Source organism: Planktothrix sp. PCC 11201 (assembly GCF_900009135.1).
Lineage (GTDB): Bacteria > Cyanobacteriota > Cyanobacteriia > Cyanobacteriales > Microcoleaceae > Planktothrix.
The window spans coordinates 57,672-173,014 of record NZ_LT797693.1; the positions used below are offsets into that span (position 1 = coordinate 57,672).

Sequence of the window (115,343 nt, forward strand, 5' to 3'; positions counted from 1 at the left end):
TATTGCCCGCTCTGATATAATTATTATTCCTAAAATGACGATTAAAATATTCATAATTTCTCCTGATTAATTAATTATTTAATATTCTAAAACCATTCCCCCAAGGGAGAATCCGGCGGAAGTTCCTAATAGCAGAATGCGATCGCCTCGGTGAATTTTACCTTGTTGGATAGCTTCGTGGAGGGTCATCGGAATTGAGGCGGCGATCGTGTTTCCGTGATTTGTGGCAATCACCATCCATTTTTCTTCAGGAATATTCAATCCTTTGCGAATTAAACCCATCGCCATTAAACTCGCTTGATGGGGAATCACTAAATCAATATCTGCTAAGGTTAATCCCGCAGGTTGTAATAATCTTTCTATAAATCCAGGTAAAATTTTAGCCGCCAAACGATAAATGGCGCGACCTTGCATTTTAAATAAAAACCGATCTATATTATCGGAGTATTCCCGGGGATGATAGCGATTTCCCGCACCCAAACATTGGGATAAATTCGCACCTTGACTATAGGTTTCTAGGCGAGAACAGATAATTTTTGATCCCTCCTGAATATCGGTTTTACCAATAATGGCGGCGGCGGCACCATCTCCGAATAAGGTGCTACTTTCTTGATCTTTCCAATCAATTCCTTGGGTAATTTCCGAAGCGACTAATAACACCCGGGAGTAACGTCCAGCATCGACTAAATAGGAGAGGGTATCTAACCCGACGACGAAACTTAAACAAGTTGAATTAATATCAAAACTAGGAATTCCCGAAGACTCACCGCCCAATTGTTTTTGAACTAAAGCCGCCGTACAAGGAATTGATTGCTCAGGAACACTACTGGTACAAACAATACAATCAATATCACTTAAGGATAGTCCCGCAGCCTCTAACGCCTTTTTAGACGCGATCGCACCCATTTGAGAAGCCGTTTCATCTTCAACAAAATGACGCACCATTACCCCGGATTTTTTTTGAATCCAAGCAGCTTCAATTCCTAATTTTTGCCCTAATTGTTCGGCGGTAACTTGATTTTTAGGCAGGTATTTTCCCGTCGCTAATAGTTTTACTCGCCTTGATTGTACTAAGTTTTGAGGTAAGGGGTCAGGGTCAGGGGTTTCTGTGCTTAAATGGTGGAGATCTTGAGGGTGGGTACGGCTAATTACCATATTTTTATTGATTTTGAAAATATTTAAAAATATTAGCATTATTTTTTTGACATTGAGAACAATTTAAAGATTCAATTTAGATTCTCCGTGGCTATTCGTTTTGAGGTTTGATCCTAGGTGAATAAATTTTGATTTGGGTCGATTGTCTAATCCGATCTTTTGCTAAAATGTGGCTCAACTCTGCTGTTCAAAATTTTCCCTACCCTATAATTTAGAACGGTCAATCTCCTTCACTTTTAACCTAGCAGCACCTATCTGATTACAAACGATTATCCCCAAAATCATCTCAAGTTCTTGTTTTCACCCTAGGACTGTTCTCCCCGCTAGACCTAAAATTGGTCTGGGTAGGGTCTTCCCAGATCAAAAGCAGATTCGATATCAACCCTGGCTTCAGTAGTGGGGGTACCGAAAACCCAAAATTTTAAAAATTAGCTCATAAAACCGAGAACCTATGATAGAATCAAAAATTAGAGTTTTTTAGTTTTTTGGACTAATTACTCACGCGAGAACTGAGCGGTTTTTGAAGGTGTGGAGCATACTCAGATGTATAACTCAAAATTGTTATGGCTGTGTTTTCTCTGCGCCAGAGATCAGATGGGATTGATCCTTGGTTCTGAATATGAATCGATAGAAATTAAAACCTATTGACAGAATTAGCACTAGGCATCAATCTTAAAATTCACTCTTAATTTATTAGGTTAAATTTGATATGGTACCCAGAGAATTTTTAAAGACTGTGGCCGCGAGAGTTGGAATTTCCGACAATGAACTCGAAGTGATGGCACGGGCAATCCAAGGAGAACCAATGACCGCGATTTCCAAGCAATTAGGGGTTCGCAAGGACGCTCTACAAAAGCGCTTGGGGGAGGTGTATAGGAAATTAAACATTAGTGGTGCTGGCCCGGGAAAATTAGCCAAACTTCAGCAAAAGTTACTGTCAGAATATCAAGCTGATGGCAACAATCAAGGAGGACAAATTAACGGTCAATCTGGGCGCAAAAAGCGGTCTATGAGTGGCCTTGATCCCCAGGGTTTCAGTAGTAATATTTCAATTGATTGGGGTAACGCCCCTAAATTGGGAGCCTTTTATGGCCGTTCTGATGCCCTGGTCACCTTAAAACAAGGATTAGTTACCGAACGCGCTCACCTGATGATCTTGGAGGGGATGGGAGGTATTGGGAAAACCGCCTTGGGGGTTAAATTGGTACAGGAAATTGCCCCGGACTTTGACCAAGTGATTTGGCGATCTCTCCGAGATAAACCTTCCCCGAGTGAATTCATCGCCTCAGCTTTTCCCGAACATTCTCAAGCACCTTTAGATTGGGATGATTCGGAACAGATTGCTCAATTGTTAAAAAGCTTGTCCGATTCTCGATATTTGTTGGTGATTGATGAGGTAGAATATATCTCACAACTCGGTAGTAAAGATGCGGCTTTCAAAAGTTATGAATCTTTATTTCAACAAATTAGTGAATCGTCCCATCGCAGTAGTGTTTTATTAATCGGCTGGGAATTTCCACAATCCTGGCAAAACTTCGCGTCTCAACCCCCTTTACAACTCACTGGTTTATCGGAACAAGACGCTCAACAAATGGTTTTATCCGGTCAAGAAACCTTCTATTTGGATGGAAAATTCCTCTCGGAATTGATTCATTTATGTGGCGGGAATCCCTTGATTTTAAAATTATGGGCGGCTAAGATTCCTGATTTTACCGTGAGAAATCTGACGAAACTCATCAAGCAAAATACCTTAGTGATTGAAGAACTGGTGCGTCAATCCCTGCGAACAGAGCAGGAATTGTCGGAGCTTGAAATTCGTCTGGTCTGTTGGTTGGCCGTAAATCAAAAATCTGCAACTTTGAGTGAGTTGGCAACGGATTTGATTCTCTCGGAAACGGAAACCGAAGTCCAGACTTCCTTGGACTTTTTAGTTGAGCGATCGCTATTAGAAACAACAACTTCCGGCGCTCCTATTGCTTATACTGTTAATAGTCACTTCCGCAAAGAAGTCTGGTATCAGTTGATGGGTAAATCCTTTAATGAATTGGGTTATAAACACTATTTAGAAGGTGAATTTCAATCGGCTAAAACCAATTTGTTACAAGCCATTCGCTATCATGGGGCTTTAAGTGCGGGTCACTATAATTTAGGTTCGACCTATGAGAAACTTGACCAGTTTGAGGAAGCCAGAAAACAGTATCAAATTCTAGTCGATGTGGATAATAACCGAGCAGCCCAGGCGGCGGTTAATAATTTAGCACGATTGGAAATTTTAGATGGCAAAACCGAGGAAGCCATTGATAAATTAGAAAAAACCTTGGTACAGGTTAAGGATAAAGGAGTCCGAGCCGCCTTGTATAAGAATTTAGGCTGGGCTTATTTCCTGGAAAATAATCCAAAACAGGCTGAAGTTGAGTTACGCCAATCCTTAGAATTAAAAGAATCTAATGTGGTGGCTTACTATATTTTAGCTCAAGTTTTGGAAGCCCAAAATCGCCATAAACAAGCCTTAGCTTTTTGGAAAACTGCTTTGGAGCAGGACGAATTAGATCAGAAATCTAATGGAGTTACCTGGCGTTTACCTGAATTGCTGGCTTGGCGCATGACCGCCCGTCAACGCTTACCCAAATAATTCCTTATGGTCGCCTTCCCCTAGTTTCCTGGCTGGGGGAAGGAATTTATCAAAAGGGTATTATTGCCCAATTTCTGTTAAGTCAATAGAATTATGGGAAGGAATAATTTTAACATCAGGATTATTTCGATATAACTGATTAATTTTTTTCAAGGTTTCTCGATAGGCGGTTTTATCAGCAAACAAGATATCCGCAATTCGTTGAGGATAAATTAATTCCTGATAGGCACGATTTAACCAGCAAGCATCGGCAATTAAAAAATACTGTTTTCCCCTATTATCCGTTAAATATAAACCCATTTGTCCCACCGCATGACCTGGTAATTCAATGGCAATTAAACTCCCATCTCCAAACAAATCAAACCCCCATTCAAAGGGTTGAAAATTTTCCGGTAATTTTAGGGTATGATGATTCTCAACAAAAACCACCCGCTTCTCAAAATTATCTGGCATCAAACCCGATAAAAAACCCGCTTTTAATGCCTGAAAACCCCGTTTGTTTTTAATCGCATTATATCCCGATTCAAAACAAATAAATTTCGCTTGAGGAAAATCTTTTAATCCCCCAATATGATCGGCATGGAAATGGGAAATAATTATATATTTTATATCCTCGGGTGCAATTCCTAACTGTTCCAGTTGAGCAACAGCACTGTCTTGAGGTTGCAAATAAACCGGGGTTAATACCGCATACAGTTTATTCGGCAGAGATTGGGTTTCTTGATAAAATCGTTCTGAATATCCCGTATCAAATAAAATCCACCCCACCGGATGACAAATTAAGGCAAGTAATGCCGGAAAAACCATGGGTTTCCAACTTCCCCCCGGAAGCACCATGACTTCTGGATGGGTACAATATCCCGCCTTCAAAAACGTAATTTCTACCATATTCCGTTGTTGCGCTTAAGCGCATCTTATCAAAATCTCCCACATCTCACAAACTCATCTAACCCCTGTTCCATCGAAATTCGAGGTTCATACCCTAATTTAATTCTAGCCGATGTAATATCCAAGGTTTGACTAAAGGCTAATAAACCCAGAGTATAACGAGTTAAAGGAGGTTCTTGATCGGTTAATAAGTATTTATAGATCCATTCCATTGCTGTTGATAGAGTATAGGCGATCGGGTATGATAACGGTTTAAAATTTAAGGAAATATTCAGTTTTTTCGATAATCTTTGTAATAAATCAAACAATTCCGTCGGTTCACCATTGCTAATATTAAAATATTCTCCTAATACCTGATCTGGTGCAGTTTGACATAATAACAACCCATCCACAACATTATCAATATAAGTCATATCAATAATAGCTTTTCCCCCATTAATTAAGGGAATCCCCGTTGTTTCACTCACCTTTAAAAGTCGAGGAAAAATCACCCTATCCCCAGGGCCAAAAATTCCCCTGGGACGAATAGAAATCACGGGTAGACCCTGTTGAAACCCGCGATTAATTTCCTGTTCTGCCAATTGCTTGGTTTTAATATAAGGATGAATCGGATATGCAGCTAAATTATCGGTTTCTTTGATATTAAACCGATGGGATAAATCAAAATAAACCGCCGAAGTGGAAACATAGATTAAACGTCTGATTTGATGGGTTAAACAGCTTTGAATAATATTCCGAGTTCCGATCACATTTGTTAAGTAAAAATCCTTCTCCCGTCCCCAAGGAGAGGATAACGCCGCACAATGAAACACATCCTCTTGTTCTGAAATAGCTGATAATATTTTATCGAAATTTGTAATATCAACAGGTAAAAATTTGAGTCCTAATTGTTGTAAGCGATCGCCTATAATTAAGTTACGACCTAAAACGGTAACATCCTGACCCAAAGAATGTAATTTTAACGCCAATTTTTGCCCTAAAAATCCAGTTCCCCCCGTAACTAAAACCTTTTTCATATTCAGACTTGACTCAAGATCTTATAATGGTTCAATTTCAATGGAAACCCCAGTTTTTTTGGCATCGGGATCGAATTCAACCGTTAATTGGGGTAAACAACTTAAACGGTCATCAATTAATACTCCCGCACCATTTAAGGTTAAGGCATCTAAACAAGCACCTGCTAAATTATCAATGTCGGAATTTGTGCGATGATTTCCTAATAATTTAATGACAATTGCTGCTTTGCGTAAAGGAAATTTATGGGTAATATTTTGTTCTGAAATTTGCCGATAGATTTCTACTTCTGCACGATTTCGCCACGCTCGATAACGAGGCGGTAAATAGGTTCCATTTCTGGTTACCCGAGGACGAGCTTTTGGCACAACAACCCCAGGAATCATTAATTTAATAATTTCTACGGTTTTTTTCGGAGGTTTTGGCGGGTCAATGGCTGGAGGTTTAGGCGGGTTGATAGCAGTAAATTCAACATCAATACTGGATTCTTTGGGGTTAATTTGAATCCGAGTTACAGGAGATTCTAATATTTCTAATGGTTTCTGAATTGTAGTGGTTGATTCAGTTGAAATCCCATGTAGAGACGTTGCATGCAACGTCTCTACATGGGACTCTGGATTTAATAACGGCAAGTCGGGTTTTGGAGGTAGAATTTGAGAGGATTTATCAGAAATATTTTTAACTTCATCCGTTGAATTAAGAGCTTGAGAATATGGTATAATTGGAATAACTAGAGTTTTTGTTGGCTGAGAAATAGAATCAATTGTTGAGGAAAAAATACCTGGATTTACCCCAGGCATTTTTTTGGCAATTTGCATATACATGGTGGCCGTTTGTTGGGAAAAAGTGAAATGTTCCTGAAACCAAACTTGCCAATTTTCCGGGGATAATTGAGTTTGAACGTGCAGCAACCATTCTCCCGCATTCCGCCCATGAATTAAAGCGGTTTGTGGGGAATCTAAACACTGTTTGTGTTCTTGATTAATCCGTTGGGCAAAATCATCTAAAGTCGCTAGAGGGGGCTGAGAATCACTGAGGATTTGTAGATAGGTAGATAACATTAAATAAAAGTTTTGAAGTGCAACGGGGCTGCGGTAGAAACTTTCCCCCATCCAGGAGAAAAAGGGGGAGGTTACAGGGTTGGAAGGGGGGTAAAAGGGTTGATTCACTAACGGTAATCAAGATAATGATTAATTCAGACCTTTTAGTTAAGTTGTAACATCTTTTATCCAAAACGATCCGTTTTGTTATTTGATGTTTGACTTAACTAAAACTCCGGTTTCTTTTTGCATGGGTAGCACATCTAAAATATCCTCCTGGGCGCAATACTGCAAGTCTTCATAACACCCTAAACGCAATAATCGTTGACCATGACTGGCATGATTTAACAGTTCAAACAGGTTATTTTGCCATTGGGAATAAAGAGAAATAGCAGCAAAAACTTCATCATTTCCCGCAAAATCATCTAAAGGATAACCCATTTCATGGACTAAATTTTGGGCCACGGCTCCGGCACAGGCGGTGTCTTCGAGGGAAAAACTGCCTTCCCAACCAGAACCTAATACCCAAACGGTTTCTGGACTTTTGGCGATCAAATATTCCACAATCGCCCGTCGATTAATAAAAGCGGCAGTTAAGACGACCGGGGTGGCTTGTATCCTTTCTAAACTGCGGGTTCCGTTGGTGGTGGTCATAAACAATCGTTTGTTTTTGACAAATTCCGGGGTACAACTCAGGGGAGAATTGCCTAAATCAAACCCCTCCACCTTGGCCCCGCCCCGTTCACCGACCCGGATGCGTTGATCGGCGGGCCATTTTTCGCTGGTTTGCATCAACGAGTCAATGTCACTGAAAACCTGTACCGCTTCGGCTCCAGCATTTAAAGCGGTGGCGATGGTGGTGGTGGCGCGGAGCACGTCCACGACGATGGCACAGTCGGGAAGAACATTCGCAGGGGCTAGTTCAGGAGTATGATAGACAAAAAATTTCACGGTTGGGGTTATGTTTGATAGAATTGTCAGTTTTTATTTTACATAAAAATTGATCATTAGATGAATTAAATCTTAAATTGACGAATATTTTTATATAATTGTAGCATAGTTTTATGAATAATCAACGAATTTTATTTTTAAGTAATGGTCACGGTGAGGATACCTGTAATGGGGAGATTATTAAGGCGTTATTATCCTTAGATGCAAATGTTGAAATGGCGGCAGTGCCTATTGTGGGAGAGGGGAATATTTATCAAGGGTTGGGAGTTCCAATTCTGACTCCGACTCGAACTTTACCATCGGGGGGATTTTTATATATGAATCCTTGGGTTTTTTTCAAGGATATCGCATCAGGTTTAATAGGTTTATTAGGTAAACAATTACAAATTATTGGGAAACAGGCTGCATATTATGATATTTTAATGGTAACGGGAGATATTGTTGTAGCTGCGATCGCCTATTTAACCCGAAAACCTTATATTATTTTTCTTTCTGCCTATTCGAGTTATTATGAAGGGAAACTTAATTTAGGGTTGATTTTACCTTTTCTGCTCAAGTCTCCTCGCTGTTTGGTTGTATTTACAAGAGATCAGTTTACCGCAGAGGATTTACAAAATCAAGGGATAAAAAATGCTCAATTCGTGGGAACACCCATGATGGATAATCTTACCCCAAGGGGAGTTAATTTAAACCTTGATTCTGAATCCCTAATGATTGCTATTCTTCCGGGTTCTCGTATTCCTGAAGCTAGAAATAATTTAATCTTGCTGTTAAAATTAGTAGAAGCAATTGATCAAATTAGTTCCCAAAAAATTCAATTTCGAGTGGCTGCGGTAGCTAGTTTAATGGCGGAGTTAGATGGAATTGCCAGAGGTTTAAATTGGCAACATCAAAACGGCAGATTAACCAATAAAAAGGGTTTAGAGGTGATTTGTTATTCTGATAGTTTTGCCGATATTTTAAACGCGGCTAATTTAGTCATAGGAATGGCGGGAACAGCGAACGAACAAGCCGTAGGTTTAGGAAAACCTGTGATTACAATTCCGGGGAATGGCCCGGCATTTACCTATCGGTTTGCAGAGGCACAATTAAGATTATTAGGATTATCAATTCAACTCATCGGAACTAAACCTGCGGATGATTTTATCTTAAATCAAGCTGCCCAAAAAGTCAATCAAACCTTAGAAAATACCGAGTATTTAAAATTATGTTTAAATAATGGAGAACAGCGCATGGGAAAACCGGGAGGAAGTCTAAAAATTGCTAATTTTGTTTTAATAGGGAATAGGGAAAACACTTGACTTTATCAGTTTACTGTAGTATTCTTAGCTTTAACTGTTCGGTGCAACTGTTATATTAATAAAAACTCTAAACTTTAAAAATAGTTGTGAAAAAATTTTTATTCAGTAGTTTAATCTCTCTATTTAGTTTATCTCAACCCGTTTGGGGTCAAACCACTTCACCCGCTACAAAAATTTGTCCTGCGGAATTAGAACCTGCGATTAATGCGATCGCAAATCGTCCTCAATTTCAACGGTCTCGGTGGGGAATTTTAATCGAAACTCTCACTAAAAATATAACAGTTTATGATCGAGATAGTCAATATTATTTTATTCCCGCTTCCACGGCTAAACTATTAACAACGGCCGCCGCCCTACAAAAATTAGGAGCCAATTTTAGGATTAGAACTTCTGTTTATGGAGACACTCAAGGCAATATTTATGTTGTCGGGAGAGGCGACCCCACTTTAACAGAAACCCAACTCAAAGATCTAGCCCAACAGCTAAAAAAAAGGGGAATTAATCAGATTAATCAATTAATCGCTGTAGATGGTTATTTTACCGGTTTACCCATTCATCCGACTTGGCAATGGGAAGACGTGCAAGCGGGTTATGGAGCCCCGATTAATAGTTTAATCTTAAATCAAAATTCCCTAGACTTAAAATTAGCTCCTCAAGCCGTAGGACAACCCCTAAAAGTCACCTGGGTACGACCGGAACAATCGGCAGGATGGACAATTGAAAATCAAACTCGAACTGTCAGAGAAAATGAGCCAGAATTTGTGAGAATTGGGCGAGATTTCAGTCAACCTATTATCAGAATTTCAGGACAATTAAGAGTAGGTCAAGCACCGGAATCCGCTTATGCGGCTGTTATCGAACCAACCGATAACTTTATTCAACAATTCCAGAAAATATTACTCGATTCTGGAATTAAAGTATTAAAAACCTCAATTTCTTCTAATTTTTCCTATCCACAATCAGAATTAGCGTTTGTGGAATCTCCTCCCTTGGCAGAATTAATTAAAACCATTAACCTAGACAGTAATAATCTTTTTGCTGAATCTCTATTAAGAACCTTGGGCGCACAAAATTCTCGGGGTGATAGTGTGGAATTAGGACTCCAAGAAATCAAATTAATTTTAAATCAATTGGGCGTAGATCCCAAAGGTTATCAACTCGTTGATGGTTCAGGAATGTCTCGGAATAATTTAGTTACGCCTTCCGCTTTAGTACAAACTTTAAGAATCATGGCGACCTCTCCCACCGCAGAATTCTATCAAAATTCTCTCCCTATTGGGGGAGTAAGTGGAACCTTAAAAAGACGCTTTACAGATAATTCTGCCACGGGAATTGTACAAGCTAAAACTGGAACAATGAGGGGAGCTACCTCCTTATCAGGTTATATTTCTCCTCCAGATTATCAACCCTTAGTGTTTAGTATTACCATTAATCAAAGCAACCTATCAACTCAAGAACTCAGACAAGCTGTAGATGAAATTGTATTACTATTAACACAATTAAAATCCTGTCCTTAAACCGTTGTTGCGCCGTTGTTGCGCTTTAGCGCATCTTAATCTTAATTAAAAATAATAAAATGCGCTGAAGCGCAACAATGTTTGATATAATTTTGATTATATTTAATCAATAAAAGTTTAAGATGAACTCACCTACAGCAACTTTATTAGTTTCTTGTCCCGACCAAAAAGGTTTGGTTGCTAAAATTGCTAATTTCATTTATGCCAATGGGGGAAATATTATTCATGCCGATCAACATACGGATTTTAGTGCTAATATTTTTTTAACCCGTATTGAATGGCAATTAGAAGGATTTAATTTACCCCGTGAGGTAATTTCTCCTGCGTTTAGTGCGATCGCCAAACCTTTAAATGCGAATTGGCAACTCCGTTTTTCCGATACCATTCCTCGGTTATCCATTTGGGTGACAAAACAAGATCATTGTCTATTAGATTTACTCTGGCGATGGCAAGCCAAAGAAATTATTGCTGAAATTCCGTTAATAATTAGTAATCATGCTAACTTAAAACCTATTGCCGATCAATTTGGCATTAATTTTCATCATTTGCCCATGACAGCAGAAAACAAATTAGAACAAGAAGCTCAACAGTTAGAACTTTTAAAACAATACCAAATTGATTTAGTAGTTCTCGCTAAATATATGCAGATTTTAACTCCCCAAATTGTCGAAAATTTCTCCCAAATCATCAATATTCATCATTCATTTCTTCCTGCTTTTGCCGGGGCAAATCCCTATCAAAGAGCGCACGAACGGGGGGTTAAAATTATCGGTGCAACCGCCCATTATGTAACCGCAGATTTAGACGAAGGGCCAATTATTGAACAGGATGTCGTGCGGGTTAGTCATCGGGACACCGTAGCAGATTTAATTAGAAAAGGCAAGGATTTAGAACGATTAGTTTTAGCTAGAGCCGTTCGTTTACACTTGCAAAATCGCGTGTTAGTCTATGGAAATCGAACCGTTGTTTTTGCTTAAATACTCGAAGGAAATGATCAAATGAGCCAAACTTTAGAAGATTTACAAACAGAATGGGACGCGATTAAAGATCAAATTAATGCGGTCAAAGCTGAATATAATAGGTTAAGAAGTAAGCGTTCTAACTTTCATGTTACCGTTTTCTTATCCTCTGATGCTTCCCCAGAATCCTTAGTCACCTTAGAACAACAAACCCAAGATGAAGCCCAGCGCTGGTCATTGAATTTACAACAACTCGATCAAGAAATTCAATCCACTCGCATTAAATTAAGACAAGTTAGGGCTAAACTCGCCGTTAAACAGGCTCAAATTTATCGCTTTCAGGCTCAAAAAAATTGGATTGAACTTAAAAAAAATTGTGATCGTATTAATCAATTGGCGAATAGTTTAGAAGAAGAAATTTTTTTATTATGTAAAAACGCAGAAAATTTTCAACCTACTTCTGAAGACTGGCTGCCTAAATATCCTCAATTATTGGAATTAGAAACCATAAATATTCCCTGTGTTAAAATAGAGGATAAACAATTTAAGCTAACCAGTAAACCGATTAATTTTAATTTTGAATGAAGGTAAAACCGTGGATTAAGATTTTTTTGTGGATGGGAATTGCCATCGGAATTATTGTCGGATGCTATGCTGGATTCCCCGATGATAAAATAGAGCCAATTTCTATCAATTCTCAACCTCAGATTACGCCTTTTCCTTCCCTAATTTCTCCTCAAATTGATACAATTGATCCCGCCAAACTATGGAGTCACCTTAAAGTATTAGTGGGAAAAAGATTTCAAGATCCTGATCGAGAAAGGGTGCGAAATTATTTGGTCAAACAATTAGAATTATTGAACTTTTCTCCCGATTTACAATTCTTTGATCAAGGTGTTAATATTGTAGCAGAACATCTAGGAACCGATCCAAAAGCCGGAGTGATCTTACTCGCTGCTCATTATGATACGGTTCCCAATTCTCCGGGGGCTAATGATAATGCCAGTGGAGTAGCGGTAATTTTAGAAATTGCCCGTTTGTTGGCTCAAAAAAACACCCCTCGCAGCTTAAAAATTGTCTTTTTCGATCAAGAAGAAGTCGGGCTTTTAGGAAGTTTTGCCTTTACGGAAAAACCCAAAAATCTGACAAATTTACAAGCGGCAGTTATATTAGATATGGTGGGTTATGCTTGTCATTTACCCGGCTGTCAAACCTATCCTCCAGGAATTGCTGTAACTTCCCTTTTAGAAGCTGCTGGAGTTGAATTTCCAGATCGAGGAGAATTTTTAACCGTGGTGGGAGAAGTCCAACATTTATCCCTATTAAAAGTGTTTCAAAGGGTTGGTCAATCCGTTAGAAAATCAACCTCTAATTCCGTTCAATTTCCGCCCCTTGTCGCTGTACCTATTCCCTTAAAAGGTTTGGTCACACCGGATGTTTTACGCAGTGATCATGCTCCCTTTTGGTATCAAGGAATCCCGGCGGTTTTAATCACCGATACAGCCAATTTGCGATCGCCCCATTACCATCAACCCAGTGACACGATGGCCAATTTAGATCCCAACTTTTTTGAAGGATCAGCCGAAATAATTTATAATGTAGTTGCTGAACTTCTGAATAGTCAGACCTCCTTTAATCTTCCCACTTCCCTTAATTAAACTAATTATTTTTTATCTAATATGAAGACTCAAGAAAATCTCCGACAGCTATTATTTGATCTCGATAATCGAGGCTATAAAGCTTATAAAGATATTGTAGGGACTTATGAATTTCCCAATTTCACCCTAATTATTGATTATGTGCAAGGCGATCCCTTTGCTGCACCCAGTAAATTCCGTGTTCAAATTCCCCCAAAAATTGCGGGATTTCCCCCAGAATTATACCGCACCCACAGCCGTGAAATTGCCCTAAGAGACTATCTAATTCGGGAATTTGATCAAAATTCTATGGAGATAAGTAGCCATCGGGGAACGGGCAAAAGTGGCATGATTGGGGTGACAAAAATGGGTCAGGAAATATTAGAACGGACGGCCGCTTCACTGATTACTATAACCCCCCCTTCTGCTAAACCCATAATTAGCGGAAACCATGTATTACAACGCACCCGTCCAACCGCTTCTACTTCAGAAAAAGGGGTAGAAATGCGTTTTTTTGTCGGACTTCCTGCCCGGGGACGAAATATTTTAGGTCGTCAAGCTACGATGATGATTTGTGATGATATTCCCACCCTTGTAGACCGATCTTTAAGATATCAAAATTTAGATGCAGAGGCTATTAAACGTCACGTTGAAACGGCGGAAGATGCTGATTATTTACGCGAACAATTAGCAGAAAAAGCGTTAGTTGCCTTTGTCGCCAATGGTGCAATTTTACCCCGTCGCAGTGGGGTTGATAGTCGCCCCTTAACCGAAAATGTGATCACTTTTCAATCGCCAAAATCCTTAGAAGTGGAGTTTAATTGTCCCAACCAAGGATTAATTAAAGGCATGGGAATTTCTCAAGGAATCACTTTAATTGTCGGTGGCGGTTATCATGGGAAATCAACCTTATTAAAAGCAATTGAATTAGGGGTTTATAATCATATTCCTGGGGATGGTCGGGAATTTGTGATTACCAATCCATCGGCGGTAAAAATTAGGGCGGAGGATGGTCGCAGTGTGGCGGGAGTAGATATTTCTGCATTTATTAATCAATTACCTCAAGGTCGTTCGACAACGCAATTCTCCACGGAAAATGCTAGTGGTAGTACCTCCCAAGCTGCTAATATTATGGAGGCATTAGAGGCATTAGTTTTAACCGAAAATTCTCCCTCAATTCCGGCGGTATTATTAGTAGATGAAGATACCGCAGCTACTAATTTTATGATTCGCGATCGCCGAATGCAAGAATTAATTGCTAAAAATCAAGAACCTATTACCCCTTTTATTGACAAAGTTCGCCAACTTTATACCGATTATTCTGTGTCTACTATTTTAGTTATGGGTGGCAGTGGAGATTATTTTGATGTGGCAGATCAGGTAATCGGAATGGAGAATTTTCAAGCCCTAGAATTAACTAAAAAAGCCAAAGAAATTGCCCATCAATATAGTACGGGTCGCACCTTAGAAGGGGGAGAAAACTTTGGTGTAATTCGTCCGCGAATTCCTTTGTCTGAAAGTTTAGATCCCAGTCGAGGACGTTGGGATGTGCGGGTGAAGGTTAGGGATGTGGACGAGGTGTTATTTGGAACCGAAGATATTGATGTTTCTGCGGTGGAACAAATTGTTTCTCAAGATCAATTACGGGCGATCGCGGCGGCAATGGTTTATGCTAAACAACAGTATATTGATGGAGAGAAAACCCTACCTCAAATTTTAGATCAAATTATGAATGATATTGCCACCAAAGGATTAGATATTATTGCCCCATTTCCCCAAGGAGATTTGGCAATCTTTAGACGATTTGAATTAGCTGCGGCTATCAACAGAATTAGAACCTTAGAAGTCAAACAATCTTAAAGTCGTCCTCCCTTAATAAAGGGAAACAGGATAGTAAAACCTTGATAAATTCTCAAATTAATTTAACTTTTTATTGAAGATTATTAATGATTATGTCTCCGATTCCTCTCCGAGTTATGGTTGTTTTTGGGACTCGTCCAGAAGCGATTAAATTAGCCCCTGTTATTCAACAGTTAAAACAAACCTCTGGATTTGATACCCAGGTGGTTTTAACGGGTCAACATCGAGAAATGGTAACCCAGGTCATGACGTTGTTTAATTTAACCGCAGACCAAGATTTAGACATCATGCAAGCGCAACAAACCTTAACAGATATTACCTGTGGAAGTTTACGCGGATTAGAAGATTTATTGCAACAATTAAATCCCCATTTAGTCTTAGTTCAAGGCGATACAACAACGGCTTTTGCTGCGAGTTTAGCCGCTTTTTATCAAAAAATTCCTGTTGGTCATGTTGAGGCCGGATTACGCACCAATGATGTGTTTAATCCCTATCCTGAAGAAGCCAATCGGCGGTTAATTTCTCAGTTAACCCAACTCCATTTTGCCCCCACCAATCAATCGGTTCAAAACCTAAAAAATTCAGGGGTTTGGGGAGAAATTCATCACACGGGAAACACAGTTATTGATGCTTTATTATCCGTTGCTAAACAAAAACCTAAACTCAATATTCCCGAATTAGAAAATAGTCCCTATCGGTTAATTTTAGCCACGGTTCATCGGCGGGAAAATTGGGGAGAACCGCTTCAGGGAATAGCAGAAGGATTCCTAGAAATTCTGAATGAATTTCCCGATACCGCCCTATTATTACCTTTACATAAAAATCCAACGGTTAGGGAACCTTTAACCGAAAAATTAGGGAGTCATCCCCGGGTATTTCTCACCGAACCTTTGGATTATACCGAATTAGTAGCGGCGATTGATCGCTGTTATTTTGTATTAACCGATTCCGGGGGATTGCAAGAGGAAGCACCGAGTTTAGGAAAACCGGTATTAGTATTAAGAACAACCACAGAACGTCCTGAAGCAGTGGAAGCAGGAACCGCTAAATTAGTTGGAACAAAAGCACAGGATATTTTTACAGAAGCGAGTATTTTATTAAAGAATGGAATTACCTATCAAAACATGGCAAATGCCATTAATCCCTTTGGAGATGGTCACGCTTCGGAACGGATTATTAATATTATCAAAAATTATTTTAATCCTATTAACGATTAAATAAACATCGTTGTTGCGATTCATTGACGAGGTACTGTTAATGTGGGGAAAAAGCCCTGAAGGGCTTACTACGGGTTAGGTGCGTAAACCGAAATAGGTTAAAATTAAATCTGTATTTCCTGTATTACTAACTTCGTGAACCTCCCCAGGTTCGACTGCAATACAAACCCCTGGGTTTAATTGATAATCTATACCATTAATACGGATATTTCCTAAACCTGATTCTACAAAAAATACCTCACACATATCTATATGGGAATGACTGCCCGCTACCTGTCCAGGGGCAAAAAACGCCTGAGAAAAATTTGTTAAGTGGGGTAAATCTCCTAAACTCAACATCACCTTTTTTTTGATTGCTGGGTTATGGGAAACTTCCTGTTCTGGAATTTTGGCTAAATCTGTTATTTTCATAAAACTTTAAATTTAGAAGTTATATTATTATATCATTTTTATGCTAATATGCCCTAAATCTATTAATCTCTAGTGGTCGATAATCGCTGATTGTTAAACTTTCATAAATCTTAATATTCGTCATGAAAAGTAGGCTCAAATTCAAAAAAGTATCCGATGATGCCCTCATCCAAATGCGACAGAATTTAATGGCTGAATCTATACTGTGTTTTAACTATATTGTCTTAGTAATAACAGCTTGTTTAATTGCTACCTTTGGATTACTAAGTAACAGTACAGCCGTAATTATTGGGGCGATGTTAGTGGCTCCGATTATGTTACCGTTGCGAGGATTAGCCTTTGGAATTTTAGAAAGTGATCAAGAATTATCTCGTCGTAGTATGATCTCGATTATTGTAGGAACGGTGGTGGCACTAATCTTATCAATGATCTTAGGAAAAATAACGGGGATTGAAGATTTTGGTTCGGAAGTTTTAGCCCGAACTGAACCGACATTAATTGACTTGGGAATTGCCGTTGTAGCAGGAGGATTAAGCGGTTTTACCAAGGTGGAAAAGGGGATTAGTGATGCGGTGGCTGGAACCGCAATTGCCGTGGCTTTAATGCCTCCTCTTTGTGTGGTTGGTTTAACCTTATCTCAAGGTTTTTTTGATTTAAGTTATGGCGCAACGTTACTTTATTTAACTAATTTAATTGGGATTGCCTTAGCTTGTATGGTAGTTTTTATTTTGGCAGGTTATTCCCGACTGCGAAAACAATTTGCTTTAACATTAATGATTACTTCCGTTGTAGCAGTTCCTTTAGGGATTAGTTTTTTACAATTCGTAACTCAACTACAGTTACAAACGGATTTGAGAAACATTTTTGAACAGAAAACCTTAACGGGACAACGGGTGGATTTACAAGATACTCATATTAATTGGAAACAAGATCCTCCTATTGCTTATTTAAAAGTTCGAGCTACCGAACCTGTTACGCCAAGACAAGTACGTTTAGTTCAAGATTTTATTAATCAAAAAATGAGGCGGAACTTCGCATTAGTTTTTTTAGTTGAAGAAGTTGCACAAGTAGAAGCAGAAAAGGAATAGATAAGGAATAGATATTGATATTTTATTCCTATTCCTTTGCACCCTATGACCACCTGTTATTAAAAGCCACCGAAATCAAGGGGACTGGATACAGGACTGGTGAAGACAAAATAAATAATTCCTGCTCCTAATAAAGTGACCGCTAAACTAAACAAAATCACCCAACGGTCAGGGGGTTCATAACTATCTTCTTCAATATCTCGACGGACAACAAAATATTGAACCGTCGATAATAATACGGTTAATAAACCGACTCCTGAAAATAATAATCCTAATTTCCAACCATAGCCAGGGCCAGGGACAGTCACGGGTTGAAACGCGCGCAGACGTAAAATCACCACTCCAAATCCCATTAAACCAACCGCAGTTCGCATCCAAGCTAGATAGGTACGTTCATTGGCTAAATGATCTCGAACCCTGGAGGGGTTGAGTTTTTTTCGCTTTTGATTGGTTTCAGGCTTAGATTCGGATGAGTCCATCAATTTAGGGGGGTTAGTTTCGGTATAATTTTCAGTTTTCATTGTTTGGAATTAGACAAAAATAGAGAAAACCATCTTAACCTAGATTGTTGAAATTGCAAGTAGTTAATTTATGATTAAAGGGCTTAATATGATTAAAGGGATTAATGAATAGCCCGTTAATTTTAAAATTTAACTCAGGTTATTTTATCTGGACTAGAAAATAAGACCCAAGCATAACTAATGAACAGAGCCAGAAGTGCTAATAAAAGGTTTTCTTTAACGATAAAAACTCCTAAACCAATCAAAACACAGGGAACAAAAGTATGACCATACCCGGTTAAAATTCTGGAAATAGCGGGGAAATTGGTTAACTGATCAGCCAGATAACACCAAACCCCCACCAGGAATAAAAATGTCCCGATGATGGTTAATAAACTGTCTAAACTACTACTGGCAAATAGGGTAAAATAAACCGCAATATTATCACTGCCATTAGCAACTGTTACCGCCGCTACTCCATAGGTTTGAGGAGATAAAAAATTTCGAGAGAAAGACGGGTTATCCGGCATTTTTGGCATTGCCATAGGGCTGGAAGTTTCCATTTTGTCTGCTTCGGATTTTAAGAGATAAGAAATCCCCAAAATCACAGGAACCACACCTAACCAACGAATCCAGTCACCAGGAATCCATAAACTGCCAAAAAAACCGGGCAAACTGACAAGTAATATAAAAATAAATCCTAAATATTGACCGATGATAATTTGGCGACGGCGGAAGTGGGCATTAACCTTGGAAAAAAATAGGATGAGGATGAGAATATCATCAATATTCGTAGCGGTAAAGGTGGCAATTCCCTTGAAGATATCAGCAATTAATGGGGTCATTTGTTTTGTTTATTTTGCGATCCTAGTCTTCTGAATTTGTTCCCTCAGTATGGGTATGAGTTTGGGTTTTAGGACGATAGATGCGTTGCTGTTTATAAAAGGGTCTATACACTCGCAGCCGATAAAGTGAAGTCCCTTTGACTTTTTTGAACCCCCTTAAAATCAGTAAAGTCATTAAGGTTCCGATTAAACTCATCTGCCATAATCCACATCCGGTAGCCGTTCCCAAACCAGCCGTCAACCATAAAGCCGCCGCCGAAGTTAGCCCTTTAACTTTAGGTTTAAGGTTGGGTTTTGACTGTTGAAAAATAATTCCTGCCCCGATAAATCCTACCCCGGTGGCAATTCCTTGAATAGTCCGACTCAGGGCATTAGTTGAGTTAAGATCTAGCCCGGCTTGTAGGGTGATCATCACAAAAATTGCAGCCCCTAAGCTGACAATCATATAGGTTCTAAGTCCAGCAGGTCTACTCGGTTGCTCCCGATCTAATCCAATCACACCTCCAATTAACAAAGCTATTCCTAGGCGAAAGATCAGGGTTAACCAGTCATCGGAAGGAAAAAACATTGGGTTAGAATTGACAGCCATTGATGGTATAAACCTCACTAATTATTAAGGTAAAGATTTGGGTTACTCTTTGTAACCTTACAATCAATTTTATCAATTTATTTGTCAAAAGATCTAACCAATTAAATTTCATAGTGCCAAAAGGCTTGATGTCCGGGCAGAATAATAAATTGCCTATTTAAGCGTTCAATAATCCCTTGCTGTTCAAATTCTTTTAAAAGTCGGGTGACAGTGACTCGTGTTGTCCCAATACTTTCAGCAATTTCTTGATGGGTCAAATGGAACTCAATCAGTTGTCCATGGGGAACATCACTGCCAAATTTATCGGCTAATAACATGAGTAATTTATGCAAAGCTTCATCAACCGGACGAGAATGGACAATTTCTAAAAAGGTTTGCAGTTGATGAATATGTTCAATTAATAGGGGCTGCAAATCATCAAATTCCGAGATAGGAAAGGAGGTCGCCTGAACTGGGGTGACGCACTCCATATAGTAGGGGTCAGCTTTGGATAAAACCCGTGACACCACATCCCCTACCCCCCATAAACCCAGGGTTACAACGGTTCCATTTTCCAGGTAGGTGAAGGTACGCACAACACCAGACTGAATTTTCCACAGGTGATCCCGTCTTGCAGGAAGTTGGTCACGACGTTGGAAATAACGCTGTTGCTGGCTAAATTCAGGTGCAATCCTTTGAGCTAAAGTCATGTAAGATACTGGCTAAGTGAAATTAAACTAAAATTGTAAAGCATATTAACTCAATTTGCATTAGAATACAATTTCGATTGTATTAAATTGTTTTAGTCCCCATTCAGACTAATCCCAATCCCCTGATAATGCGAGAGGTAAGTGACTTTATAATGGCTGGAATGACCCTAGAGCAACTGCGAATTTTTTTGGCGGTGGCGGAACACCTACATTTTACCCGGGCGGCTGAAGGACTTTATATTACGCAACCTGCGGTAAGTGCTGCGATTCATAGTTTAGAAACAGAATATCGAGTTAAGTTATTTCATCGGATTGGTCGCCATGTTGAAATTACAGAAGCGGGGGAATTACTACAACTTGAAGCTCAAAAAATATTGGAACAAGTGGCTTTAACTGAACGAGGATTAAAAGAGTTAAATAATCTCCAACGGGGGGAACTCAAATTAGGATCTAGTTTAACTATTGGTAACTATTGGCTACCGGAAAAAATTAGTAAGTTTCAACGGCAATATTCGGGAATTATGGTCAATTGCACCTTAGCAAATACGGAAGAAATTTGTTTGGGTACAGCCAACGGACAGTTTGATTTAGGCTTAATTGAAGGTGAGGTCAAACCCACCCTAAAAAAATTGTTAAATCAAGAGGAAATTGGTAGCGATCGCTTATTAATTGTTGTCGGACAATCCCATCCTTGGTTTGCGCGGGAAAAGGTTGATTTAGCAGAGCTTAAAAATACTGATTGGGTAATGCGAGAGCCAGGTTCAGGAACTCAACAACGTTTGGAAGAAGCTCTGCAAAATTGGGGAATTAACCTGAATGAATTAAAGGTTATTTTAGTTTTAAATACCGGAGAAATGGTGAAATCCGTTGTCGAAGAAGGTCATGTAGCCGCGGGAATTTCTGAGTTGATGGTTAAAAAAGAATTAAAATTAGGGTTGTTAAAAGCAATTGGGATTATTGATCATCGTCAAGATTATGGTCAAGAATTAGAATTAATTCGACCTTTTTTAAAAATCAAACATTGCCAAAGGTTTCAAACCCAAATTTCTCAAACCTTTGAAAAAATGTTATCCTTAGCTGATCAAATTAACGATTAAGTAGGGTGTCCAGATTGAATCTATGAATTGATTTATCATCCAGAACTAAGGGTAATTTTCCATTCCATTGATCAACTACTTGTCTTTGCAATATTTCTGGAGTTAATGTTTTTTGTAACAAAGCATTAGCTTCCGCTTCTCCTTTCGCTAAATTAACTTTAGCTTCCGCTTCCTTAATGGCTTTCAAAACTAAAAAGCCTGCTTTTTTGGCATCCTGTTCAGCAATTTGTTTGGCTTCCACCGCATCCATAAACCGTTGGGAAAAATGAACATGAACCAGAGAAATATTATCCACTTGAATATGATAATTAATTAATTGACCCGTTAATAAATTATCAACTTCTGATTTGACATTTTCTCGACGAGTAATAATTTCTTCGGCGGTATATTTGGCCATCACTGCTTTGAGAATTTCTTCAATCACCGGATTAATAATCGCTTCTATAATAGCATTTTCATCCCCAATTTGTTGAAATGCTAAATTCGCTTCTTCAGGAAGAATATGCCAATTCAAGGCTACATCGGTAAACACCTCCTGTAAATCTTTTGATGACGCTTCGGCGGATATTTCCTGTTTTTGAATCCGCACAGTCATCTTTTGTACGGTTTCCGCCACTGGAATAATAAAATGCAATCCTTCATCTAAAATTTCAGTTTGAACTTTCCCAAAAACCATAAAAACCCCCCGTTCTCCAGCCTTAACAATTACCAGGGGATTAAAAAATATCAGGAGTAATAATAACAAAAAAAATAGATTAAGGGGTTTGAAAAACTCTGAATATCTGGGCATTGATGTGATGATAATTCAAGGGTTAACTGGAGTCTATGATTGATGATTTGGAATGGAATTAAATCGATGGATATTGAACAATAAACTACTGAAAACTGACCAGGTTATCGCCAAAAACCAACCCCCTAAAATATCACTGGGAAAATGAACTCCTAAATACAGTCTTGTCCAAGCAATTACTAGGGTGAATAATCCCCCTAAACTAATTACTAACCAGCGCCATTTTGTCTTCCAAGTTAGAATCACTAAAGTAATTGCAAAGGTCATACTTAATGTAGCATGACCACTGGGGAAGGAAAAATCTCCAGGTAGAGGATAGGAAGATTCAAACAAACTAGGTCGCATCCGATGAAAGAAAATTTTAGTGGATATACTGATAATTACACTACCTAAAATAGTTAAAACTAAATATAAAAGCGATCGCCATTTTTTTTGATATCCTAAAGTTAAAATAACTGGAATTACCAGTAATACAATTCTAGGAAATATACCAAGAGAAGTTAAAATGATAACTAAGGGTTCAATTTCCGGTTGCCAAGTGGTATGAATTGCAGATAAAATCGACAGATCCCAGGACAAACCATTGGGATGTTCACCGACTTTTAAAGCTAGAATTCCAAACAAAAGTAAAGGTAAGGAAATGCCTAATATTAAAAACCGCCAATGTAGGGTGAACCAATGTTTTAAAGAACCCCAGTCCCCAAATGACGGTTTATTTGGACTCAAATCAGACATGATTTTTTCCTCAAACTGCACGGATGTACAGTCTAATGAGGTAACAGCGAAAGGTCAATCACATTAGACTGAACTAATGCTACCATAACTACAGTAAAAGCTGTTGATGAAAACACACCCATTGCTAAATCTTTCTTGATATTTCGTTCCGGGGTGGAAGATTCAACTACATTCATCGCTCCATATTGCATGAGTAAAATTCCCACTAAATTAGAGAGCCAATATCCAAAAATAGAACTAGGAAAAAATAAGTCTTGAGACAGTTTGCTAAAAACATATCCAAACCCATAAGCAATAGGTAAGTTAAAAATTAAATCATTCCACCAGCACAACGGAGACATCATAAAACCTAGAAAAACCAAGATTCCGCCAATCATTTTTTTAGACATAAATACCTCTATTGTTTACAGTTTCAACCCAGTTGATCTCTATTTTTATCAAAAAGAATCTAAAAATGCCAAAAAAATTGGACTTTTGGCTGTTGTCTGGGGGATTGAATCGATTTCTCCCAGGATTCTACATTAATTTTGCGTGAATTTCAATACATTTATAATTAAATTTCACTTACCAGATCCCCAAGTTGGCCCCATCAGGGTTCCTCGCGGTCGCCAGGGGGGTTATTGAGGAATATCAATCTCCAATTGACCACTGTGATTTGGAAAACCATGGACAAATATCTCAGGTCTGACTTTGCCGGGGGTAACCTGACCGGGTACAATCCTCGAATCTAGCATGAGGAATTTGTACTGGGCAAAAAGCAATAGAGGTAAATTTGTAACTGATAATTGATGACTGATAACTGATAACTGAACTCTGAACATTTAAGATAAAATGGGAAACGCAGTCAATCGGAGGATTTGTTAGATGGGATATGCGATCGATGTTGATCAATTTAACTTTGAGCAAGAGATTATCAAGGTTTCCTATGAAAAACCTGTATTGGTAGACTTTTATGCGACTTGGTGTGGCCCTTGCCAAATTTTAAAACCAATCTTAGAAAAGTTGGTGAAAGAATACGATTTTATTTTAGCAAAAATTGATATTGATCAAAATCCTGAATTAGCAAGTGAGTATCAAGTTGAAGGTGTACCCGATGTCAGAATTGTTGATCAAGGGGAGGTGCGTCCGGGTTTTGTTGGTGCTTTAACGGAAATCCAAATTCGGCAAACCCTGGGTAAAATGAATTTAAAATCTGATTTTGAACTGAGTTTAGAAGCGTTAAAAAATGCAATTACTGATCAAAAATTTCCCCAGGCTAAACAATTACTCGATCAGCTATTTTCTGCCTATCCAGATCGACCGGAGGTGGTGTTAGAAGCGGGTAATTTTTTAATTGTGTTAAACCAATTTGAAAATGCTGAAAAACTGTTAAATACAATTCCAGAAGATCAGCGAGAATTTTTCCTGAAAGCTCAGGCGTTGAAACAATTAATTCAATTTAAAAAAGATGCTACCGCCCCTGGAGATAGCCAATTAGAACAGAATTATGCTAAGGCCTGTCAATTCACCTTAGCCCAGCAGTATCCCGCGGCCCTATCTTTATTTTTAGAGATTGTGTCAACCCATCGTCAATTCAAAGAAGATGCCGCTAAAAAAGCGATGTTAACTATTTTCAATTTACTCGGAGACGAACATCCTTTAACCCAGGAATATCGCAAAAAATTAATGCTAGAATTATATTAGATGGAAGAAAATGGGGAATAGAACCTTTTGTTATCATTTAAAATGTAATCGACAATTTAAATGCTTTTCCATTGATTATTTTCTCTAAAAATTAAGACATTATGACCAATGCTTCACTGATTTTAGGGGAATTAAATGATCGGGATATAGACTGGATGGTGACAGAAGGTAAGCGAGAAACCATTCAAGCTGGTGCTATTCTGATTGAAGAAAATCAACCCTTAGATGCCTTATATATTGTGTTGAGTGGAACCCTAAATGTTTCTGTGGCTGCATTGGGGAATCAAATTGTGGGAAAAATTGGTGGGGGTGAGGTATTAGGAGAAATGTCTTTTGTCGATGGACGTTTACCTTCCGCTACGGTACAAGCGGCGGAAGATTGTTGTGTATTATCTATTTCTCGACCTCTGTTGTCTCAAAAATTAGACGAAGATGTTTTATTTTCTTTGAGATTTTATCGTGCTATTACTAAGTTTTTATCCTCTCGTTTACGGGCAACGGTGAACAATCTTGGCTGTGATGAAAGTACCAATCTATTGCCTAATAAACCACCTGAAAATGGTATTCAAACTGAGCAAGATCATCGTTTGGATTGGATTATGCAGCGTTTAAGTGGATAAGAAACGGATAATATGACTCGATATTTTATGTGAATCCCAATATTTATTATCTTAAAATAAGGATAAAAGCCAATGATTTTATGTCAAAAAAAAAGTTTAATTTTTTTGTCGTTAGTCTTAAATTTAGTCGGTTTTAGTGTAGCAAATTTAGGGATAAATTCTGCTATTATTCCTGTTATCTTAGCGGCTCAACCTGAAAATCCGGTGGTTAAACAATTAGTAGGAAAATGGCAAGTTCCTACTAATCTTTACTCTGGTATTATTTTTACTGAGGATGGCAAGATTTATATATTTGTAACACCCATCGAAGCCATACAATTACAATACACGATTGATCCGACTTTTAAACCCGGATTTATGCTGTTTCGTGATGCTCAAGGAAAAATTGTCGGAACTGCAATTTTTGAGTTACAGGAAGATGGACAACTTCAGTTAGACTTAAATATTAGTGGGGATGAACAACCTGCAATCACAACGTTTAAATCTCAACCTTTGCTGTTTAAAAGAACATCTGAAGACCCTAGAATTGCCACTTCAGTTACTATTAAAATGCCAACAGCATCAGAATTAAAAGAACAAGCCGATCAAGATGCACAATTAGAAGCACAACAATATATTGAGATTATGAATCGAGGTAACCAAGCCAGTTATACTAAGTATAATCTTTTTAGGAGTAATTTAGAAGAATTTATTAAAGGTATTCCCGAGGAAACTCGAAATTATCGCTATAATATTAGAGTTGTTGATGAAAAAAATATGGTTCAATCGGTTGCAATAGCTAAACGAGACGGATTAAAAAGCTATATTGGAGTGGTTTTTATTGAACCTTCACCCATTAGTAATGTCAACACGAAATCAATTATCTGTGAGAGTGATCAATCAACCCAAAAAGTTCCTTCTCAACCCGTATTATTCAGCAATCAAGCAGTTAATTGTCCGGCGGGATATTCGATAGCAGAGTAGGAGTGATTTTCTCAGCACTCCAATTAAGAAATAAATAATATAGCAATCCGTGCCGAAGTTGTAACATTTTATCGTAGGGGTTGGGAGACCCAACCCAGGCGCAAAGAAAGAGGGTTGGGAGACCCAACCCCTACAGGTTGTGCTCGCAAATCCTACACGAATTGCTATAACAATTTTGGCAGTTGCTCTAATAGGCTAGAGGAAATTCAAAACAGCCTATCACCAAATTAATCCCCAGCATTTCAAGATGCAGTAATTTCATTTTTCAAAGGATTTCCTTGCTCAAAATCGGAAAGATTAGTAATGGTGGTACGCGCAATATCATCTAAAGCATTTTCAGTAAAAAATCCTTGATGAGCGGTAATCACAACATTTGGAAAAGATTGCAGTAATTGAAAGGTATCATCTTGAATAATCGTAGTGGAAAGATCCTCAAAGAAAAGTTTGTCTTCTTCTTCATAAACATCAATGCCGACATAACCAATTTTCTCCGATTTAATCCCTTCAATTACTGCTTTTGTATCCACTAATTTTCCCCGACTAGTATTAATTAACATTACCCCTGATTTCATCTTGGCAATAGTTTCATGATTAATTAGGTGATGAGTTTCAGGAAGTAGGGGACAGTGGAGAGAAATAATATCCGAACGTTGCCAAAGTTCCTCTAAAGAAACATATTCAGCATTTTCTAGTTTCTCAAAATTGGGATTAGGATAAACGTCATACCCTAAAAGATGACAGCCAAATCCCGTCATAATTTTAGCAAAAATCTGTCCAATTTTTCCCGTACCCACCACCCCAACGGTGCGATTATAGAGATCAAAACCTAACAATCCATCTAAAGCAAAATTATCATCCCGAACCCGATTATAAGCCCGGTATAATTTACGATTGAGCATCATAATTAATCCCACGGCGTGTTCCGCAACAGCATAGGGAGAATACTCCGTTACTCTTACCACTTTAATCCCTAATTGAGCCGCGGTTTTGAGATTCACATTATTAAATCCCGTACAACGAAGGGCGATTAACTTTGTACCTTGAGATGCCAAAATTTCCAGGGTTTCTGTTCCCAAATCATCATTCACAAAAACACAGACCGCAGGAAATCCAGCCGCTAGTGATGCAGTTTGGGGTTGCAAACGAGCATCAAAGAAAACAAATTCATGACTGGCTTGGGAGACTTGATTCTCTAGCTCAAGAAATTGACGATCATAAGACTTGGTACTAAAAACAGCAACTTTCATAGGTAGGTAGTTAAACGTTACAACACCTTGATAGAATAACAGAATAATTCAGATTAGTAGTAGAATCACTTCCTAACGACAGTTAAATTAGAGATGCTTCCAAACCTTCACTTGCCCATCCCATCCCCCACTAACTAAGGTGTTACCATCGGGACTAATCCCAACAGCATTCACATAACCAGAATGACCTCTTAAATTTCCTTTTAATTGACCTGTGGCTAAGTCCCAAAGTTTCACGGTTTTATCCCAACTTCCACTAATTAATGTTTTCCCATCACTGGTAATTACGATTGACCAAACGCCATCGGTATGACCGCTTAACCGACGAATGGGTTGGCCTGTTTTTAATTTCCATAACCCAATGCTTCCATCGGCACTGCTACTGGCTAAAGTCTCCCCATCGGGACTAATAGCTAGGGATAAAACCGATAATTCATGACCTTTTAAGGTACGAATTAATTCTCCGGTTTCCACATTCCATAATTTGACACTACTGTCTTTACTTCCACTGGCTAAAATTTTACCATCGGGACTAAATGCGATCGCACCCACTAACTGTTCATGTCCAATAAAAGTTTTCAAAAGTTGACCCGTTTGCAGATTCCAAAGTTTAATAGTTTTATCCCAGCTTCCACTGGCAATCATTTTACTATCGGGACTTAATTTAACTGCTAAAACGGGACTATTATGGGCTTGAATAGTTTGAACTAAGGGCAAAGTTGCAGATTGTAAGCCCGTGGCTAAATCCCAAACTTTAACTAATCCATCTTCCCCTCCTGTAACTAAATATTTGTGATCTTGACTGAGGCTAATGCTATAAATTGATCCCTGATGAGCAGGGAGAGTTCGAGTTAGTCCACTGGTGGTAATATTCCAGATTGAAAGATTTCCGTTACTATTACCAATAATAGCATAGGGAAAGGCTAAAGCTATGGATAATATTTCTCCTGATTGTTCGGTTAAAGTCGTGGCTAAAGTGAAAGAATTATTAACCGCAGCGATTGTATTGGCAGGCGATGAATTAGAAGCATTAATATCAGGATTATTGGTAATCGGAGCCGAGGGATTGGGTGGAGTAGGAACTGAAGATAATGTTGCCGTTTTTCGCCAATCAAAAAAATAATTAATCGGGATTCCAGCAGAAACAATTTTATCAGAATCATTGCCTAATTGGACAATTCCATTTACTCCAATAACCTTTCCTTCCCCATCTAAAATAGGGCCGCCACTCATCCCACTTCTGACTAAATTAGTGTAAACTAAACTATATCCAAACCGAGGTTGTTGACGTTGGCTAAAGGTGCCACTGGTACTTAAAAATAGTCGCTGTCCAAGAGAACTTCCAGAACGAGGCCATCCAGCTACATATAAAGTATTTCCCGGTTGAATTTGACCAGCATCGGATGGAATTGCAACTCGATATCTTTGGGAACTACTAAAGGGAACTAGGGCTAAATCTAGGTTAGGAAGTTGTTGAATTGAACTATAATAAACAAAGTAGCGTTTACCATCGGGGGTGACAATTTCATAGTCTCCAACACGATCAACGACGTGCCAATTGGTTAAAACATAATAGGTATTTCCTTGTTTTTCCACAATAAATCCCGACCCACCTTTTGGCCCATCAATTCTAACGGTAATTTCTCCAGCAATGCTATTAATTTCTGCGGGCGATAGGGGGGATTTTTGGACAATTTGTAATGGGAAAGAGGGCAACTGTGATAAAATTGGAACCGGAATAGTTAGGAAAAGAAAACTTAAAGCGATCGCACCTAAATTTTTAGGGAAAATTTTAAATAATTTAGAAAGTAAATTTAGATTCATAGTTAAGCTGAATTAATGTTTTTTGAAGGAATAGGTAATCAATTTTGTTGTTGGGCTTTAGCTCCTCTATTAAGCACTATAAGCGCAACAATGGGGAAGGATAAATTAATGAATTACTGAGACAGTAAATTTAGATTAATTTAATGTTTTTCAAGGGAATAATCACTCTATTTTTTAATTATAGCTCATATATTAAAGATTCTATATTTTACCCATTCGTAATTCGTAATTATCCATTTTCATCCTCCTTAACTAAAGGTAAACGAACAATAAAAGTTGTTCCAATTCCCATTTGACTGTCAACCCAAATCTTTCCTCCATGGGCATCCACACAATGTTTAACAATCGCTAATCCCAACCCTGTACCAGAAATAGAACCCACATTTTTTGCTCGATGGAAGGGTTCAAAAATTACGGGAAGGGAATCGGCAGGAATACCAATCCCTTGATCTTGAATACAAAAGCTAATCATTTGATCTTGAACGATCACATCAAATTGAACACTTTCAGATTTAGGAGAATATTTAATCGCATTTTCTAATAAATTAATCAGAATTCTTCTTAATAAATTTGAATCAATCATCACCTCTTTGATAGTTAATTTAAAATTCAGATTAATTTGAGATTTTCCTGCATACCCTAATTGTATTTCATCAACCAGTTGGCGACAAAATACCTCTAAATTAATCAAACTAGGTTGATATTGCAGTTGACCATAATCCGCTTGTCCTATTAATAAAACTTCATCAAGTAATTGAGCCATATTTTTACTCGCAGATCGAATCCGTTGAAACAAAGTAACTTTTTTCTCCTGGGATAATTTTTGTTCATAATCTTGTAATAATACCGCCGAAGCTAAAATCGTATTTAAGGGATTTCTAATATCATGGGAAATCATCGAAACAAATTCCGAGCGGAGTTGATTTTGTTCCTGAGCTTTGATCAATTCATTAGTCCGTTCTTGAACTCTCATTTCCAAAGATTGATTCATGGCTTTTAAACTTTCTAAGTTGTGTTTTCTTTCAATTGCATACTTGAGAGAACGGACTAAAATATTACCATCAACCTCTCTTTTAACTAAATAATCCTCCGCCCCCTGACGCACTGCCATAATTGCTAATTCATCATCATTAGTATTGGTTAAAACCACAATGGGCAAACTGGGAAATTTTTCAATTAACCGTTCTACAGATTCCAACCCTTGACTATCAGGTAGGGTTAAATCTAATAAAGCCACATCAAAAACATGATCATGTAATTGATTCAGAGCTTCTCCCAAGCGTTTAACATGAACTAAACTGAAGGGTTGAAAATTAGAATCCTTGAGTAATTCTTGTAAAAATATGGCTTCAGCAAGGCTATCTTCAATTAACAGGATTTTCACTGAACTAGCAGATTTCATGGTTGAATTGCTGGCTTTACTTTCTCTTTCCAATAAAGAAAAACTGGCAGAACAAAAAATGTGAGGATTTTGATTAATTCCAGGGTTTGAATAGGGTGATAAAAATTCTTCTTCCCCAGAAGATAAATACTGAGCCTCTGTTTTTTTTTCCGTACCCTGATGACGGCAAGCTTTCTGCATTGTTTATCTTTATCCTTCTCAAAAATATCTTTTAATCGCACGGTAAGGTCACGGTTTTTAGCCAAAATTCTTCGATTCCTCTGACAATTGTAAACAGTTGGCTTAAATTTCGGGATTTCGTAATATAGCAATTAACATGGAGGTCATAGCTATGATGAATATCCTCCTGATTATGGGAAGTTGTCAGGACAACAACAGGAATCCGTTTCAAGCTCGGATCACTTTTAATTTCTGCTAATACCTCCCGTCCGTCCTTGCGGGGCAAGTTCAAATCCAGAAGAATTAAATCGGGGCGCGGGGCATTTTCATACTCTCCCTCTTGGCGAAGAAATGCCATAGCATCAACTCCATTTCTAACGGTCATCACTTCATGGGAGATTTGGCTATCTTTCAAAGCTTCTTGAATCAGACGGATATCGGCTTTGTTGTCCTCAACCAGAAAGATCATTTTAGATTTTTCTTCCATTTCGCCGCTCACCTTCGCGTCCTCCTACGGGAATTGTAAAATAAAATGTAGACCCTTGACCCAATTTAGATTCTACCCATATTTTACCGCGATGGCATTCTATAATTTTCTTACAAATAGCTAATCCCATTCCAGTTCCTGGGTATTCATCCCGGGTATGGAGACGTTGGAAAATAATAAAAATTCGTTCGGCAAATTGTAGGTCAATTCCAATCCCATTATCCTCAACGGAAAATAACCAAGCCTCCTCAATGCGTTTAACGCCTATATGAATTTCAGGTGATTTTGCACTTCTAAACTTAATCGCATTAGCAATTAAATTTTGGAATAACTGCATTAATTGAGTCCCGTCTCCTAACACATTCGGCATCGGATCATAAGTAATAGTAGCTTGATTTTCAGCAATACGTTTTCTCAAATTGATTAAAGCTCGATCTAAAGCAGTTTGAACTTCGGTAAATTGAAATTCAATTCTCTGCATATCAACTTTAGAATAAGCTAAAATATCATCAATGAGAGTTTGCATTAAACTCACTCCTTCCACGGCATAATTAATGAATTGTTTGGCATCATCATCGAGGGCTTGGTGATAACGCATTTCTAAAAGTTGAACATAATTCACCACCTGATTTAAGGGTTCTTGCAAATCATGGGAAGCCACATAGGCAAACTTTTTTAAATCCGAGTTAGACAGTTCTAAATCATGGGCTAATTGAGCTAATTCATCCGCCTGCTTCAAGACAATATTGATTAGGGTTTTTCTCAGTTCTAAAGCCGCTTGAATTTCTACCTGTTTCCAAGGTAGGGATTGTAAACGCAAGGTTTCTTTCCACTGTTCAAAAGATTTTCGAGGGGATAGTAAAACTTGACCTTCAGCTTGGCTAGTTTCAAATGCTTGGTGAGGATTTCCCCCCCATTTAACGGTTTGGATAACTTCAGGGCGGAACCAAATCACATAATTTTTATGAGAAATAGAAATAGCCAATAATCCACTTCCTATAGCTTTAAAACCTTGGGCATCGGAATAGAGTTTGGGTAAAGAATTGGTATAAAATACTTCTTTTTGGTTCTGTTTTTGCAACCACTGAACTAATAAAATTAAATCGGTTTCTGGGGGTGTTTCTCCTACTAGGGTAAATTTCCCCCCAAAGTAAATTGCAGCCCCCTGAGCGCTGGTTAAATCTAAAAGATTTGGTTGATGTTGGGTGAGTCCATCAATAAAATTTTCTGCCTGGGACATCGCATCAATTAAAGCCGATTGAATTTGGTTTAATTGAATCCGATAGTCATAATCTTCTGTATCTTCCCGTTCTGAAAGTTCAGAAAAAATCACTCGCCCTAAAAATTCACAAGCCTTGCGGAGTTCATAGGAAACATATTTAGGGGTGAGATGATGACAAGCAATTAATCCCCAAAGTTTTCCTTCTTTGATTAGGGAAATGGTTAGGGAAGAACCTACTCCCATATTGTGTAAATATTGCAGATGACAAGGGGAAGCACTCCTCAAAATTGAGTAGGTTAAATCGGTGGGTTGATGACTAATCGGATTAATTTCAGGAAAGAGTTGAACCAGTTCAGTGGCCGCATCAGGAATTAAGCGAATCCAGTTGGAACTAAACATCTTTCTGGCTGGTTTGGGAATATCCGATGCCGGATAATGTAGCCCTAAATAGGGTTCCATTTCCTCTCGTTTTTCTTCCGCAATTACTTCTCCATGCCCATCCAGATCAAATTTATATAACATCACGCGATCAAATCCCGTAATTTTTCGCACTTCTTGGACAATAATTTGACAAAAATCGATCAAACTTGAGGAAGATTCGAGTTGATTAATTGAGATTTTAGCTAAATGATAAAAACTCAGAAAGGGAATACTTTCTTGAGAGGTAGTGGGTTCTAGTTCTAAAATTAAATAGCCGGAACTATTGCGGTGAAATATTCCATCAAAAATAACATAATCATCGCCTTTAATTCTGATCCAAATTTTAGTTGGATTAATGAAATCGAGGCTATCTTGTTTTAATCCAATTTCAATCCGTTCCATCTGGAAAGGATCTAATAAGTCCTCTAAATATTTATGCAGTATAATTTCGGTAGAAATTCCCAAAATTGATTCAACATTACTGCTAACTTGTAAAATTCTGAGACTAGGTTCTTCTAAAACCAATAAAACGCCATGGGGTTGAATTTGGCTGAGAATATGGATGGGTTGCTCATCCAAATCTTTTAAGCCAGAAGGATTTTCCTCTGTCTTGATATTTACCATAATGATTCTCCTGAGTTACTTTTGATAAAAAATGATCGAAAGGTAGAATTTTTTTCCCTGCTGAGGTCTATCTAATGCTGAGTTCGGACTTGGGGCTGGTTAAGACAATTTTTTAAGGCAGTTTCGGGGTGTTATCTTTTAGTATAGCATTTTGCAAATCAGTTGAAACTGCTTGCAACTCTTTTCCTATAACTCTTTAGGTTTATTTTAAAAAATATAGACCAATGCAGCTAACTCAATCTAAGAGCAATTTTGCTGCATCAGGTTTAAATATCGTTACATATTAATTCGCAAAAACTAATCAAATCATGCTACAATGGAGGCTCTACTAATTTAAAATTAATTGCATTAATCCAGGGAATAATCGATAGGTTTCCGTTGCTAATAGGGCTGGCCCCACCACCACTTCAGCTTGTTTTTTCTCTACCCCATTCCAAATCGCCTGAGCAATATCTTCTGGTTGACTCACCCAAGTAGAGGTTAAAGCTGAGTCCAAGCGTTGACGCAGTTGTTCAACTTCTAACTCATCTTCCCCCCGAAATTGCGCTCTTTCCAGGAAATTACTATTAATAATCCCCGGATGAACAGCACAGACATGAATTCCTTTTTTTTGCACTTCTAACCTCAAGGATTCTGTGAGTCCAGTCACCGCATATTTGCTCGCACAATAGGCTGCCATTTGAGGCAGGGGCATTTTTCCCCCTAAGGAGCCAACATTCACAATTGTCCCTTGTTTTTGTTTCAAGAAATGGGGTAATACTGTGTGGATCATATTGACATAACCAAAGAAGTTAGTATTCATTAATTCATGCCAATCTTCTAAGGTGGTATGTTCAACGGATGCAGTTAAACAAATTCCGGCATTATTGATTAAAACATCGATACTTTCATAATAATCTAAGGATTGATTCACTAAATATTTAACCTGTTCAATATCAGTGACATCCGTAGGAATTGCTAAGGTAGAAACCCCCAAAGATAAAACTTCATTTGCCAAGGTTTCCAAACGTTCCGGTTCCCGGGCAGCTAAAATTACATTGTAGCCTTTTTTTGCAAATAATAAAGCCGTTGCTTTACCAGTTCCTTGGGAAGCGCCTGTAATCAAAACTGTTGATGTCATATATAAAAATTAAGGTAATGGGTAATAGGTAATAACTGATTACTGGTACGGGCGGGTTCTTTTAAATCTTTGTTAATTACTTAAATCTTGATGAACCCGCCCCTACAAATGATGACTGATTTTATCTTCTGTTATTACATTTACGTCGCTGAGTTTCTATTGTGTAGTCTCGCGGAATACTGTTTAAATCCATTCCGGGCTGGAAAATTGTGGCGGCATCCCAGAGTTTTGCTCCCGTTAAGTTGGCTCCAGAAAAATTAGTTCTGTCATCAATAATTGCTCCACTTAAGTCAGTTTTACTTAAATCTGCACCACTTAAATCAACCCCACTCAAGTTAGCATCAACAAAATTGGCAAAGGAAAAATTAGTTTTTCTCATGGTGCTATTGGAGAGGTTTGCACAGGTAAAAAATGCTCCCCGGAAGTTGGCATCATTAAAATTGGCATTGCTCAAATTAGCTTGTCTAAGTTGAGCATTAACTCGGCTTTGATTGCTTAAATCAGCCCCTTGCAAATTACAGCCTTGACAGGAACGAGCATCTCCTCTTAAAAAAACAGCCGGGTCGGTTGTATTGAATTGAGCCATCGTTGGAGCCACAAAAACAACGGGTGTAAACACAGCCAAAACTGCCCAAAATTTATATTTTTTCATGGTTGATTATCATTGGTTTTATAGTTTAATTAATAACATATAAAATCCAACCTGTCAATTCTGAGGTAAAACCTGATTTTCTTGAAATTGAAAGGAGAGACAACGGGTATCGGGGGCAATTTTAAGACTCTTATAAATTTTCTGGGTGAAAATATTAAATTACAAGCTATAATGAAACCTAGACCCATTAAAATTTAGCCCAATTAACGAAATAGAGGCGAACACTATGTTAAAAAGTTATGAAGCAATTTATGAACAAGGTCAAATGAAGTGGCTGGCAGATCAACCTCAAGTGACTTCTGCTCGTGTAATTGTCACTATTTTGGAAGAGAATCCCTTACCTGTAAAACGTCGAATTTCTCCCAATTCTTTGGCTGGAAAAGCTCAAATTTTAGGTGATATTGTCGGCTCTATTGTTAATGAAGAAGATTGGAAATGTCTGAAGTAATTCTTCTTGATACCCATATTTGGCTTTGGTATATTAATGCCAACTTTGATCAATTTCCGTCTGATTGGCGATTGCGGATAGAATCAGCGAATCAAGTGGGAGTTTCCCCAGTGTCCTGTTTTGAAATTGCTTTTGCTCACAAAAAAGGGCGAATAAAGCTATTATGTACGCCTCAAGAATGGTTTGAAGGTGCTTTAGCTCCATCAGGGATTATATTGCTTCCTTTGACTCCTGAGATTGCCTCTATGGCTGTGAATTTGTCGCCTGTTCACAAAGATCCTTTTGATCGCATTATTATAGCAACAGCATTGATTTATCAAGCAAATTTAGCCAGTATTGATAGCTTGTTTTCTAAATATTCAGAACTCGATACCTATTTGATGAAATAATACTGATTAAATTTTGGTTGTACATCATAATAAATTAATGGGATTGCGGGTCTAAAGCATCCCTTAAACCATCACCTACTGCATTGATACTTAAAACGGTTAAAAAAATCGCTAATCCTGGAAATAAAGCCAAATAGGGGGCGGTTTCTAAATAGTTTTGAGCATCATAAAGCATTCTTCCCCAGGTGGGAACATCGGGGGGAAATCCTAATCCTAAAAAACTTAAAGTGGATTCTGTAATAATCGCAGTTCCCACCGCTAAAGTTGCTGCTACAATCACTGGACTCAAAACATTGGGAAGAATATGTACCCAAATTAATCGCTTAGAAGACGCACCAATTGCTTTAGCTGCGGTGACAAAATCCTGTTCCCTTGTGGTGAGAAAACTCGCTCGCACTAATCGCGCCACCGACATCCAATTTAACCCACCAACTACTATAATAATTAATAGGAAAATTCCGACTTCTGGCCCAACTATTTGTTTGATCGATTCTCGAAATAAATAGATGACTAATAGTAATACAGGTAATTGGGGAAGGGAAATAAATAAATCCGTTAATCGCATTAATATACTATCAATAATTCCGCCATAAAATCCGGCGATCGCCCCTACTAATGTTCCTAATAAAATTGCTACCGCCATCGCTGCGACTCCAACGGTTAAAGAAACTCGTCCCCCAATTAATAAACGGGCTAATTGATCCTGTCCTAAATCATTGGTTCCAAAAGGATGTTTTATCGTGGGAGAAGAAAGAGAATTAACAAAATCAATTTCCGTCGGAGAAATCCCATAAACCCAAGGGCCAACAATTACGGCTAAAATCAATAATCCTAAAATTATTAATCCTAAAAGGGCGATTTTATCTCGTTTAAATTGTCGCCAAGCCGTCTGAATTAGAGTTTTAGATTGGCGGATTTGGGAGGTTTTTTCGGAAGGTTGAATGACAGTCATAGTTAATAATTAATATTGAACTCTAGGGTCTAATAATCCATATAAAATATCGGCAAATAAGTTGAAAATTACGACTAAAATCGCATAAACCATCGTAATTCCCATAATAACCGGGGTATCACTGCGAAAAATTGAATCAATTAATAACGCCCCAATCCCAGGAATTCTAAATACCTGTTCGGTAACTAATGATCCAGCAAATAAACCAGGAATTTGTAAGGCAATTAAGGTCACAACTGGAATTAAGGCATTTCTCAAAATATGACCATTAATTACATTCAATTTTGGTAAACCTTTCGCGTAAGCGGTGCGAACATAATTTTGATTTAACTGTTCTAAAAAAGAAGACCGAATAAACCGCATTAAAATTGCAGCTTGATAGAATCCTAACACACAAATAGGCATAATAGACTGTTGGATTTGTTGCCAAAATGTTTGTAAATTGGTTACTTTTAAGGTACTATTATAAATAAAAGGAAACCATTTGAGTTGAACACTGAAAATAATAATAAACAGTAACCCAGTAAAAAAAGTGGGTAAGGAAAACCCAATAAAGGAAACCGTTGTGATGATTTGGTCTAAAACCGAATAGCGTTTTAAAGCGGAAATAATCCCAAAGGGAAAGGCGATTAAAACCGCTAAAATATAAGCCGCCCCCATAATCCAAAGAGTTGTGGGTAAACGTTGTAAAATCAAATCTAAAACCGGGCTACGACTGGTAAAAGAATAGCCTAGATCTCCTTGTAAAAAGGCCAAAATCCATTTTAAATACCGGATCGGAATAGGTTGGTCTAAACCGAGCGATCGCCTAATATTTTCTCGGACTTCGGGTGTAATGGCAGGATTATTGGCAAATTCTCCCATGGGATTACCCGGGGCTAAAGCTAGGATTAAAAACACGACCATACTAATAGCTATTAGGGTGGGAATGGAGGTGAGAATCCGGTTGATTAGGTATCGGGTCATGTTGAATAATAATAAAATAAAAGATAGCCCTAAAGGGCTTACTACGGGGTCTTTTTCCAATCTTTGATATTCCAGACGGTTAAATCCCAAGGGGTTAAGTTTACGCCTGTTAATTTCTGATTGACTCCTTCTACTTCCGCCCGATGAATTAAGGGAATTACAATATAATTATTCACTAACATATCATTCATTTTAATCCAGATTTGTTTTTGTTTTTCGGGGTTAATTTCAGTGGTCGCTTGTTTCCAAAGGGCATCATATTCTGGCTGACAATAGCGAGAATAATTGTCCCCTGTCCAGTTATTCGCTTTTTGCGGAATTTGGTCACAGGTATAGGTTTTTAAATAGGCGGTGGGATCGGGATTAGTATTTCCGGTACTAAATAATTGTAAATCCGCCGCAAATCTTTCTGTGGTATCGGGATTAGCAGGATCACCGGAAAAATAGACACTCGGATCAATACTTTTGAGTTCTACTTTCATGCCTAATTGTTCTAAGGATTGTTTAATTACTTCTTGGGTTTTTTGCCTTAAAGGATTAACGGAACTTTGAAACACTAAGTTCATTTCTACCCCATTTTTATCTCTAATCCCATTATTATTAGTATCTTTCCATCCCGCTTCCTCTAATAGTTGAGTTGCTTTTTCTAAATTAAATTGATAGGTGGTATTAGGGGAAACAACTTGAACAGGATTCACTACAAAATTAGAAGTTGGTTTGCCTAAAATTCCATAGAGTTGATTAGCAATAATATCTCGATTGATCGCTAAACTTAAAGATTGACGTACTTTAGGATCGCTAAAGAAAGGATGGGGGAATTTCAAACTCGATCTTTCTCCATCCGGTGTGGTTTTATTTGGATCGGTTTGATTAATCAGAATCCGTTCCATTAATGCCCCAAAATTAGAAACAATCTTACCTTTTCCCGTCGCTTCTAAGGGTTTTAAAACATTAGATTCCACCTGAAGATTATAGGCATAATCCGCATCTCCCGTCTGCAAAACTGCCCTAGCTGCGGAGGCTGCATCGCCTCCCCCCTTGAGTTCTATTCGTTCAAATCCTAACTTTTTAGCTTCTCGAAAATTGGGGTTAGCTTCATAGACAACTACGTCCCCTGGTTTGAATTCTACGACTCGATAGGGCCCGGTTCCTACGGGTTTTAAATTACCCGGTGCCTGTCGAGAATTTTCTCCATTATAGGCTTGAAAAATATGACGAGGTAAAATCATTCCTTCGGTTCCCACAAACACCGAATACCATCCCGGGGTTACGGATTTAAAGTTGATTTTTATGGTATGTTCATCAATTTTTTCAATATCTTTAATAATTTCATATGTCCCGGATGTGGTAGTTCCCACTTTGGGATTACTAATAAATTCATAGGTAAAAATAACATCATCGGCGGTAAAGGGTTTTCCATCCGACCATTGAATATCTTTTTTCAGTTTCCAAGTCACGGATTTACCATCTTTCGCAATTCCTCCATTTTCCAGACTGGGAATTTCTGCGGCTAAGAATGGGACTAATTCTAATTGATTATTAAAACTGGCCAAGGGTTCTAAAGTAATTCGACTAGCTTCTGAATCTTTGAACCCCGTTGATAAATGGGGATTCAGAATAGTTGGTGCTTGCCAATATAATAATTTTAGGGTATTTTCTGCGGGTTGCTGATTAGAATTAGTTGGATTTGTTGAGGTAGAATTTGGGGAAGATCCACAGGAAGTTAGGGTGAAACTAATCAGAGAAATCAACAGAGAAAATTTATAAAAATTCATAGAAATTGTAGAAAAGGGCGATCGCATTCTGTACTGAGTGTGTTTCATTACCGTAGTGAGGCATTTATGCCTCCATTCTCGAATTTCGTTAATTCTATTACCGTAGTGAGGCATTTATGCCTCTATTACCCAATTTCGTTAATTCTATTACCGTAGTGAGGCATTTATGCCTCTATTACCCAATTTCGTTAATTTTATTACAAAATTTTACAGAAACGCCGCTTACACTTGACAAAAGCATAAAATTTTGCATTGTGAGGACTATCAATATGGGTCTTATCCACCAAGTTGAAGTTCGCAGACTCAACTCGATCCGCTCCGGGATGGTTGAATTTTTCACCCCCCAAACCAGCGATGAAACGATGACGGTACAGGTCGAGGCGGGGGCGGTAGAGAAGTTATTTGTCCATCGTTTTCAAACCGATCAATTGTTGGTTGTCCGGGGTCAATTTGTCCTAGTGATTTTACAAAATCGTCAATATCGTTATATTCCTTTGAGTGATCGGGTTCCAACCGTGGTTAAAATTCCCCCAGGAGTTCCTCACGGTGCAGTTAATCTGGGTACAGAAGACTGTTTAATGGTGAATGCGGTATTGCGCCATGGGCAACCCCATGAACGAGATTATCGGCCTTTAAAACCGCCTTTTCCTTACAATTTAGTCGCAGTAAAACAGGCTTTAGAAAGTTTAGATTATCCCCTAACTGCTTAATTTTAAAATAATCTTAAATCAATATAGGATACCAAATTGCTGTATCCTATATTGATAATAGCGATCGCAGTTTTTTAAAACCTTGGCAATCTTAAAAATTAAAGTTAAACCCAATTCTAAACAACAGGCTTTCCATGAAGAACTGGATGGAAGTTTTACCGTCCATCTGAAATCTCCCCCAGTCGAAGGAAAAGCCAATCAAGAATTAATTAAATTTTTAGCCAAACACTTAGGAGTCCCCAAATCCCAAATTACAATTAAATCGGGCTTATCCTCCCGCCATAAATTTGTAGAAATTCCTGACCCTAATTCCTAGTATAATGGGGGAGTAGCCATCATTGATTTCAGTATTTTTGCCAATGGATGCGTTTCAACCCACCCCTCCAGATTGGACGACCGATGCAATTCACGCTTCTGAGTTTTGCTGTCCTGAGTGTTCCGCTAATAGTTTAGAAGCCCAACAGGTTTGGATTAATCGTCGTTCTCCCGTTTATAGTGAAAATAACCGTCGCAAATGGCAGGAATTTTATGCCTGTCAATGTGGCTCTGTTTGGTGGGCTTGGAGTAGCGATCGCCCCCCTTCTAATTTGCTTCCTCAACCTGAAGATTCTGATATTTTTTGATAGTCTATAAAATGAAAATTGCAACGTGGAATGTTAATTCAATTAGAACTAGAAAAGATCAGGTATTGCAATGGTTACAAACCAATGAAATTGATATTCTTTGTTTACAAGAAACTAAAGTCATTGACAAAGATTTTCCTCGTTCTTGTTTTGAAGAATTGGGTTATAATACCTATATCTATGGTCAAAAATCCTATAACGGGGTCGCAATTTTTAGTAAAACTCCCCTAGAGGCGGTTCATTTTGGATTCTCGGATATTTTAAAAACTGAACCCTCTCAAAACTTTGATGAACAAAAACGAGTTTTAACCGGAATGATTAATGGAATTGCAATTGTAAATTTATACGTTCCCAATGGTTCCAGTATTGATAGCGACAAATATCACTATAAATTAAACTGGTTAAACCATCTCAAAGACTATTTAAAACTTCTGTTTACTCAGACCGAAAAGATTTGTATTTGCGGGGATTTTAATATTGCTTTAGAAGATATTGATATTCATAACCCCAAGGGTCGAGAAACTCATATTATGGCGAGTGATGCTGAACGTCAAGCCTTAGAATCAATATTAGAATTAGGCTTTAAAGATGCTTTTCGCAAGTTCACCACTGAGGGTGGACAGTTTAGTTGGTGGGACTATCGCCAAGCCTCCTTCCGACGCAATACCGGATGGCGCATTGATACACATTATTTAACATTACCTCTCTACGAAGTCGCTACTCATTCCATCATCGATAAAACCCCCAGAACTTGGGAACAACCCAGCGACCACACCCCCGTCATTTTAACCCTAGACCTGACCAGTCTGGAGACGGAGGAGCCCAAGTAATTCACCCCTCTTGCATTATGCTGAAAGTTGTTGTACCTTAATTGAGAAGCTTTATCAACTAATCTTTTAAAAATTTAGACTAATTGAGAGCTTGCAAAAACACGAGAAAAGGCACTAGACTGAAAATTTGAACAAATCAGCCTAGTGCCTAAACTCAAAAACCATAACTATTCACTTTGAAACATCCTGATGTCTTGATTTAGCGATAACCCTGGAAAGCGATCGCTCAATTGAGACGGGATAGTTTCATTGTAGGTTTTTTGGCGATTTTCTGTCAAGTCAATTGTCAGAGAAGTTAACAATTATTATCGTTTTCTCAAATAATTGAGAATTAATCCTAATTGATAGAACCTCCAATGCAAACCAATATCTCAAATTTCCCGCGTTCTCTGGATTTAGCAACACTGTGTATCTACGGACTCAGTATTTTATCCGCAGGTTTATTTCTGTTTTCACCCTTCGTAAATTTACTGCATCCGAGTCCTTGGCAACGCAGTTTAGGAACAATACATGGCTTTGGTTCCCTTATCTCAAGTTGAGACAGCGTTAAAACCCGACTCTCCATTGGGTCAATTTAATGAACAAAACTCTACCAATTCCATCAATGACTTACTCTATTTTCAATTGTTTTAGAACTGGTGCGATCGCCAGTTTACTCTTATTAACTAGTAGTTGCAATAATACAGCATCAACTAATAGTAATCTATCCTCACAAACTTTATCACCAGACAGGACAACCTTAGTGGTAAGTCATTTTGCAGATCAAGTTGTGATTCCTACTTATCAACAGTTAGTAAAAGAGGCGGGGGAACTCTCAAAAGCCGTGAATGAGTTTGTAGAAAACCCGACTCAGAAAACCCTAAAAGCCACACAAAAGGCTTGGGTAGCGACTCGTTCTCCTTGGGAACAAAGCGAAGCCTTTGCATTTGGCCCGGCGGAATCTTTAGGCTATGATGGGGATTTAGATGATTGGCCAGTGAATGAAACGGATGTTGTTGCTATTATTAATAGTCAGGATGAAATTACCTTAGAGTCGGTAAAAAAACTGCAAACAACACAAAAAGGATTCCATACCATTGAGTATTTATTATTTGGTTTAGATTCTCAAAAAACGGCTCAAAATTTCTCAAAACGAGAGTTAAAGTTATTACAGAATCTAACTGTAGCCTTTAATGAATCTGCTAATAATTTAACCAAAAGTTGGGCAGAAGGAGTCAATGGTAATCCAGCGTATCGGGAAGTTTTAGCAACAGCAGGAATTCAGAATAATCCTGCCTATCCCACCCCACAAGCCGCCGTCGAGGAAATTCTACAGGGGATGTTAGGCTGTTTGGATGAAGTGGCGAATGAAAAAATCGGTAAACCGTTGGAAACGAAAGATTATTTAACCTTTGAAAGTCGATTTAGCCAAAATTCTCTAACTGATTTTCAGAATAATCTCAAAAGTGTTGAGAATGTTTATTTAGGGCGAATTTCAGGAACTGAGGCTCAAAGTAATAGTATTAGTGCTTTAGTCGCTCAAAAAAATCCTGAATTAGATCAAAAAATAAAACAGGAATTAAAAGCAGCCATAGAAGCCGTTAATGCAATTTCTAGTCCCATTGAAAACACAATTAAAAATCCCGAAACTACCGCTAAATTAACATCAGCTAAAACCGCTATTTCAACCTTATTTTCTACCCTAGAAACACAACTGCTTCCCCTCATCAAAACATAGGATTAGCATAGCCCATCTTCCTATATCCAAGCAAACCATCAAAACAAGATCCTTCACTTCATTAATTCAATGCAAACTTTATCCTTAAAATATCCTCCCAGAAAACCTATTAAGTTTTTAATCATTTTCGTAATCGCAATTTTAGGAGGAATTACCCTATCCAGTTTTTGGCATTTTCAAAATAGGTTGCAACCCGAAATCCCTTTAGCGGGAGGAGAAACCACCGTATTTAACCGCAGTTCCAGTAGCTTTGAACAACCGTTAGCCAATTTAGATGAAACGGAAAAGAAAAAACATACAGAATCTAATACCGCTTTTGAGGCTAATTTTGTTACTAAACCTGCACCCATTCATCCCGGGTTAGGGCCTTTTTTTAATAACGCTTCCTGTGCAGGATGTCACCTGAAAAATGGTCGGGGTTTACCCGAACCCGGACAATTATTAGTCAGAGTCAGTGCGCCGAAAGTTAATCCTGTTAAACCAGGTAATTATCATTTAGAAGGATCGGTTAAAATTGATAATCTACCGCCTGTTTTGGGACTGGGAACCCAGATTCAAGATTTTGCAATTTACGGACAAAAACCCGAAGCCATAGTTAATGTAGAATGGCAAGAACAAACGGGTCAATATAGCGATGGAACGTCTTATAAATTGCGATCGCCTCAACCTAAAATTACCCTGCCAAATGGTCAACCAATTTTACCAGAAATTCAAAAATCCTTGAGAGTTCCACCCCCAGTTTTTGGCCTAGGTTTATTAGAAGCAGTTCCTGAAAAAACGATTTTAAATCTCGCCGATCCCGATGATCAAAATCAGGATGGAATTTCAGGAAAAGCGAATCAAGTTTGGGATGCTCAAAAAAAATCGGAAGCATTAGGACGATTTGGTTGGAAAGCTGGAAATCCGACATTAATTCAACAAAATGCAGGTGCTTATGCGAATGATATGGGAATCACCAACCCGTTATTTACCGATGGGGAAAAACTAACGGATATTGATCAAAAAACCTTAGATTTAACGACATTCTATGTACAGACTTTAGCCGTTCCCGCCCGAACTTTATTAGATGACCCGCAAGTCAAACGAGGCGAAACGTTATTTGCTCAAGCTAATTGTGTTTCCTGTCATTTACCCACCTTAAAAACTGGTAATCATCCCGTTAAAAAATTAGCAAATCAAACCATTCATCCCTATACGGATTTATTGTTACATGATTTAGGAGCCGGATTAGCCGATCATCGCCCGGAATTTCAAGCATCGGGGACAGAATGGCGAACTCCTGCTTTATGGGGTATTGGGTTAACCCAAACCGTATCTCCCTATTCTGGATATTTGCATGATGGTCGAGCGCGAACCCTCGAAGAAGCGATATTATGGCATGGGGGAGAAGCCGAAACTGCTAAAAAAGCGTTTAGAAGCATGACCCAGGAAAATCGAGATGCGTTAGTCCGCTTTTTGAAATCGTTGTAAACTTTCTGGAAAAAAATCTTCAGCAATGGGTACAAATAGGGTATTATAGTAGTTTGTGCAAAATCTTCATTAATCTAGGCTCATGGCTGTACCCAAGAAGAAAATGTCCAGGTCGAGACGCGATATGCGGAAGGCGACTTGGAAACGGAAAGCAAGACTACAAGCTGAAAAAGCGTTATCTCTCGGTAAGTCCGTTCTCACAGGTCGTTCTACAGGATTTTACTATCCCACTGACGACCAAGAAGAAGGCGACGAAGAATAAACGATTGGACTGTGCGAAACTATATAAAGATAGGGGCGAGAAAGCCTCTCTGTTCGGGAGAGGAAAACTCGCCCTTATTGTTTGGAGATTTAGACATTAATAAAACCCATATTCTGCACGATAAAATGTAATAGATTATTATTCAAAAATTTCTCTCTTGTGAACGTCCTTAACTCATAATATATTACATTTTGTCAGGCGAAATCTGGGCTGAGGCTTCGCTGTTACGGTAGTTGAAAGCCAGGTCGAGGATTTTAGCCCAACGTTTTTGGACTTGTTTGGGGGTGCATTTGAGGATAGAGGCGATCGCTTTATCACTTTCTTCTTGGTCTTTGAGTTGTAATAACTGTTGCTGATCGACAGATAATTGGGCTTGGAAGGCTTGCCATTGTTCGCTATTCATCCCCAATTTTTGGTTAATATCAGCCCCTAACCATTCATGGACGAGTTTCCAGTTGTTAGACCGGGCAAATTTTTCGACGTGGTATTTAAACCGTTGTTGCAGATAGTCCCGTTCACGGGCGGTTAACCCCAGGGCTTTATCAATATCGCAGGCTTGCAGATCTTGCATTTTGAGTTTTAAATATTTAACACAATCGGTTTGTCCTTGGGATTCTAAATATTGCATCAGTTCATTAATCACCCGATCGCGTAAAACACTTTCTGCGGGGTCAACGGTTTCAGACACCATTTTTTCCCGAATTTGCTGCATCGCGGATGTCCGGCTTTGGGCTTCGGCTTCTTCGGTTTTGCCACCTTCAACGGCTAATTCAATATCCATAGAGGTTTCAGGGGGTTGACCTTTAGCAAACCCTTGGGCGCGTAACACAATTAACCGTTGACGGTTACGACCGGGTAAACCGATCTGGCGTTTGGCATACTGTTCGGTAAAAGCCATATATTCCGCTAATTCTAAACGGGTATGGGGGGTATAGTTAGCTTCCAGGGCGTGTTCCCGACGAAAAGCCCGCAGAGACTCGACATAAAATCCTTGTAAAAAGTCTTCAATTAAGTTGTAACGGGCTTGGAAACTCAACTGAGACTCAAAGGAAGCAACGTGACGGTAGACCATGGCCGCGAGGTGGGAGTGGAGTTCTACCCGACCTTGACGAGAGCCGAGTTTGTAATACTCTAAGCACTTTTGCAACCGATGACGGGCTAAACTTAATTGCCAGGTTTGCACATCGCCAGAGGTTTGAATGCGGTTGCTTTTTTCACAAATGCGTTCTACTTCCAGGGCCATCCGTAGCGTCACTGTCCGACCACTGGCGGGGAGGGCTTTAACTGTTGTTTGCAATTCTTGTAATAAAAGTTGAGCTAAGGCTTGAGGATCAATATAATTAAGAGTAACTTCAGAATCTTGAATTGAAATATCTTGTGCAAACATGATGGGTTTCCTTGGGTAAAGCACTGTGTACAGAAGGCGAGAGTCAAAGGCGGTTTGGTATTTCCTGATTCAACTCTCTACACTTTGAATAGTAGAAGCAGCCCCTTTGGAGTAGTGACATCAATGTTCCACTCTCTGATGTAACTAATTAGATGCGGTGGGTTTATCCTCTACATTCAGCCCTTGTACATCACCCTAAAAGCCTTATTTAATCAGTATTACAACCCTATTTTATTTACCCTGATCACAGCGAGTTTTCCCCAGGGTTGTCGATATTATCCCTAGACCAGTTTCACAACTGGCTACGGTGAATTTAAAAAATATAGACTGTAGTGGGAGCGTCCTCGCTCCCTAGAATATACAGACGTGCCATGGCACGTCCAATATGAATCTGGAAGATAAAGCTCGGGAACTCTTGGTACAAGATCGCCAGCACCTAGAACACATCGGCGAAAATATGCTCGACCGAGTAGCCAAAGAAGCACAAGCGGTGGAACAAACTCAAGAACAAGCGCGGGAGTTGTTGGCTGAAGATCGTCTGCATGACGACCATCTCCAAGAAGCGATGTTGAGTCGAGTCGAGAAACAACAAAGTCATTGAACCCACTCTCAGAACGTCTCAAACGGAAAAACCATTTTTGAGGGAACGTGATTGAAGCAGTCGCGCCAAGGAATCGTTCACTTAACTCCATTGGTGCTAGTTTTTTGATCAACAATTTCGGGTTGAAAGATCCCTACCCTATCCCTAATTTAACCGGAGGTTGTTGAAATTTTAACTTTCCCCAGTTAAAGCCAAAAGCAAGATTGAGGTTTTCTAAAGATTCCACCAGCCAAAATACTTTATCTCGGGGGAAAGTTGCATAGTGGTTAAATAAAATCGAGAACCGTTTTTCTAAATCCGACTTAACCCTCCGGCAAATTAAGACAATTTTCAAGAGTAACCCAATTGAACGAGTCACACCCAAGTTACTGCTTAAATCTAAAAACACAAAGTGATGGGGTTGTTGAGGACTTTCCACTACCAGGAAATTTAATAACTTGCGACAGGTTCCCGCCACGAGGGTATCATTCACTTTCTGACTATCATTGTGTGAGAGCGTCCCTTGAAGTTCTCGGTACAAGCGATTATTAAAATGTTTTTTTGCATATTTAGTATCAACTGCATCCGTTAAATATTCATACAATTCCTCTTTAAATGTCCGATAAGTACGAGCGTTTTGACTTTGATTTACAAAAATTTTGGCTAAATCATCATAGGTGTGATAACTGTCAATTCTTCCAGTGAAATGTTTGACGGCAAAATTCAATTTTTTGTCCGTTAATAGGGTAGGGTTTTCCACCGACGGTAAGATTAGCCGTTGTTCCCGAGGAGTATTTTTAAAGGTGAGATATTGAGATAAATCCTGTTCAAAGGTTTCCTGAGCCTGCATCCGCATCTCCCGAATTTCCTGGCGTTGTTCATCGGGACTATCATCGGTTAAGAAACAATGATCATATAAATAGGGATAACGACTAATTAAACCTTCAACACTATCACTTTTTTTATCTTCTTCCGCTTTGATTTTTTCTTCAAAAACTTTACTCAAACGGCGCAGAGCCTGGTATTGTTCGGTTTCAGTAAATCGTTTAACTAATGAACGTAGGCGTTTTGCCGTCCAACAGGAGGGCAAACCCGAGGGTGTTTGTTCAAAACTATGAATTAGTTCAGGAATCGCCCACTGATCCCGGGGATTTTTGCGCCACCGGTTAATTAAAATATAGCAACTGCGGTTAAGAACATACTGAAATTCTATATTGGCTAAATCCGAATCGACAATCCGACCAACCGCTAAATTGACCGCTAAATCTGGGTATTCCCCACCTTGGATAAACAGATTAAAGAAACGCTGAATCAGTTGTCGGGGCAATTCAAAATCAACACAGTATTGCAGATGAGCATAAATGACTTGCTCATCTGACGAATGGTAATACTGGCTGAACCCCGAACTATTCACGGTATAACCCCTCTTTTTCTAGGGACAGATCGAACACAACAAAAAAACGATCACAACCCCACACTGTTACCCAACATCATAACCTCCTTGAGTCCGTTTTCCTACCCGTCCCGATGGTGGAGCAAGTGAGATTTCGATTTTCCCTCCCGTCTCTTTCGGAGTATGCTCCTACTGGTATCGAGGCGAGTACAACGTCCGGTTATCCGTAACCCACTTCCTCTGTGATCACACCAGATATTGGGGTAAGAACCAACCAAGGATGACTGAAAACTTTAGGCAGAGTGTGGCTTCTGTATGAATACATATATTCTATTGATAAATCATTACAACTTCTATAAAGATTCAGCAAAAATCAATGAGAAATTGTAAAGATTCAGTAAAGCTATTTCTTATTAACTTTGATCCCGGTTAAGATCGATAGCTCCTAGAGCTTTAAGTGTAACTTTTTGAGCCGTTGTGATTCCGGTCACACCCGTAATATTTAAGCCATTATAGGGTTTATCAGCGCGTAAGGTTTTTAAACATTCATTAGTATGTAAGTCCCAAATCTTAATCCCTTGATCATGACTTCCACTCGCTAAAAAATTGCCATGAGGATCACCATGAACTGACCAAACGGGGTGATCATGACCCCTTAGATTTTTCACACATTCCCCAGTGGCAATATCCCATAACTTCACCTGATAATCATAGCTGCCACTCACCCAAACTTCTCTGTGGGTGTAGAATAAAATTCCTTGGACTCGTTCGATTTCACCCCTCCAGGTTTGCAGACATTCACCGGTTTTAATATTCCAACATTTCACCGAACGATCATAACTCCCACTAACTAAAATAGAACCCTTGTCCGTAAACCCCAGGACATGAACCCGATCACTGTGGCCTGCGAGAACCGCCAAACATTCGCCCGTTACTATATTCCAAACTCGGATCTGGTGGTCATTACTCCCACTGGCTAGAATCTGATCCCGGGGACTAAAAGCCACCGCACCCACCCAACGCTGATGACCTTCTAAGGTTTGTAACAGTTCTCCGGTCTGTACATCCCAAAGTTTCACCGTTTGGTCATCACTGGCACTTGCCAGTAGCACACCCTCGGAACTAAAGGTCACGGCTTGAATCCGATCACTATGACCATGTAGGGTTTTGAGACATTCTCCGGTCTGTGCATCCCAAAGTTTTACCGTTTGGTCATAACTCCCCGTGGCAATTAACCCGCCATCGGGACTAAAGGCCACTGACCACACCCAATCCCGATGACCGGGTAACTGTTTGAGACAACGACCCGTCCCCACATCCCACAGTCGCACCTTATTGTCATCACTGCCACTAGCCAAACGCCGACCATCGGGACTCAAAACAAACGACCACACCTGATGACGATGACCGCGTAAGGTTCGCAATCGTTGCCCAGTTTGCACATCCCATAACTGCACTATCTGATCTACACTTCCGGTGGCGAGGGTTTGGCTATCGGGACTAAAAGCCAAGGAACAAACCTGACTTTCCAGTCCGGTTAAAGTCTTTAAACAGACCCCCGTTCGGATATTCCAGAGTTTCACCGTTTGGTCATCGCTGCTACTGGCTAATAGTTCTCCATCGGGACTAAAAACCACGATCCAAACCGAATCTTGATGACCTTCAAAGGTATGAAAACTTTGACCAGTATTCACATCCCATAGGCGAACTGTTTTTTCCTGGGTACTGCTGGCGATCAAATGGATTTTGCCCGGAGTTGATCCCGAAGGGACGAAGGTAACAGCCCAGTTCCAAGCGTCATTTCCATAGAAGGTGTGTAAACAGGTTCGGGTTTGAACATCCCAGAGTTTGATCGTCTGATCTTCGCTGCTACTGACAATCTGTTGACCATTGGGATTCCAGGTCAGGGTGGATAGACTTTCGGTGTGACCTGTGAACTGATGCACACATTGTCCTGAGCGAATATCCCAAATCCTAATACTTTGGTCATCGCTACCACTGGCTAACCAATCTCCTTGGGGACGAAAACCCACGCAATTTACCGTTCCTTGATGCTCTGACCAACGGTTCAAGCATTCTCCGGTTGAGACTTTCCATAGTCGCACGGTTTGATCCTCACTGCCACTGGCGAGTAAGGTGCCATCGCTATTAAAAGTGAGGGACTTCACCCCCACGGTTTGGCCTTGACAGACTAATAATTGTTGACCGTCTTCAACTGTCCATAAAATAATTTTGCCTTCTGCATCTCCGGTGGCTAAAATTCCGTTGCTTCCCAAGGCGACGGTGAGAGAATTTCCTAGGGTTTTGGCAAACACCGATCGAGATAAATCGGAACCGGAAAAATTAACGTTTTGTAAGTTGGCATCTTGTAAATAAGCCTGCCAGAGTGTTAATTGAGAAAAGTCATACTCTGCTAAATCGAGGTCTAAGTGATGGCAAAGATTTAGTAGATTCCCGCCCCCATAGCCGGAGGCATGACGGTGTTGTTTTAACCTTTGAATGAGAGTTTTAAATTTTTGATTGAGTTCTCCTGAAATTCGATAACGGTTGAGGAGTTTTTGGACAATTGGCTGTAGAATTAAACGGGTTTGACTTTCTCTAATATAATCTTTAGCTTGGGATTTTATTAAGGGATATTGATTGAGAATATTAATGGTTTCTGTTTCAATTTCTTGGAGAACTTTTTCAATCAATTTTTCAATGATATATTCCATCACTACGGGTTGTTGAGTGAAGCTCCCGCCACCTTTTTCAATTAGCGATCGCCGACTCAAGGATTCTAAGGCTTCGATCAGTTCAACTGAGGAAGTAATTGATAATAAATCTTTTCTTAAATCTACCATCGTACAGGGTTCTCGATTAATTGCTAACCAATACATGGTTTCTAATTCTAGTTTGGAAATTCGTCCTAATTGTTGTTCTAATAAATCCCTGATATCCCCAAATATTGCCGTTCCCTGTTGAATTTGTTGTAAAAATTCACCCACATTCCCGGCAAATAAATCATAAATAGTCGTGGTAACAATTTTTAATGCCAGGGGATTTCCTGCATAGCGTTCAATTAATTCTTGCCATTGTTCTAAGGAGCTATAATCTCCTTTGGCATGAATAATTGCTTGACAATTTTTAATGTCTAAACCCAGTAGGGGTAAGCAACGAATTTTCAGCGTTTGACCTTCTAAAGCCGCAATTTCTCTGGGTTTTTCTCGACTGGTCATCAACAAACAACTTTGGTGTTGAGTTTCTCCTAAACGTTTAAATAAATCACCGTAATTTTCATACCCTGGATAGTAACGCCCCACCAGATTTCCTTCTTGTAAAATTGATTCTAAGTTATCTAAAATAATTAAGCAGCGAGATGTTCTTAAAAATTCGATTAATTGAGAGATTTGACGGACGGGGTCGGCAGATAAATTACATTCGGTTTTATCAGCAAAAAAATGAATTAAATCAATTAAAATATCAGTTAATGGAGGTGCGTTTCGTAGTGATCGCCAGATCACAAATTCAAAATGAGGATGAATTTTTTGAATAAATTTCACCGATAAAGAAGTTTTTCCCATTCCCCCCATACCCAATACGGCAATGACTCGACAATCTTCTTGTAAAGTCCACTGTTCAAGTTGAGTAAGTTCTTGAAGACGGCCATAAAACTGAGAGACATCCGGTGCTTCTCCCCAGTCTATATTTTTTTTTGCGGGGGTTGAGGAAACCGGAGGATCGGGGGTTGGATGGGGGTCAGAGGGGGGAGTGGGAGAAGAAAGACGTTCAATTACGCTCCGAAAATTCTTTTTCCTAACTTTTTCCCCTAACTCATCCGATAATAATTTCCATAACTTTGGCCCCACATCCTGCTTCAGATATTCGGGAGTGCAGCGATATTCTAAAGCAATTTCATGGTATTTCTGACAGTACCAAGTTCCTTGAAGAACGGCGGTTTGTGCGTCAGTCAAGTGTTTTCCGGTTTTTTCAAAAACCAATGTATCGGTAATTGCGAGCGCCTGTTCAAATTTCATCATAACTAACAGATGCAGCCAAGTTGGTTTTTGCTGTTTATCTTGCACCTTTCTATACCATCGCAGAAATTGTAACAGAAAGCCGTCGTATCGGTACCCATCTTTGATATTCTCAAGGTCATAATTGCGTTTTTTGTGGAGAAGATGTTATACCAGTGGGCATGGCTGAACCTTACAATTGTTCTTTTTTGAGGAGTTTATTATTCTTAAATAAAATTTAAAGTCAGCCTTTTGCAAAAGCTGACTTAGTGATTGTTGAATTTAGATTGTGGCTGTTGAAATCTTCTAATTAAACATTCTGACATAGACAAAATTTAAAAAATTGGATTTAAGACATTTTCTCAAAATGGTTTAACAAGAGAGGAAACTACGCTACCAGCGAAACAGAGATATGTATAGTTTCATCCACAGACTGGGAATAATCAGGATAAGAATACATGACTGATTTCGCTTCCATAATGCTGCCAAATCGTTCTAACCAATCAAAAATTCGATCCAGTTGTTCAAGTGTAATTAATCCATACTGCCATAGGATCATCGGTAACTGACCTGAATCCTGTTCGGGGTGGCGCAAAGCCGTGGCAATTGAGGACGCGGGGATCGCTAACTCCCAGCGTAAAAATTGAATCAGTTGTGCTTGTTTGGGTGAAATCATTTTGGGGTTCCTACAAATAGGGAATAAAAAAGTTATATCGGGCGTAGAAATTAAGTTCTACAGTATTAATTGTACCGAAAATCAAGGGCTACTCAGTGACAGATATCCGATGAACCCTGTGATTAAATCTAGCTAATTATGTGATCATCATCACATGGCAAACAATAACTACACTCAGTTTCTACAAGATTTTATTTTGGGGGTTGAATTGAGACAATGCTATCACTTTTTGGCTGAACATCGCTTTTTGATGGTACTATAGAAGTTAGGGTATCTTTGCTGAAAACTGTTGAATAAAAATCAATTCATTAAAAAAATATTAAAAATTCCCAAATTTGATTAATTGTTGAAATGTAACGATTCTTGTGGCATTTATGAGAAATTCTATCGTTCAGGGCGTCAAAACAGCAGAATTTATCGAAAAATTGGGTTTAAAACCCCGTCATGAAGTAGAAGGGGTTTGTTCTCCGATGTCTCTGGGTGAAATTGTTCGTCGTCATGGGATGGATCAAATTTTAGGGGACGGGATACGGATTTTGGATGCGGATACCCTCCCTTTAACCGAATATCCGAATTTGTCCCCTCAACCCGTGCGGTTTAAATCGATGTTCGCCCCCAGCTTATTAACGCAGGTGGACTGTCGCATTAGTATCGGTGCGTTTAAACGGACAATTCTCAACGGAAACCCTTTAATTTCTGCATCCTTAAAAAATTTATTTAGACCGGATTGATCAACTTCGCCAATCAAAAATCACCCCAACTTAGAACAAACTATCACAAAATTAAACAAATCTTGGATTTCGTTGGCTCTGTTTTTGAATATACATTATTCTTTAAGTTTTTCCAGACTTTCCCTAGGCTTAAAGATGAGGTTAAACGACCCGATTTTGCCGAATACATTCAGCATACCATTGAAAACTGGCTTTCGGAATCCGTTTTTGTGTGGGATAATCCACATAAATTAATCCAAAACGGCGCTGATATCCCCAAGCCCATTCAAAGTTATCCATTAAGCTCCAAACAAAATATCCTTTTAGGGGATATCCTTCAACAATAGCCCGATGTGCTGAGTGAAAATGCTGACGTAAATACATAATCCGATCAGTATCAATTACCTCGACCTTTTGGTTTAATTCATCTTCAGCAGCACAGCCACTTTCTGTAATTAGAATAGGTAAATCTGCTCGGTTTAAGGTTTCGCTAATATGACGAATTCCCCAATAAATACATTCAGGAACAATATTCAACCAAGGCATATTCATTCGGGGATATCCTTTAGGTAATCCGAGAAATTCAAACCCCATAGGATTGTCGGAAGCGCGGACATAGGTAGCCGAGTAAATATTTAATCCTAATTGGTCTAAAGGTTGATGAATAATTTCTAAATCTCCGGGTAATATATCCGGGGCTTCATTACCTAATAATTCCAGTAAAGCCGGACTATAGGAACCTGTTAAGGCGGGAACCGTAATACCACCATTTTGACCACATAAATGAAAGGCTTTTTGGGCGGCTAAAATATGTTCTGGGGTTTCCGCAATCGGAACCGTTACCGCACAATTATCGACTAGAGAAATAGTACAAGGAACGGGAGAATTAGCTCTAATTGCTTGTACTCCCAATCCATGGGCTAATAGGGCATGATGGGAGGTTTGCCAAACTTCTTTGGGACGGGAAACAACGGTTCCGGGTGCATGGGGGGGAATGGCATTTACTTGATAGCCTAAATGGGTAAAACAGGGAATTTCATTAATCGTCATCCAATGGGTAATGCGATCGCCCAATTGACTCACCACAACCGCTACATAATCAGCAAAATCCTGAGCCATTTCTCGACTGCGCCATGACCCATATAAATCCTCCAAAGCCTGGGGACTATCCCAATGAAATAAAGTAGCATGGGGGGTAATTCCATGGTTTAATAAAGCATCAACTAGCCGTTTATAAAAATCAATTCCGGCTTGATTGACAGCACCTCTACCATTGGGAATAATTCGCGGCCAAGCGATACTAAATCGATAATGTTTAATCCCCAATTCCACCATCAATTGAATATCGGTTTCATAACGATGATAATGGTCGCAAGCGTTTTCCCCTGTGTCTCCATTTAAAACCCGTCCGTCGGTGAGACTGAAGGTATCCCAGACACTCGGTAGACGACCCCCCTCCCCAACAGCCCCTTCAATCTGATAGGATGCGGTAGCGGCTCCCCAGATAAAATCCAGTGGAAATTGATCACTTACCATTGACACCAAGCTCCTTAAATAATCATTTAACTTTGATTAAAATGGTTCCAGAAATCTATTGAAAATAAGGAACCGTTTGATTTAAATATAGTTTAACAGGGGATAGGGCAAGTGATTGTCACTGAGGGAATAGAAGAATAATTTTTACGTTTAGGTTTGATGATTTTATAGTATTTAAGGATATTCTAAAGAAGTGTTAGAATCAAGGAATAGCCATATCACACCGGACGGGGGTTGCTCCCAAGTCAAATCAAAGGGTAAATTCCTGATACCTAAAAAATCCTAATTCAATGAGGACTATGATGCTAAACCGATTCAAAGCGATTTATAGGATAGTGATTTTGAGTTTAGGGTTGGTTTTCCTACTGGGAATCACACCTACTTGGGCTGCTCAGTCCCTCCCTGAACCCAATGCTCAAGGTAACTATGTGAGCCTATCTTCCCATCTATATTGGCAAGTTGTTGATGCCGATCCGAATGGATTGAATTGTCGGATGGGAAATTCCAGCATTGAAGAAATTTGGAATCCTGATAACCCTGGATTTCCGAGTATTAGTAATTGGCCAGTGGTCGCCACATTTAAACCCGATGAGATTTTTCGAGCGCAAGTGAGTTATAGTGGCTTTGTTTTTACCAGAGATGATCAATTTTTACCTTGGATTTTTGTTAAGAAAAAACTTGATGGCACACCCGCAAACTGTTTTGTCCGGGCAAATAGTGCATTAATTAAACCCGTTGAAGAACCAAAGAATAATAATATTTCCACGTCGCCCGTCGAAACTCCAAAAGAGAACAATATTTCTATCCAACCCGTTGAAACTCCACCCGTTGAAATCCCTCCTGATACCAACGTTGTTGAAACTCCACCCGTTGAAACTCCTCCTGATAATAACGTTGTTGATAATACGGAACCCCTTATCGACTTGTAAGTCTCTGGTGGTTTCTAAGGTCTATTGAGAAACCGTTGTGATAAAAACTGTAGGGGTTTGGTCTTCAAACCCCTGGGGTTCATTCCTATAGCAATCAGCCATCAATCAGGGTTTAATCTGGCACATCGGGATCAATTCCCGATTAATATATCCAGCGGCTCCCAGTGCATCAGTTAGAGCCGCAGCCAGAGCGGGTTGTTGAACATTTTCCACAGGATCATCGGGTAGTACGAAGTTAGCGGGTAGAGGTTCCCAGGTAATAGTTGGTTTGGCTTTTATATAAGGGGCTTCAAGTACCATTTTATTAACCCTCAACCAGAAATATTTGTGCAAATTTATTGATATTATAGCAACAGATATTAGAAGATTGTTCTCATTACTTGGTGATTAGTTCTCAGCCAGAAGATGTGGACAAATGACATGAGTTCTGCCGAGAGTCAGGAAACCTCCAATGTTTAAGGTGGATTTGCCTGGAGAGTGAAGGATAGCGATCACATTTTTTACTACTTAAATTATGTTCACCAGTTAACCTAAATTTAGAGGAATTTATGACCAGTACAAATCCGTTAGATTGGGAATATCATCAAGTCGATCATCTGTTTTTGTTGATTGGTGAAAATCCTTTGCCGAACTATGTGGCGGCAAAGACATTACTGAGAGAAGGTGGTAAGCCTTATCTAGTTTACAGCGAACATACTTTTGAGGCTTACAAGCGTCTGAAAGAAGTTTTAGATATTACTGAAGAAGAAAAAGTTGAGCTTTGGAACAACGAAGCTAATGCGTTTAAAATTCAAAAAGCTATCAAAGACAAAGTAAAACAACTTAAAAAAGACTACCCCAAAAAAACAAGATTTGGATTGAACTATACGGGTGGGACAAAAGCAATGGCTGTTCATGCCTATCAAGCTTTACTTGACCCAGAATTAAAACTATCTGAAGAACCTCGCTTTAGCTACCTTGATCCTCGTAGCTTACAAATGATGTTTGATCGAAATAACGGTCAATCAATTGGCAGACCAGTTCCAACTGAAAAATTAGATATAAAAGGAGAAACTCTTTTTAGTTTGCATGGATTGCGATGGAAAGGAGATAAACCAATTAGTGAGTCGAAATGCTTGGATGCTGCGAATAATCTGATAGACCTTTATCTAAAAATAATAGAAAACAACGAGAAGCAGTATCATAGTAGTCTAAGCAAGGTAGATGAAACAACTAGGGAATGGCAAGATTGGTGTAAAAAGGTAATGACCCCCAAAACTTGGGAGTATAAGAGCGATAAAAAATATTCTGATTGGAAAGATGAGGAGGTACTTGAAAAAGTGGAACTTGACTTGACGACAGCACCAACAGCAATTAAAGACATTTTAATTCCATGTTTTGGGGTAACAAAGGATATTTTTTCACTTAAAACTGCAAAAGAAAAAGGAGGGTTTGAAAAAATACACCATGTTTGCGAATGGTTGAACTGTGGGTGGTTAGAACACTATGTCTTGTCAGAAGTAGGAAAGATATCTGTAAAGCCACCAATCCATGCCGAAGCCGCTTCATTTAATATTGTAGATATTAAGCAAAAGTCAGATGAAGTGTGGGATAAGTTTCAATTTGATGTTGCTTTTATGCGGGGCTATCAATTTTTTGCCATATCTTGTACGACTTCTAGCATAGTTGATGTATGCAAAGAAAAACTTTTTGAAGCTTATGTTAGAGCTAGACAATTAGGAGGTAGTGAAGCAAGGGTTATTTTAGTTTGCTTTAATAAAAAACCAGAAATAATAGCTGACACTTTCTTGTCTCTGATAAAAGATCAAAAAATAGCTGTGTTCGGACGCAAAGATATTAAGAACTTATCCAAAGCTATTGAAAAGTGGATTGAAAAATTGGATGAAGATGTAAAAAAATACAGGGGGTCAGTTTAATGAGCCAGTATATCGCCACAGTTATTGATACAACAGGAATTCAGAAGTACATCTTTGGTAGCAACCGACTAAAAGAAAATATCGGTGCTTCCCACTTAGTAAAGTTGGCAACAACTGATTGGGTTGAGGAGTTCCTGAAAGATTTTGGTGTTGACAAAATTCATATTCCTAAACCAGAAGAAAATCAATTAGAACCACGCATAACTCAAGAGGAAAATTTGGTAGCTGAGTTAATTTATGCGGGTGGCGGCAATACCGTTTTGCTGTTCCGAAATCTTGAAGAACACGCTAGAAAGTTCACTCGCAAGCTAACTAAAAAATTATTAGAAGAAGCACCAGGACTTAATCTTGTAATTGCTCATCATCCTTTTGATTGGGAACGGCAACTATTACAAGATATAATGGAAAACCATCTAATTAAATGCCAGTTAGATGCTCAAAAAAGACAACCCAGACCTTCTGTTCCATTATTGGGTTTAGGTGTAACAGCAACTTGCAAGTCAACTGGATTAGTGGCTGTAGAAAATACTGAGGATAAATATGGAATTCCCAAAGGCGAGGGCTATCTTGCTTCGAGAGAAATCGTTGCAAAACTAAAAGCAGCCAATGACGCTAATAGTGAACTTGAGCAGATGCTCTTTAACAGTAAATATAAGGTGGCTCGTGATGTGGATGATATGGGTCGCTCAGAACAAGAAAGCAGTTATATTGCTGTGGTTCACGCTGATGGTAACAGAATGGGCAAGCGATTTGAAGATTATGGAAAAGCAGAGTCTAAAAACAAACCGATTCCAGACGCAAATCGAGATTTCATTATTGCCATGCGAAAACTATCTTGGGCAGTGCAAAAAGCTGGGAAGCAAGCTTTAATAGCTACGGCTGATTTGCTTATCAAGGCTATTGATAAAGACAATAAAGTTGCGGGACAGTTTCAGATCAAAGATAATTATTTACCTTTTCGTCCTATTGTTTATGGAGGTGATGATGTTGTATTTGTCTGTGATGGTCGCATTGGTTTACCTTTAGCAGCTAAGTTTTTAAAAGCATTTGAAGAAGAAACTAAAGATTTACCTGATGGAAAAGGTAAAGCTACAGCTTGTGCGGGGATAGCGATTGTTAAAACTCACTATCCTTTCTCAAGAGCTTACGAACTTTGCGAACAATTATGCAGCAACGCGAAAAAGTTTTTGCGGAAAGAGACGGACGATTACTCAGATAGAAAACTAATTTTTTCTGCTCTTGATTGGCATATTGCTGCTAGTGGTTTATTAGGTTCAATTGGAGAAATTCGAGAACGAGAGTATCAAAACGGAAATTTAACAACACGACCTATGCGATCGCACGAATATACTGATTTCTGGCTAACTTGGACTGATTTTGCAGAAGTTGTCAGAGCCTTTAATGAAAAAGAACCTTGGAAGGATAAACGTAATAAAATTATTGCACTTCGAGAAGTTTTACGCGAAGGTATAACCGCAACAGAGCAATTCCTTAAAGCTTACGCGATAGATGAGTTACCCGCTTTCCCTAAAGCTAACTCCTCTCTCAAAGAAAAAGGTTGGGATAGAGGTCATTGTCGTTACTTTGATGCGATCGAAGCAATGGAATTTTATATCCCATTAGGAGAATAACTTATGTACGCAATTAAAATCCAACTATTGAGCGATACAACCTTTGGACGAGGAGATGGAGTTGCAGGTTTAATTGACTCAGAAGTAGAACACGATCGCGATGGTTTTCCCTATTTGAGAGGACGTACACTTAAAGGATTGCTAAGTGAAGAATGCGATAACCTCGTTCTTTTACTTCCAGAAACTCAGCGTCAAGAATGGCTGAAAGTTAGAAATACTTTATTTGGTGAACCAGGAAGTACCAACGAAACAATGGCAAAAATGCACGTTGGTGACGCTTGTTTACCTCAAGATTTACGCGATGCTGTGGCAGATCAACAACAAGAAGATGAATTTCCAACTCGTGAGGATGTCCTTGCGTCCTTAACTGCTATTCGCCAACAAACGGCGATCAATCCTGAAGATGGCGTACCAGCCGAACATAGCTTGAGGTCATTTCGAGTTGTAATCCACGATCCTATTGATGCAGCCCCTAGTTTTGAGGCTCCTTTGTTCTTTGATGAAAGTCCCACACCAGAAATGCTGGCACTTTTAGGAGTAGGTATGCTCGCACTTCGACGCATCGGAAGCGGACGAAACCGAGGCAGAGGTCATGTAAAATGTACCCTCTATTACAAGGACAAAGATAACAATATTGATGAGGACATTACTACAAAAAATATTAACTATTTTGAGGGGGTTAAATGAAAGCCGTTACTTTTTTGCTTCATACACAGCAACCGATTCTTGCTACATCATTACAAGGCGATCCAAACAGCGATGTTTCTCATCCTTATATTCCTGGCAGCATGATTCGCGGAATGCTAATTAGTCGCTACCTGCGGCAATATCCACCTACACAAGCTGATATTTTGGATAATGATGATGTAAAAAGGTTGTTTTTTGACGGCAAAAACTGCTACTTAAATGCTTATTTTTGTGACTTTGATAAAGCCAAGCCACTTGATAGTGAAAACCAAAAACGAACTTTACCGACTCCTCTTTCATTGTATAAAGAAAAAGGTCAGGAATTAGATAGAGGAGTCTGGGATTTTAGCCAAATTGCAATTAACAGAAGACCCGACTCACCTCAACGATTAGAGCAAGGTTTTTGTTTGGTTGATGATAGTTCTATTACTGTCTATCAAGAAAAACGTAGAATTAACATTCACAATCAGCGAAACCGTCAACGGGGTAGAGGAAATGAAAGCAGTGGTGCAGTATTTCGCTATGATGCCATTGATGCAGGACAAACTTTTCAAGCTGTAGTTTTATGTGACTCTGACCAAGATGCTGAAATGATTAAATCTTTACTGCAACCTGAAAATGAAACAGAAAAAATTAACACTTGGCTAGGTGGTTCTCAAAGTGCAGGTTACGGTCATGTCACGATTGAGTTATGGTCTAAGCAAGATGATTGTAATGATAAAGATGATCGTAATCATAAAAACGACTGGAATGAGGTTAATAAAAGCTGGGAAGACAGGAAGGAACGCCAAAATAATTTAACTGTTACACTCCTCAGTGATACAATTTTACGGGATGAGTGCGGTCAACATACTACTGATCCGCAAGAATTAGTTAAGTTATTGTGTGATGAATTAGGGTTAACTCTCAAGCATATAGACACTTATGCCAGCAGTACAATTGTCGGTGGATTTAACCGCAAATGGGGTTTGCCTTTACCGCAAGTTCCAGCTTTTGCAGCCGGAAGTGTGTTTGTCTTTAAGTCAGAAAAATTAGATGTAGAAAAAGTTAAGAATTTAGAAATTCAAGGAATAGGTGAAAGGCGAGTAGATGGTTTTGGTCGTATAGTCTTTAACTGGTTAATAGAAGAAAGTATTTTTTCTGCTAGTAAATATGTAGGCTCGACAGCCAGTAATCAAGAAGAAGAAAAGTCTTTGAGTTCAGAATCAGAGAAACTAGCTAAAAGAATGGCAGTAAGACTACTAAGGCAAAAATTAGATGAATTGTTATTAGAACAAGTTAAGAGTAATACACCTGAAAATTCAAGCAAAATCAAAATCGAAAATAGTCAACTGTCAAGGTTGATGATTGTAGCCAAAAAAGCGTTAACTGAGGGCAAGCCAGATCCACTTTACGAATTACTGGGTAGAGAGGAAAATTCAGATAATTTGACTAAAGCTGCTCGCACTCAGTTTAAACAAACTGAGATGAGTAACGGTAAAAAATTAGATGAACAAATTAGAGATTGGTTAAACAATCCTGAAAGTTTGATTTTATCCTGGGGGTCAAAACATATAGTTGGAAATAAGCCAGGAGTTACTATTGCTAGTCAATCTAAAACTCTGGATAATCAGTTATCACTAGAATACACCCTCCGTTTAATTATTGCAGTTACTAAAAAAATGATTAAGGATAAAAACAATGACTGAACTTTATAGAAAAGACCATCGATTGATTACTAAACGCATTATTGTACGCGGTACATTAGTGCTTGATACTCCCACTTGTTTAGGTACTGGAGATGCAGATAGTCCCACCGATTTACCATTGCTGCGAGATAGCCTTGATGATAAATATGCTTTACTGACAGGTTCATCTATAGCTGGTGCTTTGCGGAACTATTTGCGAGAGCGAAATAAAGGATATGGAAAAAGCGATCGCCGCTACGATTCAGCAGCTTTACTATTCGGCGATCTTTTTTCTTATAAGGATGAACAGAATATAACTGATGAAGTAGAAAGAATAAAACTAAGAGAGCAAGATACGCAAAGTCCATTAATTATCAATGATGCGATTAGCACTAAACCCATCCAATCTGAACTCAGAGATGGAGTAAAAATTAATAGCATTACTCGGACTGCTGTTGATAAAGCTAAGTATGATTTAGAGTTACTACAAGCTGGTACTGAATTTCCTCTTGGTTTTGAATTGTTGATTGAGAAAAATGATAATGAACAACAATTAATTAAAGCTCTTGCTTTAGCACTCCAAGGCTTAGAACCTAATAATAGTTCAAAAAGTGGAGAAATTTCTCTTGGTATGAAAAAACGGCGGGGTTTTGGTCGCTGTCATGTCAAAGAATGGCAGGTTTGGAATTTTGATCTAACGGATGCAAGCGATCGCACAGCTTGGTTGAAATTCGAGCATTGGCGCACAGGTTTATTTCCTGAAATTTCAAGTTATTCATCAATTAAAGACGCATTTACTCAAGCTAATATTAATAAAGTAGATTTCGATGAATTAGAGAAAGAAGATAAACGCGATCGCTTCACCATCAACGCCACATTTAACCTCGCCAGTCCCTTACTTATTCGTTCTGGTCAAGCAGAAACGGGACGCGCACCTGATGTTGTGCATTTGAAATCTCATCGACCTAAAAAAGAGAGTGAAAACGAACCCGATCCAAGTCAACAAAATTTAGTTCCTATTATTTCTGGTACAAGTTTAGCAGGAGTATTGCGACATCGTGCTGAACGGATTGTTAAAACGCTTCAGTGTTCATTTGGTCAAAACCCGGAATGTGACGAAGAACCGGAAATTGTCCAATGTATTTTTGGGGATGTCAATAAAAAGCGATCGCAAGCAAGCCGTCTAATTGTCCATGAGAGTACCATCAATCATACAACTGATTTAGTACAAACTCGGATTGCGATTGATCGTTTTACTGGTGGTGCTTATCACGGAGCTTTATTTCAAGAACAACCAGTTTTTGCCAACAATGATAACAAACTTGAATTAAAGTTGGAATTACGCAACCCTAAAGAACACGAAATTGGCTTACTGTTACTACTACTTAAAGATCTCTGGACAGAAGATTTACCCGTTGGTGGTTCTAGTAGTGTTGGGAGAGGACGACTGAAGGGAAAAGAGGCTAAAATGACTTGGAAAGATTCAACCTGGGAGATTAAACAAAATGGTGATGATTCCCTTGAAATAACTCCAGAAAGTGACAAAGAAAAACTAAAAGATTATGTATCAGAACTGGTAAAATACATTAAGGAGAACAATAATAATGAGCAAAGCAATTCTTAAAACTCCTGAAATTTTAACTGAAATTTGGCAACCGATTGGTTGGCAAGATTTTCAACAGTTAGAGAATCAACCTGAATATGAAAAAGCTAGGTTTTATTATGATCATGGTTACATGAAAATTGAAATGAGTCCCCTTGGTATTAATCACAGCAGAGATAATTCAGTAGTGGCGCGATTAATTAGTTTATTTGCCACCTTGAAAAATATTCCAGTGGTCGAGTTTACGAATGTTACTCTAAGAAAAACTCCTATACAAGAAAGCCAACCCGATTCAGCATTTTATCTGGGAGAAATTTCTAACCCTCCCCCTCGCAGTAACGAGCCGATTGATTTAAACCAATATACACCGCCAACTTTAGTGATAGAAATTGCCTCAACAACTCTGAGTGATGATTTGGGAGAAAAACGGTTACTTTATGAGCGCTTAGGGATTGGTGAATATTGGGTAATTAACACCAATAACGCTAATGTTACTGCTTTTAAAATGATTGATGGAGGAAGTCGAGAAATACGAGTCTCTCAAGTTTTACCCCCCCTGCAAATTTCAGTCGTTGAAGAAGCTTTGGAGCGCAGTAGAACTTCTGATGACGGGGAAGTAAATCGCTGGTTAATTCAACTGTTTAGTTAATGAGGTAGATCAATGAATAAACCCATTTGTGAGAATATCGATGATGTTAGCAAAATTGAGAGCAATTTAAAAGGATGGTTAGAAGAAAAAGCGAAAGATCATCATCTTCAATACTTACTGGCTCATGCTGATGATGGAGTCATTTGGGGAAGATTTGAAACCGATGGAACACTAATTACTCACACTGAACCACAACATTTATTTCCACAAAATAATTTTGCTAAACTCAGATGGTTAACGCTTCAGCAATGTCGAATATTTAGTAAAACTTCTGAGATTATGCTTTGGAAAGTAAATGGTCAACCCCAAAGCCGTTTGATCATTGAACCAGAAGGTACAGACTTTATCTGTGAACCTCAAATACTTTGGGGAACTCATGGTCAAAAAGATAAAGAAAACGGGTTTACTTTACTATGGGACGGACAGCAAGGTTTGAGGCACGCTGTCCCATTTACAGATATTGAGTTAGAGAGCGATTGCAAACTTAAAAATAGAGTGCGTTTGGAAGTTCACCACTATATTAATTATGATAATAGTAGTGGAGTGGCGAGAATTTATTTAAGTCGATTGGTAGATTTAGAATCCGTTAAAATAGAAAGTGAAAAATTGAGGAAAAAATTATGATTGCTGAACCCCAATATCCTCAAAAAATGACAGCGGAAGAATACCTAGAATGGGAATCTAAGCAGGAGCTTCGCTATGAATATATTGACGGCGAAATTTTGGCAATGACTGGAGGTACTCTTTCCCATGCTAAAATTTACCTCAACTTATACAGGGCTTTGTATCCTCATTTACGTCAAAGGGGTTGTGAAGCCTATGTATCCGATGTTAAAGTTCAGGCTAGTGAAAAAAGTCGTTATTTTTATCCTGATTTAGTAGTAACTTGCGACCCAGAAGATTTGAAAGCCCATGACTTTATTCAACATCCTAAAGTTATTGTTGAGGTGCTTTCTCCGGGTACAGCAAGTTATGATCGCGGTGACAAATTCAAGTATTATCGTCAGATTCCGAGTTTACAAGAATATTTTTTAGTAGATTCTGAATCCATTTCTGTTGAAGTTTATCATCGAGGGGAGGGAAAAATGTGGCTTTATTATGCTTATATGGATGGGGAGATGGTCAGATTAGAAAGCATTGAGTTTGACTGCGCGATTGAAAGTTTGTATGAAGGGGTTATATTAGGAAATAAATCAGAGTAGTTAATTTAGTTACTGAGGAGCAAAAGCATGGCTGAAATAATACCAAAAAATGACACGCTTTATGAGCAAGATTTTGTAGCCTGGTGTGAAGATACTGTGGCTAAACTTAGAAAGCGGGATCTTGATTACCTAGATTTTGATAATTTAATTGAGGAGGTGGAGAGTTTGGGAAGAAGCGATCGCCGAGAATTAAGAAATAGATTGATGGTACTCTTTGCTCATATTCTAAAACGAATGTATGTCAATAGCACAGAAAATTACAATGGCTGGGAAGTAACTATTCTTGAACAACGGCGACAAATTCGGTATTTATTAGAAGACTCTCCCAGTCTCAAACCTTATCTAGCAGAAATATTAGCTAAAGTCTATGCTAATGCGTTAGAGAGTGTTCGATTTGAGTATAAACAAGCAGAGTTTCCTGATACTTGGCAATTTGATGTTCAAACTGATGTACTTTTATCTAAAAAATATTGGGAGGATAAGTAAATGAGTCCTAAGCATATTAAAAAAATCAACGATGAACGTCGTGCTGTTGCACCTTATAATTTTGTTGAATTACCCGATCAAGTTGTTACAGTTGAACCTAATTCTTTACCCAGTGGCGATCGCTATCATCCAAATCGACATACGGGCAGAATTAAATGTACTTTAACTACAGAATCTCTTATATATACTCGTTGTGGTTGGAGTCCAAAAGATTTTGCTAAATATGGAGAAATGGCATTTAAAGATTTGCCTGATGAGATCCAAAAACTGAGAGCAAACTTTTTTATTAACCCTGCAACTCATCAACTTATGATTCCAGGTAGTAGTATTCGGGGAATGCTGCGAACTTTGGTTGAAATTGTAAGTTTTAGTAAGATTGAGCGAGTGACTGACAAGAAATTATTCTACCGATCACTCGGCGATCCCGCTTTGAAAGAGATTTACCAAGCTAACTTTGTTGACAACCTTGGAGATGCACAGCATTCACCAAATCCTAAAGCTCCTTGCTATCACTCTAAAGTTCGTGCCGGTTTTTTACGCAAGCGTGGTAATTCTTATTTTGTTGAAGAATGTGGATACGGACGTATTGATAGAAATGTAATTAATACAGTCATTGTTAATAAACCTAATATTCCAAGTAAACCGCTCTATCAAGGATCTAGTCCGGCAAAAACGCCAAGCTGGAACTACCAGCATGAAACTATTTATGTTGACATTGATCCATCGGAGCAAGATCACTTTTTTATTCGACAAACTAATAACAATGGAAAACAGAGACACCCTGACCTTTATTTACGCTTTCGTAAAGTTCACTCGGCTAGTTTTACTCCTGCACTAACATTAAAGCAAGGTACATTGGTAATAACAGGAGATATGCAGCACAAACATCTGGAATTTGTGTTTTTAGATGAAAAGTTAAATGAAGATCCATACCCAGTTGATGAAAATATAATCAGGCGTTTTCAAGATGACGATCAGCTAACAAAGTGGCAAGAAAAAGCCTATCCTAAAGATAAACCATCTCATGCTTGTCGTCAGAAGGACGGATATCTTCGAGATGGAGAACCTGTATTTTTTTTACTTGATGAAAATTCACAAGAAGACAACAAAAACATTAGATTTTTAGGGAGGGCGCAGATGTTTCGCTTCCCTTATCCTTCCTCTCCCTTAGAGTTTGTGGCTGAAAAATTACGGGATAAATCTGAAACTGATATTGCAGAAGCTGTCTTTGGTTATATAGATGGCAAAAAACCGCGAAAAGAAGCCTACGCTAGTCGAGTATTTATAACTGATGCGACACTTAAACTAGATCAGGAGAAACCAGATCAGAAGGAAAAAGTACAAGTTAGTCTTAATAAAGAACCTCAGCAAATTCTGCTTTCTAGTCCAAAACCTACTACATTTCAGCATTATTTGGTTCAACCTAAAAAAACTAATGCTCTGAAAGAGAATCTAAAACACTATGCTAGTCAGACTCCAACTGATACAGAACCAGGAGAAACTGTTATTCGAGGACATAAATTGTACTGGCATAAACCTTGTCAAATAGAAGTTCCAAGTGATGCTTCAGATAATCAAACCAGTTTAGTTAAACCTATTGATCCAGAAATTGAATTTACTTTTAATATTCACTTTGAAAATTTGAGTGATGTCGAATTGGGTACTTTGCTTTGGGTATTAAGTCTCAGCAGCGATAAATTGCAACAACTGGAAACTGGTAAACCTGATGAACAATACTGCTTTTCTCTGGGGATGGGTAAACCACTGGGAATGGGTGCGGTAAAAATTGATTATAAATTACACTTGAGCGATCGCACCGCACGCTACAGTCAATTATTTAATGGTGATGGATGGTCACAAGATGAAAAAGAACAAGATGAAGTAACTCAAGCAGAAATAAACTGTATCAGTGAATTTGAAAACTATGTCCTTGATCGCATTAGTGAAAATGACTATCCAGATAACCAAAACAGACAACAGCTTGAGCATCTAAATCAAATACCACGAATAGAGATGCTCTTAGCAATGTTGCAATGCGATCCCCCTAAAGAAGCAGCTTATATGGAACTTGAGAAATTTAAGGATAGAAAAGTGTTACCTACACCCTTAGATATTAGGAAAATTGAGGATAAGCGTCGCTTTCCTACGAATAGCACTACCTCCTCAAAAACAGCATCAAAACCAAAACCTCAAAAAAAAAGTGATCGCCCTAAACAAGAACCTGAAAACAAAGTTAACTTAGCCACACAACGAGTGCCTAGACCCCCAAAACCAAAGTTTTGAAATGCGATCGCACCCTTCCTATTTGCTAAACCCCTAAAACTTGATTTTCCTAACAAACTAATCTACATTTTTACCTTGAGAAGAAGGGTTCATCGTCTATTTTTCTTCTTTCAATAATAATTGCCAATCTCGAATTAACTCCTTAGACCACATCCAATTTTGAGATAATTCATTAGGTTCAAATTTAGTAGGTGCTTCACTCATCACTTTATTACTAAATTTAACCGCTTTACTCAACATAAACTCTTTTTCTTTACTAGGCAAAGTTTGAGCAAATCTCCACCAAACTAAGGAAATTCCCGCATAAGCAGTTAACTTATCTTGTTGTTGAACTTGAGACTGGATATTATTAGCAGTTCCTGGTATAATTTTCCCTGACAAAGTAGGTTCCTCAACCTCTAAAACTTGCATCCAAACTTGATAGGCGTTTTCTAACTTTCCTTCGGTATAATAAGCAAAACCCAAGGCGTTTTTATACTTCATAGATTTAGGATCTTGTTGAACTGCTTTTGCCCAATGTCGTCGCACGTCATCAATTTTATATTCCGTACTTCCCCTTTGAATAGATTGCCAAGCTAACCGACCATGAAGAAAATTAACAATAGGATTATTCAAATCTTGAACCTGCACCGCAGCTAAGGCGGCTTTAGCTTTTTGTAAGGCTCCTCTATCTAATAATTCTGTAGTTGCTTCTTCTGCCGATAATAGATTTCTCTGATAAAATTGTTCAACGGCAATTCCTAAAACATAATCAGTATTTGCTGTTTTTAAATCCGTAGCTTGAGGTTGATTTGAGTTAACAGTAACTGAAGGAGTTTGTCTATCACTGGCTAATTTCTTTGATTGTAAAGCCATATTTTGCCACCACAAAGCCCCAAAACCCAAGGGAATTAGCAAAAATGGTAAAACCCAGAATAATCGTTTTCCCTTAAATAAATTAACCGCACTTAAACCCGATAGAAAGGTTTTAGAATCAGAGGTTAAAGACTTATTTGTAATGGTTTTTGACGGTGAGTTTAAAGATAAAAAAGGTGTTTTTTCTGATTTTAAATTGGGTATTGATTCGGTTTTTGTTGGGGGATTTTCAACCTTTGATTTACTTAGAAAATCTCCAATAAAATCAAGACCATCTGAATCATTATCTAAATTATCTTCATAAACAATATCATCTAATAGACCTTCGATATTATCATCATTCATGCTATCCAATTCGGATAATGATAGAGTTTTAGTGGTAGATTTTGGCTTCAAATCTTGTTCTGCTGAAGCAGAAGGCAAAGGTAAAAATTCCTGTTCTTCGAGAATCGAATTATTAGCTTGACTGGCGGTTAAATACCCATTAAATTCCCGATGTAAATATAAAATGGGCAATGCCCAATATAATTGATCGGAACCATAGGCAGAAATTAATCCTTGTCTGGCTCGACTTAAACTTAAATCAATCGGATAACCCTGATTTAGATTTCTATATAATAATCGCGTTAAGGTCAGTGCCACATCATCAGGAATCCGTTCCGCCATGGCTAACACCCCTGGAATACCGCGCTTAACGGCATATTCAGCTAAATTTAATTGCTCGGTATCATCGCTAACATTTGGTATATTTCGATATGCTCCCCGACAGGAATTTAACACCACCATTTGTACGCCATTATTAACTAATAATCCGGCTAAATCATCGCCATTTAGAGTTTCTGTTAATCCGGTTCGACGACTAACTAAATATAATTCTCCCCCGGATGCCCCTAAATTACTATGTCCGGCATAATGAAATACTTGATATTCCCCTTGTTCTAGGGCTTGGGTGAGTTGTTCTCGGTCAGGTTGTTCTAAAATAGTTAGTTGAATATCGGGGGTGATGGGTTCTATAAAATTGCCGTTACTTCGTCTATTTTCCCGTCGCAATTCTTCTTGTAAATGTAATACTTCCCGCTTTAGTTGTAGCGTTTCTTGGTCAGTGGGCGCGGCAATCGCAATTAAAATTTTTAAGGGTTGATTTGGTTTTCTAACTTGGGTTTGAAGAATAGAATTTATCCCGGGTTGGTAACGGGAAAATCCCACATCTGTTCCCGTCGCCATCGGACGATCTCCGGCGTGTAATACTTCCCAAGGTAAACTCGATAACCGTTTGCCTTTTAAGCCTAAGCGTAATTGTAATAATTCTTGGCGATTTTGGGCGATCGCTTGGGCGCAAGTCCAACTATCGTGTAACGTTCCTTGAAATAAGCCATGATAAAGCTGTTGACCCAATTCGACTAAACTTAATAGAGGCGGATCACTGGTGGATTGAGTTTCGATTGTTTGGCCCAAACCCCGAGAACGACGAACTGTTTGGCCCTCCAATAGACCTAACAGGGGATCATTCATTAATTGACGAGCCTGGGCTAACCATTCGTCCACAGGCCATTTAACTTGTTCTTCGGCTAAAGGAACACCGGATGCGACTTTTTCGGTGCGCACCAAATATTCATTATCTCCAACCGGGGTCACGGAAATATGGAATTCCTGAGTCATAAAAATCTATGACGGAAATGTAACTATTTTGCTCCTGAGTCTAGGGTAACTAATATTAGGCAAAGTAGTAAGCCCTTCAGGGCTTAATCCCCTAAACCTAACACTAATAAATTTAATCTGGTGGTTATTGGTGTTAGGTTTTGCGGCTAAGTTTAGGGAAGAAAGCCCTGAAGGGCTTACTACTTAGGACCAATCAAGAGCCAAAATTCCCTATTCGACGGTATGACCAACGGCGGTAATCGCTTCTTTGATTGCGGTTTCTGAGGGTGTACCGTTAATACTAACTATCTTTGTCTCTAAATTAATTGTAATATCAGCCTCAGCATCCAAAGATTTAATCGCCTTAGTAACAGTATTGGCACAGGCTTGACAAACTATAGAAGTAACTTTGATTTCAACGGTCATGGGTTTTGGTAGTAATCGACAATTCTAATGATTAACTTGCTCTACCATAAAAAATATTAAATGTCAAGTTGATTCGGGATAATTGTTGGTGATCGGTTGTTGGTTAACACCTCAACACCGGAGAAATGGGTGTTAATTGTTAAAATACATTAAGATATAGGGAGGATAATATTGTTTCAGAAGTTAAGAGCAACCCTTCTATGACCTCACAAGTTTTAGTTGAAAAGAAAAAGTTAGAAAAACCTCCCTTTGAGATTCACTATTTAGGCGATCGCGCCTTGAGAACCCCAGCAAAACGAGTTTCTCGCATTGATGATGAAATTCGTCAACTGGTGCGGGAGATGTTACAAACCATGTATAGTGCCGACGGTATTGGTTTAGCCGCGCCTCAAGTCGGCGTGAATAAACAGGTGATTGTGATTGACTGCGAACCGGATAATGCTGCTAACCCCCCTTTAGTCTTGATCAATCCGACTATTATTAAATCCAGTACGGAAATTTCACCGTTTCAAGAAGGGTGTTTGAGTATTCCGGGGGTTTATATGGATGTGACTCGCCCGGAAGTCGTGGAAGTGTCTTTTAAAGATGAAAATGGCAGACCGCGCACCCTAAAAGCGACGGAATTATTAGGTCGGGCAATTCAACATGAAATGGATCATTTGCATGGGGTTTTATTTGTGGATCGAGTGGAGAATAAATTGGCTTTAAATGAAGAATTGGCCAAACATAAATTCTCACCCAAAGCTGTTAAATTCGTTAAATAATATAGGATAATTAAAGATGGTCGGTACTCCAAAAAGCATGGTTTTATTATTGGGTTCTTGTGTAGCTGCGATCGCCTCTGTTGGTTCAGTTTTTGAATTATCTTCGGGAGATCCAGAACTGGGAAGTTTAACCACCAGTGTGATTTTGGCATTGAGTATTCCGTTAAGTATATTTCTATTTTTTGCTGCTGTTAAAGATGCTCAAATGAATCAAGAATAAACCTCTAGTAGTGAGCCCTTCAGGGCTTACTCCAGGAGTCGTGGCTAACCCATGGGGAGGATATCAAAATTAGGCTTGTTGACAATAGGTAGAGGTAAATGCAGATTACATTTTTAGGTACTAGCTCGGGGGTTCCCACGCGATCGCGTAATGTTTCCAGTATAGCTTTGCGTCTACCGCAACGGGCTGAAATTTGGCTATTTGATTGTGGAGAGGGGACGCAGCATCAATTCCTCCGCAGCGACTTAAAAATTAGTCAAATTAGCCGAATTTTTATTACCCATTTACACGGCGATCATATTTTTGGGTTAATGGGGTTATTAGCCAGTTGTGGGTTAGCAGGAAATCCCAAACGGATTGATATTTATGGGCCATCGGGATTATCCGAATATTTACAGGGTTGTGTTCGCTATTCCCAAACCCATTTTTCTTATCCGGTTAAAGTCCATACCATTCAACCCGGGATGATTTTTGAAGATGAAGAATATCAAGTGGTTTGTGGCCCGTTGAAACATCGAGTCCCAGCCTTTGGTTATCGAATTATTGAAAAGGATAAACCCGGACGATTTGATGTGGAAACAGCCCAAAAATTAGGGATTCCCCCCGGGCCAATTTATGCTCAACTCAAACAGGGACAGGCTGTAACCCTGGCCAATGGTCAAGTAATTCGGGGTAAGGAATTATGTGGCGAAGCCCAAGTGGGTCGCAAATTCGTCTATTGTACCGATACGGTATTTTGTGATGGGGCGGTAGAATTAGCGGAAAATGCAGATGTGTTAGTTCATGAAGCCACTTTCTCCCATCAAGATGCAGAAATGGCTTTTCAAAGATTACATTCTACCTCCACCATGGCGGCACAGGTAGCACTAGCTGCCGGGGTCAAACAATTAATTATGACTCATTTTAGCCCCCGTTATGCCCCCGGAAATTCAATTATTTTAGAGGATTTATTAACGGAAGCTAGAGCCATTTTTCCCCATACAGACATGGCTTATGATTTCCTCACCCATACAATTCCCCGTCGTCCCTCCCCGTAGTAAGCCCTTCAGGGCTTTCTTTATTTCCCCAGTTTTTGGAATAAGATTGAGTCCTGAAGGACTCACTACGCAACACTGAACTTTTCCATCCTTTTTTATCCTAACTGGCATCAAACAGGTTTTATTCAGTCATAGAGAAGGTTTCAGAACTCCTGAACTTATCCCTATCGACAGTTTAGCTGATATCGAACACACTTGAACTATAGATAGATGACATAGGGTTTCCCCAAGAGGTAAGACCATGATGAGAACCATTTTAGTTGTTGAAGATAATCTCGTTAACTGGAAAGTCTTTGAACGGATTTTAACCAGACGTGGCGGGTTACTGGCAAAACATACTGAAGATGTGGAAACCGTCATGGAAATGGCGGCAAACAAACAAGCGGATCTGATCTTAATGGATGTGTCTTTAACCAATAGTTATTATGAAGGGAAAGCCGTTGATGGGATTAAAATTACCCAAATGTTAAAAGCGAACCCCGCCACCGCTCAACTTCCAGTTATTTTAGTGACTGCCCATGCGACCACGGGCGATCGCGAAAACTTTTTAGCGCGTAGTGGAGCCGATGGTTATATTCCTAAACCCGTCGTTGATCATAAAGATTTTGTTGCACAAATTAAATCCAAATTACCCGCAGATGAATAAAAAAACTTTAATGTCATAAACTCAACCTTGGTCGAAAATTATGATTTTACCAGAGTGCATTATTCTGCAACAAGAAGCCGCCAACCCGGCAACTTCCTGTGAACGTTTAGTTCAACTGAGTCAAAGAAGTACGGAATTATCCCGACTGGTTGCTAATAATTCTAACGCCCCTTCCGAGGTCTTAAAAATCTTAGGACTTAGTGCGGATGTTGCCACTCGTCATTTGGTGGCTACCAACCCGAATACTCCTAAAGAAACCTTAATTGAGTTACTTAATGAGTTTCCTAAACCTGTTTTGAGTAATCCTCAATTTCAAGCTTTATGTTTAACTTCTCCCCAACTCCTACATCAAATTCCCGCCGCGACTCTACGCCTCTTAGTTCAGTTTAAAACAGCCCCAGAAAGTTTTCTGAACTGGGTCGAAAATCATTCTGAACCTGATGTTTTAGCGGGGCTTGATTTTTCTGCCAATACTGGACTCTCCAGTTAGAAATAACATACGATGGCATAGCCAACTTCTGAATTATCATTTAATTTTTAAATTTTTTATTCTATAAAAAAGTTTAATCTTTAATATTAAATTTCAAAACTGCTTCATAAACTTTTGATCAATATAATCTTTCCATCGCCAAAATAAAGAATTAGGCCCAAGATTCAACCCTCCTTTCGATGCGATCGCTTTTTTATCTCCTGTACCAATTAAAATTAAAAATTCTTTTTGAGGGATAAAGGGTTTTAGGGGTTTTTCTTGTAAACTTTGTTTTAAATTCTCAAATAAAGGTTGACCTTGGCGCACGGCAAAACCCCCCGCTTTAGGTCGAGGATAATTAACCATTGTGGCGATATCTCCGGCGGCAAAAACTTGGGGATGGGAAATAGATTGTAAGTAATGATTAACGAGAATAAATCCTCTTTGATCCGTTGTTAGTCCTGTTTCTTGAACCCAGGGAGACGCACTGGCTTGTGTTACCCAAAAAATGCGATCGCATTCTAGGGTTAACCCCGATGTACAGCTAATTATTTTAACCTGATTCTGCTCAATTTGATTAACGGTTTGATTTAAGTGTACATGAATATCACGATTTCTGAGAATAGTTTCTACCTTTTGACTTAAACGTTCAGATAATAGCCGATTACCACTATGAATCAGATGTAATTCTAACTGATTTAAAGGTTGATTAAATTGTTGATAAATTTGCATTAGATGGCTATGAATATTTAAAGCTAATTCAACTCCTCCCGCACCGCCACCCACAATCGCTAATCTAATTTTTTCTTGCGGATTTTGCTTAATTTCCTGAATTAATTGATCCCAGTATTGCAAAAATTGAGAAATGGGTTTAACAGGAATTGTATATTTGATCGCCCCAGGAATTGTTGAGGTTTTGGGAGTGCTACCAATATCAATAGATAAAATATCAAAGGGAATGGGAGCATTGTTTTTACAAATAACCTGATTTTTTGCTAAATCCAAACCAATTGCTGAATCAATATAAAGTTTAGCTTGAGCAAATTCAGCTAAGGACGGTAAATCAATATGACATTGATCGAAACTATAAAACCCGGCAATATACCCGGGTAACATTCCTGAATAGGGGGTTTGAATCACATCGGAAATCAAGGTTAATTCAACATTTGATAAAGGGTTAATCCCTAGTTGTTTTAAAGCGATCGCATGGCTATGTCCTCCACCGATTAAAACTAATTTTTTCATAATAATTTAGGTGGTTAACAAAGATAGAATAGAGGCGTAAACGCCTCACTACAAATGATTATTGTATTGTTTTGGCGAGGGAAGGAATAGCAGATAATAGGGTTTGGGTGTAGGGATGTTGGGGATTAGTAAATATGGATTCTGTTTCTCCTAATTCAACAATTTTACCACCATTCATGACCGCAATCCGATCGCATAAAAACCGAGCCACCCATAAATCATGGGTAATAAACAAATAGGTTAAATTAAATTCTGCTTTTAATTCTAACATTAAATCTAAAACTTGGGCTTGAATACTCGCATCTAACATACTTACAGGTTCATCACAAATCAATAATTGAGGACGGGTCATTAAAGCTCTAGCGATCGCTACCCGTTGTTGTTGTCCCCCCGATAATTCCCCCCCATACCGTTGATAATATTCCATTGCTGGTGTTAATCCCACCCTTTCTAACATGGCTAAAACTTGGGTTTTTGCTTCCTCTGGAGTTGCTAATTTATGAATAAAAAGCGGATCAGCAATACTTTCTCCCACCGTCATCATCGGATTCAAACAAGCATTGGGATCTTGAAATACCATCTGCATTTGACGGCGATATTTTCGCACCTGTTCAGAGGATAATTGAGTTAAATCTGTACCCAAAAATTCTACACTCCCATGGGTCGCCCGAATCAGTTGTAAAATTGTTCGGGAGAGGGTACTTTTGCCACAACCGGATTCTCCCACTAAACCCAATATTTCCCCAGGATATAATTCTAAATTAATCCCATCCACCGCCTTAATAACAGACGTTTTTTGCTTAGAAAAAAGTTGTTGAATAAATCCGGGTTCTAGGGTATAATATTGTTGTAAATTTTTAATTGATAATAAGGGTTTAGTCGCAGATGTACTTGTTTCCAAGCCAGGATTAACCGCTTTATTTTCAATATCCTGTAAATGTAAAGCCGACTTTAATAAGGATTGAGTATAGGGATGTTGGGGATTTTGAAACACCGTTTCTGATGATCCCATTTCCACCATTTTCCCTTGGTACATCACCGCAATTCGATCGCAATATTCCCCCACCATGGCTAAATCATGGGAAATTAATAAAATAGCCGTTCCCCGTTGTTCACACAGTCGAGTTAACTCCTGTAAAATTTGAGCCGAAACCGTCACATCTAAACTGGTGGTCGGTTCATCAGCTACAATTAATTTCGGGTCAAGTAATAAAGCTAAAGCGATCGCAACTCTTTGACGCATTCCCCCACTAAATTCATGGGGATATTGTGACCATCGGTTAGCAGGAATTTTTACCGATTCTAATACTTCTAAAGCCTTATTTTTAGCTTGGGAATTGGATAATTGAGGGCGATGGGCTTTGAGAGTTTCTAAACAATGATCACCAATAGTCATCAACGGGTCAAGGCGAGTCATGGGGTCTTGAAAAACCAGCGCCACCGCCTCCCCGCGAAACTTTTGCAACCGTTTTTCATCCATCCCAAACACTGGTTGTCCTTCAAACCGCACCTGTCCTTCAATTGCGCTGGTGGTGGGTAACAACCGCATCACCGCCCGGCCAATGGTGGATTTTCCGCAACCGGACTCCCCCACCAGTCCCAGACGTTCTCCCGGTTGTAGGGAAAAGCAGACATCATCCACCGCCCAAATTTGAGGAGATCGGGAGTGAGGATAGGCGACCCTCAGATGTTCAACATCAAACAAACTTGGCATAAGGTGATAGGGGAGAGATCAGTTCTAAGTTCATTGTTCATGGTTGCGGTGGCATTGACAATAGGTTAGGGATCTGGGTTTTGGCAAATAGGATTTTTCACCCGTCTTAATCGTCAACCGCTCAACCGCCAACTTACCCCCAGGATCTTGTATAGTTAATATCACCCAAGACTGTACTTATATCATCAATTTTGACCATGATACAACAGCTTAAAACAATATTAAATCGGGGAAATTTATTACCAGGATTCGTAATTTCCCTGATTTTAACAGTAATCCTAGGATTTTCAGCAACTCCTGCTTTAGCCACGGGAGTTTATCAAGTTCCCACCGTATCCTCCGGTGATCAAACCTGGGTTGTGGAACTCGATGGCGTTCTTAGCCGCAGTACGGAAGGACGTTTAAATAATAGCTTATCTGAGTTAGCTAAAAAAACCGGATATGAAGTTCGGTTTTTAACTATTCGCCGTTTAGATTATGGAGAAACCATTGAAACTTTTAGTGAAAAAGTCTTTCAAAAATGGTATCCGACTCCTGAAGTTGCAACTAATCAAACCCTATTAGTTTTGGATTTACTCACCAATAATGCCGCGATCCAAACCGGAGAAAAAACTAAATCCTTATTAACCGATGAAATAGCGGAAAGTGTGGTGGAAAAAACCCTAAAATATCCGCTTCGCAAAGGCGATAAATATAATGAGGCGTTTATTGCAGCGAGCGATCGCATCTCTACTGTTTTATCGGGAGAACCCGATCCCGGCCCCCCCATAGAACAAGATAATATTAGTGTGGAAAGCACCTTTAAATCCGCCGAAGAAACTGACGATGCCAGTGCTACAATTATAGTTGTGGTCTTGTTAATCGTGGCGACGGTAGTTCCGATGGCAACTTATTATTATTTCCAGGCAAATCGGAGCTAAAAATCAATATTTTTAGCAATGGTTCAGATCCCCCCTAACCCCCTTAATAAGGGGGGAACAGGAGGGAGGTAAAACTCCCCATTTTTTAAGGAATAATGGGAGACTCAAATATCTTACTCATCTCAAATACAATAAAATAAAATGCAATTTATTGATCAGGTTGAAGTTGAAGTCGAAGCCGGAAAAGGAGGCGATGGAGTCGTTGCTTTTCGACGAGAAAAATATGTTCCCGCCGGGGGGCCAGCCGGAGGCAATGGCGGGAAAGGCGGTTCGGTTATATTAGTCGCGGTGGAAAACCTCCAAACCCTCTTAGATTTTCGCTATAACCATAAATTTAAAGCCGATGATGGCAAGCGAGGCGGCCCGAAAAACATGACCGGGGCACAGGGAGAGGATTGTATAATTGAAGTGCCCTTGGGAACAGTGGTTTATGATGCTAATACCGATGAAATATTAGGGGATTTAATCGAAAAAAATCAACAATTTTGTGTCGCAGCTGGAGGGAAAGGAGGTTTAGGAAATAAATATTTTTTAAGTAACCGAAATCGCGCCCCCGAATATGCTTTACCTGGATTAGAAGGGGAAAACCGACGGTTAAGATTAGAATTAAAATTATTAGCAGAAGTCGGAATTATTGGTTTACCTAATGCCGGAAAATCCACCTTAATTTCTGCCTTATCCGCCGCCCGTCCTAAAATTGCCGATTATCCGTTTACCACCTTAATTCCTAACTTGGGAGTGGTCAGAAAACCCACGGGCGACGGGACGGTTTTTGCTGATATTCCGGGGTTAATTGAAGGTGCCCATTTAGGGGCGGGGCTAGGTCACGAATTCCTGCGACATATTGAACGAACTCGGGTTTTATTACATTTAATTGATATTACCGATAGTGACCCCATTGGCAATTATCATACGATTCAAGAGGAATTGAAAGCCTATGGCAGAGGATTAGGAGAACGTCCTCAAATTGTGGCTTTTAATAAAGTGGATGCGGTTGATACTGAAAGTTCAGAAATTCAAGCCCTTGCCTCTCAATTGCAAGAGTTAAATCAAAGCCCTATTTTTATGATTTCCGCCGTGGCTGGAATGGGTTTAGATGCTTTATTGCAGGAAGTTTGGACACAATTAGATCAACTGTATTTAATTGATAAACAGAAGTTAGAAGTCGAAACATTGATGTCTAACCCCGTATCGAGTTGATATATAAAAAGATTAACTTTATCTAAAGTTTTATCCCACCATCTCCAATTCTCGGCTAATCTGTAACGAAACTCATCTATAGAGGAAGAATCGTGAAGAAATCCATGGTCGGTGTTCTAATGGGTGCAATGGTCAGCCTAGTTACTGCTGTTTATCCAGCCTGGGCCGAGAATTGGGTATATATTGGGAAAGCAACAACTGGAGAAGAAATTTATGTTGATGCGGATAGTATTTCTTCAGCCCGAGAAGGAATCAGATTTGTTTACAGTATCGGTAATGAAACCCTTCAGGCGGCGGCTAACTGTAATAACAATACTTGGTACGTCCTGAAATATGATACCACTTATTCTCCCCAAAGTCAAGCAACTCAAGATATGTTAGTCTATGTTTGTCGGGTCGGAAGTTAAATTAAAATCAACAGTTTTATTCAAGATTAATTGCTAGTTTAGTTCAGGGTGCATTTCTTTTTTTAACCATCGGATTATTGTTAATGGTCATTAATCTATAGCAAGTCTAAATCAGTTGTCTCAATAGTTTGAACATTAAAAAACTTTAGGGGCGAGGTCTTCTCGCCCTCTTTTTAGAAAAATTTCCTTTAACCTATTGAGAATAATTTTTATTTGAGGTATCCTGGTCAACATAGGTTCACCGATCAGAGTCTAGGGCTTGATCCGTGGGCTGGTTTGTCCTCATGATTCAAAATAGAGTTCAATCATGTCAACCCATTCATTAAATATGGAATTCAATCTCACCGGGACGATTCAAAATGTTGGGATTAAAGATGGAAAACCTAAAGTAATTACCCTGATGACTTCTTTGGGATTATTGTTAATTAAAATTTCCAAACAAGCCAGAATTATCGGGATTTCTGATTTAGCCCCGGGTTATCAAGTAAAGGTTACAGGTCAGAAAAAACAAGATTTTAAAACCGGAAAAATTAAGCTGAAAGCTACGCGGGTGCTTTCGAGTTCAAAACCGATATCAACTCTAACCCCATCAGTTGCTTTTAATTCTCAAATTCATCAAGACGGCGAAATTCCTTTAAGCGACCCTTTAGTTATTACTGTTAAACCCGCAAAAATCTTAGTTTGTCAAAAATCAGATTGTCGAAAACGGGGGGGAGATCGGGTTTGTGCAATCTTAGAAAAAGAGTTAGTACAAAGGGGATTAGAAGATCAAGTGACTATTCAAAAAACAGGATGTCTGAAAAAATGTAAGTCTGGCCCTAATATTGTGATGTTACCCGATAAAACCCATTATAGTAAAGTTGAACCGCACAAAATTTCAGGATTAATTGAGCAACATTTTTAAAAGAATTCGGGAAAGGGGAGATCAAAGAAATCAGGCACAATTTACAGAAGAAACAAAAAGAACATCAAACACCTAGCTGAAAGAAATAGGGTTTCTGTTTTAACTTCTGACTTTTTTCAGAAACCTTATTTGCTGGATAATTTGATAATATTTAATCAATAAAACCGACAAATAATATCTATTTGTTTTGAATTTTAAAAGAATTAGAGAAAAATCGAATTTTTTATTGAAAATAGATTGCAATTACTTGAGGAAACCGAAGGCTTTGAGCCATGCTAGAAAAAACTCTCCCAGAGGATTGTTGTGACGATGGACAAAAATAATAGTCGAAACCCTGAAAAATCCTGGGAGATTGACAAAAATTAAGCGGTTTGTTGCCACTGCAACGTCAGAGTTTTTGGGAGAGCATGACAATTAACGGGTCGATGTATTGACAAAATTCACCTCTTATGCGTTAGCTAAATGATCAACTTTGACAGAAAATTAAGAATTGGGTTGCTTGCGTGTCCCAAGTGGTGAGATGATTGTGGTGCGGTCTAATGGTAATTCCAGAGCGACTTATGGCATAGAATCTATTCTATACAATCCGCGCTCACGCACTCACTAAAGTCTACAGATAACATAATTATGGTTGTTGCAGCCCAATCACTTGAAGAACTTTGCATTAATTCGATTCGCTTCCTAGCTATTGATGCGGTAGAAAAAGCTAAATCCGGCCACCCCGGACTTCCCATGGGTGCCGCGCCGATGGCCTTTGTGTTGTGGGATCGGTTTCTGCGGTTCAATCCCAAAAATCCTAAATGGTATAACCGCGATCGCTTCGTCCTGTCCGCAGGTCATGGCTGTATGTTGCAGTATGCCCTCCTTTATTTAACGGGATATGATAGCGTCACTTTAGATGATATTAAACAATTCCGTCAGTGGGGTTCTGTGACTCCCGGTCACCCGGAGAACTTTGAAACCTTGGGTGTGGAAGTCACAACTGGCCCCTTGGGTCAAGGGATTGCCAATGGCGTTGGGTTAGCGATGGCTGAAGCTCACATGGCGGCGACCTTCAATAAACCTGATTCTACACTGGTAGACCACTATACCTATGTGATCCTGGGTGACGGTTGCAACATGGAAGGGGTTTCTGGTGAAGCCTGTTCCTTAGCTGGACACCTGGGACTGGGTAAATTAATTGCCCTTTATGACGATAACCATATTTCCATTGATGGAAATACCGAGATTTCCTTTACTGAAGATGTGAGCAAACGGTTCGAGGCCTACGGCTGGCACGTTCTGCACGTTGAAAATGGGAATACAGATTTAGATGGCATCGCTGACGCCATTGCTCAAGCCAAGGCTGTCACAGATAAACCCACTTTCATTAAAGTCACCACCATCATTGGTTACGGTTCTCCTAATAAACAAAATACCGCCGGAGTTCACGGTGCTGCCTTGGGTACGGATGAAGTTGCCGCGACTCGGAAAAACCTGGGTTGGAACTATGAACCCTTTGAAATTCCTGAAGATGCCTTAGCCCATACCCGCAAAGCTGTTGAACGCGGGGCTAATCTGGAAACCGAATGGAATAAAACTTGGGAAGATTATAAAGCCAAATATCCCCAAGAAGCCGCGGAATTTGAACGCCGCACTAGTGGAATACTCCCCGAAGGTTGGGAAAAATCCCTACCAACATTCACACCCGCAGAAAAAGGTAAAGCCACTCGTCAATATTCTGAAGGCTGTCTGAATGCCTTAGCTCCGGCTATTCCTGAATTAATTGGGGGTTCGGCGGACTTAACCCACTCAAACTTAACGGAGATCAAGGGTTTTGGTAATTTCCAAAAAGGACAATATCAAAATCGTAACCTGCGTTTCGGTGTTCGGGAACACGGAATGGGGGCAATTTGTAATGGGATTGGCTTGCACGGTTCGGGATTAATTCCCTATTGTGCTACCTTCTTAGTCTTTGCTGACTATATGCGGGCAGCGATTCGTTTATCGGCGTTATCGGAAGTCGGTGTGATCTATGTGATGACCCATGACTCGATCGCCCTTGGGGAAGATGGCCCCACTCACCAACCTGTGGAAACCATTGCCTCCTTGCGGGTGATTCCTAACTTGTTGGTAATGCGTCCGGCTGATGGTAACGAAACCTCTGGTGCGTATAAAATCGCGGTGGAAAACCGTCATCGTCCGACTTTGTTGGCTTTAACTCGTCAAGCGTTACCGAATTTAAACGGTAGCTCTATCGATGCGGTCAGCAAAGGGGCCTATATTCTGTCCGACAGTAACGGAACTCCCGATTTAATTCTGATCGGAACTGGAAGCGAAGTCTCTCTGTGTGTGGAAGCTGCCGAAAAATTAACCCATCAAGGGACAAAAGTTCGGGTGGTTTCTATGCCTTGTTGGGAACTGTTTGAAGAACAAGATGCTGCTTACAAAGAATCTGTGTTACCTAAAGCTGTGACCAAACGCCTGGCGGTGGAAGCGGGTTGTAGTTTCGGTTGGCAACGTTACACCGGAAGCGAAGGTGACACCATCAGCATTGAAACCTTTGGGGCATCTGCTCCGGGTGGTGTGTTGATGGAGAAATTCGGTTACACCGTTGATAATGTTTTGGCTAAAGCGAAAGCGTTATTAGGTTAAATCGGAATTTAATCTGATTAAAAAGGTGGGCTAGACCTACCTTTTTAATTAATAATTAACAATTAATAATTAATAATTAATAATTGTTAATTGTTAATTGTTAATTATTACGGTTATACTTTTGAGATGAACTTAAGGAAAATTTTCCCCTTTTTGGAATCTTCTGTAACCCATTGGTCAGTGGAAGCCCGATGGTTACACTGGATAACCTTTCTCTGGTTATTTGTGGGCTTAATTGTGATGTTTTCCGCTTCCTATCCCATTGCCTACGCGAACACCGGAGATGGATTATATTATTTTAAACGTCAATTAATTTGGACAGCCGTAGGATTAGTCGGATTTAGTTTTATTGTTCAATCTTCCCTGAGATTTTGGTTGAAAATTGCCCAATGGGGGGTTTTAATTGTTCTGGGACTATTATTTCTGACTTTAGTTCCCGGGTTAGGAACTACTATTAATGGAGCCACACGCTGGATTTCAATTGGGCCAATTCCGATTCAACCTTCGGAGTTAATGAAGCCGTTTTTAGTCTTACAAAGCGCTCGTTTTTTTGCCAATTGGTATCGTTTAAATTGGCAAATTCGGTTAATTTGGTTAGGAATTTTTGGGATAGTTTTATTATCTATTCTTACCCAACCAAACCTCAGTACCACCGCCCTTTGTGGGATGACTCTTTGGTTAGTTGCTTTAGCGGCGGGACTGCCTTTTTCCTATTTAGGAGGAACGGCTTTAGGTGGGATATTTTTAGCTATTTTAAGTGTTACTATTAAAGAATATCAAAGACGACGAATTTTATCTTTTTTAAATCCTTGGTCTGATCCGATGGGAGACGGATATCAGTTAGTTCAAAGTCTTTTGGCGGTGGGTTCCGGTGGATTTTGGGGAACGGGATTAGGATTATCTCACCAAAAATTATATTATTTACCGATTCAATATAGTGATTTTATTTTCTCGGTTTATGCGGAAGAATTTGGCTTTATTGGGGGAATATTACTGTTATTATTGTTAACAATTTATGCCACCCTAGCCCTACGAGTGGCGATGAAAGCCAGACAAATTGAACATCAATTAGTAGCGGTGGGAGTGATGGTGGTGATGGTAGGACAATCTTTATTAAATATTGCGGTAGCAACGGGCGTTTTACCAACTACAGGTTTACCTTTACCCCTATTTAGTTATGGGGGAAGTTCCATGATTGCTAGTTTAGCTTTAGCTGGGTTATTAATTCGGGTAGCTAGAGAAGAAAATCAAGCCCCGGTGATTTCTTTAGCCGATCATCGGTCAACCCAAAACCCACGTCGCGGAATTGGGCGATCGCCAATCCGTTAAACAATTATATCTATTTCAGTTAAGAACAGGTCATAGAATCTAAGCAACAATTTAGGGATGCTGAGGAACTAAATTGAATCGGAATTGTAATCATAAATTCGGTTCCTTTGCCAAATTCAGATTGAAATGATAGCATTCCTTCGTGATAATCTTCAACAATTTCACGGCTAATAAATAGTCCGAGTCCCGTACCTTTTCCGATGGCTTTTGTTGTAAAAAACTGTTCAAATAGCCTCATTTTTACATCCGTATCCATTCCTAACCCATTATCGGTAATTTTCACCCTAACTCTATCGGGTTGGATCACCTCTGTTTTAATATGAATTATAGGAGTTTCCTGACCATTTTCCCATTTTTGTGTCGCTTCTTCTAAAGCATCAATAGCATTACCTAAAAGATTCATAAACACTTGATTGATTTTGCCACTATAACATTCAACTAAAGGCAAATTCCCATAGTCTTTTTGAATGATAATTTGCGGGCGATTAGATTTTTCTTTTAAACGACTTTTTAAAATTAATAACGTACTTTCTAACCCTTCATGTAAATTAATTGGTTTTATTGTTAATTCATCTTTACGCGAAAAATTTCTCAGGGATCGGGCAATTTCAAAAATTCGATCCGCAGATATTTTGACGGAATTAAAAACTTCAGGTAAATCCTCAATTAGAAATTCCAAACTCACCCCTTGCATATAGGCTTGAATTTCTGCAATGGGTTGAGGACATTGTTTTTGATACAGTTGCAGGATGTAAATTAAATCTTGAATATAGTTATCAATACAATTGATATTTCCATAAATACAGTTAACAGGATTATTAATTTCATGGGCTAAACTGGCAATCAGTTGACCCAAAGAAGCCATTTTTTCCTGATGAAACATCTGCGCTTGTGTTTCCTTGAGTTGTTTTAAGGTATGAGAGAGTTTTTGGGCTTGAGCATAGGCGATCGCCGTGGTTTCACAGCTTTTTTTATATAATAAAATTTGTTGTTTTTCTAATTCTAATTGCTCTACCTCACTTTCAAACTGATATTGACTTACAACAGCATCTAAGGCATCTAATAATTTACCCGAAGCTGCTATCATAATCAATTTCATATCTAAATTATCCAGTTCCAACTCCTGATCTGGCGTACTTAAAAGGGATTTAACCGCAGCAATATAATTCCTAACCTGTTGATCTAAGTTATAGGGAGGTAGATAATATATTTTATGAATGGCAGAGGATAAATTAGATTGTAAACTGTGATTAAACTGACCAAAGATCAACATTTGATGAGATTCTTCAAAACTTCGGAGATTCTCTTGTAAAATCGTGATAACTTGCTCTCTTTCTGCTAAATTTTTATGATTGACTAACCGCAAACAAAATAAAGCAATTCGTTGGGATAACATTCGTTGACGACCACTCAGATTAATTACCGCCGCACTAATATTTTGAACAGCATGAATTTCATCGAGATTAAAATAATCATTAAGCTTAATCATAGCTAACCGTTCCTCACTTGATAACATATTGGTTACATCCTTGAATTAACTAAACAAAGACTAATCCTGATTCCCTATATGTCAATTGTCTAAACTTATTGATCTATTATTTGTATCGATTATTACACTGATCTAGGGGAGATTTCTCTCCCATAAAACTAAAATAGGGTTTAGAACTATAACTGGAGACAAGTTCTAAACCCTATTCAAAGTTAAATTGCTGGTGGCTGGAGGTTACGGTTTCTTGATTTCCCGGGCAAGATTCCGATACATATCCATGCTCTTATCCGCACGACGGCGTTCAGTCTTACTGGATGATTCCTCAGCAACAGTATCAGAAACTGTTGAACTATTATTCTGTGCCTTTGCTGTTGTAGATTTAGGGGCTTCAACTTCAACGGGGAAGGTTTTTTTCACCGGAGGTAAATCCTTGAATCTGTCAATATCTCCCATACCTTGGGCTACATTACCTTCGAGATAGAAACCACTTCCGGTTTTTTCACCGGACTCAGAATTCCCTTTTTTGCCAAACAAACCAAATAATGCCATGTTGCCCTCCCGCTAATTTGAGTTGTGAATAATTTTAAGTTTTATAACATTTTATCAGGAATTGTCTTCAATTTCATTTTTGGGGAATGGGGAATGGGGGAATTGATATAGATTTCAGCGAGCGAGGACGCGCAGAATCACGCGGGGCTGACGCCAACGCACCGCTTTTAATTCTCAGGTATTGACTGGAGTAGAGCCAGAACTTGCTTCACTCCTTCGGGGAAAATCACCACCAAACTACCAGGGGTCGCTTCCCTGAGAGCAGTTTTAATCGCTGTTGCTTCTTCGAGAATAATCTCATAGTCAAAATCGGGATTTTCCTGCTTAACTCCGATCTCAATATATTTAGCGACTTCTCCCCGTTGAGATCCGCGGTTATCCTCATCTTCCTTAATAATAATCCGCTCGAACATTTGGGCTGCTAATCGTCCTAATTCGATAAAATCTTCTGGGCGACGGTCTCCGGGCGCGCAGACCACCCCAATGCGTTTACCGTCGGGCCAATTGCGAACAAATTCCAGAATTGCTTGAAAACTGGCACGGTTATGGGCATAATCGAGTAGAATATGGAAAGACTGGTAAGGAATTAAATTCATCCGTCCAGGGGTTTGTTCCACCGACATTTGAAATGTCCGTAACCCCTGACTAATCTCCTCAATGGTCACTCCCTGGATATAGGCGGCTAAACTGGCGGCGAGGGCATTAGCAATCATAAACGGAGCTAACCCCCGTAAGGTGAGGGGAACATTCGCCATCTGTTCCACCCGAATCATTTGGTCTGCTTTTAAAAAGGATAAATAACCCGATTCATAAATCGCAGCTACTCCCCCCTGAGCAACGTGTTCACTCACAATTGGGTTATCAGCATTCAGTGAAAAATAAGCAATTTTCGCTTTTAACTGTGATGCCATAGCCACCACTAAAGGATCATCGGCATTTAATACCGCATATTCACTAGCCGCCTTTGCCACAACGCTTTTCACCTCTGCCATCTCCTCCACGGTGTTAATATCCTGTAACCCTAGATGGTCTTCGGAAACATTCAACACCACCCCCACATCACAGCGACCAAACCCCAATCCTGAGCGGAGAATCCCCCCCCGAGCCGCTTCTAATACTGCTACTTCCACGGTGGGATCACTTAAAATTAAGGCAGCACTTTGAGGCCCGGTATTATCTCCGGCTTCCGCCAAAAAGTCTCCGATATAAGTACCATCAGTAGTGGTAAAACCTACAACTTTTTTAGTTTCTTTAAAGATATGAGCGATTAAACGGGTGGTTGTGGTTTTACCATTAGTTCCGGTAATGGCGGTAATCGGAATCTGACTGGGAGTTCCGGGGGGATACAGCATATCCACAATCGGAACCGCCACGTTTCGGGGTTTACCTTGATTGGGGTGAATGTGCATCCGCAACCCGGGGGCGGCGTTAACTTCCACAATCACCCCGTCCACTTCTCGCAGGGGGCGACTAATATCGGGGGCGGTAATATCAATTCCGGCAATATCTAAGCCAATAATTTGGGCTGCACGTTCAGCAATCCAAATATTTTCCGGGTGAATTTCATCGGTTTTATCAATAGCAATTCCACCCGTACTTAAATTAGCAGTTGCTTTGAGATAACAAATTTCTCCTTTTCTGGGAATACTTTCTAAGCGATAGCCCTGTTGTTTTAAAATATCAATACTGTGGCGATCAATTTCAATCCGAGTTAACATATTTTCGTGACCACTACCTCGACGGGGATCACGGTTTGTATCTTCCACTAATTCTACTAAATTTGAACGCCCATCTCCCATAACATGGGCTGGAATTCGTTGCGCCACCGCTACTACTTTTCCACCCACAACTAATACCCGATAATCATTTCCTTTATAGTATCGTTCAACAATGATAGTGCCGATTTTTGACTCAACTTTAGCCATTTTGTAGGCTATTTCTGCCTCATTCCAAGTTTGAATATCCAGGGTAATGCCCCTACCATGATTCCCGTCTAGGGGTTTTAAAACAATGGGAAATCCACCAATATCATCAATAGCTTTTTCTAAATCATCTAAACTATCAATAACGGTTCCTTTGGGTACGGGTAAACGGGCCGCATCCAGGAGGGTTTTAGTACCTTCCTTATCTCCAGCAAATTCAATACCTAAAATACTGGTGCCGTCGGTTTGGGAGGCTTGAATTCGCCGTTGTTTTTTGCCATAACCGAGTTGAATTACATGGCGGGCAGGTAATTCTTTCCAGGGAATTCCACGGGCTTCGGCTTCTTGAACAATTGCCTCCGTTGTCGGGCCAAGTTGAGCTCCTAAGAAAATTTCTTGTAAGTCTTCTAAATCGTGTCGCAGTTCGGTTTCAGGGTAAAATCCATGATCAATTAAACGATGGCATAATCTGACAGCAGCCCTAGCCACATAGCGTCCCGCTTCCGGGATTTTATATTGAAAGATCACTCTATGGATTCCGGGTTGAGAACTCCCACGAGTACAGCCAAAATCCACGGGCATTCCGGCTAATCTTTGCAATTCTAGGACAATTTGTAGAATGACATCACTGATCAAAATTCCTGTTTTTAGCTTTGTCAGGAAATCTTGATATTTTGGTTGAGTTAAATGGGGTAAAATTTCACAAAGTCCATCGGAGAAATCGGGAATTTCATGGGTGTAGCGATTATCTTTTTCTAAATCAAGATGAATAATAATCAGATTGTGAACATCAATACTCCAATAATTAGGCCCTGATAGGGTTTGAGTTTTTATAATTTTCATTGGTATTCCCTCCTAAACTCATGGATGCGGTCGTTCCAGCAATTCAACATCGGAATGAATTATCCCACAACCTGAGAATATATAAACACCAAAACTCCTGAAATTGGGTCAATGATCAAAAATTTAAGGAAAATATTAGATTCTGTTAAAACTTTACAATCACTCCCAGAATTTCCTGGAGCAATAATTGACTAATTGATAATGATTTAAACCCTAATATCAGCTTTGTTTTTGAGAACATGACTGGCAACTGATAAAGCATCTCGGAGTAATTTTTTAGAGATCTTTTAAAAATCAATAGGAATATATATAGCAATCCTATTTGAGTTGTGTTCAAAATTCCCGATCAAATATGAGATATTCTAATTAGGATAGTCTGTCTTATTAATCCAGAAATGTTCGATTCTTCCAGCTATTCCTCTAAAACCGCCACCAATGAACCCTTCCTGAAAACCATGCGGGAACTGGTACGCACCTATCAAGCCTTTTATAATTATGATGAAACTCTGATTCGACAATATAACCTAACCCACTCCCAGTTTGATGTCATTGCCACTCTGGGAAACACCTCGGGTTTGAGTATGGGAGAAATTGGAGAGAAAACTTTAATTACAAAAGGAACTTTGACCGGGGTGATTGACCGCCTGGAGAAAAAAAATCTCGTGCTGCGGGAAGTCCCATCAGATAATCGTCGAACTGTTATTGTTAAGCTCACTCCAGAGGGAGAAGCCACTTTTGAACGGGTATTTCCTCAACATATTGCCCAACTCAAACAACGGTTTGAACAGCTTGAAGCCTCAGAACTAGAACTACTAAGGGTTTTACTTAATCGTCTTCGTCAGGTTTTCTAGGATTTTTGCCAAAAATTTAGATTTTCTCTTGTCATTTCTCGTCGGGCTATGTTATTCTGTATTCATACAGTTCTAGTTAGAACTATTGAGCAAGATTCAACTTGGAGAACACTACTATGAACCCGAACTCAGAGAAAACCCCCGTTACGGTCACTTTACCTGCTGGAACCCATTGGCTGTGTACCTGCGGTCAATCTAAAAATTATCCCCATTGCGATGGAGCTCATACAGGATCGACATTTACGCCAAAAAAGGTCGATCTGGATGCCCCACAAACCATTGAATTAACCCGTTAATCAAGAAACCGGGTATCTGGGGAATCTAATCAAGACTTCTTCAGACACCCAATTTCTGTCCACATTCCCCAATATATCCCTCTTTTATCACTTTCCGAGTACGATGATTTAAGGTTTTTATTTTAAGATATTGACATCCGCCCCGCCGTAAACGGACGGGGATTCCTCACCACGCCACCTTTTTAGGATGGTCGCCGAATGGGGTTGACGCTTCGCAGACTGTTATATTTAAAGCCTAGAAAAGTATTTTTGTAGCTATTTTAAAAAATAATCTTGTAGCGATCGCCTAAAAAACAATTGGTTTCTCAAGAGTTTTCCATAATCAGACACCTCTATCTGATAGGTGTTGACAAATTTAAAATTATGTGATAGACTCGTTGGGATTTTCAGTTATTCTAAAATTTGTCTAAAATTTCTTGTCAATAGAGATCAGATTCCACGCCACAAATGATATAAAAATATCAATAAAATAGCTGTATCATCAATAAATCGAGGTTAACGATTTACGGATACAAGGAGCGATCAATGCCTCAAGAAACAATGAATAAAACCCGATTAGAATTCTCAGAAGTTCCGATCGCCAAAGCACCGATATCGGTAGAAGCCTATGCCGATGAACTGATGGATGACATTTTTTCCGATGTTGATCGCGTGATCCAAGGGGAACCACGGCTGCCCAAAGAAGCCGTAAAACCAGAATTTGTCTCCCTCAAATCGATTAAAGTCCCTCAAATTATTTTACCTCCAATGCCACGGCAGGAGGAAGAAGACCCAGACAAATTACGCGATGCGAGTGTTAAAAAGTCCTCTCCCTCCTTGGATCGGATTCTATTAATTGCGGCGTTTTCATCGTTATTTATCACCCTATTATTATGGTTAGCCACCCGGGGAGGTTTGGGGCGTTTATTTGCCCCGGAACCTGTGGCGGTGTCCCCCGAACCCGTATTAGATGCCAAGACAAAAGCGGATATTCAATTTTCCAATTATATTGAGCGATCGCTAACCAATATTGAACAACAGAATCAACAAACAGGGCTAGGTTTGCCCCTATTACCCCCTCCCGTGGCGAACGCCCCCTTACCGACCCTGCCCGTTCCTGGGACTCCCCCCGTGGCGACCGTGGCTCCCGTGGTGGATACCAATAACCTCGTCGCCGCCATTAACCGAGTGGCCGGGGCGATCCAGGATGCCTCAAATCAAACCGCCTCTCTGTCTCAACAGGTGATGAACAGCTTGGCCAAGGGACAACAAACCCCACCCCCTGCTCCGGTTACGGTTCCCGGTGGCCGGGGTTCGAGTTCTGTCCCCGCAACAGCCCCTAAACCGACAACCCAACCCAAACCCGCAACACCAACCCAAGTCACTCCCCCAACTCCTCAAGTTCGGGGGGGAGTCACGGAAGGGATGCCATTACCCCCCTCACCTGCGGTGACGGAAACACCCGCACAACAGCCAACGGCAGCAAACCCTGCCCCGATAACGGCCCATACCTTAGTGGGAATTCTGGAATTGGGTGATCGTTCCGCGGCTCTGTTTGAAATTAATGGGGTAGCCCGTCGGATCTATGTGGGTGAAACTATTGGCGCGAGTGGTTGGTCACTGGTGGAAGTGGTGAACCAGGAGGCTGTGATTCGTCGGAATGGAGAAGTGCGAACAATCTTTGTGGGACAACAATTCTAAATGGGTTACTCCAGTTAATCTTGGGAGAGAGACGCGCCGTGGCACGTCTCTACTGTTCTCTTATATTTAATGTTTAATTATGGGTTTATTTGAAGATTTTAGTCGATTTCTGGAGACTCGGTTAGAGGAGTTTCTCAAGGAGAATCCCCATTTAGAATTGCAGGCTTTAGAAGAACAATTACGGGAACAGGAGGAGGATACCTTAAGGTTAATTGCTGAGTTGAACCGAGAGGAAAAAAAGCTGCAAGCGGAAATTTTAGAAGTGGCTCAGGATGTCCAGAAATGGCATAAATGGGTGCAAAAAGCACAGGTGGCTAATCGTTTAGATTTAGTAGCGGCGGCTCAAGAACGGGAAGCGGGATTTTTGCGTCAGGGGAATCAACTTTGGGGACAGATGCAAGGGGTGAAAGAACGGATTCAAAAATCTAAAGAAGTCTATTATCAAGTTCAACAACGTCACAAAGAAGTTAAACTCAAAGCCGCAGAAGTGGAAGCTAACCGCGCGAAATCGAAAGCGCAACAAAACTCTCAAAATTCTAGGGAAACCCAGGGTTGGAATCAGAGTAAATCCTATGGTAGTTCTAATTCTTTTAATGATTCCTTGGAAGCAAAATTCAAACAATGGGAAATGGACGAAGAATTAGAACAGTTGAAACGGAATATGTGACGTTAGAATTTTATGCTTCTGAGGTTTCAAAATTCACTTGTTCATAGAGATCGGTTAAATTGATGGAAAAATCAATCGTACTCAATGTTAAAACAGAATCCGCCGACTCATAAAAATTAACTTGCCATTTTCCCGTTTCTGTTTTTACAAATTGTTCAACGGAATATTGATATTGATCGATTAAAATATATTCTTGAAATTCAGAAATGGAACGATAATACTTAAATTTATCCCCGCGATCGTAACTTCCCGTTGATTGAGATAAAACTTCCACAATGACTAAGGGATTTAAAACCGTATCCGTGCGATTTTCGTGATAAATAACATCCCCTTTAATTACCATTAAATCGGGATAGGTATATAACCGATAATCAGGCATCCATAGGTGGACATCCCCAATAAATAATCTATATTTTTGACCTCTTAATCCTAATTTGATTTGAAAGTAAGCGTTTCCAGCAATTTGATTATGATTCGTCGTACCTCCCGTCATAGGAATAATGTTTCCGTCTCGATATTCATGTTTAAATTCTGCGGTTTCTTCGAGTTTAAAATACTCCTCTGGAGAATAGAGGAGTGGTTTCACTTGCATAACCATATTATTCTCCTACTTAGATCATATCCTTTTATTATATAGCCTATTGTGGCAAAATTTTAATCTCAAGATTAATCTTTTCTTGCCATTCTCGAATATAAACTAACAATCCATACATAAACACAATTACTCCCATCATTTCCATGATTTCCTCGACAATGGCTACTAATGAATAAATTAGACTTTGTTGATGGTTATAAAACGCCACAACGCTCCCGACCATTTCCATGAATAACGCTCCGCCAATATATAAACAGGCAGCTAAAATAAAGTGATAACGGGTTTTTCTAGGAAGATGTAACCAAAACTTCCAATATTTACGCAGAAAAACTATTACTAAAATTATTCCCGGAATTACCCACATCGAACGTAAAAAGGGAGGTAAATTCAACCCTTTAGCAACATCAGGAATAATTAAAATTTCATGAATGGTAGCTACTTCATCAAGAGCTAATAACCAAAAAATAATCGATAACCATTTCCATTGTTGGAAATAACGATATTTTACCGAAGAATTATCATTGGGATCAGTTAAGGAGTTTTGTTGTTCAAGTTCAGCTTGTTTTGCCGAGGCGATCGCCCCCAATAACCAAGCACAAAACGCCAACATAAACGCACTAAACCAAGTGGGTAAATTCATCTCTCGATCAACATTAAACATCGCTGTCCAATCTTTTCGATAGTTAAATCCAAACCGACCAATTTGTATCAGAATACTGGTAAAAGTAAAAAATCCTACTCCCATCGTTAGGCGTTTAGCTAATTTTATCGGAGAAAGGGTTAGATATAATTGCATTTGAACTTATCCTATTTGATCAATCTCAAATCATAACCCAACTATCGACAATAATATCGTCGATATCGATATCCATTCAACTTAGGTTGAGGACGGGGATCTTGTTGACACCGAAATTGACTAAAATCCGTATTATCTTTTAAATTCACCGCCCATAATTCAAAGGGACGTTGAACTTGAGTTAAAACCATTGTAAAAGTAGGGGAAGGAGTATCTGTTTTTTTCACTAACATAAATTCAGGTAACTTTTTAGCCTGCTGACGCTTAAATTCTAATCCTAATCCCATCAAAGATCGAGTTTCTGCATGAGTTTGATGAGTTGTAGCAATGATCACAGGTGTTTTCGCTTCATTAATAATATAACTGGCTAAACGATCCGCTCCTTGGGATTTTTGAAACCCATAATTTCCTCCTACTGTTAACGCACCCAAACATCCCATAATTAAGGTGAAAATCACAATTTTTTTTCCGTTAGCTTGTAAAATAGGGGGAAGTGAAACCCAAGAATTATTAAAGGTTTCAGGTTGTCTCCAAATAACGCCTAATCCAGAGCCTAAAATTAAAATAAATACAGGAAAGTAAACAAATTGATATCTCGCCGCCAGGGATACGTCCTTTTGTAATCCATAAATTATAATCAAAAATAGGGTCAAAATACTAATTAAAATACCGCCAAAAATTTTAGTTTCAAGTTGAGTTTCAGATGATTGAATATTTAACCTAATGCCTTGAATTATCCCGGGACTGATCCAAACTAAAACCGTCAATAAAATCAATGCTGAAATTGCTGTTATAATTGGAGGAGTTCCTTCAACGGGTAATAGAAATATCTGGGTCATTAACCAGGCAAATAAACGAAATAAAGGCTCTATAAATCCTAATCCCTTAAATTGGGTTGCAATCCAGTCTGTGAGTTGATCATTAGGAATACTTTGTAAAATTGGAATCCAAACTAATCCACTAATTAATGTTCCGAATATTACCGCATAAATCCTTAACCAAGATCTGCTAAAAAGTCCTAATTTATTTCGCCAATCCCTTAACCAAAATCCGGCTATAACCAACCCTTCTGCCCCTAATAACACAATAAAAAAATAGTGACTAGCGATTCCTAATCCATTCACAATAATCCAACCCATGACTTGAATAATAGATAAAGGTTTTTCTCCCTCTAAACTTCTAATTACCTTGACTAAATAGCCTAAAGATGCGATAATAAAAAGTATGGTTATTGTATAGTGCCTGGCTTCCTGTGATAGATAAATTCCGTAGGGAGAAACCGCCATTAATGCGGCTGTAATTTGAGCAAAAATCAGCGATCTAAAGGCAAAATAACTTAAACTAAAAATAGCCGGAATCGATAAAACCCCTAAAATAGAACTGAGAGCGCGCGCCACCGTTAAAGAAACTAATTCTCCCTCCTGAGAAAATAAATTCATCCAGAAATGATTCAGCAAAAAATATAACGGCGGATGATTACTTTCAGTAAACAAATGATAAATAACATCCGATGGTTGACTAGCAGTTTCAAACCGCAAAGGCGATAATAAAATATCTGCTGAAATAATTTGATCTAAAGGAATAGTTTTCAGACCGTGACCCAAACTAAAAACCAAAGTAGAAATTTCAATACTGGATGCTGACTTATTTCCTAAACCCAGAAAGCGCAATAAAATCCCTAGTCCTACCCAAAATAATAGTAAACCTGGATGAAACCATTGGTTATTCGTTATTTTAATCACTGAAAACAATCCTCACAAATAGTAAACCCCTATTATAAAAATAAATAATCCCCTAAAACCGTCTTTCTAATTTCAAACATTGACCTGGAGTTAACTTTCTAATCTCATCCGTTACATCTAACCATGGTTGTAATTGTCCCCGTTGAAACGTGCGACTTAGGGGAATATCCATCGAAGTTTGATCACAACCTATTCCGGCGGAAATTACCCCTCGCCAAGAATCAGCATATAATTCATCAATAATCTGCCATTGATTTTTTTCCCAACGAAATCGCCGAGTAAATCTAAAGGGTGTATCTTGTTTTCCCAGAACAATTTCAGCAGAATTTAACCTCTGAATTTGCTTGGAGAAAAACTTACCCAATATTAACATTAAAACTCGCATAAAAACCAATTTTAACGAAGATAATGGATGCGATTTAACCCAACTTAATCCGCCTTCAATTAAAATTTCATCCTGTTCGACATGAATGGTATAATCACTCATGAGATGGGCTACAGCATTTTTAATTTGACGACCCTGACGAACTTGTAAGGAAAAATGAGTATCCGATAAAATCAGTTTATTTTCTCTAAATAACTTAAAAACTCCCCCTTTATTTAGAGCTACATATAATTCCACATGGGGACGACGTTTAATTAAAATTTCCGCTTCTTTTAACCAAATACTTGCCACGTCTCGCGGCACAGGTTGGGGTCTTCCAGGGATAAAATCTCGCCAAGCTAGTAAATAATTCCAAACCTGATTTCCTAACGAATAATCATCCCCATAACAAGCGGATAAACCATTTTTAATTCCCAGTAAAAATCGGTCATTAATTCTCAACGCATCCGGTAGCCATTCCCCCACTAATTCAAACCCATAGGGGAAAAATTGATAGGTATTTAAACTCCCATATTCCCCGCCATACGACCCATCAGGATGAATAAAATAGGTGACTAATTCTACCGCTTTTATTAAAGATTCTTTCAACCGTAAATCCGATCTCAAATCATCTAATTGAGCTAAAAAAGAAATAGTTAAGCTATGATAACCGGGATCAAAAGTATCACTTTCTTTAAACCATCCCTCCTGACTTTGTAAAGATAATAATTTTTCTAAACGAGAAGCTTTAATTCGATGCCATTTAGAGGTTTGTAACATTTGACCTAAACGTTCTAAACACAAAAGAATTAGAGCTTCCTGACTCGCACTCTGACTAAATTTATAATGGGCTAAACCATGGGCTTGACGTTCAAAACCTTGTAAGGCTTCATAATTCATTAACCCCAATAAATGATAGCTTTCTAAACTGGCAAACAGGGAAAAAGCCGTTGCCCTAGCAGAATGTTCTAAGGGTACATTTTCATCACAAAAACTATCAGTATGAACACTATCAGTGGTATAAATAATACCCGCCTCTACCCAGGTTTTAATTGCAGGTTGTTGATAATAAGGATTATCAGAAATAGGCAGATCATAAACTAAGGCCAGGGGTAATACTAATTCTTGCATTCTACCATTGGCAAAATCTTTAGTTTTATAATGCCAAAAATTTCGATCAAAACAGCCATAGGTTGGACTATGGGGATTTCGATCCAATAATGTTAAAATTTTAGGAATTTGAGTTAACGCTTCACGGGCAAATAAATCTTTACTCACGGTTAATAGTGGCTGTTAGTTGCACCAAACAAATCACCGCCATTGTACCAAAAAAGGTGCGATCGCTATCTTATTTTTCTCATTTCCTAAATCTCCCAGACAACAAATTCTGGATCTACAGATAGTAAAGTTACCTATAATTTCTAGGGTGGAACCTAGCCATGCTATTTTTAACGATAGATAGGCTACTGTCCACTTCCCCCTTTCCCAAACCGAGGAAAATCTAAGAATTGAGATGTTTAAGTCTTTCAAAAAGGTTACAAAAATTTATAAAGCATTAAGTTACAATTGTTGTTGTATACTGAATAATAGAGACAAGATAAATCTGACATTGAACAAAAGCTAGATCGGTTTTTATAAAAATTTCAAGGGTGATCTCTGTCGAAGCGATCAAAGTCGGAGTTCAAGTAATCTCAGCATTATTCCTAAATCTACTAACTTTTTTTAAGAAAATATTGGGTATTTCATAAATCTTAATCAAAACTTAGCGAATTAAAATTGAACCCTGATTAAGTCAAAAAATATCCCCAGCAAGTTTTCTGAAAAAAGGTTGTTTTCTCTGAATTATTTTTTAATTAGAATTTCGAGGATAATACCATGAAAAGTAGTGAAATTGTTGACCGATATCTTAGGGGAGAACGGGATTTTCGAGGGTTAGATCTCACGGCGGAAAATTTAATTGGAGTTACCCTCAATCAAGCCAATCTATCGAGTTCAAATTTAAAGGATGCTTCCCTAGCAAGAGCCTATTTAGAACGTTGTTTCTTACTCAATGCTAACCTGAACGGAGCCTTTTTATATGGAACCAATTTAACCTATGCTAAACTAAAAGGCAGCCACTTAATTGAAGCAGATTTAACTAAAGCCAACCTCCAAGGAGCGCAATTAAATGGCGTTGATTTGACTAATGCAAAACTGAGTGGTGCGATTCTATTTTGTGTAAATTTATTTCGTGCCAATTTAACCGGGGTGAATTTATGTGGGGCGAACTTAAAGGGAATTAATCTCCGGTCTGCCAACCTAGAAAAAGCCAATTTAAACTGGACAAATTTAACTGGAGCCAGATTAAGCGGGGCGAATTTAAGAGGGGCGCAGTTAAATGGAGTCACCTTGAATAGTGCGTTTCTCAATGGATTAAACTTAGAAGGAATTGATTTTAGTGGGTTAGACCTGAATGATGTTAAATTGAGTGGGGCAAAATTGTCTGGCGCAAACTTCATGGGAACAGCATTACAGGCTGCTCAAATGCGATTTTCCAATCTGGAAGGGGCAAATTTACAACAGGCAGATTTGCATGAAAGTGTATTAAAAGGAGCGCAATTTGTTCTGGTCAATTTAATGAAAGCTGACCTCCGGGATGCCGATTTGAGAAATGCAGATTTGAGTAAAGCTAATCTGAATTTAGCCGATTTATCCGGTGCCAATTTAACCGGAGCTAATCTTCAAGGCGCCTATTTGTGGGGGACTAATTTGGATGGTGCTTGTTTAGAAGGAGCGAATTTAACCGGGGCAAGTTTGCGCAATGCCAAACTCAATGGAGTAGATTTACAAAACGCCATCTTATACGGTGCAACCATGCCCGATGGTCAGGTTTATTAACCTTTGTTGTTGGGTGTTGTTGGGCTTTAGCCCTCCCCTCTTGGAACTAAAGCCCAACAAATATGAGAATTACTTTAATTTTCTAAATAACGATTTTTGCCAGATAAAAATTCCAATTGCACTTAAACAAAACAACCCCATCACCCCCGCTAAGGGGTTTTTATCAATTCCAGTGATTGCCTCAGAAACGGTTCCAGAATAATTAATTAACTGCCCAATATTAATTATATAATAACCCCAAACCAAACCCCCATGTAACCCCATGGGTAAACCCAACCAACCGGAGGGACTTAACCGTAAAGTATTAGAAGAAGCCGGAAACCAGGCTAGTTTGGAGACAACTAATATTAATCCCAATAACACTAACCCAGGAAATTGTAAAGCAGTTCTTTGAATTTCTGCTAAAGGTTTAATAAAATGTAACCCCGCAAAAATTATACTATTAATTCCCAAAGCAATTTTCGGGTGATAATCCCGTTTGAGTTCATCGAGTAACCATCCCCTAAAAAATAATTCTTCCGCAAAACCAATTCCCAGGGCAACTAAAAACCCTTCTAAAATAATTCTTAAAAAATTAGGGTTTGCAGGTTGCCATATTACCCAACCGAATAGAGATTCGATTATAAATAATCCTATTAAACTGAATAATCCCAATAATAATCCTTTGAGATAATTTTGATAATTTTTAGGATTAAAAACTAAACCATAGCGAGTTAGAGGGTGAGATTCACGATAAATTATTTTTGCCCAGAAGTGAATTAAAATAATAAACTCGACATAGAGAAAAATTAACGTAATAATACTAACAAAATTGCGATCGCTCACAAACAAATAAAAAGGTGCCGCCAGGGGAAGCCAAAGCAACACCAAAACCAGGAGAAAAATAACAATTCTCAGAAAAGCTGGATATTCTTTTAAAAATTCAAGATCGTATTTCAAACCCATTATCCTATAGTTGAGACGGTTTATTCATCCGGTTCAATAGTGCTAATGAGTCCATGATTTTTCAAGGTTTCGCAGTAAAATTCCGCGTGTTCTTGAGCGCAAGTAATCACCAAGGCAAGATTATTAGTATGAGCCTCCATCATAATACTCACCGCTTGGGGTTGAGTCAAACTGGGAACCGTTGTCATCAACACTTGGACAACATACTCCATGGAATTATAATCATCGTTATGTAGCAAAACCCGATAACGGGGGGCAATTTTTCTAACGGTAGCACTCTTTTGTACGGTCTCAACAGACACGGCTTTTTCTCCTTTTTGACAAAATTAAAGGGTTGATGGTAAATAGACTCTATCAATAATTAGACTTTATACAGTTTAATGAATCATTGCGATGGCGACAAGGTTACTGAATATTGGCGGTTGAAGGTTACGGAGCCCGTCCTCCCTCCCTAACAACCCAAAACCCACAACCAACGGCCAAACGCGATAACATATCAGAAGGGAAATGCCCTACTCTAGTTTGAGTGTTTCAACCCGGTTGAGTTAATGTCAGCACCCCGTACTGAAGTGACGGGACTTCATGCCTCTAACTTCAGTAATAGCTGTCCAGCCTAAGTCTTAACTGACTACGTTTTTTGGGTCACGACACCGGAGAATGCGAAGCTAGTTTTCCGCTCTGTCTCCAGTGATTAAACATCTGTATCGGGTTAAGGAAGTGTTACTGGACTAAAAAGCTCTTAAAACCTTGGCAAAGCTAACTTTACCCTAGCAATAGGAGTTTGGAGGGCTACCATACCCTCCTCCCCGCCAGGGGATTTCGCTGTGTTAAAACACACTGTGTCGTGTTTCCTCTGGTGGTCTGAAGACACGCTCGTTTCCACACTCCCATCATGATCTTATGAGACGTAGAACCAAAATGGCACCTGCTAAATCTTCACTCTTTAATTACACGGCTTTAGCAGTAATTGGCGGGGTACTGATTTTAGGAATTGGGATTGGAATTGCGATTAGTTCCACCACCACCTTAAACCCATCTAACGTAGCCTCTAGCCAATTTATTGACCAAAATGCACCGAATACCGAAACCTGTATTAAATTCGGTGCCAGTGCAATGGTCACGGATCTGCGTGTCTTTGTCACCCTAAACCCCTTCAATGTCTATGTCACACAGCCCAAACTCCAACCCGGATGTGTTCTGCGTACCAGTAACTGGGCGATTTTAAAACAACGGAATCTGCTCAATAATGAACAAGAGCGAGATTGTAGACAACGCATGAATACCTTTGGATTTACGGGAGAATTAGAAACTAATCCCACCATTAACTGTATTTATCAAAACGACGGTGCAGCTAACCTGTTTATTAACCAACCCGGAAGCATTCAACCGCCCACAAGGTCAGAAACAGAGCGATTTTAAATTGCTTAAGGGAATGGGGAATGGGGAATGGGGAATAGAAAGAGTTTACCTCCCCTGCTCCCCCTGCTTCCCCTGCTTCCCCTGCTCCCCCCAGGGCTGTTTCAAAGTCGGGTGAAAAAGAGTAAAGAAAGAGCGATCGCCACCTGATAAAATGGAGAGCGATCGCCATTTTTTTCTAAAATAAAGATGCTAACAAGTTTAATAGAAAATTTAAAGGAAAGTTAATAACTGCGGATGCGTTACATTGTAATGTCACCACAGCCCGAAAGATTATCGAGAGTGAAAACGATTATTTAATCGCGGTTAAGAAGAATCAAATCAAACTGTATAATCAAATCGAAAAAATCACAAAGACGACGAAAGCTGAAAGTATAGATACTCAAAAATAGCGGGGTCATGGACGAGAAATAACTCGTCGGGTATCAGTGTTTAAAAAATCAATAAAATATGAAAATTCATCAAGTACAAGCTGCGACTAATTGGGCACTGCTCAACACCCTAGGATTGAATATTTTCAGAGGTTTAGGATTTTGGTCAATAACAGAGGCAAGAAGGTGGTTAGGAAATCATTGGGATAAATTACTGGCTATCTCTTAATCCGAAAGTTAAAAATGAAAAAATAGAGCAATTAATTTAGGAAAAATAGACAAAAATCGGGTATGCAAGTCTTACTCAGTAGGGAATAAGAATATTTATACTACTTAAATGATATCTCCTATAATTAATATTAATATAGCAATTATATGAAATATTAATTATTCAGAAAATAGCTATAGCAGTCGCCACATCTATTAGGACATTCTTGAAAGCTAAAAGCTGCTCACAGTAAGTATTTACCTATAGCGAGATTGCCTATTCCCTATTGCCTCTTGCTATAACTGTTTACTGTTTACCGATTTTGATTTATGTCTGAAACCATTAAACTCGATCAATTTCTAAAATTTATGGGTGAAGTCTCCACCGGGGGACAAGCCAAAATCCTAATTAAATTTGGTGATGTTGAAGTCAATGGTGAGGTTGAAACTCGCAGGGGACGAAAGTTAGTCACAGGGGATAAAGTGTTGGTTAATGGAAAAACCTTAACGGTTAATTTATCGGAAAAATGGGTTTAAAACCCCTAAGTTCTACTTAGGCTTTTTATTGTAAACCTTTGTTGCNCAATAAATTTTGAACACAAATCAAATAGGATTGCTATATGATTTGTTAACTATGAAATGTTAACTATTAACACCTCTGAATTACTGTAGATTTTGCTTTAAATCTTGTAATGAAGCCCAGCGTTGATCGACAATAGGCTGGGATTCGGTGGATATCGGTTTGGGCAGTTCACAGGGCCCCTCACAGAGTTGGCGTAGGGGCAGAGCTAGACACAATTGTTGATAGAGCCAATCCCCAGGTGAAAAATGACCTTGGGGGTGCAAACTTTCCACAGGTTCATCTAAAGAAATTTCTACTTCAGCTTTAGAAGTATCGACTTTATCTGCCAAAACGTCCAACCAAATCAACTCAGAAGTATCGACCTTCAACCGATGGTTATATTGTTTTAAACATCGGTCACAGGTCAAAGTCACAATCGTTTCCGCCTGAACCACCGCCTCGATATAAGTGGTTTTGTGACTGACACGCATCCGACCTCGAACCGGAGTTAGAGTTTCTAGCTCAGGGAAAAGCTCCTGAAACTCAAATTCTAAAGAGCGGTTTTGTGTCCTGAGTAAGTCTGGGATATAGATGGAGTCCATAATTATTTTCCCACCTGCCAACAATCAGTAAGGCTAAACAAAGTTTTCGGTGTTTAGCCTTTTATTTTAACCACTAAACGACGATCAGGTTCCTGTCCCCGACTATAGGTTTCCAAATCATCGCTTTCTTGGAGAAAGGAATGAATCAGACGTCGTTCTGCTGAAGACAGGGATTTAATTTCCACTTCTCCCCCGGTCTCACGGACACGACTGGCCGCATGGTCAGCTAAGGCCCGCAGTTCTAAATGACGTTGAGTTCGATATCCGTTGAGTTCTACGGTGTAAGAGGTGCGATTTTCGTCCTCCTTGCCCAGATTATGAATCGCGTTGAGTAAATATTGAATCGCATCCAAAACTTCCCCCTCCTGGCCGATTAAAGTTGCCACCTGTTCGGGGGTGAGATTAACTTGATCAATGGTTAACCAACAGGAGTCCGCTTCTAAACTGGGTTTTACCTGGGAGGGAACCGCCCCTAATTTGAGCAATTCCTCCAACCATTCTTGCCCCTGTTGTATATCGCTATTGTTCATTTGTACTATTGAGCCTTTTTCTTAGAACGTCCTGGTTCAAAGGGTAATGCTTCTCTTTCCCCATCAACCGATGCTAATTTAGCGGTCTTACTGGATTCTTCCACAATTTTTTGCAAGTGTTCGGGTAGAGGTTCCCGGGACAAAATAAATGCTTGAACCGTTTGGAAGATATTCGCAATCAGCATATACAGCAACACACCCGCTGGCAGGGGGAAGAAGAAAAACATCCCACTAAACAGTACAGGTGTAATTTTATTAATGGTATCTTGCTGAGGATTGCCACTGCTGGAACCTTGTCCTGATAAGACTTGGTTGAGATATAAAGATACCCCAAAGGCCAGAATCATCCCGACAATATCCCAATGAATCTTACCATCGGGATCAACGGCTCCGACCCGACCCAAGGCATCAATAAACAGAAATCCTTTATCCGAAGCTAATCCCCTCAGACCAACTTGAATCGTGACATCTCCAGGAGCTAAGGCCAGGATTTGACCGTTTTCACCAACTTGGATCTTATCTTCCCCTTTCAGAATTTTCCAGGTAGGGATTAAGTTGACTTCTGGATATTTCTCCAATTCCGATGTTAAGGGTTTACCGTCAACGGTTTGGAGTTCTACCTGTACCTTTTCGTTCACCCCTAAACGATTACCACTGGGAATCATTGCTACAACCGAAGTATGAATTCCATCGGCAAAATAATAGTTTTGAGCTTTCGTGGCGTAGGCTTGGGGCTGAATTTGTTCTATCTGTTCCTGGGGTAAAATCTGTAGGTCTACGCTGTAGTTGACATCAGAAAAGGGTGAACCCCGCAAAGTGGCAAAAAGAGCAAAAAGAATCGGCATTTGAATCAGAAGCGGGAAACATCCAGCTAGGGGGTTTCCCAGTTCTTTGTAGACTCTGCTCATTTCTTCCCGTTGTTTCACGGGGTCATCTTTATGCTGTTGTTGAATTTGATCAACCCGTTCTTTCATCAACGGTTGGGTGACTTTCATTCGCCGCATATTGCGAATGGAACCCGCATTCAAGGGGTAAAGCGCGAAGCGAACCACTAAGGTTAACGCCACAATCGCTAAACCATAACTAGGCACGATCCCGTAGAAAAAATCTAGGATCGGCAACATCACATTATTGGAAAGAAACCCGATACCAAAGTCCATTCTTTTGAGTTTATTGAACTGCTTGCGTCAAATATATATAATTTTAAGAACCATCAGCCGACGCTGGACTAATAGGTTGGCGACAACCCACACCATCCGTCAGCTTTCAGGCTCAACACCGAAAAAACTGCATCCTTTTCCCAGATTAGCGGCTGGTTGTCGCACTGGCTTTTTGGGCCTGGGGTGAGATTTTATCGAGGATAAAATCATAGGCTTCTCGAAATCGAGGGACAGCCCGCAGTTCCAGACGAGACCCATTTTTCAGGGTGACAACCATATCCCCCCAAGTCCCGAGTCCTCTGGGAACCTTCACGATTTTGATGATTTCCGAATAGACAATATCGGTACGATCCTGTCCCATCCATCCACCGATCACAGAGATTCGGCGGTTCGTGATCCGATAGCGCAGCCATAATGCCCGCACAACCGCGCCAATCGCCAGAGGGATGCCAATAACTGTCAGTCCTATTAATAGATTGATAATGAGGTCGCCGATCGCTGGGCCTCCTTCATAAAAACTTTCCTCCCGTATACCCATTTAAAACCTCTGCTTCTACCAACAACTTTTCTAATTCTTGCAGAATTTCTGAATAATTGCACTGATCGGCCGTTGGTTTAACGACGATCACAACGTCCCAACCAGGTGAGATCAAGGGTAAAAACTGATGCCAAACTGCTCTAATTCGACGTTTAATCAGATTCCGAACCACAGCCCGTTTACTGACTTTTTGACTTATGGAAATCCCCATCCTAGTCGGCTGAACACAGGACGAGTCGGTTAAATTTCGTTCTGTTCTATGGGGCTGAACTCGTAATGCCCTCAAGGTTAAATGAGGGGTTTTGCGATGCAGTCCTTTGCTATAGACGGCTTTGAAGTCTTTGGGATGCCGGAGTCGATTGATTTTCGGTAACATTAATTAGGTACTGCTACCCACAAATCCAAAATTTCCTTTAGCTTGATCATCAGGATGGCAATGAGTTCGTGGGAATAGCAATAGGTTTTCTTGAATTGGGATCAAGTAATTAAAACGTTAGACGCGCCCGTCCTTTCCTGCGACGAGCTTTGATAACTGCTTGACCGTTTTTTGTCCGCATTCGTACTCTGAAGCCAGAAACTCTTTTCTTTTTGCGGTTCGTTCCTTGCAGGGTTTGTTGAGCCATTGCTTACCTCCGGTGCCTTTTTGTTAATTTGTTAATTAAAAGTCACAATTTTTCAGTGTATCACATCTTTTGGACTTTAGATGCCGGGTGCAAAAAGCTGCTCCGCAACTACAATATTAATCAATCGTCAAAACCCAGGTTCCCACATAACGCAACATCGGCACATCCCCAGGGGAGCGAATATTGGCATTAAAGTTGAAGACGCCCCCAAAGGTGGGATTTTTGACGTTAGAGAGAACGATTTCTACTTTAGTCCCGGCCGGAATTGGTTCTCGGGGATAAATTTGGATGATATGGTTTTCTTGATCCCAAATCACATCTTCTAAAGGAATGGACTCATTTTCATCTTTGAGTCGAATTTCTACTGATTTAGGATCAATTTTGCCTTTATAGTAATCGGGATAGGTGATGGAAACTTCGGCGATCGCTAAATTTAACTTATCAGCCGGAAGTCTTAGTTTATAACGATCCCATTCTCCCGACCGTCCGCTTTGGAGAAAATAATTTAAGATATTGGTTTTATCGGGGCCACTCAACAAAGTCATCCCCGGTAAACCCTGGGCTTGGGTGATTTTCGCTAAACTGGTCAGGGCTAAACCCGTTATTAATATCGCAGAAAATAGTCGTCGCATATCGGCTCCTGTAAAAAGAATTAAGTTTTGTTTAAATTTTAGCAACTATATCAAAAATAGGTTAAAGGATTAAAAATTTATATCGACCCAATACGGGGGGTATTGTAGCATTTTTCGGGTTTTTTATACAATAATTACCCTCTCTTATACTAATTATGGTATGTCTTGATTTTTGTTAGATTTTAGGTGTATTAGTTGTGAAGTCTCCTATCTAGGTTATGAGTATGGATATTACTGTCACCTTAAATCAAATTACATCTCTGGATATTGAAGACCGGATTCGCCTTGTACAAGCGATTTGGGATAGTATTGCAGCAGAGGAGCAAGCTTACCCCGATTTGACAGAGGTTGAAAAGCAAGAACTTGATCATCGAATTACTGCTTATGAAACAAATCCAGATGATGTTATGACTTGGGAGGATATAAAAGCTTCTATTAAAAGAAAATCATGAATTACGTCCTAGTATTTCGGCCAGAAGTTCGTGAAGAACTTGATGAAGCCTATAATTGGTATGAAAATCAACAGACAGGACTTGGGGATGATTTTTTGAATTGTATAGACGATATATTAAATCGAATTTGCCAAATGCCAGAGTCCTATCCAACAGTCTATCGTGATATTAGGCGATCTGTGGTGCGCCGATTCCCTTATGCTGTTTACTATCGGATTGTATCAAGTCGGGTAATTGTAACGGCAATTTTTCACAGTCGGAGAGATCCGGAATCTTGGAAAATAAGAACATAATCAATACTGGCATTTTTTATCAATTGAGATAAAAAATAATTAAGGTTAAGCGATCGCTTAAACAAAAAAACAAGGAAGGTTTAAACAAATGTTATCAATACCCAGTATTAAGCAAGAATTATTGAATTAATCTCTCGTTGCTAGGTTCTACCTAGCAATGCCTTCTTGCAGGCTCCGACTGCTATTAATCGGAGGCAGAGCCTCCGGTTGCCGTACCCTGGTAGAACCAGGGTACGAGGAATTTCAATTATTATCCGTATAATTATTATCAATATTCTCATCAATATTACAATCTTGTATAGATAATTCAGTAATTTCTGATGTGGGGATTGTTAGATGAAACTGAAAAACGATTTGATGTTGATCAATATTAACAGTAGTGATATTAATAACGCTTTGTTTAGGTAATAAATTTTTAACAGCAACTTTCTCTAACTTTGATTTATAACCGGATTCATCAAGCCATTCATAAATCTTGCGCCAGTTTTCTACTTTTTCAGCTTTATCTAACAAAGACTTGACATATTTATAAACCGTTGCACATAAATCCGATTCTACACCTCTAGGAATTTTATCTAATTTTTCGGCAATTTCTGAGGGACTACAGCCGGACAACAACCCCCTCAAGTGAGCTTTTTCAATGGGGGTGAGATGCTTTCCTTTCGCAGATGCCAAGTCAGCATAAAGACTTTCTAAATCCCATTCCTGGGCCGCTTGGCTGAATATTTTGTCCACTTGAGCCATATTTGGGGTATAAAAAACAGCTAACACGATTCTAACATTAATTCTAACCTTAATCAGTAGATTATCAGAACTGAGTTAGTTTATTATCAGTCATAGAGGAGTTCGACAAACCAGAGAAAGAAAGGAAACCTATGCCAATAAGGAATCTAGTAGATTTTGCCGTCAACCAGGAACCAAGCTGTCCAGTTATTCTGTTATTGGATAACTCAGGTTCAATGTCCGGTCAACCCATCAAGCAGTTAAATCAGGGGGTTGCCGTGTTTAAGCAATCCGTAGAGCAACAAGATCCACTAGCCAAGATTAGAATAGAGGTAACGAGATAATAACTTAAAAAATAACAAATTAATCTGAACATTTGTTATTAAACTGTAAAATCATAACATTTATTTTATTAGTGATCGAACTATGAACGACAAAGAAAAGCAAAACTTGGTTGCTAGTCAAGTTAAATCAACGCTCAATGATGCTATTCAAGGATTAAAAATTTTCTTAGTTAATCCTGTAGGGGGTCTACCTATCTTTTTTCAAGGATTAGGAGAAAAAAGAGCATTAGGAGTTGGAATTACTTTTGGCGTAGCTTATGTTATTTGTATAATCTTAGCATTTAATAAATTTGAAAGTCAGGGCTGGATTTCTGAAATATCACTTTTTAGCTTAGTTGCTCTGAGCATTACCAGTTTTTTAAGTATTGCAGGGGCGAGTTTTGTAACTCGTAAAGTATTTAGAGGTGCTGGTAGTATAAAAGCAGATATATTTATTGCAGGTACAGCTTTAATCCCCATATCCTTATTTATTTTAATTTCTTACTTTTTGGGGCTGGTAAATTTAGAAATTATTGCTGTTTTTTCTGTAATAGCGATAACTTATACAATTTTAATGATTTACACAGGTTGTAATCAAATTTCAAAAATACCTGCAAATGGCTCGGCTTTAGCTGTATCAGTTATGTTAATTATTAGTGGGTGGCTATTTAAAATTTTAGTTTTTTCTAATTTAATCTCAAAATAGGCTTAATATTTGAGATAGAAGAAGAAGGGCGGGTTTAGTGAAATCTTTGATGGGTATTCAAGATTTGGGTGAACCTGCCCCTACGGAAATTTTGTGGATTTAACCGGATATCATATCAACATTATCCTTTCTATGAGTAAATTTCAATGCTGAATAATTTTGGTAAATTTTTAATTGTATCAATCATTCCTTTGATTGAATTAATTGGCAATTCTACATCAGTCTTAGCGCAGTCTACCGCAGTTCCCATGAGGTTACAACATGGCGAAGGAATTTATACAATGACTGTTCCTGATCGAGATACAACTCGTGCTGCTTATGGGGGAAAACTGCGGCTTTATGATGTTCATATCGCTAAAATGTTTGAGGTGACTTATTATGATTGCCAACAGATTAATGCCGGATCAAGAACTTGGCTTTACTACGCTGGCAATGGTCAAATTAATATGGGGGAATTCTTTATTAGTTGTGACATGGCGAATCGAATGGCTAACCGCTATGGTTTAGGTCAAGCTGAATCAACAGTGATTGAATATTCTCAAGAAGAAGCTGGGCCACCGATTCCTAGAACTCGTTCTATTCAGATTTTAGATATTACAGGTTCAAAGGTCGATTCATGGATTGATTTTGTACAGGGATTTAAGCCTGTTCGTTAAATAGGTATTATGCTGATAGCTAGAATTCAATTTCACTTAATAAGAAGATGGGGCGAGTTTATTAAGATTGGGGTGATGTGATAGAGGTTAACTCAAATCCGACGCTACAATTGGGGGATTTAATCATAAAGGAAAGTGCGATCGCGGCACAGAAACCCGGTTTCTGAATAAATCTTGATGGGATACAATTAACTTTAATTAGAAACCCGGTTTCTTGAGTTGAGATGAGAGCGATCGCCGGATAGTTTGGTTTTGTTCTTCGGCTCCTTCTTTGACTTTAAATCCGTAGCGGAGCAAGCCATAAACGGCTTTATTGGCATCATAAAGGTTTTGGATTTTCCCAGGGTGGCAGCTTTATCCAGTTTTTCCAAAGCTTTATTAATTAGGGTGTAATCACTATTTTTCTCCTTTAATAACTACCGTTCAATAAATCAATGAGAAACCTATTCAATTATTTCATCATATTGGTTGTTCTCGTCTTCTCGATGCTGTTTCATTGAAAGCAGAATTTCGTCTAATGGCGTTTGGTTTAGCCACTGATGGCGCTCTTGGGTATAGTCGCCTTGACCGAGATTAAAGTAGTTAATAAACCGGATAGCATCAACGACTCCTAAAGAATCAATTAAGGCTTGATATCCTTGTTTGATAATTTCTTGCTGGGTTTTAGTCATGGTTTTGCTCCTATTTTTGGGTAATACTCATTAGCCATTGAACGGGATTGTTAACGGGAACCTGGATAAGCTGAATATTTCTTTGGGTTTTTTTGATTAGACGGTCATCTGTGGATAAAAATATATTGGCACGGCTTCGTTCTGCACTGGCGATGTGGGTGGCATCGTAGCCAAAAAATCCTAATTTTACAAGTTCTATAGAACGGTTTTCTATTAATTGACTGCTGATTATTTTAATTTTAGCAATTCTCAGGATTGCCTTGACGTTCTTGAGTCTTTCAACGTCGGGAGTTTGAGCGAGTTCTGCATCTAAGGCGGTGCTGGTGATTAGTTTCCATTGTCCTGATTGGCATTGGCTTAAGATAGTGAGGATTGCTTGGGTTTCTAAGGTGATTCGGGGCTGGGTTTGGTCGTCAAAGGGACGATTAAGGCAGCAAGCATCTAAATAAATTCTATAGCTTTCACTCATATCAGGCGTGTCCTCCCGGTTAACAATTCTTGCATCATTCCCTCCTCCTTTCTTTATGGAAGGTGGCATTATCACCGATATTTTTACAGATTCTTCTCAACAGTCAGGAGGAAGTTGGGATATTAATCTCAATTAGAAACCCGGTTTCTTAAGATTTTTCACCGTGCTAATCTTCTGGGTCATCATCCGATAAAATATATTCATCCTCAAAAACCTCTGACCAAGCAAGAGCAGTCAAGTGACATTTAACTTTTCTCATTTCCAGTTCAGCTTCTTTCAGGGCGGCTTGAAAACATTTATCCCAAATTGATTCAATAAAATCTCGATTTAAACTCGGAACTTCCTCTTGAATATCTTCGATTTCTCGACGGGCTGAGAGAATACTAACCGCCCAACTATTCGTGCGTTTTTGAGGTTGACATTTCCATTTAATAATATGAACCATTAACCGAATTAACTTACTTTTTAATGCTCGTCTGTCATTTCTTCCCATTGCTTCAATTAGAGATTCTAAACCTTCTTTTGCTTCCATTACTTGATTCTCCTGTAAGAGTTGCTGGATAGTTACAGCCATTTGATACTCTGATCCAGTTGCTAACCAGTCCCAATCTTGTTTAGTCAGCATTGCCATTTCCTTGAGATTACCCATATTCATAAACTTATCATAACTAACGCATTCCCTATTCTATTTAAGCTACAGTAAAAGATATATTTTCTATAACCACATGGGGGATATTTCCTGTACCTAAAACCTGTGTAGCATCTAAAATTTCTATCCCAACTAATAACTCATTTTCACCAATATTTAAAGCAATTTCCTCGGTTAAATGTAAAGTCCGACACTGATGCTCACCTTCTACAAGTCTAATGTAGAGAGCATTAACTTCTGAATCATAACTAATCTTCATAAATTTTGACCTCAAAAATAAAAAGTATAGACCGTGATAACGACTAACTCAGTATCAGTCTCGGCAACAATCGGTGCTACTTTCTTGAGAGAGTGGAACTTACCCTGCCAATAATTATTATACTGAAAAGTGGCTTGATATTTGTATCTACCATTTTTAGCAGCTTGTCGATTACCTGTAATAATGGTATCAACAATTTCTGCTTCATTTGTACCTCTTTCAATGGCTTGTTCTTGGGCATGATTAGTTAATCTAATGGGTTTCACTCTTTAGGTACTCCAGCAGCTACAAGTTCATTAGTGATGTCATTTTCAATCCCATCATGCTGACATCAAGAGATTTTGGAATAAATTTTAGCAACAGCTAATCGTGCTTTATCTTTACTATTACTTACTTTTTTCTTAGGGATATTTGTTGATCCGTATTAAGGTATAACCTAAACTTGTATGTCTCGAATCTTATCGAATTTTCAAAACCTCGCCTATAATATAACACGATCTTGTTCACTTTATCGGGACTGGCCCCTATTGGATTAACTTGGTGAAGCGGAGTGAATAACATAACTGTTAACCGTTAACTGTTAACTCTGAACAAATTATCAGGAGATTGTATGAAAATTGGCATTGCTAAGGAAAGTCAGGTAGATGAACGGCGGGTTGCCCTCATCCCTGATGTGGTTGCCCGTTTGGTTAAACAGGGTGTGGAAGTGTGGGTGGAGTCAGGAGCCGGAGATCGGGCCTGTTTTTCCGATGGAACCTATGAACAGGCAGGGGCAAAAATCATTGATCAGGGGACACTTTGGAGCGAAGTGGACGTCCTGCTGAAAGTGGGGGTATTAGAAGACTCAGAAGTCTCTCAACTCAAGTCTGGCGGGGTGTTAATCACCTTTTTGAACCCCTTGGGAAATCCTGAATTAATTCAGAAACTGGCGGCCCAGAACGTGACCGCCTTTAGTATGGAATTGATCCCCCGTACCAGTCGCGCCCAAAGCATGGATGCCCTATCCTCCCAAGCGAACCTGGCCGGATATAAGGCCGTATTAATTGCCGCAGCAGCTTTACCGAAATATTTCCCGATGTTAACCACGGCCGCCGGAACTATTCGGCCCGCTAAGGTGTTAATTTTGGGGGCCGGGGTCGCTGGGTTACAAGCGATCGCCACGGCCCGACGTCTGGGTGCTATTGTCGAAGGGTTTGATATTCGTCCCGAAGTTAAAGAACAGGTACAAAGTTTGGGGGCTAAGTTTGTCGATGTGTCCCTAGAGGAAGATACAGTGGCCGAGGGGGGTTATGCTAAGGAAATTTCCGAAAAAGCCAAGGAACGCACCCGGGAAGTCCTGAGTCAGCACGTCGCGGCTTCTGATGTGGTGGTGACAACGGCCCAAGTTCCCGGCAGAAAAGCCCCAGTATTAGTCACAGAGGACATGGTAGCTCAAATGAAACCGGGTTCGGTGATCGTCGATCTGGCTGCGGAACAGGGGGGAAACTGTGAATGCAGCGAAGCCGGGAAAGATGTGGTGAAACATGGCGTGACGATTATTGGGCCGATTAATTTACCCGCTTCCATGCCCATTCATGCCAGCGAAGTTTATGCTAAAAATATTTCGGCTTTATTGGCATTAATGATTAACAAAGATAAGCAACTGGAGATTAATTTTGCCGATGATATTCTCGATGGATCTTGTGTGACTCATAACGGTGAAATTCGTTCTGAAAGAGTCAAACAAGCCCTAACCCAAAATCCTCAACAGTCCCCCGTCAACAGTTAACTGTCAATTGTTCTGAAATTATGACTACTGAAACATTAATTTCCGCATTGTTTGTCTTTGTTTTAGCCACCTTTGCGGGGTTTGAAGTAATTACGAAAGTTCCGCCAACTTTGCATACTCCCTTAATGTCGGGGGCCAATGCGATTTCAGGAATTTCTGTTTTAGGCGCGTTAATTATTGCGGGCGATCGCGATTGGAATGTCACCGTAATTCTGGGATTTATTGGGATTATTCTCGCCATGATTAACGTCGTTGGTGGCTTTTTAGTCACAGATCGAATGCTAGAAATGTTCAAGAAAAAAGAGGTTAAAGCCTAATGGATATTCGCTTAACGGGAATACAACTTAGTTATTTAGTAGCTGTCACCTTCTTTTTCTTTGGATTGAAAAAGTTAGGATCTCCAGCAACAGCTAGAAGTGGCAATTTATGGGCAGCAATTGGGATGTTAATTGCTGTTGTTGCCACAATGTTAGATCGGCAGGTTTTGAACTATGAACTGATCGTTCTTGCCTTAATTATTGGTTCGGTCATCGGGGCAGTGATGGCTTATAAAATTCAAATGACCGAAATGCCCCAAATGGTAGGGTTACTGAATGGTTTGGGGGGTGCTGCTTCTTCTATGGTAGCGGTGGGAGAATTCTGGCGCTATTTAGCCCTAGCCCAAACTCCACCTTTAGGTACAACCATTACCGCCATTTTAGGGGTATTAATTGGGGGGATAACCTTTACAGGTTCGATGATTGCCTTTGCCAAATTGCAGGGGATTATGAGTGGTTCTCCGATCTTATTTCCCCTGCAACAACAGTTTAATATTCTGCTGTTTGTTGCTTTTGGATTAGGCAGTATTTATATTTGCCTAACCCCTTTTAATGTGTCGGTATTTTTAGGGTTAGTGTTCA

Annotated in this window: 117 protein-coding genes and 1 pseudogene (2 of these 118 cut by a window edge); 62 read left to right on the forward strand and 56 right to left on the reverse strand. The window is 39.2% G+C overall.

Going from position 1 to position 115,343, the window contains the following annotated elements:
• Both PL11201_RS04960 and PL11201_RS04965 read right to left on the reverse strand, forming a co-directional pair.
• Nucleotides 1-54 carry the beginning of a glycosyltransferase family 2 protein gene (locus tag PL11201_RS04960; protein ID WP_079677508.1) on the reverse strand. Its footprint begins 1,143 nt before the window's first position, so only the first 54 of its 1,197 coding nucleotides appear in the window; it begins with the start codon at nt 52-54; its stop codon lies beyond the left edge, outside the window.
• Between the two features lie 24 nt (nt 55-78).
• On the reverse strand, nt 79-1,155 hold the full coding sequence (locus PL11201_RS04965) for a beta-ketoacyl-ACP synthase III (RefSeq protein ID WP_079677957.1): 1,077 nt from the start codon (nt 1,153-1,155) through the stop codon (nt 79-81).
• Nucleotides 1,156-1,864: 709 nt separating this feature from the next.
• Here PL11201_RS04965 and PL11201_RS04970 point away from each other — a divergent pair.
• On the forward strand, nt 1,865-3,787 hold the full coding sequence (locus PL11201_RS04970) for a tetratricopeptide repeat protein (RefSeq protein ID WP_079677509.1): 1,923 nt from the start codon (nt 1,865-1,867) through the stop codon (nt 3,785-3,787).
• A gap of 60 nt (nt 3,788-3,847) precedes the next feature.
• On the opposite strand, the gene PL11201_RS04975 is transcribed toward PL11201_RS04970, so the two are convergent.
• From PL11201_RS04975 to PL11201_RS04990, 4 genes are all read right to left on the reverse strand, one after another.
• Nucleotides 3,848-4,675 (reverse strand): MBL fold metallo-hydrolase, encoded by an 828-nt coding sequence (locus tag PL11201_RS04975; RefSeq protein WP_079677510.1) that lies wholly within the window; start codon nt 4,673-4,675, stop codon nt 3,848-3,850.
• A 29-nt stretch (nt 4,676-4,704) separates the two neighbouring features.
• Nucleotides 4,705-5,691: an NAD-dependent epimerase/dehydratase family protein gene (locus tag PL11201_RS04980; protein WP_079677511.1), complete on the reverse strand. Its 987-nt coding sequence runs from the start codon at nt 5,689-5,691 to the stop codon at nt 4,705-4,707.
• A gap of 21 nt (nt 5,692-5,712) precedes the next feature.
• Entirely contained in the window at nt 5,713-6,750 is a 1,038-nt protein-coding gene (locus tag PL11201_RS04985) for a RusA family crossover junction endodeoxyribonuclease (protein WP_234996610.1), read from the reverse strand.
• 186 nt (nt 6,751-6,936) lie between these two features.
• Nucleotides 6,937-7,680 (reverse strand): 2-phosphosulfolactate phosphatase family protein, encoded by a 744-nt coding sequence (locus PL11201_RS04990; RefSeq protein ID WP_079677512.1) that lies wholly within the window; start codon nt 7,678-7,680, stop codon nt 6,937-6,939.
• 113 nt (nt 7,681-7,793) lie between these two features.
• Here PL11201_RS04990 and PL11201_RS04995 point away from each other — a divergent pair, with 113 nt between their 5' ends.
• From PL11201_RS04995 to wecB, 7 genes are all read left to right on the forward strand, one after another.
• The gene (locus PL11201_RS04995; protein ID WP_079677513.1) at nt 7,794-8,981 is read left to right on the forward strand and encodes a lipid-A-disaccharide synthase-related protein; all 1,188 of its coding nucleotides are present in this window, start codon (nt 7,794-7,796) and stop codon (nt 8,979-8,981) included.
• A gap of 86 nt (nt 8,982-9,067) precedes the next feature.
• On the forward strand, nt 9,068-10,498 hold the full coding sequence (gene dacB / locus PL11201_RS05000; protein WP_079677514.1) for a D-alanyl-D-alanine carboxypeptidase/D-alanyl-D-alanine endopeptidase: 1,431 nt from the start codon (nt 9,068-9,070) through the stop codon (nt 10,496-10,498).
• Nucleotides 10,499-10,620: 122 nt separating this feature from the next.
• Complete coding sequence (purU, locus tag PL11201_RS05005; RefSeq protein WP_079677515.1) at nt 10,621-11,475, forward strand: formyltetrahydrofolate deformylase; 855 nt, start codon at nt 10,621-10,623, stop codon at nt 11,473-11,475.
• A gap of 21 nt (nt 11,476-11,496) precedes the next feature.
• Entirely contained in the window at nt 11,497-12,042 is a 546-nt protein-coding gene (locus PL11201_RS05010; RefSeq protein ID WP_079677516.1) for a hypothetical protein, read from the forward strand.
• Nucleotides 12,039-13,115, forward strand: a complete 1,077-nt coding sequence (locus PL11201_RS05015; RefSeq protein WP_079677517.1) for a M20/M25/M40 family metallo-hydrolase — start codon at nt 12,039-12,041, stop codon at nt 13,113-13,115. The genes PL11201_RS05010 and PL11201_RS05015 overlap by 4 nt, the downstream gene beginning before the upstream one ends.
• 21 nt (nt 13,116-13,136) lie before the next feature.
• The gene (locus PL11201_RS05020) at nt 13,137-14,954 is read left to right on the forward strand and encodes an ABC-ATPase domain-containing protein (protein ID WP_079677518.1); all 1,818 of its coding nucleotides are present in this window, start codon (nt 13,137-13,139) and stop codon (nt 14,952-14,954) included.
• Nucleotides 14,955-15,046: 92 nt separating this feature from the next.
• The gene (gene wecB / locus PL11201_RS05025; RefSeq protein WP_079677959.1) at nt 15,047-16,171 is read left to right on the forward strand and encodes a non-hydrolyzing UDP-N-acetylglucosamine 2-epimerase; all 1,125 of its coding nucleotides are present in this window, start codon (nt 15,047-15,049) and stop codon (nt 16,169-16,171) included.
• A gap of 75 nt (nt 16,172-16,246) precedes the next feature.
• On the opposite strand, the gene PL11201_RS05030 is transcribed toward wecB, so the two are convergent.
• Entirely contained in the window at nt 16,247-16,582 is a 336-nt protein-coding gene (locus PL11201_RS05030) for a cupin domain-containing protein (RefSeq protein WP_079677519.1), read from the reverse strand.
• Nucleotides 16,583-16,704: 122 nt separating this feature from the next.
• Between PL11201_RS05030 and PL11201_RS05035 the strand changes: the two genes are divergently transcribed.
• Nucleotides 16,705-17,670, forward strand: a complete 966-nt coding sequence (locus PL11201_RS05035) for a TIGR00341 family protein (RefSeq protein WP_200816705.1) — start codon at nt 16,705-16,707, stop codon at nt 17,668-17,670.
• A gap of 59 nt (nt 17,671-17,729) precedes the next feature.
• Here PL11201_RS05035 and PL11201_RS05040 read toward each other — a convergent pair whose 3' ends face one another.
• The 4 genes from PL11201_RS05040 to PL11201_RS05055 form a co-directional block, all read right to left on the reverse strand.
• On the reverse strand, nt 17,730-18,149 hold the full coding sequence (locus tag PL11201_RS05040) for a YidH family protein (RefSeq protein ID WP_079677961.1): 420 nt from the start codon (nt 18,147-18,149) through the stop codon (nt 17,730-17,732).
• Between the two features lie 176 nt (nt 18,150-18,325).
• The gene (locus PL11201_RS05045; RefSeq protein WP_079677520.1) at nt 18,326-19,015 is read right to left on the reverse strand and encodes a cadmium resistance transporter; all 690 of its coding nucleotides are present in this window, start codon (nt 19,013-19,015) and stop codon (nt 18,326-18,328) included.
• A 22-nt stretch (nt 19,016-19,037) separates the two neighbouring features.
• Nucleotides 19,038-19,604, reverse strand: a complete 567-nt coding sequence (locus PL11201_RS05050) for an MgtC/SapB family protein (protein ID WP_339394349.1) — start codon at nt 19,602-19,604, stop codon at nt 19,038-19,040.
• A gap of 101 nt (nt 19,605-19,705) precedes the next feature.
• Nucleotides 19,706-20,293, reverse strand: a complete 588-nt coding sequence (locus PL11201_RS05055; protein ID WP_079677521.1) for a Crp/Fnr family transcriptional regulator — start codon at nt 20,291-20,293, stop codon at nt 19,706-19,708.
• A gap of 128 nt (nt 20,294-20,421) precedes the next feature.
• Here PL11201_RS05055 and PL11201_RS05060 point away from each other — a divergent pair, with 128 nt between their 5' ends.
• Nucleotides 20,422-21,390 carry a LysR family transcriptional regulator gene (locus tag PL11201_RS05060; protein ID WP_234996611.1) on the forward strand — a complete coding sequence of 323 codons (969 nt, stop codon included), beginning with the start codon at nt 20,422-20,424 and terminating at the stop codon, nt 21,388-21,390.
• On the opposite strand, the gene PL11201_RS05065 is transcribed toward PL11201_RS05060, so the two are convergent.
• The 3 genes from PL11201_RS05065 to PL11201_RS05075 are packed head-to-tail and all read right to left on the reverse strand — an operon-like array spanning nt 21,380 to nt 23,304.
• Nucleotides 21,380-22,180: a prohibitin family protein gene (locus PL11201_RS05065; RefSeq protein ID WP_079677523.1), complete on the reverse strand. Its 801-nt coding sequence runs from the start codon at nt 22,178-22,180 to the stop codon at nt 21,380-21,382. The two genes, PL11201_RS05060 and PL11201_RS05065, sit on opposite strands and share 11 nt — an antisense overlap.
• Before the next feature lie 33 nt (nt 22,181-22,213).
• Nucleotides 22,214-22,915 carry a phosphatase PAP2 family protein gene (locus PL11201_RS05070; RefSeq protein WP_079677524.1) on the reverse strand — a complete coding sequence of 234 codons (702 nt, stop codon included), beginning with the start codon at nt 22,913-22,915 and terminating at the stop codon, nt 22,214-22,216.
• Between the two features lie 32 nt (nt 22,916-22,947).
• Nucleotides 22,948-23,304 carry a hypothetical protein gene (locus tag PL11201_RS05075; protein ID WP_042151711.1) on the reverse strand — a complete coding sequence of 119 codons (357 nt, stop codon included), beginning with the start codon at nt 23,302-23,304 and terminating at the stop codon, nt 22,948-22,950.
• A 475-nt stretch (nt 23,305-23,779) separates the two neighbouring features.
• Here PL11201_RS05075 and PL11201_RS05080 point away from each other — a divergent pair, with 475 nt between their 5' ends.
• The 3 genes from PL11201_RS05080 (at nt 23,780) to PL11201_RS05090 (ending at nt 26,181) form a co-directional block, all read left to right on the forward strand.
• Nucleotides 23,780-24,598 (forward strand): tetratricopeptide repeat protein, encoded by an 819-nt coding sequence (locus PL11201_RS05080; RefSeq protein WP_079677525.1) that lies wholly within the window; start codon nt 23,780-23,782, stop codon nt 24,596-24,598.
• Between the two features lie 101 nt (nt 24,599-24,699).
• The gene (locus PL11201_RS05085) at nt 24,700-25,218 is read left to right on the forward strand and encodes a cyclic nucleotide-binding domain-containing protein (protein WP_079677526.1); all 519 of its coding nucleotides are present in this window, start codon (nt 24,700-24,702) and stop codon (nt 25,216-25,218) included.
• Between the two features lie 72 nt (nt 25,219-25,290).
• Nucleotides 25,291-26,181 carry a type IV pilin-like G/H family protein gene (locus PL11201_RS05090; RefSeq protein WP_079677527.1) on the forward strand — a complete coding sequence of 297 codons (891 nt, stop codon included), beginning with the start codon at nt 25,291-25,293 and terminating at the stop codon, nt 26,179-26,181.
• A 242-nt stretch (nt 26,182-26,423) separates the two neighbouring features.
• Here the strand turns inward: PL11201_RS05090 and PL11201_RS05095 are convergent, their stop codons facing one another.
• The 7 genes from PL11201_RS05095 to PL11201_RS05125 all read right to left on the reverse strand — a co-directional run bounded on the left by PL11201_RS05095 (nt 26,424) and on the right by PL11201_RS05125 (nt 35,338).
• Nucleotides 26,424-27,428, reverse strand: coding sequence for a 2-hydroxyacid dehydrogenase (locus tag PL11201_RS05095; protein WP_079677528.1), 1,005 nt, complete (start codon nt 27,426-27,428; stop codon nt 26,424-26,426).
• Between the two features lie 87 nt (nt 27,429-27,515).
• Nucleotides 27,516-29,252, reverse strand: coding sequence for a trypsin-like peptidase domain-containing protein (locus PL11201_RS05100; RefSeq protein WP_079677529.1), 1,737 nt, complete (start codon nt 29,250-29,252; stop codon nt 27,516-27,518).
• Between the two features lie 229 nt (nt 29,253-29,481).
• Nucleotides 29,482-30,834, reverse strand: a complete 1,353-nt coding sequence (locus PL11201_RS05105) for a hybrid sensor histidine kinase/response regulator (RefSeq protein ID WP_234996612.1) — start codon at nt 30,832-30,834, stop codon at nt 29,482-29,484.
• Nucleotides 30,835-30,865: 31 nt separating this feature from the next.
• Nucleotides 30,866-31,312 carry a response regulator gene (locus tag PL11201_RS05110; RefSeq protein ID WP_079677530.1) on the reverse strand — a complete coding sequence of 149 codons (447 nt, stop codon included), beginning with the start codon at nt 31,310-31,312 and terminating at the stop codon, nt 30,866-30,868.
• Entirely contained in the window at nt 31,284-33,566 is a 2,283-nt protein-coding gene (locus PL11201_RS05115; protein ID WP_079677531.1) for a sensor histidine kinase, read from the reverse strand. The genes PL11201_RS05110 and PL11201_RS05115 overlap by 29 nt, the downstream gene beginning before the upstream one ends.
• A gap of 328 nt (nt 33,567-33,894) precedes the next feature.
• Complete coding sequence (locus tag PL11201_RS05120) at nt 33,895-34,686, reverse strand: SDR family NAD(P)-dependent oxidoreductase (protein ID WP_079677532.1); 792 nt, start codon at nt 34,684-34,686, stop codon at nt 33,895-33,897.
• A gap of 121 nt (nt 34,687-34,807) precedes the next feature.
• Entirely contained in the window at nt 34,808-35,338 is a 531-nt protein-coding gene (locus PL11201_RS05125) for a pentapeptide repeat-containing protein (RefSeq protein ID WP_079677533.1), read from the reverse strand.
• Between the two features lie 226 nt (nt 35,339-35,564).
• Here PL11201_RS05125 and PL11201_RS05130 point away from each other — a divergent pair, with 226 nt between their 5' ends.
• Both PL11201_RS05130 and PL11201_RS05135 read left to right on the forward strand, forming a co-directional pair.
• Nucleotides 35,565-35,786, forward strand: coding sequence for a hypothetical protein (locus tag PL11201_RS05130; RefSeq protein WP_079677534.1), 222 nt, complete (start codon nt 35,565-35,567; stop codon nt 35,784-35,786).
• The gene (locus PL11201_RS05135; protein WP_079677535.1) at nt 35,774-36,175 is read left to right on the forward strand and encodes a type II toxin-antitoxin system VapC family toxin; all 402 of its coding nucleotides are present in this window, start codon (nt 35,774-35,776) and stop codon (nt 36,173-36,175) included. Before PL11201_RS05130 ends, PL11201_RS05135 begins: the two co-directional genes overlap by 13 nt.
• Nucleotides 36,176-36,209: 34 nt before the next feature.
• Here PL11201_RS05135 and PL11201_RS05140 read toward each other — a convergent pair whose 3' ends face one another.
• Genes PL11201_RS05140 through PL11201_RS05150 form a run of 3 tightly spaced genes read right to left on the reverse strand, consistent with a single transcriptional unit; the run spans nt 36,210 to nt 39,916 of the window.
• Nucleotides 36,210-37,127: an ABC transporter permease gene (locus PL11201_RS05140; RefSeq protein ID WP_079677536.1), complete on the reverse strand. Its 918-nt coding sequence runs from the start codon at nt 37,125-37,127 to the stop codon at nt 36,210-36,212.
• Between the two features lie 9 nt (nt 37,128-37,136).
• A complete protein-coding gene (locus tag PL11201_RS05145) occupies nt 37,137-38,093 on the reverse strand; it encodes an ABC transporter permease (RefSeq protein ID WP_079677964.1) in 957 nt (318 codons plus the stop codon).
• 41 nt (nt 38,094-38,134) lie between these two features.
• Complete coding sequence (locus PL11201_RS05150) at nt 38,135-39,916, reverse strand: peptide ABC transporter substrate-binding protein (RefSeq protein WP_234996613.1); 1,782 nt, start codon at nt 39,914-39,916, stop codon at nt 38,135-38,137.
• A 221-nt stretch (nt 39,917-40,137) separates the two neighbouring features.
• On the opposite strand from PL11201_RS05150, the gene PL11201_RS05155 reads away from it, so the two are divergent.
• The 8 genes from PL11201_RS05155 to rpmF all read left to right on the forward strand — a co-directional run bounded on the left by PL11201_RS05155 (nt 40,138) and on the right by rpmF (nt 45,480).
• Nucleotides 40,138-40,578 carry a cupin domain-containing protein gene (locus PL11201_RS05155; protein WP_079677538.1) on the forward strand — a complete coding sequence of 147 codons (441 nt, stop codon included), beginning with the start codon at nt 40,138-40,140 and terminating at the stop codon, nt 40,576-40,578.
• An 82-nt stretch (nt 40,579-40,660) separates the two neighbouring features.
• The gene (locus tag PL11201_RS05160) at nt 40,661-40,894 is read left to right on the forward strand and encodes a DUF167 domain-containing protein (RefSeq protein WP_079677539.1); all 234 of its coding nucleotides are present in this window, start codon (nt 40,661-40,663) and stop codon (nt 40,892-40,894) included.
• Nucleotides 40,895-40,937: 43 nt separating this feature from the next.
• Nucleotides 40,938-41,201: a hypothetical protein gene (locus PL11201_RS05165; RefSeq protein WP_079677540.1), complete on the forward strand. Its 264-nt coding sequence runs from the start codon at nt 40,938-40,940 to the stop codon at nt 41,199-41,201.
• 11 nt (nt 41,202-41,212) lie between these two features.
• Nucleotides 41,213-42,031 (forward strand): exodeoxyribonuclease III, encoded by an 819-nt coding sequence (gene xth, locus PL11201_RS05170; RefSeq protein WP_079677541.1) that lies wholly within the window; start codon nt 41,213-41,215, stop codon nt 42,029-42,031.
• A gap of 356 nt (nt 42,032-42,387) precedes the next feature.
• Nucleotides 42,388-42,570 (forward strand): hypothetical protein, encoded by a 183-nt coding sequence (locus PL11201_RS05175; protein WP_079677542.1) that lies wholly within the window; start codon nt 42,388-42,390, stop codon nt 42,568-42,570.
• Between the two features lie 65 nt (nt 42,571-42,635).
• On the forward strand, nt 42,636-43,748 hold the full coding sequence (locus PL11201_RS05180; RefSeq protein WP_159451514.1) for an imelysin family protein: 1,113 nt from the start codon (nt 42,636-42,638) through the stop codon (nt 43,746-43,748).
• A gap of 69 nt (nt 43,749-43,817) precedes the next feature.
• A complete protein-coding gene (locus PL11201_RS05185) occupies nt 43,818-45,218 on the forward strand; it encodes a di-heme oxidoreductase family protein (protein ID WP_079677544.1) in 1,401 nt (466 codons plus the stop codon).
• Between the two features lie 82 nt (nt 45,219-45,300).
• Nucleotides 45,301-45,480 carry a 50S ribosomal protein L32 gene (gene rpmF, locus PL11201_RS05190; RefSeq protein WP_079677545.1) on the forward strand — a complete coding sequence of 60 codons (180 nt, stop codon included), beginning with the start codon at nt 45,301-45,303 and terminating at the stop codon, nt 45,478-45,480.
• Between the two features lie 184 nt (nt 45,481-45,664).
• On the opposite strand, the gene PL11201_RS05195 is transcribed toward rpmF, so the two are convergent.
• A complete protein-coding gene (locus PL11201_RS05195; protein ID WP_079677546.1) occupies nt 45,665-46,867 on the reverse strand; it encodes a HetZ-related protein in 1,203 nt (400 codons plus the stop codon).
• Nucleotides 46,868-47,252: 385 nt separating this feature from the next.
• Here PL11201_RS05195 and PL11201_RS05200 point away from each other — a divergent pair, with 385 nt between their 5' ends.
• Entirely contained in the window at nt 47,253-47,468 is a 216-nt protein-coding gene (locus PL11201_RS05200) for a hypothetical protein (RefSeq protein ID WP_079677547.1), read from the forward strand.
• Between the two features lie 133 nt (nt 47,469-47,601).
• Here the strand turns inward: PL11201_RS05200 and PL11201_RS05205 are convergent, their stop codons facing one another.
• From PL11201_RS05205 to PL11201_RS27285, 3 genes are all read right to left on the reverse strand, one after another.
• Nucleotides 47,602-48,861, reverse strand: coding sequence for a hypothetical protein (locus tag PL11201_RS05205; protein ID WP_079677548.1), 1,260 nt, complete (start codon nt 48,859-48,861; stop codon nt 47,602-47,604).
• A 392-nt stretch (nt 48,862-49,253) separates the two neighbouring features.
• Nucleotides 49,254-52,904: a WD40 domain-containing protein gene (locus PL11201_RS05210; RefSeq protein WP_079677549.1), complete on the reverse strand. Its 3,651-nt coding sequence runs from the start codon at nt 52,902-52,904 to the stop codon at nt 49,254-49,256.
• A 319-nt stretch (nt 52,905-53,223) separates the two neighbouring features.
• The gene (locus PL11201_RS27285; RefSeq protein WP_079677550.1) at nt 53,224-53,511 is read right to left on the reverse strand and encodes a DUF2949 domain-containing protein; all 288 of its coding nucleotides are present in this window, start codon (nt 53,509-53,511) and stop codon (nt 53,224-53,226) included.
• A gap of 374 nt (nt 53,512-53,885) precedes the next feature.
• Here PL11201_RS27285 and PL11201_RS05220 point away from each other — a divergent pair, with 374 nt between their 5' ends.
• Nucleotides 53,886-54,242: a DUF362 domain-containing protein gene (locus tag PL11201_RS05220; protein ID WP_079677551.1), complete on the forward strand. Its 357-nt coding sequence runs from the start codon at nt 53,886-53,888 to the stop codon at nt 54,240-54,242.
• 141 nt (nt 54,243-54,383) lie between these two features.
• Here the strand turns inward: PL11201_RS05220 and PL11201_RS05225 are convergent, their stop codons facing one another.
• Nucleotides 54,384-55,757 (reverse strand): GH1 family beta-glucosidase, encoded by a 1,374-nt coding sequence (locus PL11201_RS05225; protein WP_079677552.1) that lies wholly within the window; start codon nt 55,755-55,757, stop codon nt 54,384-54,386.
• Between the two features lie 299 nt (nt 55,758-56,056).
• On the opposite strand from PL11201_RS05225, the gene PL11201_RS05230 reads away from it, so the two are divergent.
• The gene (locus PL11201_RS05230) at nt 56,057-56,686 is read left to right on the forward strand and encodes a hypothetical protein (RefSeq protein WP_144017676.1); all 630 of its coding nucleotides are present in this window, start codon (nt 56,057-56,059) and stop codon (nt 56,684-56,686) included.
• A gap of 105 nt (nt 56,687-56,791) precedes the next feature.
• On the opposite strand, the gene PL11201_RS05235 is transcribed toward PL11201_RS05230, so the two are convergent.
• Entirely contained in the window at nt 56,792-56,986 is a 195-nt protein-coding gene (locus PL11201_RS05235; RefSeq protein WP_079677553.1) for a hypothetical protein, read from the reverse strand.
• A 248-nt stretch (nt 56,987-57,234) separates the two neighbouring features.
• Here PL11201_RS05235 and PL11201_RS26415 point away from each other — a divergent pair, with 248 nt between their 5' ends.
• The 10 genes from PL11201_RS26415 to PL11201_RS05285 are packed head-to-tail and all read left to right on the forward strand — an operon-like array spanning nt 57,235 to nt 68,810.
• On the forward strand, nt 57,235-58,602 hold the full coding sequence (locus PL11201_RS26415) for a PDDEXK family nuclease (protein ID WP_159451515.1): 1,368 nt from the start codon (nt 57,235-57,237) through the stop codon (nt 58,600-58,602).
• Nucleotides 58,602-60,233 (forward strand): Cas10/Cmr2 second palm domain-containing protein, encoded by a 1,632-nt coding sequence (locus tag PL11201_RS05245; protein WP_079677554.1) that lies wholly within the window; start codon nt 58,602-58,604, stop codon nt 60,231-60,233. Before PL11201_RS26415 ends, PL11201_RS05245 begins: the two co-directional genes overlap by 1 nt.
• A 3-nt stretch (nt 60,234-60,236) precedes the next feature.
• Nucleotides 60,237-60,920 (forward strand): RAMP superfamily CRISPR-associated protein, encoded by a 684-nt coding sequence (locus PL11201_RS05250; RefSeq protein ID WP_079677555.1) that lies wholly within the window; start codon nt 60,237-60,239, stop codon nt 60,918-60,920.
• Complete coding sequence (csx10, locus tag PL11201_RS05255) at nt 60,917-62,608, forward strand: type III-D CRISPR-associated RAMP protein Csx10 (protein ID WP_079677556.1); 1,692 nt, start codon at nt 60,917-60,919, stop codon at nt 62,606-62,608. Before PL11201_RS05250 ends, csx10 begins: the two co-directional genes overlap by 4 nt.
• On the forward strand, nt 62,601-64,211 hold the full coding sequence (locus tag PL11201_RS05260) for an RAMP superfamily CRISPR-associated protein (RefSeq protein WP_079677557.1): 1,611 nt from the start codon (nt 62,601-62,603) through the stop codon (nt 64,209-64,211). Before csx10 ends, PL11201_RS05260 begins: the two co-directional genes overlap by 8 nt.
• Entirely contained in the window at nt 64,192-64,839 is a 648-nt protein-coding gene (locus PL11201_RS05265; RefSeq protein WP_079677558.1) for a Uma2 family endonuclease, read from the forward strand. The genes PL11201_RS05260 and PL11201_RS05265 overlap by 20 nt, the downstream gene beginning before the upstream one ends.
• Nucleotides 64,840-64,851: 12 nt before the next feature.
• Nucleotides 64,852-65,463 carry a type III-D CRISPR-associated protein Csx19 gene (gene csx19, locus PL11201_RS05270; RefSeq protein WP_079677559.1) on the forward strand — a complete coding sequence of 204 codons (612 nt, stop codon included), beginning with the start codon at nt 64,852-64,854 and terminating at the stop codon, nt 65,461-65,463.
• Nucleotides 65,460-66,041 (forward strand): Uma2 family endonuclease, encoded by a 582-nt coding sequence (locus PL11201_RS05275; RefSeq protein WP_079677560.1) that lies wholly within the window; start codon nt 65,460-65,462, stop codon nt 66,039-66,041. Before csx19 ends, PL11201_RS05275 begins: the two co-directional genes overlap by 4 nt.
• Nucleotides 66,042-66,068: 27 nt before the next feature.
• A complete protein-coding gene (locus tag PL11201_RS05280) occupies nt 66,069-66,527 on the forward strand; it encodes a DUF29 domain-containing protein (RefSeq protein WP_079677561.1) in 459 nt (152 codons plus the stop codon).
• Nucleotides 66,528-68,810 carry a TIGR03986 family type III CRISPR-associated RAMP protein gene (locus PL11201_RS05285; protein ID WP_079677562.1) on the forward strand — a complete coding sequence of 761 codons (2,283 nt, stop codon included), beginning with the start codon at nt 66,528-66,530 and terminating at the stop codon, nt 68,808-68,810.
• A 96-nt stretch (nt 68,811-68,906) separates the two neighbouring features.
• Here PL11201_RS05285 and PL11201_RS05290 read toward each other — a convergent pair whose 3' ends face one another.
• Together PL11201_RS05290 and PL11201_RS05295 are read right to left on the reverse strand one after the other, a co-directional pair.
• Entirely contained in the window at nt 68,907-71,324 is a 2,418-nt protein-coding gene (locus tag PL11201_RS05290) for a CHAT domain-containing protein (RefSeq protein ID WP_079677563.1), read from the reverse strand.
• Between the two features lie 210 nt (nt 71,325-71,534).
• Nucleotides 71,535-71,729: a heavy-metal-associated domain-containing protein gene (locus PL11201_RS05295; RefSeq protein WP_079677564.1), complete on the reverse strand. Its 195-nt coding sequence runs from the start codon at nt 71,727-71,729 to the stop codon at nt 71,535-71,537.
• A 200-nt stretch (nt 71,730-71,929) separates the two neighbouring features.
• On the opposite strand from PL11201_RS05295, the gene def reads away from it, so the two are divergent.
• From def to PL11201_RS05320, 5 genes are all read left to right on the forward strand, one after another.
• Nucleotides 71,930-72,493, forward strand: a complete 564-nt coding sequence (def, locus tag PL11201_RS05300; RefSeq protein WP_079677565.1) for a peptide deformylase — start codon at nt 71,930-71,932, stop codon at nt 72,491-72,493.
• A 16-nt stretch (nt 72,494-72,509) separates the two neighbouring features.
• Nucleotides 72,510-72,713, forward strand: coding sequence for a hypothetical protein (locus tag PL11201_RS05305; protein WP_079677566.1), 204 nt, complete (start codon nt 72,510-72,512; stop codon nt 72,711-72,713).
• Between the two features lie 98 nt (nt 72,714-72,811).
• Complete coding sequence (locus PL11201_RS05310; RefSeq protein WP_079677567.1) at nt 72,812-73,750, forward strand: ribonuclease Z; 939 nt, start codon at nt 72,812-72,814, stop codon at nt 73,748-73,750.
• A 244-nt stretch (nt 73,751-73,994) separates the two neighbouring features.
• Complete coding sequence (locus PL11201_RS05315) at nt 73,995-74,396, forward strand: response regulator (protein ID WP_079677965.1); 402 nt, start codon at nt 73,995-73,997, stop codon at nt 74,394-74,396.
• A gap of 40 nt (nt 74,397-74,436) precedes the next feature.
• Nucleotides 74,437-74,886, forward strand: a complete 450-nt coding sequence (locus tag PL11201_RS05320; RefSeq protein WP_079677568.1) for a variant leucine-rich repeat-containing protein — start codon at nt 74,437-74,439, stop codon at nt 74,884-74,886.
• Between the two features lie 93 nt (nt 74,887-74,979).
• Here PL11201_RS05320 and PL11201_RS05325 read toward each other — a convergent pair whose 3' ends face one another.
• Both PL11201_RS05325 and PL11201_RS05330 read right to left on the reverse strand, forming a co-directional pair.
• Entirely contained in the window at nt 74,980-76,110 is a 1,131-nt protein-coding gene (locus PL11201_RS05325) for an FAD-dependent oxidoreductase (RefSeq protein WP_079677569.1), read from the reverse strand.
• Nucleotides 76,111-76,168: 58 nt separating this feature from the next.
• Nucleotides 76,169-77,824, reverse strand: coding sequence for an ABC transporter ATP-binding protein (locus PL11201_RS05330; protein ID WP_079677570.1), 1,656 nt, complete (start codon nt 77,822-77,824; stop codon nt 76,169-76,171).
• A gap of 197 nt (nt 77,825-78,021) precedes the next feature.
• On the opposite strand from PL11201_RS05330, the gene psb32 reads away from it, so the two are divergent.
• The 6 genes from psb32 to ftsW all read left to right on the forward strand — a co-directional run bounded on the left by psb32 (nt 78,022) and on the right by ftsW (nt 85,218).
• Nucleotides 78,022-78,744 carry a photosystem II repair protein Psb32 gene (gene psb32, locus PL11201_RS05335; protein WP_079677571.1) on the forward strand — a complete coding sequence of 241 codons (723 nt, stop codon included), beginning with the start codon at nt 78,022-78,024 and terminating at the stop codon, nt 78,742-78,744.
• Nucleotides 78,745-78,885: 141 nt separating this feature from the next.
• Entirely contained in the window at nt 78,886-79,944 is a 1,059-nt protein-coding gene (gene obgE / locus PL11201_RS05340) for a GTPase ObgE (protein WP_079677572.1), read from the forward strand.
• A gap of 104 nt (nt 79,945-80,048) precedes the next feature.
• Nucleotides 80,049-80,351: a hypothetical protein gene (locus tag PL11201_RS05345; RefSeq protein ID WP_079677573.1), complete on the forward strand. Its 303-nt coding sequence runs from the start codon at nt 80,049-80,051 to the stop codon at nt 80,349-80,351.
• A gap of 307 nt (nt 80,352-80,658) precedes the next feature.
• Nucleotides 80,659-81,255, forward strand: a complete 597-nt coding sequence (locus PL11201_RS05350) for a (2Fe-2S) ferredoxin domain-containing protein (protein ID WP_234996614.1) — start codon at nt 80,659-80,661, stop codon at nt 81,253-81,255.
• Between the two features lie 627 nt (nt 81,256-81,882).
• Nucleotides 81,883-83,889 (forward strand): transketolase, encoded by a 2,007-nt coding sequence (gene tkt / locus PL11201_RS05355; protein ID WP_079677574.1) that lies wholly within the window; start codon nt 81,883-81,885, stop codon nt 83,887-83,889.
• 126 nt (nt 83,890-84,015) lie between these two features.
• Nucleotides 84,016-85,218, forward strand: coding sequence for a putative lipid II flippase FtsW (ftsW, locus tag PL11201_RS05360; RefSeq protein ID WP_079677575.1), 1,203 nt, complete (start codon nt 84,016-84,018; stop codon nt 85,216-85,218).
• Between the two features lie 19 nt (nt 85,219-85,237).
• Here ftsW and PL11201_RS05365 read toward each other — a convergent pair whose 3' ends face one another.
• The 3 genes from PL11201_RS05365 to cphA form a co-directional block, all read right to left on the reverse strand.
• A complete protein-coding gene (locus PL11201_RS05365) occupies nt 85,238-86,734 on the reverse strand; it encodes an ATP-binding protein (RefSeq protein WP_234996615.1) in 1,497 nt (498 codons plus the stop codon).
• Nucleotides 86,735-86,941: 207 nt separating this feature from the next.
• Complete coding sequence (locus PL11201_RS05370; protein ID WP_079677576.1) at nt 86,942-87,256, reverse strand: hypothetical protein; 315 nt, start codon at nt 87,254-87,256, stop codon at nt 86,942-86,944.
• A 167-nt stretch (nt 87,257-87,423) separates the two neighbouring features.
• Complete coding sequence (gene cphA, locus PL11201_RS05375) at nt 87,424-90,021, reverse strand: cyanophycin synthetase (protein ID WP_079677577.1); 2,598 nt, start codon at nt 90,019-90,021, stop codon at nt 87,424-87,426.
• A 395-nt stretch (nt 90,022-90,416) separates the two neighbouring features.
• Here cphA and PL11201_RS05380 point away from each other — a divergent pair, with 395 nt between their 5' ends.
• The 4 genes from PL11201_RS05380 to PL11201_RS05395 all read left to right on the forward strand — a co-directional run bounded on the left by PL11201_RS05380 (nt 90,417) and on the right by PL11201_RS05395 (nt 93,515).
• Entirely contained in the window at nt 90,417-90,872 is a 456-nt protein-coding gene (locus PL11201_RS05380) for a MarR family winged helix-turn-helix transcriptional regulator (RefSeq protein WP_079677578.1), read from the forward strand.
• Between the two features lie 116 nt (nt 90,873-90,988).
• The gene (locus tag PL11201_RS05385) at nt 90,989-91,168 is read left to right on the forward strand and encodes a CDGSH iron-sulfur domain-containing protein (protein ID WP_079677579.1); all 180 of its coding nucleotides are present in this window, start codon (nt 90,989-90,991) and stop codon (nt 91,166-91,168) included.
• Nucleotides 91,169-91,693: 525 nt separating this feature from the next.
• On the forward strand, nt 91,694-92,848 hold the full coding sequence (locus PL11201_RS05390; RefSeq protein ID WP_079677580.1) for a hypothetical protein: 1,155 nt from the start codon (nt 91,694-91,696) through the stop codon (nt 92,846-92,848).
• Between the two features lie 79 nt (nt 92,849-92,927).
• Entirely contained in the window at nt 92,928-93,515 is a 588-nt protein-coding gene (locus PL11201_RS05395; RefSeq protein ID WP_079677581.1) for a TIGR04376 family protein, read from the forward strand.
• Between the two features lie 10 nt (nt 93,516-93,525).
• On the opposite strand, the gene PL11201_RS05400 is transcribed toward PL11201_RS05395, so the two are convergent.
• Genes PL11201_RS05400 through PL11201_RS05415 form a run of 4 tightly spaced genes read right to left on the reverse strand, consistent with a single transcriptional unit; the run spans nt 93,526 to nt 98,290 of the window.
• Entirely contained in the window at nt 93,526-94,107 is a 582-nt protein-coding gene (locus PL11201_RS05400; protein WP_079677968.1) for a Uma2 family endonuclease, read from the reverse strand.
• Between the two features lie 46 nt (nt 94,108-94,153).
• A complete protein-coding gene (locus tag PL11201_RS05405; RefSeq protein ID WP_079677582.1) occupies nt 94,154-94,906 on the reverse strand; it encodes a hypothetical protein in 753 nt (250 codons plus the stop codon).
• Nucleotides 94,907-94,947: 41 nt separating this feature from the next.
• Nucleotides 94,948-96,648: a glycosyltransferase family 39 protein gene (locus PL11201_RS05410; protein WP_079677583.1), complete on the reverse strand. Its 1,701-nt coding sequence runs from the start codon at nt 96,646-96,648 to the stop codon at nt 94,948-94,950.
• A gap of 52 nt (nt 96,649-96,700) precedes the next feature.
• Nucleotides 96,701-98,290, reverse strand: coding sequence for a hypothetical protein (locus PL11201_RS05415; RefSeq protein WP_079677584.1), 1,590 nt, complete (start codon nt 98,288-98,290; stop codon nt 96,701-96,703).
• 597 nt (nt 98,291-98,887) lie between these two features.
• On the opposite strand from PL11201_RS05415, the gene PL11201_RS05420 reads away from it, so the two are divergent.
• A complete protein-coding gene (locus tag PL11201_RS05420; RefSeq protein WP_079677585.1) occupies nt 98,888-99,889 on the forward strand; it encodes a pentapeptide repeat-containing protein in 1,002 nt (333 codons plus the stop codon).
• A 69-nt stretch (nt 99,890-99,958) separates the two neighbouring features.
• On the opposite strand, the gene PL11201_RS05425 is transcribed toward PL11201_RS05420, so the two are convergent.
• Both PL11201_RS05425 and clpS read right to left on the reverse strand, forming a co-directional pair.
• Entirely contained in the window at nt 99,959-100,828 is an 870-nt protein-coding gene (locus PL11201_RS05425) for a CPBP family intramembrane glutamic endopeptidase (protein WP_234996616.1), read from the reverse strand.
• Between the two features lie 26 nt (nt 100,829-100,854).
• Nucleotides 100,855-101,136 (reverse strand): ATP-dependent Clp protease adapter ClpS, encoded by a 282-nt coding sequence (clpS, locus tag PL11201_RS05430; protein WP_042154579.1) that lies wholly within the window; start codon nt 101,134-101,136, stop codon nt 100,855-100,857.
• Nucleotides 101,137-101,734: 598 nt separating this feature from the next.
• On the opposite strand from clpS, the gene PL11201_RS05435 reads away from it, so the two are divergent.
• The 3 genes and pseudogenes from PL11201_RS05435 (at nt 101,735) to PL11201_RS05445 (ending at nt 103,365) form a co-directional block, all read left to right on the forward strand.
• On the forward strand, nt 101,735-102,253 hold the full coding sequence (locus tag PL11201_RS05435; protein WP_079677587.1) for a DUF3172 domain-containing protein: 519 nt from the start codon (nt 101,735-101,737) through the stop codon (nt 102,251-102,253).
• A gap of 212 nt (nt 102,254-102,465) precedes the next feature.
• Nucleotides 102,466-102,850: pseudogene (locus PL11201_RS05440) on the forward strand (ISAs1 family transposase); the annotation flags it as partial.
• Nucleotides 102,851-103,158: 308 nt separating this feature from the next.
• Complete coding sequence (locus PL11201_RS05445) at nt 103,159-103,365, forward strand: RNA-binding S4 domain-containing protein (RefSeq protein WP_079677060.1); 207 nt, start codon at nt 103,159-103,161, stop codon at nt 103,363-103,365.
• Between the two features lie 126 nt (nt 103,366-103,491).
• Here PL11201_RS05445 and PL11201_RS05450 read toward each other — a convergent pair whose 3' ends face one another.
• The 7 genes from PL11201_RS05450 to PL11201_RS05480 form a co-directional block, all read right to left on the reverse strand.
• Nucleotides 103,492-103,992 carry a YceD family protein gene (locus tag PL11201_RS05450; protein ID WP_079677588.1) on the reverse strand — a complete coding sequence of 167 codons (501 nt, stop codon included), beginning with the start codon at nt 103,990-103,992 and terminating at the stop codon, nt 103,492-103,494.
• A 53-nt stretch (nt 103,993-104,045) separates the two neighbouring features.
• On the reverse strand, nt 104,046-104,522 hold the full coding sequence (locus PL11201_RS05455) for a Jag family protein (protein ID WP_079677589.1): 477 nt from the start codon (nt 104,520-104,522) through the stop codon (nt 104,046-104,048).
• Between the two features lie 5 nt (nt 104,523-104,527).
• Nucleotides 104,528-105,682, reverse strand: coding sequence for a membrane protein insertase YidC (gene yidC, locus PL11201_RS05460; protein ID WP_079677590.1), 1,155 nt, complete (start codon nt 105,680-105,682; stop codon nt 104,528-104,530).
• Between the two features lie 145 nt (nt 105,683-105,827).
• Nucleotides 105,828-106,220 carry a PH domain-containing protein gene (locus PL11201_RS05465; RefSeq protein ID WP_079677591.1) on the reverse strand — a complete coding sequence of 131 codons (393 nt, stop codon included), beginning with the start codon at nt 106,218-106,220 and terminating at the stop codon, nt 105,828-105,830.
• Nucleotides 106,192-106,596, reverse strand: coding sequence for a ribonuclease P protein component (rnpA, locus tag PL11201_RS05470; RefSeq protein ID WP_079677592.1), 405 nt, complete (start codon nt 106,594-106,596; stop codon nt 106,192-106,194). The genes PL11201_RS05465 and rnpA overlap by 29 nt, the downstream gene beginning before the upstream one ends.
• A 109-nt stretch (nt 106,597-106,705) precedes the next feature.
• Nucleotides 106,706-106,843, reverse strand: coding sequence for a 50S ribosomal protein L34 (gene rpmH, locus PL11201_RS05475; protein ID WP_071782564.1), 138 nt, complete (start codon nt 106,841-106,843; stop codon nt 106,706-106,708).
• Nucleotides 106,844-106,959: 116 nt separating this feature from the next.
• Complete coding sequence (locus PL11201_RS05480) at nt 106,960-107,475, reverse strand: DUF2808 domain-containing protein (protein WP_079677969.1); 516 nt, start codon at nt 107,473-107,475, stop codon at nt 106,960-106,962.
• Between the two features lie 224 nt (nt 107,476-107,699).
• Here PL11201_RS05480 and PL11201_RS05485 point away from each other — a divergent pair, with 224 nt between their 5' ends.
• Nucleotides 107,700-107,927, forward strand: coding sequence for an addiction module protein (locus PL11201_RS05485; protein WP_079677593.1), 228 nt, complete (start codon nt 107,700-107,702; stop codon nt 107,925-107,927).
• Nucleotides 107,924-108,220, forward strand: coding sequence for a type II toxin-antitoxin system RelE/ParE family toxin (locus tag PL11201_RS05490; protein ID WP_079677594.1), 297 nt, complete (start codon nt 107,924-107,926; stop codon nt 108,218-108,220). The genes PL11201_RS05485 and PL11201_RS05490 overlap by 4 nt, the downstream gene beginning before the upstream one ends.
• A 243-nt stretch (nt 108,221-108,463) precedes the next feature.
• Here PL11201_RS05490 and PL11201_RS05495 read toward each other — a convergent pair whose 3' ends face one another.
• A complete protein-coding gene (locus tag PL11201_RS05495) occupies nt 108,464-108,991 on the reverse strand; it encodes a helix-turn-helix transcriptional regulator (RefSeq protein ID WP_234996617.1) in 528 nt (175 codons plus the stop codon).
• 378 nt (nt 108,992-109,369) lie between these two features.
• Between PL11201_RS05495 and PL11201_RS05505 the strand changes: the two genes are divergently transcribed.
• Both PL11201_RS05505 and PL11201_RS05510 read left to right on the forward strand, forming a co-directional pair.
• Entirely contained in the window at nt 109,370-109,972 is a 603-nt protein-coding gene (locus PL11201_RS05505) for a hypothetical protein (protein WP_079677596.1), read from the forward strand.
• Between the two features lie 146 nt (nt 109,973-110,118).
• The gene (locus PL11201_RS05510) at nt 110,119-110,628 is read left to right on the forward strand and encodes a hypothetical protein (RefSeq protein ID WP_200816708.1); all 510 of its coding nucleotides are present in this window, start codon (nt 110,119-110,121) and stop codon (nt 110,626-110,628) included.
• Between the two features lie 443 nt (nt 110,629-111,071).
• Here the strand turns inward: PL11201_RS05510 and PL11201_RS05515 are convergent, their stop codons facing one another.
• The 5 genes from PL11201_RS05515 to PL11201_RS05535 all read right to left on the reverse strand — a co-directional run bounded on the left by PL11201_RS05515 (nt 111,072) and on the right by PL11201_RS05535 (nt 112,942).
• Nucleotides 111,072-111,299 carry a hypothetical protein gene (locus tag PL11201_RS05515; protein WP_079677597.1) on the reverse strand — a complete coding sequence of 76 codons (228 nt, stop codon included), beginning with the start codon at nt 111,297-111,299 and terminating at the stop codon, nt 111,072-111,074.
• Between the two features lie 10 nt (nt 111,300-111,309).
• Nucleotides 111,310-111,768, reverse strand: a complete 459-nt coding sequence (locus PL11201_RS05520) for a PIN domain-containing protein (protein WP_079677598.1) — start codon at nt 111,766-111,768, stop codon at nt 111,310-111,312.
• Between the two features lie 166 nt (nt 111,769-111,934).
• Nucleotides 111,935-112,423 carry a DUF29 domain-containing protein gene (locus tag PL11201_RS05525; protein ID WP_234996618.1) on the reverse strand — a complete coding sequence of 163 codons (489 nt, stop codon included), beginning with the start codon at nt 112,421-112,423 and terminating at the stop codon, nt 111,935-111,937.
• A gap of 34 nt (nt 112,424-112,457) precedes the next feature.
• Nucleotides 112,458-112,676, reverse strand: coding sequence for a DUF2283 domain-containing protein (locus PL11201_RS05530; RefSeq protein ID WP_079677599.1), 219 nt, complete (start codon nt 112,674-112,676; stop codon nt 112,458-112,460).
• Nucleotides 112,677-112,687: 11 nt separating this feature from the next.
• Nucleotides 112,688-112,942, reverse strand: coding sequence for a DUF4258 domain-containing protein (locus tag PL11201_RS05535; RefSeq protein WP_079677600.1), 255 nt, complete (start codon nt 112,940-112,942; stop codon nt 112,688-112,690).
• 344 nt (nt 112,943-113,286) lie between these two features.
• Here PL11201_RS05535 and PL11201_RS05540 point away from each other — a divergent pair, with 344 nt between their 5' ends.
• The 3 genes in view from PL11201_RS05540 to PL11201_RS05550 are tightly spaced (at most 20 nt apart) and all read left to right on the forward strand, a layout consistent with a single transcriptional unit that may run on beyond the window.
• Nucleotides 113,287-114,444 carry a Re/Si-specific NAD(P)(+) transhydrogenase subunit alpha gene (locus PL11201_RS05540; RefSeq protein ID WP_079677601.1) on the forward strand — a complete coding sequence of 386 codons (1,158 nt, stop codon included), beginning with the start codon at nt 113,287-113,289 and terminating at the stop codon, nt 114,442-114,444.
• A gap of 20 nt (nt 114,445-114,464) precedes the next feature.
• Nucleotides 114,465-114,761, forward strand: coding sequence for an NAD(P) transhydrogenase subunit alpha part 2 (locus PL11201_RS05545; RefSeq protein ID WP_079677602.1), 297 nt, complete (start codon nt 114,465-114,467; stop codon nt 114,759-114,761).
• A protein-coding gene (locus tag PL11201_RS05550) for an NAD(P)(+) transhydrogenase (Re/Si-specific) subunit beta (RefSeq protein ID WP_079677603.1) crosses the window boundary here: on the forward strand, nt 114,761-115,343 show its beginning. The gene runs 821 nt beyond the window's last position; 583 of the gene's 1,404 nt are visible here — the first part of the coding sequence; it begins with the start codon at nt 114,761-114,763; the stop codon falls past the right edge of the window. The genes PL11201_RS05545 and PL11201_RS05550 overlap by 1 nt, the downstream gene beginning before the upstream one ends.

What these genes read in the sequence shown, in the direction of transcription:
- PL11201_RS04965 (WP_079677957.1), bottom strand. Translation starts at nt 1,155, where the DNA reads ATGGTAATTAGCCGTACCCACCCTCAAGATCTCCACCATTTAAGCACA.
- PL11201_RS04970 (WP_079677509.1), top strand. Translation starts at nt 1,865, where the DNA reads ATGGTACCCAGAGAATTTTTAAAGACTGTGGCCGCGAGAGTTGGAATT.
- PL11201_RS04975 (WP_079677510.1), bottom strand. Translation starts at nt 4,675, where the DNA reads ATGGTAGAAATTACGTTTTTGAAGGCGGGATATTGTACCCATCCAGAA.
- PL11201_RS04980 (WP_079677511.1), bottom strand. Translation starts at nt 5,691, where the DNA reads ATGAAAAAGGTTTTAGTTACGGGGGGAACTGGATTTTTAGGGCAAAAA.
- PL11201_RS04985 (WP_234996610.1), bottom strand. Translation starts at nt 6,750, where the DNA reads ATGTTATCTACCTATCTACAAATCCTCAGTGATTCTCAGCCCCCTCTA.
- PL11201_RS04995 (WP_079677513.1), top strand. Translation starts at nt 7,794, where the DNA reads ATGAATAATCAACGAATTTTATTTTTAAGTAATGGTCACGGTGAGGAT.
- purU (WP_079677515.1), top strand. Translation starts at nt 10,621, where the DNA reads ATGAACTCACCTACAGCAACTTTATTAGTTTCTTGTCCCGACCAAAAA.
- PL11201_RS05010 (WP_079677516.1), top strand. Translation starts at nt 11,497, where the DNA reads ATGAGCCAAACTTTAGAAGATTTACAAACAGAATGGGACGCGATTAAA.
- PL11201_RS05015 (WP_079677517.1), top strand. Translation starts at nt 12,039, where the DNA reads ATGAAGGTAAAACCGTGGATTAAGATTTTTTTGTGGATGGGAATTGCC.
- PL11201_RS05020 (WP_079677518.1), top strand. Translation starts at nt 13,137, where the DNA reads ATGAAGACTCAAGAAAATCTCCGACAGCTATTATTTGATCTCGATAAT.
- wecB (WP_079677959.1), top strand. Translation starts at nt 15,047, where the DNA reads ATGTCTCCGATTCCTCTCCGAGTTATGGTTGTTTTTGGGACTCGTCCA.
- PL11201_RS05030 (WP_079677519.1), bottom strand. Translation starts at nt 16,582, where the DNA reads ATGAAAATAACAGATTTAGCCAAAATTCCAGAACAGGAAGTTTCCCAT.
- PL11201_RS05035 (WP_200816705.1), top strand. Translation starts at nt 16,705, where the DNA reads ATGAAAAGTAGGCTCAAATTCAAAAAAGTATCCGATGATGCCCTCATC.
- PL11201_RS05040 (WP_079677961.1), bottom strand. Translation starts at nt 18,149, where the DNA reads ATGGACTCATCCGAATCTAAGCCTGAAACCAATCAAAAGCGAAAAAAA.
- PL11201_RS05045 (WP_079677520.1), bottom strand. Translation starts at nt 19,015, where the DNA reads ATGACCCCATTAATTGCTGATATCTTCAAGGGAATTGCCACCTTTACC.
- PL11201_RS05050 (WP_339394349.1), bottom strand. Translation starts at nt 19,604, where the DNA reads ATGGCTGTCAATTCTAACCCAATGTTTTTTCCTTCCGATGACTGGTTA.
- PL11201_RS05055 (WP_079677521.1), bottom strand. Translation starts at nt 20,293, where the DNA reads ATGACTTTAGCTCAAAGGATTGCACCTGAATTTAGCCAGCAACAGCGT.
- PL11201_RS05060 (WP_234996611.1), top strand. Translation starts at nt 20,422, where the DNA reads ATGCGAGAGGTAAGTGACTTTATAATGGCTGGAATGACCCTAGAGCAA.
- PL11201_RS05065 (WP_079677523.1), bottom strand. Translation starts at nt 22,180, where the DNA reads ATGCCCAGATATTCAGAGTTTTTCAAACCCCTTAATCTATTTTTTTTG.
- PL11201_RS05070 (WP_079677524.1), bottom strand. Translation starts at nt 22,915, where the DNA reads ATGTCTGATTTGAGTCCAAATAAACCGTCATTTGGGGACTGGGGTTCT.
- PL11201_RS05075 (WP_042151711.1), bottom strand. Translation starts at nt 23,304, where the DNA reads ATGTCTAAAAAAATGATTGGCGGAATCTTGGTTTTTCTAGGTTTTATG.
- PL11201_RS05080 (WP_079677525.1), top strand. Translation starts at nt 23,780, where the DNA reads ATGGGATATGCGATCGATGTTGATCAATTTAACTTTGAGCAAGAGATT.
- PL11201_RS05085 (WP_079677526.1), top strand. Translation starts at nt 24,700, where the DNA reads ATGACCAATGCTTCACTGATTTTAGGGGAATTAAATGATCGGGATATA.
- PL11201_RS05090 (WP_079677527.1), top strand. Translation starts at nt 25,291, where the DNA reads ATGATTTTATGTCAAAAAAAAAGTTTAATTTTTTTGTCGTTAGTCTTA.
- PL11201_RS05095 (WP_079677528.1), bottom strand. Translation starts at nt 27,428, where the DNA reads ATGAAAGTTGCTGTTTTTAGTACCAAGTCTTATGATCGTCAATTTCTT.
- PL11201_RS05100 (WP_079677529.1), bottom strand. Translation starts at nt 29,252, where the DNA reads ATGAATCTAAATTTACTTTCTAAATTATTTAAAATTTTCCCTAAAAAT.
- PL11201_RS05105 (WP_234996612.1), bottom strand. Translation starts at nt 30,834, where the DNA reads ATGCAGAAAGCTTGCCGTCATCAGGGTACGGAAAAAAAAACAGAGGCT.
- PL11201_RS05115 (WP_079677531.1), bottom strand. Translation starts at nt 33,566, where the DNA reads ATGGTAAATATCAAGACAGAGGAAAATCCTTCTGGCTTAAAAGATTTG.
- PL11201_RS05120 (WP_079677532.1), bottom strand. Translation starts at nt 34,686, where the DNA reads ATGACATCAACAGTTTTGATTACAGGCGCTTCCCAAGGAACTGGTAAA.
- PL11201_RS05125 (WP_079677533.1), bottom strand. Translation starts at nt 35,338, where the DNA reads ATGAAAAAATATAAATTTTGGGCAGTTTTGGCTGTGTTTACACCCGTT.
- PL11201_RS05130 (WP_079677534.1), top strand. Translation starts at nt 35,565, where the DNA reads ATGTTAAAAAGTTATGAAGCAATTTATGAACAAGGTCAAATGAAGTGG.
- PL11201_RS05135 (WP_079677535.1), top strand. Translation starts at nt 35,774, where the DNA reads ATGTCTGAAGTAATTCTTCTTGATACCCATATTTGGCTTTGGTATATT.
- PL11201_RS05140 (WP_079677536.1), bottom strand. Translation starts at nt 37,127, where the DNA reads ATGACTGTCATTCAACCTTCCGAAAAAACCTCCCAAATCCGCCAATCT.
- PL11201_RS05145 (WP_079677964.1), bottom strand. Translation starts at nt 38,093, where the DNA reads ATGACCCGATACCTAATCAACCGGATTCTCACCTCCATTCCCACCCTA.
- PL11201_RS05150 (WP_234996613.1), bottom strand. Translation starts at nt 39,916, where the DNA reads ATGAAACACACTCAGTACAGAATGCGATCGCCCTTTTCTACAATTTCT.
- PL11201_RS05155 (WP_079677538.1), top strand. Translation starts at nt 40,138, where the DNA reads ATGGGTCTTATCCACCAAGTTGAAGTTCGCAGACTCAACTCGATCCGC.
- PL11201_RS05165 (WP_079677540.1), top strand. Translation starts at nt 40,938, where the DNA reads ATGGATGCGTTTCAACCCACCCCTCCAGATTGGACGACCGATGCAATT.
- xth (WP_079677541.1), top strand. Translation starts at nt 41,213, where the DNA reads ATGAAAATTGCAACGTGGAATGTTAATTCAATTAGAACTAGAAAAGAT.
- PL11201_RS05175 (WP_079677542.1), top strand. Translation starts at nt 42,388, where the DNA reads ATGCAAACCAATATCTCAAATTTCCCGCGTTCTCTGGATTTAGCAACA.
- PL11201_RS05180 (WP_159451514.1), top strand. Translation starts at nt 42,636, where the DNA reads ATGACTTACTCTATTTTCAATTGTTTTAGAACTGGTGCGATCGCCAGT.
- PL11201_RS05185 (WP_079677544.1), top strand. Translation starts at nt 43,818, where the DNA reads ATGCAAACTTTATCCTTAAAATATCCTCCCAGAAAACCTATTAAGTTT.
- rpmF (WP_079677545.1), top strand. Translation starts at nt 45,301, where the DNA reads ATGGCTGTACCCAAGAAGAAAATGTCCAGGTCGAGACGCGATATGCGG.
- PL11201_RS05195 (WP_079677546.1), bottom strand. Translation starts at nt 46,867, where the DNA reads ATGTTTGCACAAGATATTTCAATTCAAGATTCTGAAGTTACTCTTAAT.
- PL11201_RS05200 (WP_079677547.1), top strand. Translation starts at nt 47,253, where the DNA reads ATGAATCTGGAAGATAAAGCTCGGGAACTCTTGGTACAAGATCGCCAG.
- PL11201_RS27285 (WP_079677550.1), bottom strand. Translation starts at nt 53,511, where the DNA reads ATGATTTCACCCAAACAAGCACAACTGATTCAATTTTTACGCTGGGAG.
- PL11201_RS05220 (WP_079677551.1), top strand. Translation starts at nt 53,886, where the DNA reads ATGAGAAATTCTATCGTTCAGGGCGTCAAAACAGCAGAATTTATCGAA.
- PL11201_RS05225 (WP_079677552.1), bottom strand. Translation starts at nt 55,757, where the DNA reads ATGGTAAGTGATCAATTTCCACTGGATTTTATCTGGGGAGCCGCTACC.
- PL11201_RS05230 (WP_144017676.1), top strand. Translation starts at nt 56,057, where the DNA reads ATGATGCTAAACCGATTCAAAGCGATTTATAGGATAGTGATTTTGAGT.
- PL11201_RS05235 (WP_079677553.1), bottom strand. Translation starts at nt 56,986, where the DNA reads ATGGTACTTGAAGCCCCTTATATAAAAGCCAAACCAACTATTACCTGG.
- PL11201_RS26415 (WP_159451515.1), top strand. Translation starts at nt 57,235, where the DNA reads ATGACCAGTACAAATCCGTTAGATTGGGAATATCATCAAGTCGATCAT.
- PL11201_RS05245 (WP_079677554.1), top strand. Translation starts at nt 58,602, where the DNA reads ATGAGCCAGTATATCGCCACAGTTATTGATACAACAGGAATTCAGAAG.
- PL11201_RS05250 (WP_079677555.1), top strand. Translation starts at nt 60,237, where the DNA reads ATGTACGCAATTAAAATCCAACTATTGAGCGATACAACCTTTGGACGA.
- csx10 (WP_079677556.1), top strand. Translation starts at nt 60,917, where the DNA reads ATGAAAGCCGTTACTTTTTTGCTTCATACACAGCAACCGATTCTTGCT.
- PL11201_RS05260 (WP_079677557.1), top strand. Translation starts at nt 62,601, where the DNA reads ATGACTGAACTTTATAGAAAAGACCATCGATTGATTACTAAACGCATT.
- PL11201_RS05265 (WP_079677558.1), top strand. Translation starts at nt 64,192, where the DNA reads ATGAGCAAAGCAATTCTTAAAACTCCTGAAATTTTAACTGAAATTTGG.
- csx19 (WP_079677559.1), top strand. Translation starts at nt 64,852, where the DNA reads ATGAATAAACCCATTTGTGAGAATATCGATGATGTTAGCAAAATTGAG.
- PL11201_RS05275 (WP_079677560.1), top strand. Translation starts at nt 65,460, where the DNA reads ATGATTGCTGAACCCCAATATCCTCAAAAAATGACAGCGGAAGAATAC.
- PL11201_RS05280 (WP_079677561.1), top strand. Translation starts at nt 66,069, where the DNA reads ATGGCTGAAATAATACCAAAAAATGACACGCTTTATGAGCAAGATTTT.
- PL11201_RS05285 (WP_079677562.1), top strand. Translation starts at nt 66,528, where the DNA reads ATGAGTCCTAAGCATATTAAAAAAATCAACGATGAACGTCGTGCTGTT.
- PL11201_RS05290 (WP_079677563.1), bottom strand. Translation starts at nt 71,324, where the DNA reads ATGACTCAGGAATTCCATATTTCCGTGACCCCGGTTGGAGATAATGAA.
- PL11201_RS05295 (WP_079677564.1), bottom strand. Translation starts at nt 71,729, where the DNA reads ATGACCGTTGAAATCAAAGTTACTTCTATAGTTTGTCAAGCCTGTGCC.
- def (WP_079677565.1), top strand. Translation starts at nt 71,930, where the DNA reads ATGACCTCACAAGTTTTAGTTGAAAAGAAAAAGTTAGAAAAACCTCCC.
- PL11201_RS05305 (WP_079677566.1), top strand. Translation starts at nt 72,510, where the DNA reads ATGGTCGGTACTCCAAAAAGCATGGTTTTATTATTGGGTTCTTGTGTA.
- PL11201_RS05310 (WP_079677567.1), top strand. Translation starts at nt 72,812, where the DNA reads ATGCAGATTACATTTTTAGGTACTAGCTCGGGGGTTCCCACGCGATCG.
- PL11201_RS05315 (WP_079677965.1), top strand. Translation starts at nt 73,995, where the DNA reads ATGAGAACCATTTTAGTTGTTGAAGATAATCTCGTTAACTGGAAAGTC.
- PL11201_RS05320 (WP_079677568.1), top strand. Translation starts at nt 74,437, where the DNA reads ATGATTTTACCAGAGTGCATTATTCTGCAACAAGAAGCCGCCAACCCG.
- PL11201_RS05325 (WP_079677569.1), bottom strand. Translation starts at nt 76,110, where the DNA reads ATGAAAAAATTAGTTTTAATCGGTGGAGGACATAGCCATGCGATCGCT.
- PL11201_RS05330 (WP_079677570.1), bottom strand. Translation starts at nt 77,824, where the DNA reads ATGCCAAGTTTGTTTGATGTTGAACATCTGAGGGTCGCCTATCCTCAC.
- psb32 (WP_079677571.1), top strand. Translation starts at nt 78,022, where the DNA reads ATGATACAACAGCTTAAAACAATATTAAATCGGGGAAATTTATTACCA.
- obgE (WP_079677572.1), top strand. Translation starts at nt 78,886, where the DNA reads ATGCAATTTATTGATCAGGTTGAAGTTGAAGTCGAAGCCGGAAAAGGA.
- PL11201_RS05345 (WP_079677573.1), top strand. Translation starts at nt 80,049, where the DNA reads ATGGTCGGTGTTCTAATGGGTGCAATGGTCAGCCTAGTTACTGCTGTT.
- PL11201_RS05350 (WP_234996614.1), top strand. Translation starts at nt 80,659, where the DNA reads ATGTCAACCCATTCATTAAATATGGAATTCAATCTCACCGGGACGATT.
- tkt (WP_079677574.1), top strand. Translation starts at nt 81,883, where the DNA reads ATGGTTGTTGCAGCCCAATCACTTGAAGAACTTTGCATTAATTCGATT.
- ftsW (WP_079677575.1), top strand. Translation starts at nt 84,016, where the DNA reads ATGAACTTAAGGAAAATTTTCCCCTTTTTGGAATCTTCTGTAACCCAT.
- PL11201_RS05365 (WP_234996615.1), bottom strand. Translation starts at nt 86,734, where the DNA reads ATGTTATCAAGTGAGGAACGGTTAGCTATGATTAAGCTTAATGATTAT.
- PL11201_RS05370 (WP_079677576.1), bottom strand. Translation starts at nt 87,256, where the DNA reads ATGGCATTATTTGGTTTGTTTGGCAAAAAAGGGAATTCTGAGTCCGGT.
- cphA (WP_079677577.1), bottom strand. Translation starts at nt 90,021, where the DNA reads ATGAAAATTATAAAAACTCAAACCCTATCAGGGCCTAATTATTGGAGT.
- PL11201_RS05380 (WP_079677578.1), top strand. Translation starts at nt 90,417, where the DNA reads ATGTTCGATTCTTCCAGCTATTCCTCTAAAACCGCCACCAATGAACCC.
- PL11201_RS05385 (WP_079677579.1), top strand. Translation starts at nt 90,989, where the DNA reads ATGAACCCGAACTCAGAGAAAACCCCCGTTACGGTCACTTTACCTGCT.
- PL11201_RS05390 (WP_079677580.1), top strand. Translation starts at nt 91,694, where the DNA reads ATGCCTCAAGAAACAATGAATAAAACCCGATTAGAATTCTCAGAAGTT.
- PL11201_RS05395 (WP_079677581.1), top strand. Translation starts at nt 92,928, where the DNA reads ATGGGTTTATTTGAAGATTTTAGTCGATTTCTGGAGACTCGGTTAGAG.
- PL11201_RS05400 (WP_079677968.1), bottom strand. Translation starts at nt 94,107, where the DNA reads ATGCAAGTGAAACCACTCCTCTATTCTCCAGAGGAGTATTTTAAACTC.
- PL11201_RS05405 (WP_079677582.1), bottom strand. Translation starts at nt 94,906, where the DNA reads ATGCAATTATATCTAACCCTTTCTCCGATAAAATTAGCTAAACGCCTA.
- PL11201_RS05420 (WP_079677585.1), top strand. Translation starts at nt 98,888, where the DNA reads ATGAAAAGTAGTGAAATTGTTGACCGATATCTTAGGGGAGAACGGGAT.
- PL11201_RS05435 (WP_079677587.1), top strand. Translation starts at nt 101,735, where the DNA reads ATGAGACGTAGAACCAAAATGGCACCTGCTAAATCTTCACTCTTTAAT.
- PL11201_RS05445 (WP_079677060.1), top strand. Translation starts at nt 103,159, where the DNA reads ATGTCTGAAACCATTAAACTCGATCAATTTCTAAAATTTATGGGTGAA.
- PL11201_RS05450 (WP_079677588.1), bottom strand. Translation starts at nt 103,992, where the DNA reads ATGGACTCCATCTATATCCCAGACTTACTCAGGACACAAAACCGCTCT.
- PL11201_RS05455 (WP_079677589.1), bottom strand. Translation starts at nt 104,522, where the DNA reads ATGAACAATAGCGATATACAACAGGGGCAAGAATGGTTGGAGGAATTG.
- yidC (WP_079677590.1), bottom strand. Translation starts at nt 105,682, where the DNA reads ATGGACTTTGGTATCGGGTTTCTTTCCAATAATGTGATGTTGCCGATC.
- PL11201_RS05465 (WP_079677591.1), bottom strand. Translation starts at nt 106,220, where the DNA reads ATGGGTATACGGGAGGAAAGTTTTTATGAAGGAGGCCCAGCGATCGGC.
- rnpA (WP_079677592.1), bottom strand. Translation starts at nt 106,596, where the DNA reads ATGTTACCGAAAATCAATCGACTCCGGCATCCCAAAGACTTCAAAGCC.
- rpmH (WP_071782564.1), bottom strand. Translation starts at nt 106,843, where the DNA reads ATGGCTCAACAAACCCTGCAAGGAACGAACCGCAAAAAGAAAAGAGTT.
- PL11201_RS05480 (WP_079677969.1), bottom strand. Translation starts at nt 107,475, where the DNA reads ATGCGACGACTATTTTCTGCGATATTAATAACGGGTTTAGCCCTGACC.
- PL11201_RS05485 (WP_079677593.1), top strand. Translation starts at nt 107,700, where the DNA reads ATGGATATTACTGTCACCTTAAATCAAATTACATCTCTGGATATTGAA.
- PL11201_RS05490 (WP_079677594.1), top strand. Translation starts at nt 107,924, where the DNA reads ATGAATTACGTCCTAGTATTTCGGCCAGAAGTTCGTGAAGAACTTGAT.
- PL11201_RS05505 (WP_079677596.1), top strand. Translation starts at nt 109,370, where the DNA reads ATGAACGACAAAGAAAAGCAAAACTTGGTTGCTAGTCAAGTTAAATCA.
- PL11201_RS05510 (WP_200816708.1), top strand. Translation starts at nt 110,119, where the DNA reads ATGCTGAATAATTTTGGTAAATTTTTAATTGTATCAATCATTCCTTTG.
- PL11201_RS05515 (WP_079677597.1), bottom strand. Translation starts at nt 111,299, where the DNA reads ATGACTAAAACCCAGCAAGAAATTATCAAACAAGGATATCAAGCCTTA.
- PL11201_RS05520 (WP_079677598.1), bottom strand. Translation starts at nt 111,768, where the DNA reads ATGAGTGAAAGCTATAGAATTTATTTAGATGCTTGCTGCCTTAATCGT.
- PL11201_RS05525 (WP_234996618.1), bottom strand. Translation starts at nt 112,423, where the DNA reads ATGAATATGGGTAATCTCAAGGAAATGGCAATGCTGACTAAACAAGAT.
- PL11201_RS05530 (WP_079677599.1), bottom strand. Translation starts at nt 112,676, where the DNA reads ATGAAGATTAGTTATGATTCAGAAGTTAATGCTCTCTACATTAGACTT.
- PL11201_RS05540 (WP_079677601.1), top strand. Translation starts at nt 113,287, where the DNA reads ATGAAAATTGGCATTGCTAAGGAAAGTCAGGTAGATGAACGGCGGGTT.
- PL11201_RS05545 (WP_079677602.1), top strand. Translation starts at nt 114,465, where the DNA reads ATGACTACTGAAACATTAATTTCCGCATTGTTTGTCTTTGTTTTAGCC.